A 106,446-nucleotide genomic window follows, 5' to 3' on the forward strand; every position below is an offset into this window, starting at 1 on the left:
CAATGGAACTGTCGATCAGCTGCAGCGACTGCGGCGAGCGCCGGGCCAATTCCTCGAACACCCTCAACCAGATACCTCGCTTGGCCCAGCGATTGAACCGGTTGTAGACCGTTGTGTAAGGGCCGTACCGACCGGGAAGGTCGCGCCACGGAGCCCCGGTGCGCAGCACATAGAAGATCGCGTTCACCACCCGCCGATCGTCCACCCGCCGCTTGCCCTTGCCCGGCTTGGGCAAGAGCGGCCCGACAAGCGCCCACTCTTCATCGCTCAAATCATAACGTGCCATGATCTCCTCCTGCTTCGCGCAGAAGTGAATCACGCAATCAACGATCCGGGAATCCCCTTATTGAGTACAGGCCCTAGGCGCGACTAGTCTTCCCCGGGCGCTACGAGCCGGCGGGCCTCATTGATCCGGCCCCGCAGGACCAGAATCTCGATATTGTCCGGCGCGATCTCACGCGCCATTTCCATGTCCTGCCAGGCGTCATCGAGCGCGCCGGTTTCAAGCCGCGCCGCGGCGCGCAAACGCCAGGCCTCGGCCAGATCCGGTGCCTGACCGATCACGGCGGTCGCGGCATCACCGGCCAATGGCCAGTCACCCAGCGCCAGCGCGGCGCTGGCCTGGCCGAGCAGGGCGTCCTGGTCATCCGGGTTCAGTTCGAGGGCCGCCGCAAAGGCGCGCTGCGCATCCTCGCTGCGCCCGATGGTGAGCCAGGCCTTGCCGGCATCGACCAGCATGGCACTGCGGATCACTGGCCCCCGGCCGCCATCCGTGGTGCCGGCGAGTTCTTCCAGGCTCAAGGCCCCGCCCGTCGTATCCCCCAGCGCGATCAGCGCCAGTGCCTCGCAATGGGCGGCCGGCCAGCCGCCGCCCTCCATCCGCCAGGCCAGGGCATCCTCGAATGCCTGGTCCTGCTCGCGCTCGACCCGTTCAAGACAGTCGAGATAACGCGCGGTCTCGATCTCGATCGCCGGAGTCTGGGCGTGAGCCGGGCTGATAGCGAGGGTGAGAAGGCAGGCGGACAGGAAAACACGCATCGGGGCATCCGGTTTTAGCGGCAGGGGGACGGGGGGCAGATTAATCACCGCACGCGGCCCGGTCCATCGCCGCTTCAGCGCCGGGCGTCGACGCTGCCTGGCTGTAGATGCCGGGGCGGGCAACTTCCATGGCGCGCTCGGGTGATTTCAGCGGCGTATAGCCGATCCTGGCATAGAGCGGCTGGGCATCGGCGGTCATCAGCATCAGACGGCGGCAGGCCAGGATCTCGGGCAGGCTGTGCAGGCATTCCACCAGCCATTTGCCCAGACCATGGCCGCGATGAGCCGGGTCGATGATGACGTCGGCGAGATAGGCGAAGGTCGCCCGGTCGGTAACGAAACGTGCCATGCCGACAAATGCGCCATCGGGCGCGAGCAGGCAGAAGGTCCAGGCATTGGCCGCCGCTTTCGCGACGGTTTCCGGCGGGATGCCGGGCGACCAGTAGGACGTGCTCAGCAGGCGGTGGGCGGCGGCGAGGTCAAAGGCACTGCGCTGGTCGGTTATCCGGTAGCCATTCCGTTCGAAACTGTTTTCCTGCATCACTCACGCTCCTGCACTCTGGACAAGGCCGAAGCGGTAGCATGGCGGTGGCGAGGGTCTATTCAAGATTTCCGTCCGTGTGTGACCCGGCCGGATGCCCGGTGGGCCCTGCGCGCTGCGGATTCGTTTGTCACAGGCGCGCGCTTGTGGAAAAACCCGGCCCTGTCCATGATTTGCAAAATCCGGTAGCGCTGCGACGCCATGAATATTCTCCAGGTCATTCCCCAACTTGAAGCGGGCGGCGCCGAGCGCACGACGCTGGAAGTGGCGCAGGCGATTGTCGCCGCGGGTGGCCGGGCCCTGGTCGCCAGCGAGGGTGGCCGGCTGGAAGCAGAACTGGCCGCCGTCGGCGGTGAACTCGTGCGCCTGCCCATGGGCAGCAAGAATCCCTGGACCGTCTGGCGCAATGCCGAATGTCTGGCCCGCATCGTGCGCGCCGAACACATCGACATCATCCATGCCCGTTCGCGCGCCCCGGCCTGGAGCGCCAAATGGGCTGCCGACCGGACCGGCGCACATTTCGTCACCACTTATCACGGCACCTATAATGGCAAGACCGGGCTGAAGCGCTGGTATAATGCGATCATGGCGCGCGGCGAGCTGGTGATCGCCAATTCGCAATTCATCGCGGCCCATATCCGCACCCAACACCCCTTTGCCGCCGATCGCGTCCGGATCATCCCGCGCGGGGTCGATCTCGACCGCTTCGATCCGCAGGTGATTGCACCGGAACGGGTCGCCGAACTGGCCGCCTGCTGGGGTCTGCAATGGCCATCCGGGCGCCTGGTCGCGCTCTTCCCGGCCCGGCTGACCGGCTGGAAGGGGCAACGTGAAACGCTCGCGGCCCTGGGCCGTCTCAAGGCTGAGGGCGCCGATCTGCCCCTGACCCTGCTGGTCGGCGATGCCCAGGGCCGCGATGGCTATCTCGCCGAGCTTGAAACCCTGATCCGGCAGCATGACCTGGCGCCGGATGTCCGCATTCTCGGCCATTGCAGCGATATGCCCGCCGCCTTCGCACTGGCGGATATCGCGCTGGCGCCATCGGTCGAGCCGGAAGCCTTTGGCCGCACTGCGGCCGAGGCCGGCGCCATGCATGTGCCGGTCATCGCCGCTGATCATGGCGGCGCCCGCGAAGTCGTTCTTCCCGGGCAGACGGGCTGGCGGGTCGAGCCGGGGAATCCGGCGGCGCTGGCCGGCGCGATCCGGGAGGCGATATCGATGACCCAGGCGCAACGCAGCGAAATGGGGCTGCAGGCCGCCCGCCATATCCGGACACAGTTCTCGACACGCGCCCTGCAAGCTGCGACTTTGCGCGTCTATGAAGAGGCTTTAAGCTCGCAGTCATGATCGAACCGCAACGCGATACCATCTATGTCCTGCACTGGGGGGATTTGACGTCGACCGTGCGCATGCTCGCATCGGCCAAGACGCTCCGCCAGGCGCACAAGCGTGACCGGATCGTGCTGCTGACGACACCGGAGTTCGAGTCCTTTCTCAAGCACAGCCCTTTCTTCAACGCGATCGAGATAGATGCCCGCCCCGACGGCCGGCCACAAACAGTGGCGCGCGACAAACGGCTCAAGGCTGCACACCCGGCGCGCGTCTACGACCTGGTCGGGGACTCCAACTCCCGGAAACTCAGGGGCCTGTTTCGCTTTTCCAAATGCGACTGGCTGGAAATCCTGCCGGCCCGCAAATCGGGCGAACACCCTGTCGACGAGCTGGCCGGCACCCTCAATGCCGCCATCGGTATCGGGCCGACGCATTTCCGGCTCGGCGGCGCACCATCGCCGGATGCCAGCTGGGTCGACTTCCTGGCGCGCAAATCGCGCATGCTCGATCCGGAATATTTCGGTCTGAACGGCCCCTTCGCCCTGCTCGCGCCGGCCGGCGAGGAGGTCAAGCTGGCCCTGCGCTGGCCCAAGGAAAAATGGGCGAGCCTGGCGCATGAATTGCTGCAGGCAGGGATTACGCCGGCCCTGGTCGGTGGCCCCGACACCCGTGAAATCGGTCGCTATGTCTCGCAGGTTGCCCCGGGCGCGCGCGACATCACCGGCAAGGCGAAACTGCCACAACTCGCCGGGCTGGCGCGCCGGACCCGTTTCGTTTTTGGCGAGGACACACCCTTGCTTCATCTGCTTGTCGCCGCAGGCGCCCCTGCGCTGGCGCTTTATGCCAGCGTCGAGGATCCGGCGATGAATGCGCCGCGTGGCGACGCACCGGTGATTTTGATGCACGCGCCCGTTTTGGCGCAGGTCGAACCGGCCGAAGCAATCGCGGCGATGCGCTTTGCAGGCGGGTTTTCTGACCGCACAGTTGCGGCGTGAACCGCGTGCGGCGCTTGCTTAATGTGATGATTTCACCATAGTGCGCGGCTCTCCGGCAGGGTAGCGGCTCAATTGAGCCAGTTTGGACTTGATCCAGATGCGCCGCCGGAGGATTACTAAGTATTGCTCGCAGGCCATAAGGGAGAAGCGGCCATAGCCCGTAGACCACAATCTGCGCAACCGCCAAAAAAAGACGGACCGCGTATGAATTTAGACATCCGCGTACCGCGGGTGCTTCTTATCGACGAACATGGAGAGAAGCAGGGGATCGTGCCAACCGAGGCCGCTCTCGAGGCGGCCGCACAGGCCGGACTCGACCTTGTGGAAGTCTCCCCCAACGCTGATCCGCCCGTTTGCAAAATCATTGATTACGGCAAGCTGAAATACCAGGAACAGAAGAAAAAAGCCGAAGCTCGCAAGAAGCAGAAAACGGTCGAGATCAAAGAGATCAAGATGCGGCCGAACATCGATGTGCATGATTACCTGGTCAAGACCAAGGCCATGCACCGCTTCTTCGAAGACGGCGACAAGGTGAAGATCACCCTGCGATTCCGGGGCCGTGAAATGGCTCACCAGGATCGTGGCATGGATATCATGCGCCGCGTCAAGGAAGACTTCGCCGAAGTCGCCAAGGTCGAGTTCGAGCCCAAGCTCGAAGGACGACTCATGGTGATGGTGATGGCACCGCGCTAGACGCACCGGCCCGCAAATTCCGAATTGTGTCTGAACGCCGCCGCTTTGAAGGCGGCGGCGTTCAGTCGCGGTTCAACTCACCTGTTTTCAGATGATATCCTCTGCAAAGCATGCTCAATTGTGGGCGACCGGCCCATTCCAGAAATGGCGGGCCAGGGGATCGGGGATTTGAATGATCAGGCTGTCCATACTGTCCATCGCCGTGATCGCCTGCTGCGGCACCGCTGCAGCGCAGCCACGTTCGACCTTGCCGAGCGCGCTGGACGCCTCGCTTTCGGCCGGCTTCACGCCTGATCCCTACCGCGTACGTTTGCAAACCGGCGGCGCCATTGATGCCAGCCAGACGCGCGGCCCGGACTGTAACGGCTTCATCGCCGAGGCACCGGATTTTGAACTTTTCTATAATGGCGGCTCGCTGCCACTCATCATCTCGGTCAATGCCGATGTGGACACGACGCTGGTTATCCATGCGCCCGACGGAAACTGGTATTGCGATGATGACAGCGGCAATGGCCTCAATCCGTCAGTCCGCTTTTCCACACCGCCATCGGGACTCTATGACATCTGGATCGGGACCTATGCCGACGCCTCCCGGGAGGAGGCGACGCTTTCGATTTCCGAACTTTTCAGCGAGTGATCTCGCACATCAGGGGAGAATGACCATGACCTATAAATGGGCGGCCGGGGCCGCAGCCGTGATCTTGCTGGGCGGCGCCGCGCAAGCACAGGACGTCAATGCCGCGCCGGCCTACGGCTCAGTCACGCTGTCGGCAGGATTTGCACAGGATCCGACATCGGTTGGCGTGCAGGCAGGCGGCGCCATTAATGGCGGCAGTATCGACTTTGCCTGCTCGGGCTATATCTCCCACCAGCCCTCTCTCAATCTGCAATATAATGCCGGCAATCTCCCCCTCTTCATTTCGGGAGCATCGGATGCCGACACGACGCTGATTGTGAATGCACCGGACGGGAGCTGGCACTGCAATGATGATGCGCCGGGCCAGGGTCTCAATCCGGGGATTGAATTCTCCTCGCCGCAATCGGGCGTCTACAATGTCTGGGTGGGCACGCTATCAGCGGGCAATGGCTATGAGCCAACCATGGTGCACATTTCAGAGCTCGGCTTTTCCAGCGAAAATGCCTATTCCCGGGCGCCGAACGCGGCCCTGCAGCCCAATTCCGGCGCCCTCAGCCTGCGCGCCGGCTTCAGCGACGATCCGCGCCGCATCGCCGTGCGCGCCGGCGGCGATCTCGACGGCAATCGCGGCACAGGCGGTTATTGCTGGGGCGAGATCAGCGAAGCGCCCGACGTCTGGCTGAACTATTCGGCCAATAATCAATATGACCTCTATCTGTCGATGGAATCGGATTACGACACCACGCTGATTGTCCAGGGCCCCGATGGCAGCTGGCATTGTGATGATGATGGCGCCGAGGACCTCAATCCGGGCATCCATCTGACCGATCCGGTCGCCGGTCGCTATGCGATCTGGGCGGGTCGCTATTCCGGCGGCACCCTTGCCGATGCGACCCTCTTTGTCTCGGAAACCGGTTTCCGTGGCGAGATTGACGTGCCAGCCGTGCTCGATTTCAGCCTGCCAGCCAATTACGGCTCGGTCTCGCTGCAGGCGGGTTTCATTCCCGATCCCCATAATCTCGCTCTCCAGGCTGGCGGCGATGTGGAAATCTACGAGGCGCTCGGCCAGAATTGCCGCGGCTTCTCGACCACGGCCCCCGACTACAATCTGAACTATTCGGCCGGTACGCTGGACCTCTACATCTCTGCGACCTCGAACGCCGACACGACGCTGGTCGTCAATTCACCGGATGGTAGCTGGCATTGTGATGATGACGGCGCCGGCAATCTCAATCCAGGTGTGCATTTCGACCGGCCCGCCTCGGGCGTTTACAATATCTGGGTCGGCACCTATGGCGAGATCCAGCCGGAAAATGCCACCTTGCACATTTCCGAGCTTGCCTTCGGCGATGAATACCAGGGCAGCGATGCGCTCGACTACACGATGGATGCCAGTTTCGGCTCGGTTGCGCTGACCGGCGGATTCTCTCCGGATCCGCACGCCGTCAACATTCTCGCCGGTGGTCCCGTTGCAGCGGAATCCGCGGCCGATTCGATGTGCCGCGGCTATGTCTCCGCAGCGCCGGATTACGAGCTGACCTTCACTCCGGGTTCGCTCGACCTCTTCATCTCCGTGCTCTCGGACGCGGACACGACACTGGTCATCAATGATCCCAACGGTAACTGGGTCTGCAATGACGACAATAACGGTCTCAATCCCGGCATTCACTTCGACATGCCGGCAGCGGGGACCTATGACATCTGGGTTGGCACCTACCGCGAAGGCCTGAGCGCTGACGCCCGGCTGGAAATTTCCGAGCTCGGCTTTGCCGACTGACCCCCGGGGCTCACGCCCCAGGACCTGACAACTGAAAGCGGGCGGCTCCGACAAAGGGCCGCCCGTTTGCTGCCCTGGCCGAACTGCGCTCGGGCCAGGCCAGGGCTTTCATCAGCGTGGATGTTATACTATATCGTCTGTGACCCGCACGGATGAAACCATGATGGCCCTGCTGCCCAAGTTCAATCTACAGAATGGCTCACTCGACCTGACCGGCGTCAGCCTGTCGGCGGTTTGCGTTGCGCACTGCCTCCTCTTCCCGGTCGCAGCCGCCGCTGCGCCGATGCTGGTGCCCGGACTCGGTGAGATGCTCGGTGCCAGCCATGCTTGGCATTTCGGCCTGCTGGCGATCGCCGCGCCGATCTCGATCCTGGCCCTGGGCTGGAGCGTGCGGACCAGCCGGGCACGCTGGCCGGTCCTCGCCCTGGGCCTTCTGGGCCTGTCGTTGATGGCAATTGGTGCCCTGCATTTGTCCAGCCAGCTGGTCGAAACCATCATCACCCTGACCGGCGTCACCATTCTGGCCGCAGCGCATCTGGTCAATTGGCACAGCCAGGCGCGTGCCGGCCATGATCACGCCAGCGATTGCGGCCTGTGCGAACACGAGCACACGGCCTGATTCAGACTCCCACGCGCTGTTGCAATCCCCTGCCAGACGCGTATAAACCCCGCTCTCTTATCACCAGTCTACCGGGCCAAATCGACATGCCCGCTGACTGTTCACACCCTCGGACCGGCCTGCCGGTCCAGCAAAGGAGATGGAAATGTCGAAGATGAAGACCAAGAGCGGCGCCAAAAAGCGCTTCAAGCTCACTGCCACGGGCAAGATCAAAGCCGGTCAGACCGGCAAACGTCACGGCATGATCAAGCGTACGCCGAAGCAGATCCGCGACAAGCGGGGACAGGTTGTCCTGTCCGCTCAGGATACGAAGATCATCAAGAAATATCTCCCGTACGGCCTTTAAGCCCCCGGCATTGAGTAGGAGCATACCATGTCACGAGTGACATCCGGCCCGGCTACGGCCATCCGCCACAAAAAAGTTATCAAGAAAGCGAAAGGCTATTACGGCCGTCGCAAGAATACCTTCCGCGCTGCCGTCCAGGCTGTGGAGAAGGCCGGCCAGTACGCGTATCGCGACCGCCGTGCCAAGAAGCGCACCTTCCGCGCCCTCTGGATCCAGCGCATCAATGCCGGCGCACGCCTGCACGGCATGACCTATTCGACTATGATGCACGGCCTGATCAAGGCCGGTATCGAGGTTGACCGCAAGGTCCTGTCCGACATCGCCATCCATGAGCCAGACGCCTTCAAGGCCCTGGTTGATCAGGCGCAGTCCGCGCTGGCCTAGGCTTGTCATACGACTTCAGGAAAAGGCTCGCCGGCTCACCGCCCGCGGGCCTTTTTTGTTTCAGGGCCTGACTTCATCCCGGGTGGCGCGGATTTGTGCTGTCGACACCTCAAAATTCAAACGCTAAACCCCAACCTGACTGGCAAGGGCGAAGACATGACCGATACCGCTGCACTGGAAACCCTCGAGCAGGACGTGCTCGCACAGATCGCCGCCGCGACCGATGAGGCCGGCCTTGATGCCGTGCGCGTCGGGGCGCTGGGCAAGAAGGGGTCTGTCTCGCTGATGATGCGCTCGTTGGGCGGCATGAGCCCGGAAGAACGCCAGGTGATGGGTCCGGCGCTGAACGGTCTCAAGGACCGGCTCGGCTCGGCGATTGAGGCGCGCAAGGCGATGCTGGAAGCCGCCGCGCTTGATCTCGCCCTGGCCTCCGAGACGATCGATGTCTCCCTGCCGGTGCGGCCCGAACCAAAGGGTTCGATCCACCCGATCACCCAGGTGATGGAAGAACTCGCCGTGATTTTCGCCGATATGGGCTTTGCCGTCGCGGAAGGCTCGGACGTGGAGGACGATTTCCACAATTTCACGGCCCTGAATTTCCCGGAAGGCCATCCGGCGCGCGACACCCAGGACACCTTCTTCATGAAGCCGGACGCCGAGGGCCAGCGCAAGGTTCTGCGCACCCACACCTCGCCGGTCCAGATCCGCACCATGATGAGCCAGACGCCGCCGATCCGCATTATCGCGCCGGGCCGGGTCTATCGCTGTGACTGGGACCAGACCCACACGCCGATGTTCCACCAGGTCGAAGGCCTGGTGATCGACAGGGAAACCCATATGGGTCACCTCAAGGGCGTGTTGCAGGACTTCCTCGCCGCCTTCTTCGAGACCGATGAAGTCGTCACCCGTTTCCGCCCGCACCACTTCCCCTTCACCGAGCCATCGGCGGAGATGGATGTGCGCTATGAGCGCGTCGGCCAGGCCGTGAAGGTGGGCTCCGGCGATCAGTGGATGGAGATTTTGGGCTGCGGCATGGTGCACCCGAATGTGATCCGCAATTGCGGCCTCGATCCGGACGAATACCAGGGCTTCGCCTTCGGCATGGGCGTTGATCGCCTCGCCATGCTCAAATATGGCGCCCCGGATTTGCGCGATTTCTTCAATTCCGACCAGCGCTGGCTCGGCCATTACGGCTTCTCGCCGCTGCTGCAGGCGAATATGGCAACCGGTCTGAGCTGATGTGGCGCTGGTTCACCAATAACCACCAGACCCTGACCGGGATCGGCGCCATGCTCGTCGGCATCGCGGCCCTGTTTGTGGCCTGGGACCAGGGCCGGGTGATGCGGGCGCAGCAGCATGGTGCGGTGGTGCCGGTGCTTCAGGTGGACGGCTTTATCCAGTCAACCGAGACGCGGCGCCATCTCGGGCTGCGGATTCTCAATAATGGTGTCGGCCCCGCCATGATCCGCACGGTATCCCTGTTGCGTGACGGAAATCCGCAGGACGGGTTCGCCCCGCTGGCGGCGCATTTTCCAGCCGCGTTTGACCGCTCATGGTCGAGCGTGAATGGTCGCGCCCTGGCACCGGGCGGCGAGGTCGAACCGGTCGTCTTCACCTGGGATCGCGACGCGCTGAGCGAAGACGAGCTGACGGCCTTGCTCGATGAATGGACCCATTGGGGGGTGTCGGTCTGTTATTGCTCCGTGTTTGATCGGTGCTGGATCTCATCCTCCAGTGAGGCCGCGCGTGAATCGGCCCGCGCCTGTCCGCCCGGGCAGATCGATCAGTTCGAACGCATGGGCGCTTCGGACCGTCCCGACCTGCCCTATGCCGAGACTGCCGGGGAGGCGACGCCGTGACCCGCGCCCCCGCCCGGCCGCTCGCGGCCAATAGACCATTCCATCCCGAACCGGTTGATGCCTGCATGGCGCCCGGTCCGGTTTCTGATTTGTAAGTGACGGCAGGAGCCGACGATGAAATTCCCGCTTTCCTGGCTGAAATACCACCTCGAGACCACGGCCTCGCTCGACGAGATCGCCGAGGCGATGACCATGGCGGGTCTGGAGATCGAGGAGATCGACAATCCGGCCGAGAAATTCGGTGCCTTCACAGTCGCCTCTGTCAAAGAGGCCGTCGCGCACCCTGATGCCGACAAGCTGCGCGTCTGCACCGTGGAGACCGTTGACGGTATCAAGCAGATCGTCTGCGGCGCGCCCAATGCCCGCACCGGCATGCGCGCCGTCTATGCCCCGCTGGGCGCCTATATTCCGGGCCTGGATTTCTCGCTCGACAAGAAGCCGCGCAAGATCCGCGGCGTCGAGAGCTCAGGCATGATGTGTTCCGCCAAGGAGCTGGAGCTCGGCGAGGACCATGACGGGATTATCGACCTGGAAGGCGACTGGGCCGTCGGCACGCCGGCCGTTGTGGCGCTTGGCCAGGATGATGTCGTCATCGATTTCGAAGTTACACCCAACCGGCCTGACTGGCTCGGCGTGCGCGGCATCGCCCGCGACCTGGCCGCAACGGGTATCGGTACGCTCAAGGATGTCCCGATCGAGCCCGTGCCGGGCACATTCCCCTGCCCGGTCAAGGTCGAGCTCGACTGGCCGGAAGCCTGTCCGGTCTTCGCCGGCCGGCTGATCCGCGGCGTCAGGAATGTGGCGTCTCCGGACTGGCTGCAAAAGGCACTCCGGTCAATCGGTCTGCGCCCGATCAATGCGCTCGCCGACATCACCAATCTGATCTCCTATGATCGCTGCCGGCCGCTGCACGTCTATGACGCCGCCAAGCTGAGCGGCAATCTGCATGCGCGCCGCGGTGCCGGCGATAGCGACACCTTCGAGGCGCTCGACAAGAAGACCCACACGCCCACCGAAACCATGTGCGTCATCGCCGATGAAGCTCATTGCCTGGGCTTTGGCGGCATTATGGGCGGGACCTATTCCGGCTGTAGTGACGCGACCACCGACGTCTTCATCGAGGCGGCCTGGTTCGATCCGCTGATCACCCGCGCGACCGCCAAGGCGACCGGTATCGACAGCGATGCCAAATACCGTTTCGAGCGCGGCGTTGATCCGCAATCCATCATCGATGGTATCGAATACGCCACGCGCCTGATCCTGAAAATCTGCGGCGGCGAAGCCTCGGAAACCGCCGTGTTCGGCGAGATCCCCGCGGCGCCCGCCGATATCGAATTCCCGATCAGCGAGGTCAAACGCCTGACCGGGCTCGATCTGCCTCGGGCCGAGATCCTGCGCATCCTCACCACGCTTGGCTTCAAGCCGACCGGGGCTGGCGATATACTGACGGTCGGCGTGCCGAGCTGGCGGATGGATTGCAGCCTGAAGGCCGATCTGGTCGAGGAAGTCGCCCGCATTCACGGCTTTGACAAGCTCATCGCCACCTCACTGGCGCGTCCTTCGGTGCGGCGTCCGGCACCGGCGACAGTGATGCAATTGCGCGCTCGCTATGCCCGCCGTGCCCTGGCTGTTCGCGGCTATCAGGAATCCGTGACCTGGTCCTTCTGCGAGAGCTCGCAGGCGGCCCTGTTTGGTGGCCATGGCGCCGGTCTGGCGCTGGAAAACCCGATCTCGTCCGAGCTCGATGTGATGCGCCCGACGGCGCTGATCCATCTGCTCACGGCGCTGCAGGCCAATGCCGATCGCGGCCTCGCCGATGCGCGCCTGTTCGAGGTTGGCCCGGTCTATCTCACCGATGGGCCGGATGGCCAATTGCTGGTCGCGACCGGGGTGCGCCGTATCACCTCCGGCCGTCACTGGACCGGCAGCCGTGCGCCCGACCTGTTTGATGTGAAAGCGGACGCCCTGGCGGCCCTTGAGGCGGCCGGCGCACCTGCCGCATCGCTGCAAGTGGCGCCGGAAGCGCGTGACTGGTGGCATCCTGGCCGGTCCGGCGTTCTGCGCCAGGGGCCGAAGAATGTGATGGCCGAGTTCGGTGAAATCCATCCGCGCGTGCTCAAGGCGCTGGGGATTGATGGCCGCGTGCTGGCGTTTGAGATCGTGCTCGATGCCATCCCGCAGCCGCGCAAATCCTCCGGTCTCAAGGCCCGCACGCAGCTCGACCGCGCCGATCTCACGCCCGTGAAGCGCGATTTCGCCTTCCTCGTCGACAAGACAATTGCCGCCGACAGCCTGATCCGCGCCGCCAAGGGTGCCGACAAGGCGCTGATCACCGATGTCAGTGTGTTCGATGTCTATGACGGCAAGGGCGTGCCCGAAGGTCAGACCTCGCTGGCGATTGAGGTGGTCTTGCAGCCACGCGACAAGACGCTCACCGATGAGGAAATCGACACGGTTGCCGCCAAGGTAATCGCCAAGGTCAGTGGCGCCACAGGCGGAACGCTGCGGGGTTGATGATGGATCCTCACCGCATGGCCAAAGCACCCCCGGCGCATCAGCGGGCGTTTCTGGTCGAGGCGGTGCGGGCCAATGCGCTGGCGATGACTGTTCTGGAGCGCGCTGCGGCGATGGGTCTGCCTGATCACGGCCTGATGGCCGGCGCCGTCTACCAGGCGGTCTGGAATGCCCTCACCGGGCGCGATGCGGCCTATGGCGTCAATGATTATGATCTGGGCTATTATGATGCCTCGGACCTGGGCGAAGCAGCCGAGGACGTCGTCATCAAGGCGGGCGAGGCGGTGTTTGGCGACCTCGATGCGGTCGTCGAGATCCGCAATCAGGCGCGCGTCCACCTCTGGTTTGGCGCCAAGCATGGCGTCACCCGCGCCCCGCTGACCAGCACGACGGAGGCCGTCAGGCATTTCGCCTCCCACACCCATGCCGTGGCCGTGCGGCTCGATAATGCCGGCAAGGTGGACGTGCTCGCGCCCTACGGGCTGGAGGAATTATTCTCCCTTCATGTCCGCCCGGTCGCCAGCCTCGCTGACAAGGCCGGCTGGAACGCCAAATGCGAGCGTCAGCACAAGCTCTGGCCGGAAGTTCGCTTCGATCGCACACAATTCGCCTGACAAGCACTTTGAGATAACACCGCTCAACCCATTGGGGAAAAACCCACATTCCCCGGCTGGTTGCCAAGTTTTTTTGCTAATCTCGCTTCAGGCGTATGGTGATATCCGGCACGCACCGCTAGTATGGTTAATAGTCGTTAACTGAAACTCGACGCTGTCAGCGACAGCGCTGGTGGTGTGTATAGATGATGGACCGGGTAACAGCCCTGCTGACACAAGCCGCGGCAACGATTCTGGTCGTGATCGGACTGGTGGCGATCCTCGGCTTTACCCATTCGCGCGCCTATCGCGCCGGCTATTGCGCCGTCCAGACCTGCGCCGAGAGTGGCGAACATCGCTGGTGGTGGCCGTTCGGAAGCGAGGACCCGCCAGCCCCAGACGGTCCAGCTCGCATCACGCCGGACTACACCCCGGACAATTTCTATTCCTACCAGGACAGCCCTTACCAGGACCGCCCCTATCAAGACCGGCCCTATCAAGACCGGCCCTATCAGGACCGGCCGACCGGCGAGACCGGCAGCGACACCCGTTATTCGGATCGCGTCGTCTACGGGGATACGACCGGTACCGCCAGCACGCTGCCGCTGTCGTTTGGCACCGGTCCGGTGACCAGTGACTATCCCCGCTCCTACGCCACCTCGCGCTATGGCTCACGCCCCCGCTTTTTCGGCACGCCCGGTGAACGAATCTGCCCGGCGCCCTTCAATGGCGAAGATGCGCGCCGGATGGCACCCGAGTTGGCGCGTTGCTGGCTCAATATTGGCGATGCCTACCAGGCGATGGACCAGATGGAACAGGCCCGCGACGCCTGGAACCGCTCGCTGCATGCCGGCTCGCAAAGCGGCGTTCAGGCGACGCTGGCGGCCCAGCAACGGCTCCAGACGGCGGTGCTGCAGTATTCCTGCCCCAGTGATGCCGACAGCCTGGCGCGCATCGCCTATGGCGCCGGCCAGCCGGACAGCACAGGCGATATCATCCAGTTGATTGCCCGCCAGCGCGCCCTCGCCGCGCTTGGCTTCTATTCCGGCCCGGTCGACGGCTCCTATGGCCCGGTGACCCGTCGCTCGGTCCGCGATTTCCAGCGCGAAATGGGTTATGATCAGACCGGCGCCCTGACCTCGCAAGAGACCGTCACCCTGATCTGCCACGCGGCAATCAATGCGCGCGATGCCGAGTCCCAGAATTTGATGGGCATCATGTTCGCGACCGGACTGGGTGTGAGGCAAAGCATCGATTCGGCCATGGAATGGCTCGACACGGCCGCCGAGCGCGGCAATGGCGGCGCCAATTTCAATCTTGCCCTGATTTACGGCACCGGCACTGTCCAGGGCAGTTACCGCCTGTGCGGGCTGATCGAAAGTCCGGAACGTGCGGATAGTTATCTGCGCCGGGCCGCCGATCTCGGCCATGCCAGGGCAATCCGTCTGCGGCGCGAATTCGCCAGTACCAGCGGCACGCCTGCCGAGCGCTGGACGCGGATCTCGCAGGCCCTGCTGCGCGAGGCTGAGGCCTCAGGCGATCGCTTTTATCTCGCCTGGCAGCAACGCGTCGACGAGGCGCGGCGCGAGAACGGAAATGAACTCAACCAGCCAGGCTGCTACCAGGCGGCACAGGATGACGGCCACCCCGCAGCGGCGGGTGCCGGTCAGACCGATTGACCCGGTCTCAGGAAGGATATGAACACCATGAGAAAATTCACGCTATTCCTGGCCACCGCGACCGCTTTGTCGGCCTGCGCAACGACGCAGACTCCCAGCGGCGTACCACCCCACTCCCACCCCGCGCCGCCCCACCGGGTTGCCGACACCGTCGGCCCGGCCACCAATATGTGCCAGGTCGCAGGTCTGGCCGAGCAGCGTCTGGGCATGCTGGAGGAAATTCACCGCTACCGAGAAGCGATCCGCGTCGAGCCCGGCCGGTCGGTCAGTGTCGCCGACACCCGGACCCAGGAATTGATCGCCGCGTTCGAGACCGATCTGGACGGGTCTTACCGCTTCGCGACTGCCTCCTGCCGCACTTATAACCGCTGCCTGGAGGAAAACCGCTTCGAGGAAGCCCGCTGCCAGGACACGGCCCAGCTCTGGCACGAGGGCCAGGATCGTTTCCATGACCTCTCGCTCCAGCTCGCCGCCGTGCGCGAACGGATCGCGTCAGGTTGCACCAGTTGTTCGGCTCCTCAGCCCGCCCCATCGCCGGACCGGCCCTATAACCATCGTCATGAACCGAATAATCCGGATGACCTTCTCGGCTCGGTGTTTTCCACCGGGGGACACCGCTAGCGCAGGGTCAAGCCTGTTGCTGACGGAGTTCGCCCCGGGCCTGGGTCAGGATCTGAAAGGCCGAGCTGAGAAAGAGACCGGCCATGCCCAGGGCGACGATGATGTCGGGCCAATGGCTCTGGGTCATCCAGACGACGCCAGCGGAAACGAAGACCGCGATATTGCCGATCGCATCATTGCGAGAACAGAGCCAGACCGAGCGCACATTGGCGTCGCCATCGCGCCAGCGCATCAGGATCAGAACGCTGATCACATTGGCCGCCAGCGCCAGCAGGGCGATACCGCCCATCAGTTCCGGGACCGGCTGCGCCACGAATATCGCCCGATAGAGCGCCAGGACCAGGATAGCTGCACCCATCACAAACAGGCTGCCCGCCTTGATCAGGGCCGCATTGGCCCGCCAGCTCGGCGGCTTGCCGATCACCCAGAGCGAGAGACCATAGGTCGCCGCGTCGGCGAAGAAATCGAGCGCATCGGCCTTGAGCGCCTGGGACTGCGCCGCCGCCCCGGCCAGCATCTCGACCACAAACATCGCGGCATTGATGATGATGACCGCGATCAGCGCGCGTTTGAATCCGGCGCTCATACCGTCGAATTCCTTGGTTTCGCAGCAACTTCCAGCCATGTGCTTCATTCCTTGCAAATCAGTTCAGGCACAGCCTAATCTCTCTAGTCACTAGAGGTTCAAGCACAAATGTCAGACTTGTCGATCGGGAAGCTGTCGCGGGCGAGCGGGGTCAAGGTCCCGACCATCCGCTATTATGAGAATATCGGCCTGTTGGCGGCACCGCCGCGTTCGGAAGGCGGGCAGCGGCGCTATGACAAGACCAATGTCGAACGTCTGCGCTTCATCCGCCATGGACGGGCGCTTGGTTTCGGGCTGGATGATTTACGCGCCTTGCAGGAGCTCTCCGACCGGCCCAACCAGTCATGCCAGCGCGCCGACGCTATCGCCAGCCGGCAATTGGCTGAAGTCGAGCGGCGCATTGCCGGGCTGGAGGCCGTACGAGTGGAACTGGCACGCATGCTCGATCACTGCGCCCATGGCGAGGTCGATCAATGCCGCGTCATCGAGACTCTGTCGGATCACGCCCTGTGCGAGGGCGATCACCTCAAGATCAGCTAGGCCCGAGGGTCAGAAACTGCCGCCAATGCGGTTCTTCCAATAGCCGACATCCTCGGCATATTTGCCGACGATTTCCCCGAGCACATTCTCCAGCAGCAGGCTGTCAAAACCGATCCATTCGTCCTGGTTGATCTCGTCAATGCTGGCCATGGAGCGGCGCAGGAAGACAGCATAAATGCTCACCAGCACGACAAACAGGATCAGGAAGATCACGCCCAGATCTGCCAGGCGAGCGCCGGCGTCAAAGCCCGTCCACTCGATCAGGGCGAGGTTGAGCCCGGCCAGCACCACCGTGAAGATCAGCGGCACGAAGACCAGGTAGTAGCCGGAATTTCGCAGCATCTGGAACATGATATTGCGAACGAAGGTCTCGATGAAGAAGATCCGTTGCGCGATCCACAGCACATTCGTGTGCCACATCCGTGCCGAGTGCGAGAATTTCGCCGCATCCTTTTCCTGCCCCACCGTCACCGATTTGGCCTGCCCTTCCGCGGTGCGGAAATGATCGTTGAGGCGGGCGAGATAGCGGGTGACGAAATTGGACAATTCACGGAAATTGTTGCGCTGATACGGCACGTATTCCATGAAATAGATGATCCACATCGCGAACGCACCGCCAATCGTCGACAGCGCCGCAAAAGCGGCCTGGCTGAGATCGGTTGCGCTCATGGTGAGTGGCCCCAGCGACATCGGACCCGCCAGGGCGATCAGGCTTCCGTCATTATAGAGCAGGTTGATGATCAGCACGATGGCGATAATCGTCGAGAAGACGACGGTCAGCTTGCGGACATTGGAATTAATCGTCTTGCGCATCTCGTTGAGCAGATAGAGGCAACCGGCGTCGGCCGGAAAATACTCGGCGATGACCGCGCCTTCCTCGTCCTCATAGAGATTTTGCGGATTGGCGGAAATCTTGACCCGGCCATTGAGGAATGTCGCGCCCTGCCGGTAATAATCCTCGGCCACATCGAGCGTGAGTTCGCCGGGCGTGCGGATATAGCCGACCTTGACGCCGGTCCAGTGGAACAGGAAGCCATTGCGCTTGAGGTGCGCGTCCTCATGGCTGAAATCGGCCCCGAGCGCCTTTTCGGTTTCCGTCTGCGAACGCGCCGCGCGCGACAGGGCAGCCCAGGCGCTCGGCCCCATATGGGCGGGACGAACCGAGCCGGGACCGGCCCGCGTGATGGCCTTCAGGCCAAACAGCTTGCCGATCGGCCGAAAGATCGACGCCATGATGCGGCCGATAATCTGGAACGGGATCTGGCGGGCGAGCATCAGAATAAAGAGAGCGCCGATCCCGATCAGCAGGATCAGTCCGCTCAATGTACTGCCTTCGGTCATGTCGATCTCCCCTCGGCTGTAGCCAGCCCCATGTTTGCATTCACACTATCGCGCAATAACCCGCCAGGGTAGTGCGGGATCGCGACACCGGCATTCCCGCTTGCCGGACGATCCCCCGCAATGCCTGAATGCCGCCATTGTCACGAAGAATGGGAGTTTTTGATGTCAGGTCTGAGAGCAGGACTATGTCTGATCATGCTGGCGGCGGCGCCCGCCTGGGCCGAGGACGCGGCCGATACGGCGCTCGATGCCCGCTTCGCCGAACTCGACCGCCAGGTCTTCGAGCTTGGCTATAATGGCTGCGACCTCGAACTGATGGCCGCGCTGACCAGCGAGGATCTCGAATTCTACCACGATATCGGCGGCGTCACCCTGGGTCGCGCCGCCTTCATCGACAGCATTGACCGAAATATTTGCGGCCCCGACTATCACGTCACGCGGGCCCTGGTGCCCGGTTCGCTTGTCCTGCATCCACTCTATGATAACGGCGTGCTCTATGGCGCGGTGCAGAGCGGCGAACACATGTTCAGCATTGTGCGCCCCGGCGCCGAACCCGAGCTGACCGGCCGTGCCGGCTTCACCACACTCTGGCGGCTGGAGGGCGAGGCCTGGCGGATGTCACGCGTGCTCAGCTTTGATCACCAGCCGGTCACGGCCGCTGAAAACGAGTAGGCTCAGACGCCATCAAAGGCGGGGTGGTACTCGATCCTGGTGCCGCGCGGCAGATGCGCGGCGCCATTGAGCGCCAATACCTGGAAGGCATTGCCGGTCTTGTCGTCGGGGTCGTCGGTCCAGTGCAGGTCAAGAGCCGGGGCCGGCTCGAAACCAAAGCGGCCATAGAAGTCCGGATCGCCCAGAACGATGCAATAGCTCGGCCCCAGGGTTCGGACAAAGTCGAGTCCGGCCTCGATCAGGGCCGCGCCAATACCGCGGTTCTGATAGCCGGGCAGGACTGCGACCGGTCCGAGGCCGAGCCCGGGGATTTCACGGCCATCGCCCGGCTTCGCCATCGCCGGGGAGAACATCGCCACCCCGGCAATCTTGCCGTCCAGCTCGGCGACGAGCTCCAGCGTATCGGCATCAGCCGCGCGCAGGGCCACAGCCAGACGCGCCTCGCCCGGCTCGGGAAAGGCGCTTCGAAGCAGGGCATCAATACCGGCATGATCGTCTGGCTCGCAGGGGCGTATCTTCACTAGAAGGGTAACCAGGCGCGGCGGCGGGTATAGGCGAGATAGCCGACATTGGCGCCGGCACGCAGGCCGACACCGGAACGGATCGGCGCCAGGGTGATATCGTCGGCGCGCTGATAATTCACGCCCATGCCGGCGACCAGATAGGCCGTGCCCTCAACACCGGGAAAGCGCTGGAACAGCAGAGCCGGGTCGTCGAGATTATAGACCAGCACGAAGACGCGGCTGGCATTGCCGCCCGCGTCCCAGCCGACCGAGGGGCCGCGCCAGTAAACCTTCTCGCGCACGCCGCTCTTCATGGTGAGATAACCCTCACCATAGCGCAGGCCGATTCCGACCGCGCCCGACACTTCCTCACCGGCGATATAGCCGACCGGACGGCCGAGATCGGAGAAGATGCGCTCCATCAGACTGGCCGCGGCTTCGGCGGTAACGCCGAAGAAATCGCTCACGGCCTCGGTCAGCTCGTCCTGGGAATAGGTGTCGACGGGCTCGGAATAATCACTCGGCTGCCCGTATTCCGGGTCCTGCGCATAGGCGGGCGCGAGGAAGCAGACGGACAGTGCGGCGATGGTGGCGGCAAGGATGCGCATGTGAGACCTCCGGTCGCTAAAAACAGGGCCCAGCTTATCAGCGGGGATTAGGGCGACAGCACGGCGAAAGGGTTAGCGTCAGGTAAACGTGTCGAAATTCCAGAGCCCCGGCGGGACTGCGCGCAAGCGGGCCGTCGCGCAGGCAGGCCCAAACTTGCGGGGAGGCTGAAATGACAACAGCACACAGACAGATCTTTACCATCATCGGGGCCGGTCTGTCCGGCCTGCGCGCAGCGCTGCTGAGCGCGGCGCGCACGGCCGCCCCTGGCAAGATGGTGAATTCTTAATTTTCCAGCCATGCGCCGAACGGTTAGGCTTGGGGCAACACTTTCACCCGAGAGGAAATACCATGCGTCATCTGATGATGATTACAGTGAGTACTGCCGCCCTGTTTGCGGCGGCCTGCACCCCGGCCACCGATACCGTTGCGCCCGGCGCCACCGAGACCACCGAAACAACGGAGACCGTCATGTCCACCAACCCGTTGCTCGCGGAATGGACCGGTCCGTTTGGCGGCGTGCCGAATTTCGACACCGCCAGCCTGGATGATCTCAAGCCAGCCCTCGAAGAGGGCATGGCGCTCAATCTCGCCGAGATCGAAGCGATCGCCAATAATCCCGAGCCGGCCAGCTTCGAGAACACCATCGTCGCGATGGAACGCGCCGGCGAGCCGCTCGGCAATGCCTTCCGCTATTGGGGCATCTGGTCGTCCAACATGTCGACGCCGGAATTCCGCGCCATCCAGGCTGAAATGGCCCCGCGCCTGTCCGCCTACAGCTCGCAAATCACCCAGAATGCGGCCCTGTTTGCCCGCGTCCGCGCCGTCTATGAAGGCGAGGAAATGGCGAGCTTGCGTCCCGACCAGCAGCGCCTCGTCCAGCTGACCTATGACGGGTTCGCCCGCAATGGTGCGACGCTCGAAGGCGAAGCCGCCGAACGCTATGCCGCGATCGACCAGCGCCTGTCCGAGCTCTACACGGCCTTCTCGTCCAACCTCCTGCATGACGAGGAAAACTACGTCCATTACCTGACCGCCGACCAGCTCTCCGGCCTGCCGGACGGTTTCGTCCAGGCTTCGGCCTCGGCAGCGACGGCACGCAGTCATGAGGGCGAATACGCCATCACCAATACGCGCTCCTCGATGGATCCTTTCCTGACTTTCTCCGACGAGCGCGATCTGCGCGAAATTGTCTGGCGCGATTACTATAATCGCGGCGATAATGGCGATGAGTACGACAATAACGCCCTGATCATGGAAATCCTGGCCCTGCGCGACGAACGCGTCGAACTGCTCGGCTATGAGAATTACGCCCAGTGGCGCCTCGAAAACCGCATGGCCGGCACGCCGGAACGCGCCATGGATCTGATGGAAGGCGTCTGGACTGCTGCCGTCGCGCGCATCCATGAAGAAGTCGCCGACATGCAGGCCCTCGCCGACAGCGAAGGCGCGAACATCACCATCGAGCCCTGGGATTATCGCTATTACGCCGAGAAAGTGCGCGCCGAGCGTTATGATCTCGATAGCGAGGAAGTCAGCCAGTATCTCCAGCTCGACAATCTGCGCGAGGGGATGTTCTACGTCGCCGGCGAATTGTTCGGCTTCAACTTCACCGAGCTGCCCGAGGGCACGGTTTCGGTCTGGCACCCGACCGTCCGCGTCTGGGAAGTCACGGATCGCGAGACTGGCGACAATGTCGGCCTGTGGTATCTCGACCCCTATGCCCGCACCGGCAAATCCTCCGGCGCCTGGGCCAACAGCTTCCGCGGCCACACCACTTATGACGGCCAGACCAATGTGCTGGCGACGAATAATTCCAATTTCGTCGAGCCGGCACCGGGTCAGCCTGTCCTGGTCTCCTGGGATGATGCGACGACCTTCTTCCACGAGTTCGGCCACGCCCTGCATGGCCTGTCCTCGAATGTCGTCTATCCAAGCCTGAATGGCGGCGTGCGCGACTTCACCGAATTCCAGTCGCAATTGCTCGAGCGCTGGCTTTTGACCGATCCAGTGGTCAACAATTATCTCGTCAATGCGGCCGGTGAGCCGATGCCACAGGAATTGATCGCCCGCATTCGTGCGGCGAATAATTTCAACCAGGGCTTCTCGACCGGCGAATATCTCGCCTCCGCCCTGATGGACATGGCCTACCACATGACCCCGCCCGAAGAGATCGGCGACCCCGACACCTTCGAGCGTGAAACCCTGGAACGCCTCGGCATGCCGAATGAAATCGTCATGCGTCACCGCAGCCCGCAATTCGGGCATGTGTTTGAAGGCGAGGGCTATGCGACCGGATATTACGGCTATATGTGGGCCGATGTCCTGACCGCCGATGCCGCCGAAGCCTTTGAAGAGGCTGGCAGCTATTACGATCCGGAGACCTCGCGTCGCCTGGTCGAAACCCTGTTCGCCCCGCGCAATTCGGTCGACCCGGCCGAAGCCTACCGCGCCTTCCGCGGCCGCGATGCCGACCCGCAAGCGCTGATGCGCGACCGCGGCTTCCCGGTCACCGAATAGCGGTTTCGGGCATCACTGAATGCAATGGCCGGCGGGGCAACCCGCCGGCCATTTGCGTTTTGGGGGCGTGAGCCTGCAGACGCAGACACGAGGCCATCACGACTTATCCCGCGCCATCGCGATGAAAGACGCGCAAGCTTGTCCAGCCCCGCAAACCTCCGCGGAGCCCGGCGCGGCGTTTCGTGCAGGCCGGGAAAGCCTTGCTAGACGGCGCGCTCGTGGAACTGGCCGTGGCGGCGGTAGGGGATGAGATAGTCGGGGACGATAGCCTCGATGGTCTCGCCGGTCAGGCCCAGATCGGCCAGTGTCTTGGCGCCATCGCTGACGACATTGTCCTGGCGCAGCTGGATCAGCTGATCGCGGGTCACGACAGGCTCGACGAAGGGCAGGATTGCCGCCATCTCGAACAAGAGCGCCATCGGGGTCGCCAGCGCGAAAGGCAGCGGCACCAGCACACGCCGCCGGTCGGTCGCTTCGAGGATGAAACGCATCAATTCCTTGAAAGTGTAGACACCGGGTCCGCCGAGCTCATAGGTCTGGCCCCGGGCCGTATCGCTGGACAGCGCAGCCAGCACGGCATGGGCGACATCGCCGGCATAGACCGGCTGGAAGCGCGATTTGCCGCCGCCGAACAGGGGCAGAGCCGGCAGGAATTGCGCCATTGAGGCGAAACGATTGAAGAAGCTGTCGCCCTTCCCGAAAATGATTGACGGGCGCAGGATGGTCGCGCTCGGGAGCGCCGCTGTCACCTGCGCTTCGCCTTCAGCCTTGGAGCGCGCATAGCGCGACGCGCTGTCGGCATCGGCACCAATCGCCGACATCTGGACCATGGCGGGGATGCCAGCCTGGGCGGTCGCCGCGGCGATCGTTTTGGCGCCAAGGGCATGCAGGCGGGAAAAAGTCTGGCGGCCATTCTCGTTCAGCACACCGACCAGATTGACGACGCCGCTGGCCCCCTCAACCGCACGCTCAACCGATGAGGGGACGCGCACATTGGCCTGGACCAGCTGAATCTGTCCCACCACACCGGAGACGCGTAAATCCTGCGCCAGATGCGGCCGCCGCGTTGCAACGCGGACCCGGTAACCAGCCTTGGCCAGGGCACGAACCACATGGCGGCCGACAAAGCCGGAGCCACCGAACACTGTGATGATTTCGTCTCGAAGCATGGATTTGTCCCCGCGCAATACCGGTTTGTTCCGGATAGACCAAAAATCGCGCGATCTGTCCATGAGACAATGCGCCTGCTACCCCGAAGCCCTCCCGAAGCGCCCGCTTGTGCAGTCCACTGAGCGCCCGCCGTTGACAGGCGAGCAGGCCTTCTTTACCTACCCGCTTCCACACCTGCCCAGGTGGCGGAATTGGTAGACGCGCTAGCTTCAGGTGCTAGTTTCCGAAAGGAAGTGGAAGTTCGAGTCTTCTCCTGGGCACCATTACTCCGATTTTTGTCGTCCTGTGAAATCCGGCTTTTGCCGGAAACCCGTTGATTTACTAGCGAATCCGCTAGTGACCTGTCCGGGGTCGTCCGACGAAGATTGTTGGCATCCAGCCGAATTGTTGGTACTTTTGTTGGTATCTTTCAATTCGAGCGCGCTGAGGCGCAAGGCTGGCGAATGGCCATCACAGATATCCAGATCAAGGCCTTCAAACCCGCCGCGAGTGCGTTCAAGCGCAGCGATGGCGGCGGCCTTCACCTGTTGCTATCCCCCAGCGGCGGCAAGCTCTGGCGACTGGCCTATCGGTTCGATGGCAAACAGAAAACTCTCGCGCTGGGGGCATATCCCGCTGTTTCTCTCGCACTGGCGCGGCAAAGACGGGACGACGCCAAAACCCTGCTCGCCGAAGGCGTTGACCCATCGGCCCATGCCAAGGCCGCCAAGCGGGCGCTGAAGGCCATCCGGCAAGACACCTTCAAGGCCATCGCCGCCGAATACGTGGTGAAGGTCGAAAAGGAAGGCCGCGCGAAAGCGACGATGAAGAAAATCCGCTGGATGGTGGACCTTGCCAATGTCGACCTGGGCGACCGCCCGATCACCGAAATCACTGCCAGCGATGTACTCATCCCGCTGCGCAAGGTCGAGACCGCCGGAAACCTTGAAACCGCGCGCCGCCTTCGCTCGACCATCGGGCAGGTGATGCGCTTCGCCATCGCGTCAGCTAGAGCCACCCACGATCCCACCCAGGGCCTCAAGGGCGCGCTCACCGCCCCGACTGTCACCCACCGCGCGGCGATCACCGATCAGGCCAAGGTCGGCGCGTTGTTCCGAGCCATCTGGACGTATGACGGCACGCTGGAAACCCGCGCCGCCCTCCAACTCATGGCCCTGCTCTATCCGAGGCCCGGCGAATTGCGGAACGCGGAATGGACAGAGTTCGATCTGGACGCTGGCATCTGGATCATCCCGGCAGAACGCACAAAGATGCGGCGCGAACACCGCAAGCCCTTATCGAAGGCGGCAGTGGCGATCCTGTGCAATGTCCGGGAGATGACCGAATCGCGAAAGCTCGTCTTCGCTTCCGTGAGTTCCCTGCGGCGCCCGATGAGCGAGAACACCATGAACGGCGCGCTCCGGCGGCTCGGCTTCAAAAGCCACGAAGCCACCTCGCACGGCTTCCGCGCGACCGCGTCCAGCCTGCTAAATGAAAGCGGGAAATGGCATCCGGATGCAATCGAAGCCGAGCTTGGGCATGTGGGATCGGAAGAGGTCAGACGCGCCTATCATCGCGCCGCATATTGGGACGAGCGCGAGCGTATGACAGAGTGGTGGGCAAGTGAGGTGGAGCGGTTAAGGTTGCAGGCTCTGGATGATGATTCTACCGCGAGGTGATCACAGTGGCGCAACCCGATAGGACACCAGAGCAGACACGCATTCACCGTATATGGATGATCTTCGGCACCAAGTTCCCGGATTTCTGCATCAACGGCCTCGAGAAGTTTCGACCTGAGGGTATCTTCCTCACAGCGCCAGAGCAGGGTTTGACCGGCGAGCAAGCCATTGCTGCCCGCGTGTTCCATGACGAATTGGTTTCGCTTTCGGATTCGGACTTGGACGCAAGGTGGAACGCAGCGCTGGCCGAGGAACAAGCCAAACGTGAAGCCGCGCACCCCCTGAACCAACATGTCGCGGATGCGGCAACATACGACTTCTACTCGAAGGCCGCCTATTGGACCGTCGATGAGTGCTGCGCGCTATTGGTCGCTCGCCATCCGCGAAAGGTCGACCTGAAGGCGATCCAGTCCCACGGACGGACATCTCAGATCGCGCGGCAGTTTCTGGACCTGCACGACCTCGTAACGCGGGCTGTATCCATGAACCAGCTAGCACATCGAAATTTGCCGGGATTCTTCCTAGCTTGGGCCGACCGGAACCGGCTGCCAATCCCGGACGGACTCGCCTCGGCAGTCCAAAACCACGGAGTTCAAGTCGCGGACTGGAAGACTTACTACGACAAGCGGGGCGAAGTGATTGCCGGGCTTCAGGCCAGAATCAGCCAGCTTGAAAATGGGTCGCCGCCAGAAGCCGTCGACCCAATGGCGAAGCCCCTCGATCCGCGCGAACGTGCCAGCCTGCTCAAGATGGTGCTCGGATTGGCAATGGCCATTTACGGACATGATCCACGGCAGACCCGGATGAAGTCAGTCAGCGAAATCAAATCAGAGTTGGACCGCGTCGGCATCACCATGTCTGACGACACGATCCGCAGATACCTTCGGGAAGCGAACGAGTACGCGCCCGACGGATATCCGGAATCCGAATAGTCGCTAATCGGTATTCGGTATTCCCAATACGGCCTACCGCGCTGAAAACCTTCCTAAACCGACCTCGCACTTGGCAACACGAGGTCACATCATGGACGACAAACCCGCACTCCCGGCGACTGGATTTCTCCGCCTTCGCTCGATCATCGCCCCGCACGGGCCGATCCCGGTCAGCAAATCCACCTGGTGGGCAGGCATCAAGGATGGCCGCTTTCCCAAACCCCTCAAGCTCGGTTCCCGGATCACGGTCTGGCGCATCGAGGATATCCGCGCGCTGATCGAAAACGGGCCTTGCTGAGATGGCCCGCAAGGTGAGCTGGCGGTCGGTGCGGCGGCATCGGAACTACACGGTCGACGAGGCGTCCAGGGCGCTGGGCATCTGCAAGGCCACCGTGCGCCGCTGGATCAAGACCGGCCTCCCAGCCCTCACGGAGCAAAAACCTGCCCTGATCCTCGGCGAGGCGCTGATCGCCTTCCTGAAGGCCCGCATTCCCGCGAAACAGACATGCCGGCTGGAGGAGTGCTTTTGCCTCGCCTGCCGCACACCGAGGCGGCCTGCATTCGACGAGGTCGAGGTCCGGCTTCAGCAAGGCGGCGGCGGCATGATCACCGGCCTGTGCAGCGAGTGCTCGGCGACCATGAACAAACGCGTCTCGGCGGATGGTCTGGAACGTATCCGGCGGGTTTTGACGGTCGGCGCCATGCAGGCGGACGGACACATAAGCAAGAGCCACCCACCCTGTTCAAATGCACACAATCCCGAGGAGCCAGAAACCCATGCCTAAGCACCATGCCAAAAACGAACGGACCAAGCACCGCTACTTCGCCTATCTGGAGGAAGCCAAGCGCATGGCACCGAGCAGCGTTGACCAAGTCGCCGCCGCTATTTCGCTGTTCGAGGCGTCGACTGGACACAAGGATTTTGGTGCCTTTCATATTGAGCAAGCGCGGCGCTTCAAACGTGAACTTGAGAACGCCAGACACGGGAAGACCGGCAAACCGCTGGCCAAGGCGACGATCCATTCCCGGCTCATGGCGGTGAAGGCTTTCTTCCACTGGCTGGCGGGTGAACCGGGCTACAAGTCGAAGATCCGATATGCTGACAGCGAGTATTTCAACCCCTCTGCCAATGACAGCCGGATCGCCACCGCAAAACGCGAGCGGCCTGCGCCGGAACTGGGCCAGATCGAGTATGTCCTGCGGCAAATGCCCCATGAAACCACGTTACAGAAGCGCGACCGGGCGCTGATCGCCTTCGCCATCCTCACTGGCGCCCGCGACGATGCCATCGCCTCGTTGGCCATCCGCGATGTCGACCTTGCCGCGCGCAAACTGTTTCAGGACGCCCGCACCGTGCGCACCAAGAACCGCAAAACGATCACCTCATGGTTCTTTCCGGTTGGCGCGGAGATCGAAGCGATTGTCGCCGAGTGGATCGAACACCTGAAAGCTGAGTGCCTGTTCGGTGCCGACGATCCGCTATTTCCCGCCACAAAAGTGGGCCAAAATGCCGATCAACACTTCACCGCCCTCGGTCTCGACCGCAAAGCCTGGTCAAATGCCGACCCGATCCGCCGCATCTTCAAAAAAGCGTTCGAAGCGGCAGGCCTGCCCTATTTCAACCCGCACTCATTCCGCAAGACACTGGCCCGGCTCGGCGAGTCGATCTGCGCCACGCCCGAGGATTTCAAGGCGTGGAGCCAGAATTTAGGACATGAGCAGGTGCTGACTACGTTCACCAGCTATGGCAGCGTGTCGAGCTATCGGCAGGCGGAGATTTTGGCGGGACTGCGGCAGAGCCCCCGTGCGCCCGTCGCTCGCGCCGACGTGCCAGAGGCAGTCCTAGCGTGGCTGGACACCGTGGCCATACGAGATCGTCGCTAGGGCGCAGCGCCCCTCGGCCTTGCCGCATGGTCGAAATCGGTATTTCTTCTGCAGCTGAAACTAGGAACGATCCTCACACCCGAGGCGGCAAGATAACGGTCGAAAATGGCCAAGTCGCCTGTGCGCACTGCAATCTCTCAAAAGGGGCAAATGCCTGATGCCGACGCTCGATTGGATAGGAAAGCAGGCCGTGGTGAACCACCACCGCGAAGTGCCATATCGACTGGTCCATTGCGACAGTGAGTTATCGGCAGGCGATCCGGACGCGGCAAATCTGCTAGTTCAAGGCGACAATTTGGAGGCTCTGCGAGCCTTGTTGCCTTACTATGCAGGCAAGGTGAAATGCATCTATATCGACCCGCCCTACAACACTGGCAACGAGGAGTGGGCCTACAACGACAATGTAAACTCCCCCGAAATAAGAGCTTGGCTTGAAAAAACAGTAGGGAAAGAGGGCGAAGATTTATCGCGTCATGATAAGTGGCTGTGCATGATGTACCCTAGGCTACGCCTGCTACGCGAATTCCTAGCTGACGATGGGGTAATATTCGTATCATTGGACGACTTTGAGGCCTCACGGTGCAAGATTTTACTTTCTGAAATATTTGGAGAATCGAATTTCATCGCTAACCTCATTTGGAAGAAAATGGATAGCCCAAGTTCAAATGTGGGCAGACGGATTGTTTCAAATTATCACGATCACATTCTCTGGTTTGCTAAGAACAAAGCAGAGGCAGATTTAATTCAGTTGCCATCACCGGACATTCTCAACGCATATCCTGTCGTGATGAACGGCAAACGTGCGCGTTGGAGACAGTTGAGAAAAAATGGAAAGGCCGCTCGACGCGCAGATCGACCGAACTCTTGGTTCAAGATGATCGCGCCGGACAAAACCGAAGTCTGGCCGGTGCACCCCAAAGAAGGCTGGGAGGGTCGATGGAGCATCGGTCCGGACACATGGAAAACAATCGAAAATACCGATGAGGTTAAATGGGAACGGCGCCCCTACGGCTGGACACCCTATCGAATCGAATACGCGAAGGACGTTCCCACCATGCCGCTTGCCTCGATCATCGATGACGTTAGTCAAAATCGACAAGCCAAGGCGCAGCTCAATCAGATATTAGGCACCAATCATGGATTTGAAACACCTAAGCCCTACGATCTAGTGGAACTTCTCATCTCTCTCTGTGGCGATCAAAATGCGTTGGTCCTTGATAGCTTTTGCGGGTCCGGAACCACCGGGCACGCCACGTTGGCGCTGAATGGGCGCGACGGCGGCAATCGTCGGTTCATCCTGATTGAGATGGATCAAACGGTTGCAAAATCGGTAGCAGCACCGCGATTGAGCAAGGTAGTAGAGGGATACAAAACTTTTACGAAGGCGAGCGAGACCATTTTTGAGAGAAAAATTGGCCTCAAGGAGTTGAGGGCGCCTGAAACGGTTCTGAATGAATGCGAAGAAATCAAAGACGAGAAATCCCTAGACTTCGATGAAATCGAGCGCAGCTTTGAGGGCGGCACCCTCAGATTAGTGGGAGCGCGTCCCGCTGGTGCCGAAGTCCCAGGTCTTGGCGGAGGCTTTCGGTTCTGCCAACTCGGGGTGCCTTTGTTCGACGAGTTTGGCGACATCGCAGGAGATGTCGCTTTCGCAGATTTGGCCGCACACATCTTCTTTTCTGAGACAGGAGTTCCGATCCCACACCGTGCCAGCTCGGAGCTGCTCGGCGTATTTCAAGACCGTGCGGTCTACTTATTGTTCGACCCCGCGCATGCCGACACGCCTCGTGAGGCGATTGGCAACGTGTTGACGCCGGATAGGCTCAACACCCTGCCACCGGGGCCAGAGGACTTCACGGGCACCCACGTAATCTACGCCGAGGGCTGCACCGTATCGGCGGAACGCCTGAAGCGTGCTCACGCCGTGTTCAAACAAATTCCATATCAAATTGAGGGCGCATAGAGCATGGCGGCGGTCAATTTTGAATTACGCAGTTACCAGCAAGACGCGCTGGATCGGTTGCGAGATTATCTCGTCAAAGTCCCAAGCCTTGGGGCGGGCACATCGTTCTATGCCGTAACGAATGCACCCTACCGGCCCGTGCCGGTGATGAACCCCGAAACGCCCTATATCTGCGTCCGCATCCCGACTGGTGGCGGCAAGACGATTGTCGCAGCCCATTCGATTGGCGTGGCGGCGAAGACCTATCTGCAAGCCGACAATCCAATGGTGCTGTGGCTGGTGCCGTCGACAGCCATCCTGGACCAAACCTTGAATGCGTTACGCGATCTGAATCACCCCTACCGGACAGCCCTGGCAGCGGACTTTGGCCGTAACCTTTCCGTTTTGACGGTGCAGGAAGCCCTGTCTCTCTCCCGGCCCGATGCGACTGGCGGCGCCTGTATAATCGTCTCGACGATTCAGGCCTTCAGGATTGAGGAAACCGCCGACCGGAAGGTCTATCAGGACGCAGGCGCATTGATGGATCACTTCAGCGGGCTAGATCAATCCCAGATTGATCGGCTGGAAAAGGTCGAAGGCACGCACCGCCCCGTCGCTTCGCTCGCCAATGTCTTGCGACTGCACCGCCCGATGGTCATCGTCGATGAAGCACACAATGTGCGCGGGCCGCTTTCCTTCGATACCTTGGCGCGGTTTGACCCGTCTCTGGTGCTTGAATTCACGGCGACGCCGCAACTGACTCACGATCCGAAAAACAGCAACGAGCCCTCCAACGTCTTGTATCACGTCTCTGCGGCAGAGCTGAAGGCCGCCGAAATGATCAAACTTCCGATCCGGCTGCAGACGGACACGGACTGGAAAAAAGTCATCGGTCAGGCGCTCGATTGTCGCACCGCGTTGGAGGAGGCAGCACAGGCCGAGCAAGCAGAAACCGGGGAATATATTCGTCCAATCATCCTGTTTCAGGCCCAATCGAAATCCAGCACCGATCCTGATCGTCTCATTCCAGAATCCGTTGCGAATTTCCTGACCGACGACAAGCGTATTCCGCGCGATCAGATCGCGATTCATGGCGGCGGTTTCAAAGAGCTTGATGGGCTGGACAATATCGCAGACCCGGCATGCCCGGTGCGCTATGTCGTTACCATTCAGGCGCTGCGGGAAGGTTGGGATTGCCCCTTCGCCTATGTGCTGTGTTCCGTCGCAGAGCTGAAATCCGCAACCGCGGTGGAGCAGATTCTTGGCCGGGTGTTGCGCATGCCGAAAGCGCACCGGAAGAGCCGAGACCTGCTTAATCGTGCGTATGCCTTCGTCGCTTCCGCGAACTTCAACGCCACGGCGGAAAGCCTCAAAGACGGCCTCGTCGACGGCGCGGGCTTTGATCGACTGGAGGCGGCAGAGCTCGTTAAGGCTCATAGCGAACTCCAACTAGACGACCCGCGTAGCGAATACGTCCACACCTCAGAGCCACTGCCTGAAGCAACGATGGCGAGCGAAATTGACGACGCGATTGAGAAGTTACCTCCGTCAATGAAGGCTCGGGTTCAATTCGAACCGGAGACGCGGAAGCTCAATATCCTTGGAACTGTTTCTCGAGATCAACGGAACACGATGCTGTTGGCGTTTTCCAAGGTGAAGGGCGCCGAGCGCGTGATCGATAGGGTCTTCATCAGTTCGAACCGGATACAGGCCAGCGAACTACCGCCGGGCGAGCGCCTGCCATTTATCGTGCCGCGCCTTTGCATCATGCGCCAAGGCGAATTGGAGCTGTTCGGGCCCGATCATTTCCTCGACCTGCCCTGGAATCTGGCTGATTGCGACCCGGTTCAATTCGTGAACCGTTACCAAATCAAGGATGCTACGAAGGCGGGCCTGATCGATGTTTCGGATGAGGGGAAAATGAATATCGCCTTCGTCGGGGAACTACAGTCTCAACTCGCAACATTGATCCATGAGCCCGCATGGACCTTGCCGCGTCTCGTGAACTGGATCGACCGGGGGATTCCTCACCCCGACGTCACCAAACCTGCCGCCCGGATTTTCATCCAAAAGGCGCTCGAAGCACTTCAGACCGTCAAGGGCTACTCGCTTGATGAGCTGGCGCGCTACAAAGCCGAGCTCCGTCGATCACTTGCGGACGAAATCCAAGCCCTGCGCCAGGAACGTGAAGCCGGCTGTTACGCCGCCCTGTTTACGAACGACGCCCAATCATTCGCAACGGATTCTGGGATGGCACTCGTCTTTGACGATCAGAGCTATGCCTACAACCAGCCCTATAAGGGCGCCCGAAAATTCAACAAACACTATTTCCCGATCATCGGCGATCTAAAGCCAAGCGGTGAGGAATTCGATTGCGCCGTTTTCCTCGATGAGCACCACAGCGTGCGTCACTGGGTCCGCAATGTTGATCGCAAGCCCAATGCCTTTTGGCTGCAGCTTCCAAGTGGTAAGTTCTATCCTGACTTTGTGGCGTTACTGACAGATGGCCGCATCCTTGTTGTGGAGTACAAGGGCGCGGATCGGCTCGCCGGAGCGCAGGACAAACTCAAGATCGGCGAATTATGGGCGGAGTCGAGCGACGGGAAATGTCTATTCAGCATGCCCTCAAATCGTGACTTCAGTCAGCTTTCCGCGCTGATCGAGGGGAAATAGATCGAGATCAAGCGATCAGATTTGTTGGTTCTTTTGTTGGTATATCGTAAATTCTGTGCATTATAATCGCGTTAAATCAATGTGCTACCGCACGAAGTCGACGCCTCTCCTGGCACCATTCCTCCGATTTTTCTCATCGAGTAATATCCGGCCCTTGCCGGCCCCTCGGGCGCGATGCGTTGAACCGGTGGGGCTGATGGCCGGGGGTGCGCCATGGTGGGCGTTGGCTTGACAAGACCCCTGGCTTTGAGCCTGCTGGGCAGCCGGTGGATCGGGTCCGCCGGAGTGCGGCACCAACCATAGGGGGAGTGATCATGATCAATCGTCGGCAAGCGCTTTTGGGCGGTCTCGTGATCGCGGCCAGCCCTGGTTTGACGGGCTGTTCGGCAGAGGCGCAAACGCCCATCCTGGTCTACAAATCCCCGACCTGCGGCTGCTGCAATGCCTGGATCACGCATCTGCGCGATCACGGGTTTGATGTTGAGCCCCATGATTTCGAGGATATGGCGGCCATCAAGGCGCGCTATGAAGTGCCAGGCGATTTATGGTCATGCCATACGGCGATCGTCGAAGGCTATGTCGTTGAAGGCCATGTTCCCGCAGCGGAAATCACCCGCATGCTGGCCGGGCGCCCGGCCATTCGGGGGCTGTCCGTGCCGGGCATGCCGGCCGGATCACCGGGAATGGAAGCGGGCGGATATACGCAGGCCTATACGGTCTGGTCCTTCGGCGAAACCGGCAATGCGGCCTTCGCACACTATGGCTGACGCCGGCGGCAGCGACCGGGCAGGCCGGCGCATGGCCTGAAGTCAATTGACGGCGCGCTTGCGGGCGGGTTTAGCTTGTGACCGTGGCGCATATCCCGCGCCCAAGCCTTGTTCCGGTACCGGCATGTCTCTCCCTCCGCCCCCGACAATACCGACCCTGGTCACCGAACGCCTTGTCTTGCGCGGGCACACTTCTGATGATTTCGCCGGCAGCCTGGCGCTGTGGACCGATCCCGGAGTGATCCGCTTTATCGGCGGCCGCGCCTCGAGCGAGCACGAGGTCTGGCAGCGCCTGCTGCGTTATGGCGGCATGTGGGCAATGCTGGGCTATGGCTATTGGGCGATCACCGACCGGGCCGATGGCCGATTTCTCGGCGAAGCGGGGCTGGCGGATCTGAAGCGCGAAATCACGCCGCCGCTGGATGGTGTGCCCGAAAGCGGCTGGGCGCTGCTGCCCGCCGCCCATGGGCGCGGCCTGGGCGGCGAAGCGATGCGGGCGGTGCTCGACTGGGCCGATCAAGCGCTCGACCGACCTGAGACCTGTTGCATCATCGACCCCGGCAACACGGCCTCAACACGGCTGGCCGGCAAGCTCGGCTATCGGGCCCGCCATACGGCCAGGCTCGCGGGCAATGCGCTGACGGTCTTCTACCGGCCCCGCGAGCCCCGTGCACCCTGACGGCGCGTAGCCCGGCTCGCGTGCAGCCCCGCCTTGCCGTTGCGCCTGCGCGCCGCTAGCGTCGCCGCAGCTGGGGGCTGGCACCGGAATGCTGTTCAATTCATCGCAATCGCCATTCGTGGCCTGGCGCTCGGCCGGCCAGTCAGTTGAACATGACGGCCACGGTGCGCCGACGTCGTCCGGCCGCCCCCATTCCTCCATTGCGGGGCTGACCGCATGAAGCATTACGCCAGAACACTGTTCATCGCGCTGTTCACGGGCCTGCTGAGCTTTGCCGGCTTCAACGCCCTGATCGACCCGTTCGGCGTCACCGGCGCGCCGGACATTCCCGGTCTGACGGCGCGTGATACACGGCTGTATGGCGATGGCGGACGCGTGCATGTCGGTGACCGGCTGGCGCGCGGCGGCGATGCCTCCATCCTGCTCGGCTCCTCGCGCACGGTCGACGGCTTCCCGCACGAGCCCACCGGCTGGCCCGGCGAAATTTACAATGCCGGCATGCGCGGCACCAATATATTCGAGCTCAGCCAGGCGATGGCCCTGGCGGCGCGCAACGCGCCTTTGCGCTGCGTCGTGATCGGGCTCGATCTTGATGAGTTTGGCACCCATTCCAGGGCCAAGGCGACCTATTGGCTTTCGACGCTGAATGACGGCAATCGCGCACTTTCCATGACGCGGGTTTCGCTGTCGCCCAATACATTCGGCGCCTCACTCCAGTCGCTGGCCGACAATCTCGGCGGCGGGTCGCCGCGCGTGCCCTGGGCCGACAGCTATCCAGCCGGAGCCCAGCGGGAGCGCTATGAAAGCGGTGTGCGCGGGATTTACGGTTTCTATCTAGGCTATAATTTCGACGCCGGCCGCGTCGCCCTGTTTGAACGCGCGCTGGACGCCCTGACGGAAAATGGCATCCAGGTGATCGGCTTTATTCACCCGCTTCACGCCTGGCGCGAGGAAGCCCTGTTCCGCTCGGGTCGCAGCGAGACCTATTTCGAGATGCGCCAGGCGCTGACCGAGGTGTTCGACCGGCATGCCGCGGCCAGCCCCGGCAATGCCTGTGTCGAGGGCGGCGGCGCTGTATTGTGGGATTTCTCCGGCTTCCGCGACTTCGCCAGCCTGCCCGCGCCGGGGCCGGAGCAGACCGACGCCCACCCGAATTTCTACGAACCCTCTCACTACCTGCCGCATATCGGTCAGGCGATGCTTGACAGCCTGCGCGGCGATGCGTCGACACCGGGCGTTTCTGGTGTTCGGCTGGAGCCCGGAAATCTGGCCGCCAGCGCCGGTGCCATCCGGACGCGCCGGCAGCGCTGGCTGGAAACTGAAGATGGCCAGGCCGCCACCGCCTTGTTCGACGCACTGGAGGCTGCCGGGCCCCAGGCCGAGACTGAAACGCCGCAATTTCTCAATCGCGACGACCGGCGCAGCCTGGAAGACAAGATCAGCCGCATTGCGCCGGGCCGCGCGGAGCGTTAGGACGCGTGCCAGAAACTGAGGATTGAGCGATGACTGTACATTACCACCGCGGCGATTTGCCTGCCGATGTCGATCTGGGCCCGCTGGTGGCCATCGACACGGAAACCCTGGGCCTGTCCCTGACCCGCGACGCGCTGTGCGTCGTCCAGCTCTCCAGCGGCGACGGCGATGCCCATGTCGTGCAACTGATCCGCCCCGAATATGATTGCCCCAACCTGAAAGCCCTGCTGGGTGATCCCGGCGTCGAGAAAATCCTCCACTTTGCCCGTTTCGATGTCGCCATGGTCGAGCGCAGCCTCGGTGTCACCCTGGCTCCGGTCTTCTGCACCAAGATCGCGTCCAAGCTCTGCCGCACCTATACCGACCGCCACGGCCTGAAGGATGTGACGCGCGAACTGGTCGGCATCGACATGAACAAGCAGCAGCAAAGCTCCGACTGGGGCGCCGATGAATTGTCGAAAGCGCAGCTGGAATACGCCGCCTCCGACGTGCTTTACCTGCACCAGCTGCGCGAACGGCTGAGTGTGATGCTGGAGCGTGAAGGCCGGACGGAAATGGCGAAGGCCTGTTTCGATTTCCTGCCCATGCGTGCCAAACTCGACCTGGCGGGCTGGCCGGACACCGACATTTTCGCCCACGCCTGATCCGGTTTGCCTTGAAAAGGCCAGCAAAGGCTGGTCTTTGTTGCGCGGCAAGGCTGTGCCTGCCGTTTGCGAGATGATGATCTGCCGATGAGTACGACCGCGACCCCCGGCCTCGAGCTGTTCCAGCCCACAATGCACGGCAATTGGGAACCCCGCCGCGCATTGACGCTGAGTGCTGCCCGGCGCCGGACGCATTTTGTACGCTGGCTGCGCTTCGTCTTCATGGCCGGCATTATTGCACTACTGGCATTGCTGGCCGTGCAATTATTCATCGGGGCATCGGGTGGCCCGGTGGTTCCGGCCGAGGCCGTGAGCACGGATGTGCGCATGGTCAATCCGCGCATTACCGGCCGCGACGAGAACCTCACCCCCTATGCGCTCACAGCCGATGTCGCGATCCGCCGCCGCGACAATGCCAACAGCCTGACCGAGCTGGAACGGCCGCGGCTGGACTATGATTTTCTCAATACCGGAGCGAATGCGTCAGAAGTTCTGGCGCAAACCGGGACGTTTGATCCCGCCAGCCGCATTCTCGACCTGTATTCCGACGTCAATCTGAATACCGATAATGGCTATAGCTTTGCCTCCCAGCATGCCCGCATCTTCCTGCGCGAGGAACGCGTGGTCGGCGAACTGCCGGTGACCGGTTCCGGACCGGTCGGCACCATCACCGCCGAACGTTATGAAATTCACGAAGGCGGCAATCGCGTTATTTTCGAGGGCAATGTGCGCGCGCGTATAGTACAAGCCCGGACCGCCCCCAGCGAAGGAGAGGATCAATGATCCGCCTGCTTGCCCGACTGACCGCCCTGTCCTGTCTCCTGCTGGCGCCGCTTGCGGCCGCCCAGGCCCAGATCGGGGATTCGTCACAACCGCTCGACACCATCGCCGACCGAATCGAAAATCTCGACGATCAGGGCCGCACCGTCCTGACCGGTCATGTCGACATCACCCAGGGTGATCGCCGCATCATGGCAGACCGGGTCGAACTGGTCTGGACCCAGCCGGAGGATGGCAGCCGCGGCGACATCGAACGCGTTGTTGCCACCGGCCATGTCCGCTATTTCTCCCCCTTCCAGAACGCCACCGGCGACCTGGGCGTCTATGAAATGGGCCCGGACACCATCACCCTGACGGGCGATGTCGTCATCACCCAGGGCGAGAATGTCATCACCACCACCCGCTTTGTCTCCAATCTGACATCCGGGAATTCCAATTTCGGTGAAGAAGGCAATGGCACGCCCGTGCGCGCCGTGATCTATCCGCGCCGCACCGAGCCGGCGCCCGCCACCGGTAATGGCAACGGCACTGGCGGCCGCTAGAATTCCGATCGAGGGCAAGTTGAGCATGGCAATGACCGAAGACTTCGCAGCGGCCCCGTCCGCTCTCAGCACGGGACTGGTCGTCGAAGCAATCGGCAAAACCTATCGCAAGCGCCCGGTCGTCAAGGGCGTCTCGCTCTCGCTGCAGCGCGGCGAAGTCGCGGGCCTGCTCGGGCCCAATGGCGCCGGCAAGACGACCTGTTTCTACATGATCACCGGCCTGGTCGATGTCGATTATGGCCGCATCCTGCTCGATGGCGAGGATATCACCCGCCTGCCCATGTATCAGCGCGCCCGGCTCGGGATCGGTTATCTGCCGCAGGAAAAGTCCATTTTCCAGGGCATGAGCGTGCGCGAGAACATCCTCGCCGTCGCCGAAGTGGTCGAGAAGGACCGCAGCCAGCGCCATGAACTGGTTGATCAATTGCTCGAGGAATTGCGTATCTCGCATCTCGCCGATGCGCCGGCTCCGTCCCTGTCCGGCGGCGAGCGCCGCCGTGTGGAAATCGCCCGGGCGCTGGCGACTCGCCCCTCCTTCATGCTGCTCGATGAGCCCTTTGCCGGGATTGATCCGCTGGCAATTGCAGATATCCGCGATCTGATCCGCTTCCTGAAGGATCGCGGGATCGGCATTCTGATCACCGACCACAATGTCCGCGAAACCCTTGAAATCACGGACCGTGCGACGATTATTCATGAGGGCGAAGTGCTGTTTGAAGGCTCCCCGGACGCGATCCGGGCCGATCCTGATGTGCGCCGCGTTTATCTCGGGGAAAGCTTTGCCTGATTAACTTCTGTCGTAAACCACCACGCAGAGGCGTTCATGGCCGGACTGATGCAAAAGCTGGAGATGCGCCAGGGTCAATCCCTGGTGATGACGCCCCAGCTACAACAAGCCATCAAGCTGTTGCAGCTCTCGAATATCGAGCTTGCCGAGTTCGTTGAGAGCGAGCTCGAGCAGAATCCCCTGCTCGAACGCGACGACCGTAGCGAAAGCACCGAATCAACACGGCAGGAAAGCGATAACGAGACGCGTGAGCTCGAATTCTCGGCCGCCAATGGTGATGCCGCGGATGCCATCGATGCCGATTCGGACATGCTGCACGGCGAGGATTCGAAATCCGACCTGTCAGGCGTGGAAACGTCACAGGCCGGTGATTCGGTGGGCATGGGCGCCAGCACCTGGTCGTCCACCGGCAGCGCCGGCGGCTCCTTCAATGGCGAGGAATATGATGCGATCGCCAATTCCTCGCGCGATATTTCGCTGGCTGAACACCTGCACGAACAATTGTCCACGGCGACATCGGACCCGATCGACCGCCTGATCGGGGCACACCTGATCGACCTGGCTGACGAGGACGGCTATCTGCGCGCCGATCTCGACGAGATCGCCGACCGGCTGGGTCTGGAGCGCGCCCGGATCGAGGCCGTGCTGACGACAACGCAAACCTTCGAGCCGGCCGGTGTGATGGCGCGGGACCTGGCCGAGTGCCTGGCGCTGCAATTACAGGAAAAGAACCGTCTCGACCCGGCCATGGCGATCCTGCTCGACAATCTCGAGCGGCTGGCCAAGCATGATTACGCGACGCTCAAATCGCTGTGCGGTGTCGATGGCGAAGACCTCGACGACATGATCTCCGAAATCAAGGCGCTGACGCCCAAGCCGGGCCTCGCCTACGGCACCGAATCAACCCGCGCCGTCGAGCCCGACGTCTATATCCGCCAGGCTCCCGATGGGGGCTGGCATGTCGAGCTCAACTCGGAAACCCTGCCGCGCGTGCTGATCAACAATCGATACTATAATGAAATCAACGCGGCGGCCCGCAATGAGTCGGAGCGCAGCTTCATCACCGAGTGCAGCCAGAATGCCAGCTGGCTCGTGAAAAGCCTTGATCAGCGGGCTCGCACCATTCTCAAGGTTTCCAGCGAAATCGTGCGCCAGCAGGACCTATTCCTCGTCAATGGCGTCGCCTATTTGCGGCCGCTGAATCTGAAGACCGTGGCCGACGCAATCGGGATGCACGAATCAACCGTCAGCCGGGTGACGTCGAACAAATATGTTTCGACACCGCGCGGCATGTTCGAGTTGAAATATTTCTTTACCTCCTCGATTCCATCGGCCGGAGGCGGTGAATCCCACTCGGCAGAGGCTGTCAGGCACAAGATCAAGCTCCTGATCCAGCAGGAAACCGCCGACGATGTCCTGTCCGACGACAAGCTTGTCGAGCTTTTGCACGATGAGGGGATTGAAATCGCCCGCCGGACTGTGGCTAAATACCGGGAGGCGTTGAATATCCCTTCTTCGGTCCAGCGCCGACGCATGTTGAAACGTGCCAGCTGACGACAGGACAATCCGCGCATGACGGTGGTAGTTGTGTCACGCCCCATGTGGTTGGGAAGCCACCACCGACTGAGATTGACTCCCGCTACACCCGACGACTAGGGTCCGCCCGCATTCCGGGGGGAGTTGGAAGAGTTTTTGACGCCTCACAAGCTGGTGTATGGCCAGCGGGAAGGAGCGCATGCACATTCAAATCGCAAACAAGGGCATCGATGTCAGCGATAGCCTGAGAGCCAGGATCCTGGAACGGGTCGAGGACGGCGTTGCCAAGTATTTCAGCCGTCCGGGCGAAGCCTATGTGTCGATCGCACGCGAAGGCCTCGGTTTTCGCATCGACTGCTCGCTGCACCTGCCTTCGGGCATGATGCTGCAAGCCCATGACAGCGCCGACGATGCCTACAAGGCCGCCGACGGGACCATGGACAAGCTTGAGAAGCGGCTGCGCCGCTACAAGCGCAAACTCAAAAACCATCGCCAGGGTCACAAGGCAGAGCTCCCGGCCGAATCGCTGCCGATCTTCGTCCTCAAGGGCATGCGCGATGCGTATTCAGAGGAAGCCGAGGATCATGTCGACGAATCCCTGTCCGACGCTCCGGAGCCTATTGTCATTGCCGAACATGCCGGTGAGTTCCGGACATTGACCGTCGGAATGGCATCGCTTGAGCTCGACGCTGCCGATTCACCCTTCCTTATGTTCCGCAATGCCGCTAATGGCGGGCTGAACATTGTCTATCGGCGACCGGATGGCCATATCGGCTGGATCGACCCGGCCCGCGCAGTGCAGGCCTGATTGGCTTGAAATAGAGTTGTTTTTACCATGGCATTAGCAGATCTGATTCCCGATGGCGGCGCTGCCGTGGATGTCGGGGCGTCCAGTCGCAAGCAAGTCTTGCAAGCCATGTCGGAAACGGCTGCGCAGGCAACCGGGCTGAATCCGCGCGTTATTTTCGAAGCTGTATTGCAGCGTGAACGCCTTGGCTCGACCGGTGTCGGCCAGGGCGTCGCGATTCCCCATGCGCGGCTGTCCGGAATCGACAAGGTCACCGGATTCTTCATGCGCCTGCGGGCACCGGTGGATTTCGAATCGATCGACGGCCAGCCCGCCGACCTGATTTTCCTGCTGCTGGCACCGGAAGATGCCGGCGCCGAACACCTCAAGGCCCTGGCCCGCGTCTCGCGCCTGCTGCGCCGGGAAGATGTCCGCCAACGCCTGCGCGCAGCACCCGATGCCGATGCCGTCTATGCGGTCCTGACCGGCGAGCCGACCAGCGACGCCGCCTGAAAGACCGTCTGAGGCGCCAGAGCGCCTGCGACACCCATCCGCTCTGATATGTGGCAAATCGCGGCAGGCACGCCCTGGCGCGACTTCGTGTATGCTCCGAAGCGCAGGATCAACCTGCCGCAGGAGCGCGACCCATGCGAACACAGATCAATCAATTGTTCGAGAAAATCCAGTCACTGGAGGCTGAGCTCGAAGAGGAAGTGAAGGAACGCCGCCGAAGCTACGGCTACAAGCTGGAACAGGGCCGGCTCTTCATCACCCGGGAGGCGCGCGAACGCCAGGCAGCCCTGAAGCTCGGCCTGCGGCGCTATCTGATCGATAGCGGCGTGCTGACCATCCTCACAGCCCCTTTCATCTACGCGGTGGCCATCCCCGTCTTTCTCCTTGATGTGGTCGCGAGCCTGTACCAGGCAGTGTGTTTCCGGGTGTATGGCGTCAAGCAGGTGAAACGGCGCGATTATGTCGTGTTTGACCGGCACCGCCTGCCCTATCTCAATGTGATCCAGAAGGTGAATTGCTTCTATTGCTCCTACGCCAATGGCGTCATCGCCTATGTCCACGAAATCGCCTCGCGCACCGAGCAATACTGGTGCCCGATCAAACACGCCGAACGGCTCGCCGGCACGCACCGGCGCTATGATGGTTTCCTCGAATACGGGGATGTCGGCGAATACCCCGACAGCCTGGAGGAACAACGCCAGCGCCTGCGCAATGAGGGCGATACCCCGCCCGGCCCGCAAGGCCCCACCGAATAGAAACAAGGCCCCACCGGAGACGCGGTGGGGCCTTGTTTTCATTCCGGACCAGACAGCCGCCACCCGCAAGAGCGTTGGGCCGGCCTGGCCGAAGCTCGCGCAACGAGCGCCGGAAAGGTTGAGAGGCTGGAGACGGGGTGTCCGCCTGCGCCTTCAGGCTTCGGCGGGACATCCTTCGCTCGCAAGAGCGTTGGGCCTGTCTGGACGAAGCTCGCGCAGCGAGCGAAGGATGGTGGAGCCAGACGGAATCGAACCGACGACCTCTTGCATGCCATGCAAGCGCTCTCCCAACTGAGCTATGGCCCCAATATCCTTGTCGCCGCGATGGGGTGCGGCGAGAGGCGCGGAAACTAGTCCCGCTTTTCACGCGGATCAAGCCTCAACGCAGCACCTTGCGCAGCGCCGCAGCTTGAACCCTACAGATCCTCGTCTTCACCCTTGGTGAATTCAGCGAAATCATCATCCTCATCATCGTCGAGCAGGACTGTATTATCGTCCTCGTCGACCGGATCCTCGCCGTCATCTTCCTCAAAACCGTCCGGAATATCGTCGCTGAGGCCGGAACCCTCATCATCATCCTCATCATCATCGACGACGATGTCATCACCGGCTTCACCGACTTCAGGCGTATCGTCGACCTCATCCTCGAAACCGTCAGCCTCAACCACTTTGGCCTTGGCGGGCGCTTCGTCATCATCGACGGGCTCCGGCGCTACTTTCAGCCGCACGGGCACCAGTTCGGGATCGAACTCGTGAGCACACTTCGGACATCGCGCCGGGCGACGGCCCAGATCGTAAAATTTGGCGGCGCACTTCGGACAAGTGCGCTTGGAGCCCAGTTCTTGTTTGGCCATGACATCCCTTCACAACCGGTTTTGTTTTTCGGCGCGACCCGTTGCCACGATCACCGCGCTCTGTCAAAACCTGATCGCCGTCTTCTCACCCTAATCGTTGAAATTCAGTTGATGACCCAGCTTGCCCCCCAATTGCAAGGCCCGTTTTTGGCGCGTCCGAGTAGACCGCTGACCGGCAGCCTCTCCGCGCCGGCCGACAAGTCGATTTCGCATCGCGCCCTGATCTTTGCGGGGCTGGCCCAGGGCGAGAGCCGCATCGCCGGCCTGCTCGAGAGCGATGATGTTCTCAACACAGCGAAGGCCATCGCCTCGCTGGGCGCCGAGGTGGAACGCCTCGGCCCCGGCAGCTGGCGGGTCGTGGGCCGCGGCGGGCGGTTCGCATCACCGCGCTCACCGCTCGATTTCGGCAATTCGGGCACAGGTGTCCGGCTGATGATGGGTGCCATCGCCGGCAGCGGCGCCGGCGCGGTCTTCACCGGCGATGCCAGCCTCTCATCACGCCCGATGCGGCGCGTGACCGATCCGCTGGAGTTAATGGGCGCCGGCTTCACCAGCACTGACGGGCGCCTGCCCGCCACCCTGGCCCCGTCACGCTTGAAGGGTATTGCCTATGCGCCGCCCATCGCTTCCGCCCAGGTGAAGTCGGCCATCCTGCTCGCCGGCCTCGGCGCCAGCGGTGAGACCGTCATCACCGAACACCACGCCACCCGCGATCACACCGAGACCATGCTGCGTGCCTTCGGCGTCACGCTCGAGGTCACGCGCAGCGAGGACGGCGTCCGGATCCGCCTGCCCGGCCACCAGACACTGAAAGCCCAGGACCTCACCGTCCCGGGCGACCCGTCCTCGATCGGCTTTGCACTTGTCGCTGCCTTGATCACACCCGGCTCCTGCGTCCAGATCAACGGCGTGATGGACAATCCCTCGCGTACCGGACTGATCGAGACGCTCCGAGAAATGGGAGCCGATCTGGAGACCACGGCCGGACCGTTCATGGCCGGCGAGCGGACGATGAATATCACCGCACGCCACTCCACACTGCGCGGGGTCGAAGTGCCGGCCGATCGCGCGCCCTCGATGATCGATGAATACCCAATCCTCGGCGTCGCGGCGGCCTGCGCCACCGGCAATACCCACATGGCCGGCCTCGCCGAATTGCGCGCCAAGGAGAGCGACCGGCTGACCGGCACCGCCGAGCTTCTGCGCCTCAATGGCGTTGAGCTGAATGTTGGCGAGGACAGCCTGACGGTCACCGGCAAAGGACCGGGCTCGGTCGCGGGTGGCGGCATGGTGCCGACCCATCATGACCACCGCCTGGCCATGAGCGCCCTCGTGCTCGGCCTGGCGTCGCAGCAGCCGGTGCGCATTGACGATGCATCGATGATCGCCACCAGCTATCCCCGCTTCGCCGACGACATGATGGCGCTCGGCGCGACACTGGAGTCGATCTGAGATGATTATCGCTGTTGATGGACCGCTCGCTTCGGGCAAGGGCACGATCGCCAAGGCACTCGCGCGTCATTTCGGCCTGCCGCACCTCGATACCGGCTCATTGTATCGCGCCACGGCTGTCGCGGTGATTGATGCGGCGATCGATCCGGCCGACGAGGCCGCTGCGGCAGCCGCAGCGCGCGCCCTCGATGTCACCGCGATCGATGAGACCCGCATTCGCACCGCCGATGCCGGAGCGATGGCGTCTCGCGTCGCGGCCCTGCCCGCCGTGCGCGCGGCGCTTTATGAGTTGCAGCGCGATTTTGCCGAGCAGGCCGGCGGCGCCATTCTGGACGGCCGCGATATCGGCACCGTGATCTGCCCCGATGCCGGTGTGAAACTGTATGTCACCGCCAATGCCGAAACCCGGGCCGACCGGCGCTGGCGCGAACTGACGGCGAAAGGCGATCCGATCAGTTATGAAACCGTGCTGGCCCAGACGCGCGAACGAGACGCGCGCGACACCGAGCGCGCCGACGCCCCCATGCGCCCCGCGGACGACGCAACCTTGCTTGATACCTCGTCCTTGAGTATAGACGCGGCGATTGCTGCGGCCATTCAGATTGTGGAAAACGCTAGGAAGGCGTGACCCACAAGGGCTTTGGCGATCTAGAAACCGGGCTTACCGACTTCAAAACGCGCGCGATTTCAGGATCGCAGCGGGTTTCGATATTGGCGCCCATGGAAAAACCCCTTGCCGGGCCAATCTGGCCCAGCGATGCGAACTACCCCGCATTTTGCGGCTCGCATCGCATTCTGGAGCAACCTCTTACATGTCTACCGAAACCCTTACCCCGACGACCGACGATTTTGCCGCCATGCTCGAAGCGAGCCTGGCCGGCCGCGACCTTGCCGAAGGCCAGGTCATCAAGGGCATTGTCACCGCCATTGAAAATGATGCCGTCGTCGTCGACGTAGGTCTCAAGACCGAAGGCCGTATTCCGGTCCGCGAATTTACCGGTCCTGGTTCCAAAGCCCCCAAAGTGGGTGATGAAGTCGAAGTCTTCCTCGAGCGTATCGAAAACGCCCTCGGTGAAGCCATGCTGTCGCGCGACAAGGCCCGCCGCGAAGAAAGCTGGGATCGCCTCGAGCAGTCCTTCGAAAAGAAAGAACCTGTCAACGGTGCCATCGTCGGCCGCGTCAAGGGTGGCTTCACGGTCGATCTGGGCGGCGCTAGCGCCTTCCTGCCCGGCTCGCAAGTCGATATCCGCCCTGTGCGCGATGTCGGCCCGCTGATGAACCAGGAACAGCCATTCGCCGTTCTCAAAATGGACCGTCCGCGCGGCAATATCGTCGTTTCGCGTCGTGCCGTGCTTGAAGAATCGCGTGCCGAACAGCGTGCAGAACTCGTCGGTCAGCTGGCCGAGGGCGAAGCCCGTGACGGTATCGTCAAGAACATCACCGATTACGGCGCATTCGTTGATCTCGGCGGCATTGATGGCCTGCTGCACGTCACCGACATGTCGTGGAGCCGCGTGGGTCATCCGTCCGAAGTCGTTGAAGTCGGTCAGAACGTCAAAGTTCAGATCATCAAGATCAATAAAGAGACCCAGCGTATCTCGCTCGGCATGAAGCAGCTGATGTCCGACCCATGGGAAGGCGTTGCCGCCAAATACCCTGTCAGCGCGACATTCAAGGGCCGCGTGACCAATATCGCCGAATACGGTGCCTTCGTTGAACTCGAAGAAGGCGTTGAAGGCCTGGTCCACGTCTCCGAAATGAGCTGGACCAAGAAGAATATCCACCCAGGCAAGATCCTTTCGACCTCCCAGGAAGTCGAAGTCATGGTTCTCGATGTCGACGCCGACAAGCGCCGCATCTCGCTCGGTGTCAAACAGACCCAGCGCAATCCATGGGAAGTCTTCGCCGAAACCTATCCGGCCGGCTCGCAGATCCAGGGTGAAGTCAAGAACATCACCGAATTCGGTCTGTTCGTTGGCCTGGAAGGCGAAATCGACGGCATGGTTCACCTCTCCGACATCTCCTGGGATCAGTCGGGCGAGCAAGCCATCGAAGCCTTCAAGAAGGGTGACCTGGTTGACGCAAAAGTTCTCGATGTCGACATCGACAAGGAACGCGTCTCCCTCGGCATCAAGCAGCTGGCCGGCGATCCGATGGATTCCTCCGGTGCCAACCGTGGCGACACCGTGACCTGTACGGTCACCGAAATCACCACTGGCGGTATCGAAGTCACCTTCGGCGACGACGCAGCTGTCAAAGCCTTCATCCGCAAGTCCGACCTGTCGCGCGATCGTGCCGAACAGCGTCCGGAGCGTTTTGCGGTCGGCGACAAGGTCGATGCCCGCATCACCAATGTCGACAAGGCTTCGCGCCGTGTTTCGCTCTCGGTCAAGGCGCTTGAAATCGCCGATGAACGCGATGCGGTCCAGCAATACGGCTCGTCCGATGCCGGTGCCTCACTCGGTGACATTCTCGGTGCAGCAATGCGCGAGAAGGATGCTGACAAAGGCGAATAGGATCGCTTGTCCCTGCGGGGATGAGTAGAATGAACGGCCGGAGCTCCTCGCTCCGGCCGTTTTTTTGAATCTGACTCATTGACGCGAGCGGTCGCAAAGGTCAGGTTTGAACTTTCAGGCGTGGAGCTGTCGCATGATCAAATCCGAGCTGATCGACAAACTGGCCGAGGCCAACCCGCATCTCTATCACCGGGATGTCGAGCGCGTGGTCAACACGATTCTTGATGGCATTACTGAATCCCTGGCGCGCGGCGAACGTGTCGAACTGCGCGGTTTCGGTGCTTTCTCGGTACGCCACCGTCCGCCCCGCGTCGGTCGGAACCCACGCACCGGCGACAGTGTTGCCGTCAAGGAAAAACACGTTCCCTTCTTCAAGACCGGCAAGGAATTGCGCGAACGCGTCGATGCCTCGCGGGCCTCAAAATCGACACCAGCCTGACCAGCAGCGAACACTTGCGGCTGTTCACAGCGGCTGTTTAGCGCCGGTCCTCCGGTTTGACGGCGACAAGCGGGTTTCCCTCCGGGCGGCGACGCGCTAACTCCACCGGCATGACCGAAATCAAATTCTGTGGCCTGAAAACCGGGCGTGATGTCGCCGCTGCCGTGCAGGCCGGCGCGCGCTGGACCGGCTATGTGATTTTCCCCGCCAGTCCGCGCCATGTCACACCAGCCCTGGCTGGCGAACTGGCGCATCTGGCGCAAGGCACCGAGACCGTCGCCGTAATGGTCGACCCCGATGACGCCCTCCTGGCCCAGATCCGCGACGCCATGCGTCCGGACTGGATCCAGCTGCACGGTTCGGAAGACCCCCGGCGCGTGGTCCAGGCGCGTGCCTATGCTCGCCAGGGGATTATCAAGTCTGTCCCGGTGGCCGACGCGAGCGACCTGGAGGCCGCGCGTGCCTATGACCGCGTCGCCGACATGCTGTTGTTCGACGCCAAACCGCCGCGGGGCGCCAGCCGGCCCGGCGGCTGGGGTGAGACCTATGATTACGGCCTGCTGAAAAACCTGAACCTATCTGTGCCCTGGCTCTTGTCCGGCGGTCTTGATGCCAGCAATGTCGCGGCAGCTGTTGCTGCCTCCGGCGCGAAGGCGGTCGACGTGTCCTCGGGCATTGAATCGTCGCCGGGCATCAAGGATGCGGCACGGATACAAGCTTTTGCCGACGCGCTGGCACAGCCGGCGCCCGGCCTGACCTGAAGGAGAGCGCCATGAGCGAGACTGCGCCCGTCGACACCCGACCCAATTCGCTCTCGGCCTGGCCCGACAATAACGGCCGTTTCGGCGATTTCGGCGGCCGTTATGTCGCGGAAACCCTGATGCCGCTCATCCTCGAACTGGAAACCGCCTATGAGGCGGCCAAGATCGACCCGGCCTTCACCGACAAGATGGATGAATTCCTGCGCGATTATGTCGGCAAGCCGAGCCCGATGTATTTCGCCGAGCGTCTGACCGAGGAATTCGGCGGCGCCCAGGTCTGGCTCAAGCGCGATGAGCTCAATCATACCGGCAGCCACAAGATCAATAACTGCCTCGGCCAGGTATTGCTCGCCCTGCGCATGGGCAAGACCCGCATCATCGCCGAGACCGGCGCCGGCCAGCATGGCGTCGCCACGGCCACGGTTGCGGCGCGTTTCGGCCTGCCCTGCACCGTCTTCATGGGCGCCACCGATGTCGCGCGCCAATCGCCCAATGTCTTCCGCATGAAACTGCTCGGCGCCGAAGTCGTGCCCGTCACCTCCGGCACTGGCACGCTGAAGGATGCGATGAATGAGGCCCTGCGCGACTGGGTCACCAATGTGCATGACACCTTCTACGTCATCGGCACCGTGGCCGGCCCGCACCCCTATCCGGCCATGGTGCGCGATTTCCAGTCCATCATCGGCCGCGAAGCCCGCGAGCAGATCCTGGAACGCACCGGACGGCTTCCCGATGCCTGCGTCGCCTGTATCGGTGGCGGCTCCAATGCGATGGGCCTGTTTCACCCCTTCATCGATGATGAGGATGTCCGCCTGATCGGCGTCGAGGCCGCCGGCCTGGGCCTGGACACGGACAAGCACGCCGCCAGCCTCAAGGGCGGCCGCCCAGGCATACTCCACGGCAACCGCACCTATCTCCTGCAGGATGATGACGGCCAGATCATCGACGCCCACTCCATCTCCGCCGGTCTGGACTATCCCGGCATCGGCCCGGAACACGCCTTCCTGCACGACATGAAGCGCGCCGAATACGTCTCGGCCACCGATACCGAAGCGCTGGAAATGTTCCAGATCTGCTCCAGGCTCGAAGGCATCATCCCGGCACTGGAACCCGCTCATGCTTTGGCGCGCGTCCGCGATCTGGCCAAGGAGCTGGGGCCCAAGGGCATGATCCTGATGAATATGTGCGGCCGCGGCGACAAGGATGTGCCGCAAGTGGCTGAGATGCTGGGGGTGAAGTTATGAGGATCATCACGGCTTTAGTGCTCTCAGTGGGGCTGTCTTCGGCCTGCTTTGCAGCACGACCCCATGTCACCAACCCGGTTGGCACTTGGCAGCAAAGTGATGGAGTGGTGGCCGTGGTCACCTTCTTCCGGACCCGAGATCACTACGTCCGTCGGACCGAAGATGAGTGGGAAATGCCAGAAGCCGACGAAAGCCCAGCAACAGCCCGGATACTGTTTGTGAACTCAACGCCTGAGCCTCGGGCAGGGTTACTGCAGTGTATTGGGTTCCATTTTGGCGACGTTGGTACGCGCATCGGAGAGCCAATACCGTATGAGTTGGAGCCAGGGGAATCCATCCAGCAAACGATTGCTTCGGATGTCCTCGCCGGTGCTAGCTCGATGTGGTGCCGCTTCATTGGAATGACCAGTGATCGACCATCGGGTCCGTGGTTCTCCGGACATTTCCGCTGATAGCCGAGCCGGTGCAAAGTCCTGGCGGACTACCAAAAGCAATCAGAGCGGCTTGATTGTAACGACACTTGTAGTTACAATGCCTCATGTTCGAATGGGATGAGGCGAAGAACGCGGCCAATATCGCCAAGCACGGGCTGAGTTTTCAGGAGGCCGTGCAGGCCTTTGATGGCCCGGTTTTCACCATTGTCGACGACAGGGTGGATTATGGCGAATTGCGCGAAATATCGATCGGTCTGATCAAAGACCGCGCCATCATCGCTATCGTTCACACCGACAGGCAGGGCCGCACGCGCCTCATCTCGGCGCGGCGGGCCAACAGGAAGGAAAGGGCGCTCTATCATGGCCATTATTCGCAAGAAACTCAGTGATCTCCACGTCTCCGAGGAGCGTGTCGCCGAGATCGCGAACATGCCTGACGAGGATATCGATTATTCTGACATCCCCGAGCTTGATGAGGCATGGTTCGCCAAGGCCGAGCTTCGGATGCCTGTGACCAAGGAACAGGTCACGCTCCGCCTTGACGTCGACATTCTCCGCTTCTTCAAGGCGCAGGGCAAAGGCTATCAGACCCGCATCAATGCGGTGCTGCGCGCCTATGTCGATGCGATGAAGAAGGGTGAGGCGTGAGGCTTCAAGATGTGAGACCTTATCGGCCAACGCCCGCAGGAGCAGACCTCTGACATGAAAAATCGCCTCACCACCCGTTTCTCCGAGCTGGAAGCCTGGGGCCGACCCGGTTTTGTCGCCTATATCATGGCCGGCGATGGCGACAGCGCCGGCCTGCTGGCGGCCCTGCCCGAGGCCGGCGCCGATGTGATCGAGCTGGGCATGCCCTTTACCGATCCGATGGCCGATGGCGCCTCGATCCAGGCCGCCGCCCTGCGCTCGCTTGATGCGGGGATGACGCTGAAGGGCACGCTCCAACAGGCGCAGGATTTCCGCAAGCATGATCACACCACGCCGATCGTGCTGATGGGCTATGCCAATCCGATCCATTCCATGGGCTGGGAAAAATTCGCCAAGGCCGCGGCCAAGGCCGGTGTCGACGGGTTGATCTGCGTCGACCTGCCGCCGGAAGAAGACGCCGTGCTGCGGCCGCATCTGGCCAAGCTCGGCATCTCGATGATCCGCCTAGCCACCCCGACAACCGATGACAAGCGGCTGGCGACTGTGGTCGAAAACACTTCGGGTTTCGTCTATTACGTCTCAACGACAGGCGTGACCGGAACCGGTTCCGGTGCGGTCACCGATGTCGGCAATGCCGTGGCGCGCGTCAAGGCAGCCAGCGGCCTGCCGGTCGTCGTCGGTTTCGGTGTACGCACGCCGGAACAGGCCAGGGCGATCGCGCAATGCGCGGATGCTGTGGTGGTGGGTTCGGCGATTGTCGATGCCATGCATGATGGCGGTGTTGCGGGCGCTGTGAAATTGGTGAAAACCTTGTCTACCGCCACACACGGCGTCAAACGATGAGAAACGGACAATGAGGGATCGGGATTCAGAGATGAACTGGCTTTCCAAGATCACCCCGCCGGGGATGTCGAAAATCTTCTCCAAGCGGGACACGCCCGACAATCTCTGGGTCAAATGTCCGATCTCGGGCGAGATGGTGTTCCAGAAGGATCTGGAGGCTGGCCAATTCGTCACGCCTGCGGGTCATCACATGCGTATCGGGCCTGCCTGGCGTTTCCAGTTCACCTTCGACGACGCGTTTGAGGAGCTCGACACACCGGAAGTCCCGAAGGACCCGCTGAAGTTCCGCGACGAGAAGACCTATGTCTCCAAGATCGCTGCCGCGCGCAAGAAGACCGGGCGCGACGATGCGATGGCGATTGCCGTCGGCCGCATTGGCGGCGTTGAATCCGTCGTGCTGGTGCAGAATTTCGCCTTCATGGGCGGCTCACTCGGCATGGCCGCCGGCGAGAGCTTCATCAAGGCCGCCGAGACCGCGATTGCCAAACGCGCGCCCCTGATCGTCTTCACCGCCGCAGGTGGCGCACGCATGCAGGAAGGCGCGCTGTCGCTGATGCAGATGCCGCGCACCACGATTGCCGTCGAGATGCTGCGCGATGCGAGCCTGCCCTATGTCGTCGTGCTGACCGATCCGACCACGGGCGGCGTCACCGCCTCCTACGCCATGCTCGGCGATGTCCAGATTGCCGAACCGGGCGCATTGATCGGCTTTGCCGGGCCGCGCGTGATCGAACAGACCATCCGGGAAAAACTCCCCGAGGGTTTCCAGCGCGCCGAATACCTGCTGGAAAAGGGCATGATCGACCAGGTCGTCCACCGTCACGAAATCCCGGCAACGCTGGCTCGCATGCTGCGCGTGCTGATGAAACGTCCAAGCGCGTCCACCCCCGGCCGCCTGGCACCGCCCTCGCCTGACCATGTGGCGGCGGACGGAGGATCGCATGAGCACCCGACGCCAGGACATTGACGACGCGCTGACGCGGCTTGCACGGCTTCACCCGAAAAAGATCGACCTGTCGCTGGGGCGGCTGCAGCGTCTTCTGACAGCGCTGGGAAACCCGCAGGATCACTTGCCGCCGACCATCCATGTCGCCGGCACCAATGGCAAAGGCTCGACCTGCGCCTATCTGGCTCATATGGCGCGGGCCAATGGCCAGAAAGTGCATGTCTACACCTCGCCGCATCTGGTCGATTTCAACGAACGCATCCAGATCGACAGCCAGCCGGTTGGCGACCAGGCCCTGATCGAGGCGTTTGCGCGCTGTGAAGCGGCGAATTTCGGTGAGCCGATCACCTTCTTTGAAATCACCACGGCCGCCGCCTTCCTGCTGTTCAGCGAACACCCGGCTGACCTGCTTATTCTCGAGGTCGGGCTCGGCGGCCGCTTTGATGCCACCAATGTGATTGCCAAACCCGTCCTGTGCGTCATCACCGCGATCGGGCTCGATCACCAGGAATTCCTCGGCAATGACATCGCGGCCATCGCACGCGAGAAGGCCGGGATCTGCAAGTTCGGCGTCCCGACCATTATCGGCCGTCAAGGGCCGGAGGCCGAGGCCGCCCTGCTCCAGGAAGCGGGCCGCGTGGGTGCACTCGCCTATGTCTGGGGCCAGGACTTCCGGGCCTATCAGCAACACGGCCGCCTGACCTATGAAGACGAAAGCCGTGTCTGGGACCTGCCCAGCCCGGGTCTGATCGGGCCGCACCAGATCGATAATGCCGGCGCCGCGGCGGCCTGTGCCGCTGTGCTGCAATGGCCGGAAAAATGTGTCGCCGACGGCATTGCCCACGCCACCTGGCCGGCACGCCTGCAGAACATCACACGGGGACCGCTCGGCGAGATTGCCCGCAGCCATAATGCCGAGCTCTGGCTTGATGGCGGCCATAACCCGGCTGCCGCTGCCGCCCTGTCCCACGCCCTGGCCGATATGGATGAGCGCGAGGACCGGCCGCTGGTCATCATTGCCGGCTTCTCGCCCAACAAGGACGTCGAAGGCTGGTGTTCGCAATTTGCCGGCCTGGCGAGGCGGTTGATCGCGGTCGAATTCAGTTCCGGGCGCGGCGGGTCGCAGACAGCCGACGCGGTTGCTGCCGCCTCCAATGCCGCCGACCTCAGGGCGGAGACAGCCACCAGCCTGCTGCTGGCGGTCAAGAATGCGGCCAAGGAAGTCCCCGCCCCGCGTATCCTGATTGGGGGCTCGCTCTATCTGGCCGGCGAAGCCCTGGCCCTGGGCGGTGCCGCACCACACCAGACGCCGGGCTGAGGCACAAAGAAAAACGGGCCCCGAAAGGAGCCCGTTTCTCAATTCTGACTGGCCGTGTGGAGCCCGATCAGGCCGAGAGGGTCTCGCGGACCCATTCGGTGATCTTGCCCTTGGCCATCGCGCCGATCTTGGTCGAGGCCACCTGGCCGCCCTTGAAAATCATCAGGGTCGGGATGCCGCGAACGCCATACTTGCCAGGCGTCAACGGATGGTCGTCGATATTCACCTTGGCGACAGTGAGTTCGCCGGCCATTTCCTCGGCCAATTCTTCAAGCGCGGGTGCAATCTGCTTGCACGGGCCGCACCATTCGGCCCAGAAATCGACAAGCACGGGACGATCCGCATTGAGGACATCAGACTCGAAGGAATCATCGCTGACCGCTTTCGTCGCCATGGGCTACTCCTTTGTTCGGGGCGGGTCCGGTTGTTCCAAACCCATTACATGAGGCGTGAGGTAAGCAGCGCCGGGTCAATCGTCAAGAGTTTGCACCTGACAGGACACCGTCCAGCAATTCTGCGGGGATTTCCATCAGACGGGCCGCATCGGTCCACAACAGGGCGCAACGCACCGTCTTGCCGGGATGCAGGCTGCGCAGCAGGGCGCGGTAGGCGGCCATCTGGCCGAGATAAACCCGCGCGACCCCATCGACATCAACCGGCGGCGGACGATTGGTCTTGTAGTCAACGATCAGGACTTCGTGATCCGTCACCACCAGCCGGTCGACCTGTCCGCGCACCTTTGTGCCCGGCGGCAATCCCGGTGCCGTGCCGGTCAGGGCAACTTCGGCGCGGCTGCCCGGACCGAACAGGGCGGCGAAATCGGGATGGTCGAGAATGCCCAGGGTTTCCTCGATGATGACGGACCGGGTCGCCGCGTCGAGATCCGGCTGGGCCGCGACAAAACGTGCCGCCGCCTCGCGCCGGCGGGCGGGGTCAAGATCGGGCAGGGTTTCGAGCAATTTGTGGATGACCTCACCGCGCCGGAAGCGCTGGCCACCCGGATCGAGCAGGGGCGAGACGACCGCCTCCGCCATCTCCTCATCGGCCAGCAAGCGCGAAGGCGCAATCGCGCGCAGGGCGCCCGCCTCGCTGGTAGCCGGTTCAATCGCCCAGGCGGGCAGCGTCACTTTCGCCGCCGCGGCGCGATCATGTGTGCCCAGCGCGACCGGCGCAGCGCCCAGTCGCAGGCCCGCACCAATCCCCTCGACACGCGTCGAGAGCGGGGTCTCGAACTCGGCCCAGTCATCACCGGACCATTGCGCCGCCAATTGCGTGTACCAGCTGTCCTTGGCCACGCTGCCGGGGCCCCGGCCCTGACGCCAGCCGCAGACGATCAGACGGTCGCGCGCCCGCGTCAGCGCGACATAGAGCAGGCGGCCATGCTCGGCCTGGGCCCTGGCCGCATCGGTTTCGCGCATTTCGGCAACGAGTGGCGGATCCTCGGCCTTGCGTTGCGACCAGATCAGACCGGCTACTGCATGACTGAAGATAGGTTCCCCTTTGCCCGTAGCAGGCGAACGCGTGGTATCCGGCAGGATAATGACAGGCCGCTCAAGCCCCTTTGAGGCATGAACCGTCATCACCTGGACCTCGTCCCGGTCCGTACTCATCTCGCGCTTGAGCTGGGTCTCTTCGCCCTGCAGCGAGGCGACAAAACTCGCCATCGCCCCACCATGCTCACGCTCATGCTCGAGCGCACGCCCCAGGAAGACTTCTGCCGGATCACGCGCCTCCTCACCCAGCCGTGCCAGGACCCGCGCCCAGCGGCTCTCCCCGGTCGGGGTGCGGGCATTGAGGAAGCCGCAATAAACGTCGTAAAGCCCTTCATTATCGGCCTTATTGCGCCATTCGGTCAGCGCCGCACGGGCTTCGGCGAAGCGCGGATCGGTCGAGGTGAAGAGCGCATTCCAGAGCGCGCCGCGATGGCTGTTGCGGCGGCTCTCGGCCAGATCAAACAGGGCCGCATCATCAATCGGCGGCGTCGTGCTGGAGACCGGGTCGAAGAAGGGCGATTTGAGCAATTCCGCCAGCGCCAGATCATCACCGGGCGTAATCGCCAAACGCCCCAGCGCCAGAAGATCTTTCACCACGGTCTGTTCGCGCAACACCATCCGGTCGGCACCGGCAACAGGGACCTGGGCGAGTTTGAGCTGGCGGATCACTTCCTCGAAGAAACCGCCCGTGCGGCGCCAGACGAGGATGGCGATATCCTTGGGCTGGACCGGGCGCTGCTCGAAGCGTCCGCCGGTCTCTTCCCAGACCGCATCCCCACGATCAATCATCGCGCGGATTTCCGCAGCCAGGGTCTGCGCCAGTATATCCCGCGCCGTACCGCGCCCCGGCGTATCGACCGGATCGAAGATCGAACTTTCCTCGACCGTTTCCGGCTTGGGCACGGACGGCCAGAATTCGACACAGCCCGGCATCCCGGATCGGGCCGCCTTGTGATTATTGTAGAAGGCGAAGGGGCGCGCCGGATCGGTATTCTGGAATTTGGTTTCCGGCGCAGTGGCGGCAATCGGCGCAAAGGCCTGGTCGACAGCCTGCAGGATTTCCGGCGCCGAGCGGAAGCTGACATCGAGCGCCGGACGCGTGAATTTCAGCCCGGCCGCATCGGCCCGCTCGCCCAGCGCATCACCCTCGGCGATGAAGCGGGCCGGCTCGGCACCCTGGAAGGAATAAATCGACTGCTTCTCGTCACCGACCACGAACAGGGTGCGCGCGTCCTCATTCGCGCCCTTTCCGGCGAAGAATTCAGCGGTGAGCGATCCGATCATGTCCCATTGCCGCGGCGCGGTATCCTGGGCCTCATCGACCAGCGCGTGCGCCAGACGGCCATCAAGCTTGTAGCCGACCCAGCCGGAGAAGGGATTGGCCTCGCTCAGGAGATGACCCGACAGGACGATGAGATCATCAAAATCGAGCGCGCGCTGCCGCAGCATTTCCGCGTCATAGGCGTCGAGGAACAACGTCGCGACCCGAAGTGCCGCCGCGCTCGCCTCGGCGACCTGGGCTGTGCGGGCCTGGTCGCGTGCCAATACCATGCGCTCGGCTTCGGCGTCGAACAGGCCGGGCAGGCTGGGCGCGTCCTTTGCACAGGCCTTGGTGACCAGTGATTTGGCCCGACTACCCTCACCATTGCTGATGAACCAGGCCGGCAAACAGGCGTCAAAGGCCAGGTCCGGCGTCGCGGCATTGAGCGCTGTATCGAGCGCAGCGGCGCGGGTCTGATCGGTCGAGCCGCCATAATGGCGCAGCGCGATCACCGCTTCGGCGAGATGGACATGCGGTGCGGCAGCCCAGGCCTCGGCCTTTATCGCGGCGGATCGTGTCCCGATCGGCAGATCAAACAGTGCATACATCTGGCCGATCAGAGCGTCGGGATCGCCCGCCCCCTCCAGCGCATCGCGCAGTTTGTGGCGGTTGAAGCGCGTCCAGCGCAGGATATTGCCGAGCGCGTCGGGGCCGCCCGCCTGCAACAATGTGTCGACCGTATCGCGGTCCAACTCCTGCAGCGTGCGCCGCCGGGCCGTTTCGACCACTTTGGCCGCTTCACTGTCATCGAGCGTCTTGAAGCCTGGAGGCGCACCAGCCTCGAGCGGGAAGCGCCGCAGCAGGTTTTCGCAGAAAGCGTGAATGGTCTGGATTTTCAGCCCGCCGGGCGTTTCCAGCGCCATCGCGAACAGCTTGCGGGCCGAAGCGAGGAAAGGTGCATCGCGCCGTTCCTGGCCAAGTTTTTCCAGCTCATCGCCCAACTTGCCGTCCGGCATGACCGACCAGTGACCGAGCCGGTCAAACAGGCGTTCCTTCATCTCTGCGGCGGCGGCCTTGGTATAGGTCACGCACAGGATCTGGTCGGGCTGGGTGCCATTCAAAAGGATATTGATAACGCGATTGACCAGGACGCGGGTCTTACCGGAACCGGCATTGGCCTCGACGAAGACACTCGCCGCCGGATCGGCAGCAAGGTCCTGCTCGGCGGTGGCCCCCTTGATGATATCTGGATCAAAACCCGGCTCGCTCATGTCTCGCCACCCTCATCGCCGCCACCGGGTGCACTGGCCCATTCGCCGCGCCGGGCGAGATGATCGTAATCACCATAATCATTGACGTATTGCGCGCGGGGTTGGGAAAGATAGGGCTCCGTTTCGCGATCGAAGCGATCGATCCACTCGCGCAGATCCTCCAGCGCCTTCGCGGCCATCTCATCGGCCGGGGGAGTGACCGGCTTTTTCTGAGGCATTGAGTGAATTTGCGCCTCCTCGCCACCCTCGGCGTTGCCCGGTAGGCGAACATAATAAAGCCCGGCCGGCTCCCCGTTGAGGCCTTCGAACACGCCCGGCACACGGGCCATCGCGGCCGTCAGCGGCAATTGCGGATCAAAACCGGCGGCGACGACTTTCGGCTTGGCTGCGGTGCCGGTCTTGTAGTCGATAACATCCAGGCGGCCATCGGCACGTCGGTCGAAGCGGTCCGAACGGCCGCTCAAGACCCAATCTCCACCGGCCTGGTTCAGGACCAGGCTCCCCCGGACCTCCAACTTGGCAATTGTGATGCCTTCAGCGCGGCGGACGCGCTCCCAGGCGATCAGCCAGCGGGCGGCGCGGGCAAAGCGGGGCAGTTCGACCACCAGTTCCTCGGGGGCAAAGCCGGCCTTGACCAGATGCCGCCGCGAAACCTCGACCAGTTGTGCTTCGGCATCCTCAGGCAGCACCTCCAGCCAGTCTGCAAACGCTTCTTCCAGCGCGTCGTGTAGAGCCGTACCGCGCTCGCGCGCGCCAATCGGCATATCGGCCGGGTCGAGCCGGTTAATGCCGAGAATGCGGCGGGCATAGATGGAATAGGGGTCGCGGACCCAGGTGCGGATCTCGGTAATCGACAGGCCTCGCGGCCGGGCGCTGACGCGCGGACGCGGCTCTGGCTTGGGTGCCGGTTTCGGACCGAGGCCGGGCGCGTTGAGGTCACGGGCAATGGCGGCATAGGGCTCGGCGGGCTCCAGCGCCTCGCCGGCCGCATCGCGCCCCATTGCGCCCTCGACCAGCGTCTTGAGACGCCAAACCCAGCGCGAGGCTACCGTCGGCGCGCCATCGGCCTTGGTGGCCCGGGTCAGAAAGACTTCGGCGCCGCAAGCGAGCTGGGCGAAATCATGTGCGGCCAGACCATGCCGGCGCTCCGGCGCACCCAGTTCGAGCACCTTGCGCATGCCCGCAGAGAGCCAGGGATCCACCCCCAGCCCCGCCGGCCAGACACCCTCATTCAGGCCCGCCAGCACAATCCGGTCGGCCCCGATCAGGCGCGCCTCGAGCGGACCGAGCACCTGCAAGCGTGGATGCACGCCCAGGCGCGGCGGGACCCGGCGCGCCCGCACCAGCTCGCGAAACGCCCCGGCATATTCAAACAGGCGCATCGGCGGCAGGCTCTCGGTCTCACCGAGCAATTCACGCAGCACACCGGCGGCCGCATCGCCGCCCTCACCCGCCCAGAGGCGAACCGCCCCCTCACGCTCGGCGCTCGAGGCCAGCGCTTCGGCGGCGCGGGCATGGCGTTCGGCCCAGACGGCGGCAGGGAGTTGCTCATCCGGCTCGAGCGGCGCCATGGCGGCCTGCATCTGCGTCAGTATGGCTTCAATCGCCGCGCGATCATCATCGAACAGATCGACATATTTGCCATCGAGGCGCGCGCGGACCGCTGCCAGGTCGCGCCCCGGCCGGACGCCGCGCAAGGCTTCAGCCTCGAACTTGCCGAGCACACCATGCACCAGCCCGCGCTCCAGCCCGGCGGCAAACAGCGGCGAACCCCATAGCGCCGACAGGGCCACGACACTGCCCGGGTCCTCCGCAACATCGAGGAGGCGCAAGAGGAAGGCACCGGCATGGGTCTCCGACAGTGCCGCACCACCAGAATCATCAAGCCGGACACCAAACCGGTCCATCTCGGCTGCGACACGCCGTGCCAGGCCGCGATCCGGCGTCACCAGGATGGCCGTCTTGCCGGGCGTATCGAGGGTCTCGCGCAGCAGGAGTGCGCAGATGCGCGCTTCGGCGAGCAGGTCGGGGGCCTCGACCAGGGAGAGCCCATCAAGGCCGCGTGCGAAATAGTCTTCGCCATATTGCTGTTTGAGCTGTTCGACGCGATCAAGCCAGTCATCGGTCGCCTTGGCCGGCCGCAGGGATTCGGCGATGACGCGGCGACGGGCCCGCGCCGGGGCGTCCTCGGCCGAGCCTGGCCATTGGCGGACCTGTTTGCGGTGGATCCCGAAATCACTGACGAAAGCCTTCATCGCCCATTGCGGGTGAGAGTCGTCAATATGCTCCCAGGCCTTGTCATCGGCATCCCAGTCGAAGCCCGGCAGAACCACGGCGCCTTGCGGCAGTTGCGCGACACACCGCATTACGTCGCGCGCGGCCGGGATTGAACCGGTCGAGCCAACAACCAGAACCGGATGCGATGGCGGCTGTCGGTCCCAGCGCTCGACCAGGGCCCCCAGGACGATCGAGCGCCGCGCGGCACTATCGACCAGCCCCAGCTCCTTCAGCCGCATTGGCCAGATCGTGCCAACAATATTGAGGAATTCGACAGCCTCGCGGCGGTCGGCCGGCAAATGTTCCTTCAGCGCTTCGTCGAGGACGGAAAGATCTGTCACATCCTCGGTCGCCAGATCGTCAAGCAGCGCACCAAGCGGTTCGGCCAGGGCGAGAGCACCGCCAATCCCGATCTCGCGCCCCAATGCGGCCTCCTTGGCCAGGATCAGGCGTGCCAGCTCGAAGCGGCGGCGCGAAGCGGACACGGCTGGCGGCGCAATACCGGCCAGTTCGCCCGGTTCAAACGGCGGATCATCGACATCGATATCGCCGAGCGGACGGATCATCGGCAACAGGGCAACGCCAGTGCCGGCCTCTTCGGCAAAGGCGTCGCCAAGGGCCTTGGCGGCGCGCCGGGTCGGGGTCAGGATCAGGACACGGGTCAGCGCGTCAGGATGGGTCTCGACATTGAATTCAAGCCGCAGGCGTCGGGCGATGGATCGCAGGAAGTCGGCCTGGGGTGGCAGGGTGAAAAGGCGCGGGGCCGGCGTATCGAACAGGCTCTCGCTCACCTCGCCAGACGCGCCTCGGCCGCAGCGACCGCTTGCGGATCCCCGACATGCATCCAGAAACTCTGCATAGACAGACCGAAGACGCGGCCCCGGGGCACCAGATCGCGCCAGACGTCAGTCATCGAGAAGCGGGTCTCGCTCCGGCCCGTCATGATGGAAGGCTTCATGATCTGGACGCCGGCATAGGCGAAGGGCGCGCTCGCCGCCTCGCCGCGCCAGGCAACGCGGCCATCATCCCCGAGGAAAAAATCACCCGCTCCGTCAAAACCAAGCGTAGCCTGCATCGGGGCGAGCAGCAGCAGGACATCCATCCGCCCGGCATCCCACGCGGCCCGCATTCGATCGAGCTCGGCTTCAGGGCCATCAACCCAGATCGCGTCGATATTGGAGATGAAGACCGGGTCCTCACCAAGCAGGGGCAGCGCCTTGACGACACCGCCGCCCGTCTCCAGCACGCAATCGCGCTCATCGGAAATCATCAGCTTTTCTGCGCGCTGATGGGCCTGGATATGGGCCTCCATCGCGTCAGCGAAGTGATGCACATTGATGATGGTCCGCTGCACGCCCGCCGCCTCGAACCGGTCGAGCGCCCAGTCGAGCAGAACCTGGCCGCCAACCTCGACCAGCGCCTTGGGCCGGTCATTGGTGAGTGGTCGCATCCTCGTTCCCAAACCGGCAGCCAGCGCCATACCCGTCGCGATCCGGGTCATTTGTGCGCTTCCGCGAAAACGGAGGGCGCATGCGTCTTGGTCCACATCAGCAAGGGCATCAGCGCCGGATGCTGAAGGTTGGAAACATAATGGCGTGCGACCCGCGGCAGCATGTCGAGATATCGCTGCTTGCCATCACGCAGGGCCAGCCGGACAAAGATCCCGAGAATTTTCGCATTGCGCTGGGCGCCGAGCACCGCATAGGCGGCGTCAAAGCCCGCCGCATCCTCAATCCCGGCCTTCTCGACAAAGCGGGCCTTGAGCGGGATTGCCAGATTATGGTCGACGCTGCGGCGCGCATCTTCGATCAGCGAAACGAGATCATAGGCCGGGTGGCCGATTACCGCGTCCTGGAAATCCAGCAGGCCGACGCGGGCATGGCCTTCGCGTTCGGGGAGATGGATCAGATTCTCGGCATGGAAGTCGCGCAACACCAGGCCCGGAGCACAATTCTCGAGGCGCCGGAATGAGCGCTCCCAGATCTCGGTCCAGTCGGCCCGCGCCTCTTCGCCGATCGTCATACCGGCATGGCGCGCAGCGAACCAGTCGAGGAAGAGATCGGCCTCCGCCGCCAGAGCGACGGCATCATAGGGCAGAAGTGGCCAGTCGCGGCCGTCCAGGGTGACCCGGTCGGCGAAGGATGAGCGGTAGATCGCGGCCAGCGCGTCGACCGCTTCGGAATACAAACGCCCCTCATGCATCTGCCCCGGCAAGAGACGAGCATAGAGCGCGTCGCCAAGGTCCTCGAGCAGGAGAAAGCCCTGGTCGGGATCGCTGGCCAGAATGCGTGGGGCGGAAAATCCGCGTTCGACCAGGGCGCTGGCCAGCCCGGCGAAAGCGGCCGGATTGGAACCGGCCAGTCGGGCCTGGGCGTTATAGCCGAGGGCTGCGCGTTGTTCCGGTGTCGCGTCTTGCGGGCAGGTCGGCGCTTCCGCGCGTGCCGGTGCGTCCATCAACATTGCCGGCTCACCCTGCCTCGACAGACGAAAATACTGACGGGTTGAGGCATCGCCGGGCAGTGGCGCGATCTCGGCTCCGGCCCATCCGGCCCGGTCAAGAAAGGCTGCGCGCGCAGTGGCGCGGTCAGAATTCGTCAACGCGGCTCTCCCAGCTTCCAAACCCTGTTATCCGGGCTTCGCGGACAGTGTCCACGCCCGCGCCCGTGATGGCTATGGAAATTTCCAGCCGGTCGGCGGGGAGGTCATCTTCAAGCCGTTCCGGCCATTCGATCAGCGTGATCGCATCATCGAAAGCGTCATCCAGCCCGAGCTGTTCCAGTTCGCCCGGCGCCTCGATCCGGTAGAGGTCGACATGCCAGAGCGCGACCGCCGCGTCGGTCTCATAGACCTGGACAATGGTGTAGGTCGGGCTCGGGGCGTCGTCGATGCCACACATCCTGGCGATGACCTGGCGTGCCAGGGTCGTCTTTCCGGCCCCGAGATCGCCGGCAAGACAGACCACATCACCCGCGACCAACACGGCGGCGAGACGATCGCCCAGCGCCATCGTGGCGGCGAGGTCAGTCAGGGTGAGATGGCGCGAATGGCTCATGCTTCGCGCTTAACGAAGCGCGGCGGCGACGGCAAGCGATGAAGCTGAATCTTGACATCGCAGTGAACGCTGTTCATTTCCAACCCATAGAACCGGAGCGTCGCATGGCCAAGATTACCTATATCGAGCATAACGGAACCGAGCACAGCATCGAGGTCGCCACCGGCCTGACGGTGATGGAAGGCGCGGTCCGCAACATGGTTCCCGGCATTGATGCCGATTGCGGCGGGGCCTGTGCCTGCGCAACCTGCCATGTCTTTGTTGACCAGGCCTGGTTTGACAAAACCGGTTCGCGCGAAGCGATGGAAGACTCCATGCTCGACTTCGCCGACGGCGTGACGGAAACCTCGCGCCTGTCCTGCCAGATCAAGGTCACCGAAGAGCTGGACGGACTGATCGTCCGGATGCCGAAACACCAGGGCTGACCGTCTGGCCCTACCGGGCCACGCGCTAGCTCTGCGAGCTCACCCGTTCATCCTCATTCACGACACCCGTGAGGTCGAGCTCCTTGGGCGTTGCCATACTGCGTGCCTCGGCGGGCAGATGGCAGGCGACCAGCGTGCCCTTGCCGGGCTCTGATTTCAGCTCGACCCAGCCGCCATGCAGCAGGGCGATATCCTTCACCAGCGCCAGACCCAGACCGGCACCGCCACGCTCACCGCGGGCAAAGCGATCAAACACGGTGGCCTGCTTGTCCGGTGCGATCCCCTCGCCATTATCATTGACCCACATGGTGAGCTGGTCGCTTTCACGGCGGGCACCAATCGTAATGCCGCCGCCGGGCTGCACATGGCGCAGGGCGTTGGACAGGAGATTCATCGCGACCTGTTTGAGGCGATTGCGGTCAGCCCGCAGCAAGCCGATATCGCCCTCGATGCGGACATCCAGCTTGACCGAATTATGGTCGGCGCGGGCTGCAACCAGTTCAGCCGCCTCGCGGACAACGTCCTCAAGATTGACATCACCAAGATCAAGTTCGAGCTGGCCGGCATCGATCGCGGCCACATCGAGAATGTCATCGATCAGCTTGGCCAGGTGGGACGACGCCGACTGGATCGCGGCCATCGGCTCTTTCTGACGGTCGGTCAGCTCTCCGGCAAAGCCCTGGGCGAGCAGATCGGCATAGCCGCCGATCGTCGTCAGCGGCGTGCGCAATTGATAGCTCACATGCTCGACGAATTCGGTCTTGATGCGCTCGGATGTTTCCAGCGCCTCGGCGCGCTCGCGCAGCGCCTCTTCGATGCGACGGCTATCGGTAACGTCATCCCAGCAGATCAGGGTCGCGCCATCCGGCAGCGGCCGGGTCAGATAGGTCAGCACGCGATCATCGGAGCGATGCATTTCGCCGGTGACCTGTTTGCGGGCTTGCGGGCTCGGATCCGTGACCCGGCCACGAATATCATTCCACACCCGGTCGTCGGCAAACAGGGCCGCACAGGTTTCGGCAACCGTCTCGAAATCGGGCTGCCCGTCGAGCTCTTCGGCATCGAAACCCCATAATTGCTCGAAGGCATTATTATTGAGCTGCAGGCGGCCGTTGGCGCCGAACACCGCGACCGCTTCGTGGAGCTTGTCGAGGGTAGCGCGCTGGACATTGATCAAGGTGTTGTAGCGGGCCCTCAAGGCCAGTTCGTCGGTCTTGTCCTCGAAGATCAGCATGAGGCCACCTAGCGGGTGACGCTGACGGGCCACGCGCAAGGTTCGGCCATCAGGAACCGGCCACAACTCGTCCGGCGTCTCATCGCCCGGGGCGAGCTCGTAGCGGGCAAGCTCATTGGCCTTCCACTCCGCGAAATCGGCCTGTTCCGGAAGCAGGCGCTTCTCGCGCATGCGGTCGAGCAATTGGCCATGGCCCGGCCGGTCATTGAGCCAGGCCTCGTCGAGCTTGAACAATTTCGAGAAAGCCGTGTTGTGGAAGGATGTCCGCTTGGAACGGTCGAAGACAACCACGGCTTCGGCCATGTGGTTGAGGGTTTCGTCGTGAGCACGCCGGAAGCGCGACAGATCATTCTTCGCTTCCTCCCCTTCCGTGACGTCGAGCGCAAAGCCCGCTGCGCCACCGGAAACCGGGAAGACAAGGAATTGCATTGCCCGGCGCCGGCCGCCGACGACAATGACGCGGGTATCGCCAACAACATCGGCCTTGGCAGTCGCTTTGGCAGCCTGCTCGGCCATGGCCGCATCGAGCGTGGTCTGCTTGTGGAGGACCTCGTCAATCGTCTCGGCGTCGACCGCGTTGACATAGGCCTGGTTGGCCCATTCCAACCGCCCGGTCGCATTCATGCGCCAGGCCGGGAAGGGGGCGCGGCCCAACATGTCGAGGAAGGCCATCGGGTCCTTGCTGACCAGACGCTGGGCCTCTTCAACCCGGCCACGCGCGCCAGATTCCTCAAGGCCACGAATAGTGGAATCCGAAAGCCAGACGACCAGCTGCGTCCCGGCCGCACGGCCATCAACTTCGAGAAAACGGCCACCAGGCCCCAATATGGTCAGGGAGAAGGGGCTGCCCTGCTGCATCAATTCCTGGAAGCGCAGTCGCAATGTGGTCTCGTCACCACCGGCTGAACGCGCTTCATAATCGGCGAGGCCTTCCATCAGCGTACTGGCCGGGTCCGGCCCGTCACTGGCTTCGGCGAAGCGCAGCAGCGAGGCCAGCGCCACCGGCGAGCCAAAAATGCGCGGATGGCCCCAGCCTGTGTCGGACTCGTCGAAAGGCGGCTCGTCCCAGACCAGAACGAGGCCCGGATGGGCACCGAAGACGCTGTCTGCGCGGGCAATTTTGTCTTCCAGGTCAGAAGTGCGGCGACGCCATAAAGTCTGTGCGGCACGCGCGCCAGCGGTCAGCCGGTAAGCCCACATCCCTGTTGCGAAGGCAAACGCCACGGCGCCGAGTGTGACGATCAGGGTCACGATCTGGAAGGTCTGTCCGGTCATCAATTTCGCCCTGTGGCGGATCTCACCCCCGTATTTCGAGGTCCGCACGAATCAGTATGATAACGGCGCGGGGACTCGGCGGCGATGCCTGCGACCGCAAAACTCTTAATAACTTATTTGATCCTCGCGAAATCGCGAACAATAACCGTGCATAAGCCCCGGACATCCAGGGATTGCCCGCCCGTCAAGCGCCGGCATGGATCAGCGAATCTGGACTTCGCCAGCGCGGAATTCGAACATCACGACGCAGTTTTCCAGCACTTCAACTCCTTCGAGCGGCCGGAAGCGCCAGTTGGACACGGCGCGCGTTGCGGCGCGGTTGAACGGCCCGTCGGGCACGGCCCGCGCAACCCGCGCACGGTGCACACTACCGTCAGAATAAACGTGGAAACGAACGACGACCCATCCCTGGCGGCCGCGCGAATACGGCCCTCCGGGATAAGCCGGGGTCGGCGCATCGAGCGCGGCCAGGGTCGATCCTCGACAATCCGTCGGGCCGATCATGAGGTCGACATTGGGCGGAGTTGGATAGGTATCAACAGGCCGGAACACGCCGCGCTGACCGGACAGCGCAGGCAATCCTCCGGGCAGGGAGGAACAGGCGGTGAGTGAGAGGCAAAACAGAGCCAGGAGACAGCGCATCATGGGCGCCAAGCTAGCGTGCCCCATCGCCGGCGCAATTATCACGCGCAGCGGTCCGGGCCCCACTTCCCCAGGCCGCCACGCCACACGGATCAAACCTTATATAAACTTCATCACAAGACAGGTTCTATTTCCGGCACCGAACTTGTAAGATTAATCAGAAGTTACCGCTGATTGGCCCGGATTGGCACAAAGCCCTGTCCGCCAAGTGTTTTACAAGGTGCGTTGAGTTATGTCGCAATTGCCAACCGCCCATGCCGGGCAGTCCTTTGGTTCACGCCGGATCGATTTCATCACTGTTTCCGGTGAGGTTTCCAGTTCCGACGCCGGCACTGGCCGCGTCACGGACGGCGACGGCGTCGTTCATGATGTCCGGCTGGATGAGCGCACCAGCGCCCTGGCCGCAGGCGATACAGCGACCGTGCTTCGCGTGCAGTCAGGACCGAACCGGCGCTCACGCCCGGTCGCGATCATCAATCATTCCCGGAATGTCTGGATGCGCGCCGCGCCCGATGCGACAACAATTCTGGGGCGCTCAGGGGTCACACGGACACTGAACTGGTGGCTGTCGGTTCTCGCGCTCGCGCTGACTGCCATCGCCGCAGCATGGCCGGCCCTGCACAGTTTCCTGACCGAATTGAACGGCTCGATGATGGCCAGCGTGCCATCGATTGATATCTTCGCCGAACTCGGCGCCCAGATGCCGGGGCTTGCAAGCTGGCGGATGGAAACGGCCCTCGCATCGGGATTGTTCGATGCGATTGCTGCGCTCGGTTTTGTGCCGATGGAACAGCTCACCGAATGGAGCCTGACCCTCGCCGCCGCGGCGCTTTCACTGGTCGCGTTCTTCGCACGCTCCTGGCGCCTCCTCTACGTGCCGGCCCTGGCCCTCCTCTGCGTTGTTTCCGGCGCGATCCTCGGCAGCCCGGACGCAACCCTGCTAATGATTGGCGGCGCTGTTCTCCTCTTCATCATTGGCGGTTTCATCAATCGCGTCCGCGATGGTGGGCGTTTCAACGCCCGGGTCGAACGTCTGGCAGAATATGTCCTGCGTCACCCGCCTGAAGAGGGTGTTCGCACGCTGGAACCGGCACGCGCCGAGCCGGCAAGCCCCGAGCCCTTGGCCGCCGCTGTCGCCGCGACCGCAATTGCCGCGGCCTCGGCCGTCGCCCAAGGCGATGACGCCAGCGAAGAACCCGCACTTACGCCTGATGAGGACACTGCCGCCGAGGTGAGCACCGCCGCCGAACCCGCTCAGAGCGCGGCCAATGGTGAGGTCGTCGCCGGAGCCGACGATGCCGAAGCCCCGGAGCTCGATAGCTCTGAGCCCGAATTGGCGGAAGCTGAAGCGCCTGAGGTTGAGACCTCAGAGCCTGAAACAACCAATGCTGACAACGCGCCGATCGCCACAGCTGATGAGGCTGCGACCGATCCGGCCGACGCAGCCGAAGCGACACCCGAACCTGTGACCGATGCCGCGCCCGTATCTGAAGCCGGGCCAGAGCCGGACACCAGCGCGGACGATGAAGACCTGCCGAGCCTGGAAGCCGTCGCTGCTGCTGCGGCGATCAGCGATACCGAGCGGGCCGGCCTCAACGCCACTGCCGCTGCGGCACCGCTTGATGAAGATCGCACAATGCCCGTAATCGCCCCGCCGCCAATGCCTGTGGCAGCGGCCGAGCCTGCAGAGACGGTCGAGCCTGCCATTGAAGCGGTCGAGGCGCTCACTGAAACACCACAGGCCGATGCCGAGATGGCCGCCCCGGCGATCACCGCGCTGGCAAGTGAACCCGTTGAAGCACCGGAGATGGCCGCAGCCGCACCGGAAGCAGAAGCAGAATCCGAGGACACAGGCACAACTGCCGCCATTGAGGACCCGATGATCGACGATGATCATGATCCGATGATGGAATCCGCCACGGGTGATTTTGCGCCAGGCGCCCCGGAAGTCGAAGTCGACAGAGAGAAAACAGACTGACGAGCCGGGCGGTCAGGTAGCGCTGCCCGGAAGCTCAGTCTTCTTCGTGAAAACCGGCCTCGACCAGTTCCGCCAGCGCGTCGGCGACTTCCGCTGCCTGGGTGCCTGTGGCCTCGATACCGATTTCCGACCCTTTGCTGGCCGCCAGCATCAGCAATTCCATGATTGAATCTGCATTCACGGTCTCGCCGTCACGCGAGACGTGAATGACGGCATCATAGCTCTGCGCCAGCTCGACAAATTTCGCCGCAGCGCGGGCATGCAGGCCGCGATTATTGCAGATAGTCACGCGGCGCTGAGACCGACTCACTTGCCGGAGCCTTCAAGAACATTGGACGCAATCGCGATATAACGTTTGCCCGCGTCCTCGCCCATGCGGGCCAGGCTATCGAGATCGGCGCGTGACCGCGCCTCGGCCAGTTTGATCAACATCGGCAGGTTGACGCCGGCAATGACCTCGACCTTGCCCGCTTCGAGCAGCGAGATCGCCAGATTGGAGGGCGTGCCGCCAAACATGTCGGTCAAAACCAGCACGCCTTCGCCACGGTCGGCATCGGCAATCGCCTGCCGGATATCAGCCCGGCGCTTCTCCATATCGTCGTCGGGCCCAATGCAGACAGCCAGAAACGCATCCATCGGCCCGACCACATGCTCTGTGGCGGCGACAAATTCATCGGCCAGACGGCCATGGCTAACGACGACAACTCCTATCATGCGAAGCATCTAATCGCGGCTTGGCCCCGCGGGGAAGCGTCTTTTTGCAACACAAGCAGCTTGATTGTCAGTGAGCGGGTGCCGCCGGCAGCTCGACGGTGAAACGCGCGCCCAGGCAGGCCCCTGTCACATCGCGCCTGTTGCTGGCCGTTATGCGGCCTCCATGCGCCTTGATAATCTGACGTGAGATTGCCAGTCCCAATCCCGAATGCGTCCCGAAGGCCGCGCCTGTCGGACGCTGGGTATAGAAACGGTCAAACACAGCTTCGAGATTTTCCTCTGGAATTCCGGGGCCGTCATCATCGATCATTATGAGCATGGTTTCGCGCGGCTCACGCTGGCCGCGAACGGCGGTGACATAGACCTTGCCGCCCTGCGGGCTGAAGGTGATGGCATTGTCGATCAAATTGCGGAACACCTGCCCCAATGGCCCCTCACGGCCCAGCACCCGACTATTGCGAACCTGACTCTCAAACAGAACCGGCGTCTGATTCGACGATGTTTCGTTATAGGCCTCGGCGAGGCTGGCCAGCAGCCCGCCCAGATCAAAGGGCCCGACATCTTCGCGCGCCAGCTCGGCATCGACGCGGGAGGCACGGGAAATATCCGTGATCAACCGGTCCAGACGGGCGACATCGGCAGTGATGACAGCGAGCAATCGGCCACGCCGAATATCATCCTTCGCCTTGGGCAGGGTTTCAGCTGCCGATCGAATCGATGTGAGCGGATTTTTCAGCTCATGGGCAACGTCGGCGGCAAAACTCTCGATCGCATCGAGACGGTCATAGAGCGCATCGGTCATCTCCGACAGCGCCACACCGAGTTCACCAATCTCGTCATTGCGCGCGCCCAGATCGGGCATTTTGACCCGCCGCCCGCCGGCCCGCCGCGCCTCATGGGCCGCACGCGCCAGACGCCGGATCGGCCGCGCGATGAAAACGGTCAACGCCAGCGAGGACATGCCGGTCACCAGAGCCGCAATCAGAATGAAAGGCAGCAAGGCCTGCCGGTCAGCATCGATCAGGCGGTCAAGATCATAGGATTCAATCGTCACGACCCCGACCACGGCCCGGACATGCTGAATCGGGATGGAGACCGAGACCACGCGCCGGCCATCGGCCTCGCGCCGGACGCCCGCAATAATCCCCCCGGCAATTGCCTGGCGCACTTCATCACGCAGATCGCGATTCAGGGTTGCGCGCTCCTCGGGCGAACGCAGGATGTCCGCGAACCCGTCGAGCAGGCGCACCGGCAGGGCATCACTCGTCTCGCCCTCCCCGGCAGGATCGGCACCGGCCGGGGGCAGTTCGGACGTTTCAAAGACATCGGCAAGCAAATGGCTGTCGGCGACCAGGCTTGCGCCCTTGTCGAAAACCAGAACACGCGCCTCCGCCGGAACATAGAGCTGGCGCAACAGCGCGCGGGCATCGTGATTGCGCAGAGCCGGGGCCGGAATTCCGTCCGACGCCCCTTCGGCCAGCACATTGGCGATCAGCTCGCCCTGGCTTCGCAGCGAGTCCAGCTTGGCATTGACCAGGCCGCGGCGCGTCTCGGTCAGCGCCAGCATGCCGACCACCAGCACGCCCAGGGCGACGAAATTGGCCATCAGGATGAGCTGTGCCAGACGCGACGACGCCCGCGGCGCGAGGCCACGAAGGAAGGCGCGGATGCGTCTGACAGTCTCGCGCATGTCGGCTACATCAATCTTCCTTGTACCGATAACCCACGCCGTAGAGGGTTTCGATGGAATCAAACTCTTGATCCACTTCGCGGAACTTCTTCCGGATGCGCTTGATATGGCTGTCGATTGTCCGGTCATCGACGTAAACCTGATCGTCATAGGCCGCGTCCATCAGATTATCGCGGCTCTTCACATAGCCGGGGCGCGTGGCCAATGCCTGAAGAATCAGGAATTCCGTCACGGTCAGGCGAACCGGCTCACCCACCCAGGAACAGGCATGACGGTTTGAATCGAGCAGGAGCTTGCCCCGGTCCAGCGGCTTGGCATCGCCGGGCTCTCCTCCGGTGAGGGTCAAAGGCTCAGATGCCAGCCGGGCACGGCGCAACACCGCCTTGACCCGCTCGCCCAGCAGACGCTGGGAGAAGGGTTTGGCGATATAATCATCAGCGCCGAGATTGAGGCCAAGCGCTTCGTCGAACTCGTCATCCTTCGAGGTCAGGAAGATAACGGGAAGGTTCGAGGACTGCCGCAGCCGCCGCAATAATTCGAGCCCGTCCATGCGCGGCATCTTGACGTCGAAAATTCCGAGATCCGGCGGATCTTCGGTCAGCGCGACCAGCGCAGACGCGCCGTCATTATAGGTTCGGACATTATACCCCTCACCCTCGAGAAAGATCGAAACCGAAGTAATGATGTTCTCGTCGTCATCGACGAGCGCAATTGTAGCCATGCCATCTCCGCCCATTGCACCGTGAACCGGATGCCGAATACTGCCGTTCGACGGGGAGAATAGACGCGGCAGCACCCACACGCCAAGCAGGAACCGCCTGAATGCGTCGGGTTCATATGCTTTTAAGCCTATTGGCGCAGTCTCAGGCTGAATATTCCGGGGATACCAATGGCTGCCGACACGCATTACGAAGTCTTCGTGAAGAAGAATCGGAAGGCCGCCTGGACCTTGCATGAGGCCCAGAACGACCGGGAAATGGCGATCCGGCTCGCGCACGATATCTTCGCCCAGAACAAGATCGGCTCCGTCCGGGTCACCAAGGAAGTGTATGACGAGGAAGCGCGCACTTTCCGGTCAGTCCCGATCTGCGAGCTCGGCGAGGAGAAATTCGCCGAAGATGATGACAAGAACGGCACCGCCACCCTGCCCTGCCTGACACCGGAAGACCTCTCCAAGCCCCACGCCCGCGACACGATACGCCGCGTCCTGACCGCCTGGTTCGAGCGTTTGCAGGCCCTGCCCATGGAATTGCTCCACCGGCCTGACCTCGTTGAGCAACTGGAAGCGTCCGGCACCGACCTCCAGCATGCGGTCCAGAAAGTCGCGATCGCCAGCGCCAAGGATGGCGATGCGAATGTCCATGGCTATGTCAAACAACTGAACGAGTTGATCCAGCAGGCCCTGACCCGGATCTACCAGGATGCCCGCGCCCAGCGCCTGCCGGAATACCCGGACTCCAAACCATTCAAGGATATCGTCAACGAGATCCATGCGGGTGACCAGCGCGCCTATCTGCTGCGATCTGCGATGGCAGCCCGGCTCAAGTCGGCGAAGCGATACAGCGACAAGCTCGAGGCCCTGATGGATATGGCCGGGACGCTTGGCGAGGATAGCCCGGTGCGCGATTTCGCGCTGACTGAAATCGATAATTACGCGGCGGAAGTCATCAGTTTCGACGCCGGGATGACCGCCCTGCTGGGGTCTTGCCGCGATCTGGGCGAGACACTTCAGCGGCTCGCCTGCCTGTTTGACGGCGATGAGGGCGCGGATGCGATCAATTTCGCGCCAAACGTCTGCAAACGCCTGACGATCAGCATCGGCAAGGGCGAGATGGATGCCTGCCGCGCCGTCGTCGCCCAATCTCTCCTGACCGAATTGCAGCGGCCCAAACGTCTGCGCCCCTCAAGCCTGCCCGGCGAACTTCGTCTGGCGCGGGAACTGGCCCAGAAACTGGTCATGAGCCCCGACTCCCTATTGCCGACAGATGCCCTGATCAAGGCGTTCGCAGCGCGCTCGGCGCGCCTGCTTCATCCGGAAACAATCGATGAATTGCTGAAGGGCGCCGCGGACTCGAACGAGGAACTCGAGCGATTGCTGGCATTGGAGGAGAATCTTGTCGGCGAGGCCAACAAGCAAAAGCTGGCCGGTTATGCCCACGGGCTGCTGGGTTCACAGAATATGCTGTCCTGGTATCTGCGCGGCCCCAATAAACCCCTCGAACGGCTCGCCGCGCTCACGGCTCACCAGCGCCGCGTCCTCAAGGGCCAGTATCCCGCCCGGGAGAAGGCCGAGCTGGCCGGCGCCATCGACGGGCTGGGCATGAAAGTCATCGATGAGAGCAAGATCCTCAATGCCGTGGAAGCCGGCGATCGCCCGGCGCTGGACAAGGCGACCGGACTGCTCAGGCTGGCGACTGCGGGCGCTCTTCCCACCGGCCAGTGCTCAAGCGACGCGCAGGCACGCGCGATGCGTCACCTCAAATCCGCTGAAGGGATGAGTGAGGCGCAGACGGAAGATGGCAGGGCGAAGCTGAAACTGATCCAGACCATGCTGGTCAAGATGGCGCCGCGCGCCAACGCCGCCTAGCTTCACAGCGCTCCAGCGGGCTCCGGCTCGACACACTTTCCAAGCCACGACACCACGGCTAAGCTTCTCGAATGTGGATCAAAACCGGAATGGCGGCAGTGGCAGGTCTGGCGGGCGGCGCATTGCTGGCCGTCCTGCTCGTCTTTGGCCCGTTCGAGATTGGCGGTACGGCGTCCGGCCCGTGGAGAACCAATCTCCTGATCGGCGATCCCGCGGCCAGCCCGACCGTGCGGGCGGCGATTGCCCGGCGGGGATTGCTGGCGCTGAACCGTTCGGAGACTGTCTATTTCAACGCCACGAGCGATGAGAATGGCCAGCGCCTGCGCGAAAACTGCACCTATCGGATCAGCTTCGATCAACAACCGGATTCGCGCTGGTGGAGCCTGACCCTCTACGCCGGAGACGACTATCTCGCCGTCAATGGTGACAATGCCCACTCGATCACGGCGGAAAACGCGGCGGATTCGATGGATGTTGTGGTCGCAGCATCAAGGCCGGAGGCGCCAGCCTACTGGATGAGTTCTCGCCATGCCGGCGATTTCGCCCTGACGCTGCGCCTGTATCAACCCGATCCGGCAATCAGTGACGACCCGCTACAGGCAGCCCTGCCACGGATCAACCGCCTGTCCTGCGAGGATCAGTCATGATGCGTCGCCTCGTGCCCCTCGCGGCGGCCCTGCTCGCAGCCGTGCTCGGATTCTGGATCACGCTGAACTGGATTCCCGGCTTCATCATGTCCCGCGCAATGGAGCAGGTGGAAAGCGGCGGCGCGGCGATCAATTCGGCGACGCACGCGCCCCCCGTGACGGAGGCCAGCCGTAATGTCGTCAGGCCCAGCCCGGATATTCTTTACTCCATCTGCCCGTTTGACCTGTCACACGGCCCCTTGCTGATCCAGGCCCGCTGGCCGCGGAATGGCGGCTATGCCTCGATCAGCCTGTATGACAGCCGCACCAACAACATCTTCACGCTCAGCGATCGCGATGCCGGCCGCGCGCCGGCGATCTGGCTGGACAGGCCTGGCACCGCACCCGTCCCGGACGGCGCGACCGCTGTGAGCAGCCCCACGCAGACCGGGCTGGTGCTGTATCGCCAGATCGTTGAAGACCCGTCCCGGATCCCTGCCGCCAATGCCGAACGGCGCAGTTTCAGGTGCGACGCCCAATAGCGCCAAACCGCGCCAACCGGACATGAAAAACCCCCGAAGCCAGGCTCCGGGGGTTTTCTGTTCAAGCTGCCATACGGGCTATTCCGGCGTTGCGCCGTCATCCGTTACCGGCTCATCGGCATCCATCAGCTTCTGCGTCAGGAAGGTGTAGAGCAAGGCATCGCGCCGCGCGTACTCCTCAAGATTGGCCGCGGCGGCATGACCACCCGACGTGTTCTCGTAATAGAGGTAGGGATGACCCAGCTCGGCGAGCAGATTGGCCATCTTGCGCGCATGGCCAGGATGCACCCGGTCATCCTTGGTCGAGGTGTAGAGATAGATTTCCGGGTATTCGCCATTGGCGTCGACATTGTGATAGGGCGAAATGGAACGCAGGAAAGCGCCCTCGTCCGGATCGGCCGGATCGCCATATTCACCCATCCATGAATTGCCGGCCAACAGGGTGTGATAGCGCAGCATGTCGAGCAACGGCACCGCCGAGACGACAGCATTCCACAGATCCGGCCGCTGGGTATACATCACACCGGTGAGCAGGCCGCCATTCGACCCGCCATAGACGCCAAGATGGCGCGAGCTGGTCAGGCCGGTATCGATCAGGCTTTCGGCGACCGCAATCAGATCATCATAGATGCGCTGGCGATCCATTTTCAGACCCGCCTGGTGCCAGGCCGGACCGAACTCGCCGCCACCGCGGATATTGGCGACGACATAGGCACCGCCATTCTCCAGCCAGAGCTGGCCACGACTGCCCGAATAGCTCGGCCGGATCGAAACCTGGAATCCGCCATAGGCGTAGAGCAAGGTGGGCGTCGTGCCATCCATCACCGTGTCTTCGCGGCGGACCACGAAATAGGGAATCATCGTGCCATCAGCCGACGCGGCTTCAAGCTGCTCGACCACCAGACCTTCGGCATCGAAGCGCGCAGGGATGGATTTGATCGGCTCGACCGTCAGTTCGGCGGAATTGACGACAGACAGGGTATCCGGCGTCAGAAATCCTTCCGCAGTCATGAAGGCGATGTCTTCGTGTCGATGTGTGCTGCCGAGCGCGATCGTCATATTGGCCGGGACCGGGATGGTCTGGGACGTCCAGGCGCCATCCGCGAACTGGAAGGCCTCAAGCCCCCCGACAACATTCTCGTCGATCTCGACCAGGAAAGCCGTCCGTGTCGACCCCATCCCGCCCAGCGATTGCCGGGCACGCGGCACATAAACCGTGTGCACGGTCGGCAATTCACCGGTTGCGACCCATTCAGCGATGTCAAAGGAGAGCAGGGAGCCCTGGGCGAAGCTTGCTCCGCCATCGACCGGTGCCCAGTCTTCCTCAATCGTAAAGACCAGCTGGCCATGGAAAATATCCTGGATTGAGGATTTGGCCGGCAGCGGCAGTTGAACCGGTGCCGCATCCGCAGGCAGATACCACCAGTTCGTATCGTAGAAAGTGACGGCCTGGGAGGCCATCATATAGACCGTTCCGTCGAAATCCTCGGCGCGGAAGGTGAACAGGCCAACATCGGACCGGTCGCCACGGATCACTTCCGTTGCGTCTTCCAGCGCCGTGCCGCGCTCCCAGCGGTAGGCGACGGATGGATAGCCGGAATCGGTGCTGTCAGCCTCGCTCGTGGCCAGACCGACCATGAGGGTATCGGCATCAATCCAGGTCACGCCGCCCTTGGCGTCGGGTGTCTCGAAACCGCCATCGACAAATTCACGGGCCGAAATCGAGAATTCCCGGCGCACCGCAGCATCAGACCCGCCGTCAGACAGGGTGAGCATGCAGTGCTCATAATCCGGAGCGAGGCAATTGGCTCCGCGCCAGACCCAATTCTTCCCTTCGGCTTCCGAGAGGGCATCAAGATCCAGAATAACATCCCATTCCGGCGCGTCGGTGACATAGCTTTCGATCGTCGTGCGACGCCACAGACCGTGCGTATTGGTCGCGTCCTGCCAGAACCCCCAGACGAAGCCGCCATAGAAGGCGCCGCCGGGAATCCGGTCCTCGCTCTGATAAATGGCCAGGGCCTGGTCAAACATCCCCTGATAGCGCTCATCGCCCTGCAGACGATCGAAAGTGCGGGTGTTCTGCCCCTCAACCCACTCGATGGCGGCCTCGCCCTCGACCTCTTCCAGCCAGACCCGCGGATCATTGTCCGGGTCGATCTGCACGATCTGACGCCCGGCGCCGGTTACCACATTATCAGGGGTCACACTGTCTCCATTATCCACGGCTGGCTGACTGCAGGCCGCCAACAAGAGCGCGCCCGTCATGGCCGTCAGTTTATTTGCTGTTGAGCGCATCGTCGAAGTCCTTCTTGCCGATTTATGGCGCAGTTAAGCCCGGACTGGTGCTGGACGTAAAGCCATCTCGGCGCTATCGCAGCAGGATGAGAGCAAGATTGATGAATGGTGCCGGCAATGCCTTTCTCCTGGTCGATGCGCGCGGCAACCCGGCACCGACGCGGATTGCGGCCAGCCGCATACGCGAATGGGCCCGGCGATGGCCGTTTGATCAATTACTTGTGCTCGAAACCTCCGATCGCGCCGATGTCTTCATGCGGATCTGGAATGCGGATGGCGACGAGGTAGGTGCCTGCGGCAATGGGACACGCGCCGCGGCCTGGCAGATGATGGTAGAGACAGGCCGCCACGAGATGGCCATCGACACCCGGGCCGGCGTGCTGCTGGCCGGGCGCAAGCCGGGGCGCGAGGTCAGTGTCGATATGGGCGTGCCTCGGCTTGACTGGCGCGACATCCCGCTGGCGCGGCCGATGGATACGATCAGTCTGGATTTCCGCGCCGAGGTCGATGGCGTCCGCATCGAGAATCCCGGCGCCGTCAATATGGGCAATCCCCATGCGGTTTTCTTCGTGCGCGATCTGGAGGCTTTGCCGGTTGCGGCGCTGGGGCGCGAGGTCGAGTTCGACCCGGTTTTCCCCGAGCGGGTCAATGCCGGCTTCGCCCAGATCCACGATCCCGAACATATCCGCCTGCGGGTCTGGGAGCGCGGTGCCGGACTGACGCCCGCCTGCGGAACCGGGGCCTGCGCCGCCCTCGTCGCCGCCCATCGCCGGGGCCTGGCGGGGCGGAGCGCCAGGATCAGCGCTGATGGCGGCGAATTATTCGTCGAGTGGCGTGAGAGCGATGGCCATGTCATTCTCACCGGCCCTGTCGAGGATGAGGGCGAGATCGAACTCGAACCCTGGCACTGACGGGATGTCGCAAAAGTAACTTTCTGGCGAGAATAAAACCAATACTATCAAGCATCCAGCTGGCCCGTATCGCGAGGCGGCAATGTATAGAAGGCGTGATTATGGGCAAAACTCTCACCATGCGAAACCTGCTGGCAGCGGCGGGGCTTGCGGCCCTGATCAACCTGCCGGCACTGGGTCAGGCCAGCGCTGAGGGTCCGGCATCCGCTCTTCCGACGCCGCAGAGCATCGCGATGGAATTGTTCGGCGGCGCCAATAGCGCCCTGCGATCCGGCGATTACGAGAGCGCCCGGCGCATGCTGGAGGCGGCACTCGACCTCAAGCCGGGCCATCCGGCCATACTTCGCGGTCTGTACCGGGTCGCGACCAGCGCCGAACGGCCCGGGGACGCGCTTGAAGTGCTCGAGCGCATGGCCGATGCCGGCCTTGGTTTTGACACCGGGAATGAAATTGACGCCCTTGGCGCCGCCGATGCCAGCCGCCTCGCGGCTGTCCAGGCGCGCCTTGCCGGGAATGTGACCGCCGCCGGCCGCGCTGAACGCGCCGCCCGCATCGATCGGCCCGACGCACTGATCGAGGGCGTCGCCGTCGATATCGAGACCGACCGAATTTTCCTGTCCTCGGTCGCCAATCGCGAAATTCTCATGCTTGAGCCCTTCGCGCCGAATGACCCGGTGGTCTTCGCCGATCGCGAGGACGGGCTCTGGTCGGTGTTCGGCATCGCCGTTGATGACCGCAGCCGGATGGTATGGGCCGCGTCCGGCGTCGTGCCGCAGACCCCCCTTGAGGCCAGTGAGCAAACGGGCACGGCCCTGTTCGCTTTCGACATGATGACAGGCGATCTCTATCGCCGGTTCGAGATTGACGGCGCAGGACGGCTGGCCGACTTCGTCGTCCGCGACGGCATTGTCTATGTCTCCGACGCCGACGCACCGCGCATCTATGTCCTCAATTCGATCTCCAGCCAGCTTGAACTCCTGGTCGAGGACCCACGCTTCGTCAGCCTTCAGGGCCTCGCCCTGGCGCATGGAGCACTCTACGTCGCCGATTATGCGATGGGGATATGGCGCGTCGATCTGGGCGATCACAGCGTCTCGCTGGTCCGCGCCGGGGATGAGAGCCTGATCGGTATTGATGGCTTTCTCAATACACGCGAGGGCCGGCTGATTGCCGTGCGCAATGGCGTTACCCCGCATCAGGTGATGGCGATTGATCTCGATGCCACGGGCCATGCCGTCGCCAATATCGATATCCTGCTGCGCGGTCACCGCGACATGGCGGGGGAGACCGAACCGACGCTGATTGACCTTGCCGACGGCCGTGGCTGGCTGGTTGCCAACGCCGCCTGGCCGCTATTCCCCGAGGACGGTTCCGCCCCGGACACGCCACGCCCGGCGACCGTTATTCTTGAGCTGGACCTGCCATAGAGCCCGTCCCGGGACGATGGGCCGCGACCGGCTCCAGCCCCGGCAGGGCTAGTCGGTTTCCACCTCGAAGAATGAAGTGCCACAGGTCTGATGGATAACCACCTGGGCGGTCTCGAGCCGGCGGGTGAAGCTGGCAAGCTCAACTTCGGACATGCCCGCCTGACGCAGGCGTTGTGTCACCTCCGGCGCGCTGTCCCCGGCCTCCAGCCCTTCGGCAATACGCTGCAACTGATGCGAATCAAAGCGCGATCCCGCCTCGCGGGCAAGGCAGTGGCAGGCGTCATCATCGTGGTCGCGCGAGAGGCAGATTCCGGCGATCCGCTCGGCAGCGCTTTCGAGCGCTCCCGCCGATGCCACCGGCGCCGCTGACAGAAGCAGCAGGCATGCTACGGCTACCGAATTCCGGCCGAACCTGTTACAAGGGACTGGCATATTGCGACACACCCCGCTGCCTGAGGGCGGTGGCCCCGGGCAATTATTTCAAGTCGGCTCTTTCAAACCGGTGTGGAGCAGTCATAGTTGATGAATCTCGATCGGGAAACTGACCAAGGATAGAATCATGAAACGCCTCCTCTGCCTCGCCGGACTTTCCCTGCTCGCCGCATGCGCCACACCGACGCCCTATCAGGCCGCCGGGCACACCCAGTGGGGCTTCCAGGAAAGCCAGATTGAGTCCAATCGCTTCCGGGTCTCATTCAGCGGCAATTCCCTGACCGATCGCGAAACGGTCGAAACCTATTTCCTCTACCGCGCCGCCGAGCTCACGCTCGAGAACGGGTATGACCACTTCCTCGTTGCGCAACGGGCGACCGATGTGGAATCGCGGATCATCGGCTCTCGCCCGGATCCCTTCTACCGGCCCGGTTTCGGCCTGCACTATAGCTATTTTCACCCGCGCTGGGGCTGGCGCGGTGCGGCGGACCCGTTCTGGAATGACACCAATTACCGCGAGATCACGCGCTATGAAGCGAGCGCCGAAATCGTGCTCGGTCGCGGGGCCAAACCCGATGACATGAATGCGTTTGATGCCCGTGCGGTGATGACCAATCTGGGGCCAAGCATCCAGCGCCCCACTGCGAACTGAGCAGCGGCGTCAGAAACTGACCGACAGGCCCAGCAATACGGCACGGGGCGCCCCGGGGCGCAATCCGGCCGGCTGGCGGGCCACGGCATAGACTTCGTCGGTGAGATTGCGAACCGAAATCCGCGCATTCACCTGTTCGCTGACCGCGTACCAGGCTGAGAGGTCCGCAACGGTGTGGGCCTCGACGCGCGCGGAAGCCGCAATGGCGCCCTGGCTGGCGGTCGTGCGCACTTCATCAACCCAGGACATTGCCAGCTCGCCGCCGAAATGGCCGGCATCAATGCCGATGGCGGCAAAGAATTGCTGTTCCGGGATGTAGGGGACCCGATCACCCGTCAGCACCACGCCCCAGGGCTCGTAATCCGAGCTGAAGCCGGTCTGGAACTCAGCCTCGGTCCAGGTATAGGCCGCGCGCACCGGTACCGAGAAGCTCACCCCCAGAAGCGGGGCGAGATCGGCATTGCCGGTCAGCTCCAGGCCGCGAACATCAACTTCGCCGCCATCAAACTGATCGCCGATCGTGCAGCCGCCACCGGTGGAATTGGTGCAGCTTCCGATCAGATTGTCATAGGCATTGAAGAAGCCGACCGCTTCAATATTCCAGTTCTCACGGCCGTAGCGAACACCGATTTCCCAGTTACGGGCGTCCTCGGGCTCCTGGTTGGTCGAGCCGGGCGCCGGCGGCGCGAAGCCACGGTGAACCCCGCCGAAGACCGACAGGCTCTCGTTGAAATCATAACGCACACCCAGTCCCGGGATCAGGGCGTCGACCGTATTGGTCCGCACGGTCAAATTGGCACCGGTCCGTGCCGGGTCGGTCTTGCCAAAATCCTCGCGCCGCAGCTCGACGCGCTCATAGCGCAGGCCGGGCGTCAGCATCCAGTTGCCGAAACTGATCTCGTCCTGGATGAAGAGGGCGGTGGCCTCTGCACTGTCGATCCGGTTGGAATCGGAGCCCGGCACATCGACGCTTGTCTGCACCATGACGCCATTATTGATCGCGAAGCGTTCGACCCACTGGAAACGGTCCATGTCGTCACGATGCGCACGCACCCCGACCCGCCAGGCGTGGTCCGTGCGCCCCAGCGTCAGATCGCCGGCCAGCTCGAGCTGGACGCCCTGGGCCGAATAGTCGCGATTATTATGTTTGACCCGCAAGGCGTCATCAGCGGAGACAAGACCCGCGCCGCCAAGCACGATGTCGAAGGCATCGGCATGTGTGGCGGGGTCTTCGAGCAGAGCCGAGATCGAAACCGATCCGGCCGGGCCCGCACCATCGGGGTCGACACTGTCGAGCTTGAACCAATCGCGTCCGAAACGGGTGGAGTAGGCGACAGCCGACAATTCCAGCCCATTGGCAAACTCACCGCGATAGCGCAGCGACACTTCGCTGTGATCGGCATTCATCTGGTCGCGCTGGCTGCCGGCATAGCGGCGGAAGGGATCAACGGCGAAGTCAGCCTCGGTCAGGCCAAGATAGGTCTCGTCGGAGACCTCGTCGGAGATCTGGCCCTTCAGCTCGAACATGTGGTCAATGCCATCAGTGGAAAATTCCAGGCGCAGCTTGCCGACATAATCCTCGATCTCGTAACCGGTCGAGCCGGCCTCGAACCCATCGATCGTCTTGAAGCCGTCGGCGCTGTCCAGATAGGCTTCGATCAGACCGCCCAGCCGGACACCATTGCCCAGATCCGTCATGCCGCCGGCAAAGCCATGGCCGCGACGAATACCCTCATCGCCGGCCCACAGGTCGACCGCGCCGGAGAATGCCTCGGGAACCGGGGTCGAGAACAGATTGAGCGAACCACCCTGGGTGCGCGGGCCATAGCGAACGCCGGCAGCTCCCTTGATCACTTCAACGCCCGCCATGCGGCCGGCATGAGGGAAGTAATAGGCGGCAGGGGCAGAATAGGGCGCCGGCGCGATCAGAACGCCATCCTCCATCAGCGTGATTTTCTCGGAGCGATCGAGACCGGTGCCGCGCATGCCGATATTCGGGCGCAGGCCATAACCGTCCTCTTCCTGGAAATTCACCCCGGCGACGGTCCGCAACAGCCGGGTGATATCGGCATAATCATGGACGGCGAGGTCTTCGGCATCGAGCAGATCCGCTGATCCGGGAATGGAATTGGGATCGCCACCAAGGCCGATGACCGAGATCACTTCGGCCTGGATATTGCCGGCGGCGGGCGTCTGGGCCCAGGCAGAGGTCGAGATGGCGGCCAGGGCGGTGGCCGAAAGCAATGTGATACGCATGAGATCCCTAAACGCTCTACCGTTGCGACTGATCCGCAATTACAGATCATTTGGCGAGCTGTCCAGCCACACTGCGAATGAGTTGCTGTTTTAGGTTCACGGGGCTTCAGGCAGAAAAAAGGCCGGATCGAAATCCGGCCCCTTCCTGTCGATATGGCGATGCGGCCTATTTCGGCGGCATGCGCGCGCCGGCATCCAGGCGGACGCACTCGGCATTGATGTAGTCGCTGGTGACCATGAAGGCGACGAGATCGGCATATTCAGCCGGGGTGCCGAAACGCTGCGGGAATTGCAGGTGCGAGGCGAGGCTCACTTTCACTTCCGGCGGCATCTGCTGGTAAATCGGGGTCTCGAAAAAGCCCGGCAGGATGGTGTTGACGCGAATGCCTTCACGCGCCAGATCGCGCGCCATGGGCAGGGTCATACCGTAAATCCCGCCCTTGGACGCCGCATAGGCAACCTGGCCGATTTGCCCGTCCTGGGCAGCGACCGATGCAGTATTGATGATCACGCCGCGGCCCGAGCCGCCATTGGGGTCGAGCGACATCATGCCGGCGGCCGATTTGGCCGCACAGATGAAGGAACCGATCAGATTGATCGCGATCACCTTGGAGAAACCGGCAAAGCTGTGCGCCGCAATCTCGCCGGTCGAGGAGGAACGGCGCGCCGTCTTCTCGGCCCAGCCAATACCGGCACAATTGACGAAAACACGTTCCTGGCCATGAGCCGCGCGCGCCTTGGCGAAACCGGCATCGACACTGGCCTCGTCGGCGACATTGACCTGGCAGAATACGCCGCCGATTTCCTTGGCAACCATTTCACCGCGCTCGGCATTCATGTCGAAAATGGCAACCTTGGCACCATCGGCGGCCAGGCGGCGGGCCGAGCCTTCACCAAGGCCGGAAGCACCGCCTGTGACGATGGCAGCAATAGACGCGTCAATTTTCATCGGTTCATTCCCCTGCATGGATTGGCACATCGCCAGACAAGATTAGTGTGCAGGGCGTAGCGAAAACAGGCTGCTTCCGCAAGCGGGGCAACTCGCCGCATTGCTGCCTTCTCCCCCGCCCCGGCGAATGCTAGAGCTGGGCCCGATTTCGCTCACCAGCCTGGAGAAACCCGACATGACCGGTGCCTATGCCCTCGTCCTCCATGGTGGAGCCGGCGTCCTCGCCGACCACGGCTATCCCGAACAGATCGCCCATATGCGCAAGCTGGCCGAGCTGGGAAAATCCATGCTCGCCTCCGGCGAAAGCGCGCTCGACACTGTGACGGAAATCGTCCGCCAGCTTGAAGCCTCAGGCCTCTACGTCGCCGGCAAGGGTGCCTCGCCGAACAAGGCCGGGCGCTATGAGCTCGACGCTGCGATCATGACCGGCCATGACCGCAAGGCCGGTGCTGTGGCGGCGCTGACCGGTTTCGTCAGCCCGGTCCACGCGGCGCGCGCGGTCATGGAGACCACGCCGCATGTCATGCTCGCCGGGCGCGGCGCCGATGCCTTCGCGATGCAATTGAATCTGGAACGCGTTGACAGCGTCAATGATTACTACACCCCCGCCGCAGCGCCCGATGACCGCGCCATGGCGACGGGCACTGTCGGCTGCGTCGCGCTCGACCGCGCCGGCAATCTGGTCGCCGCCACCTCGACCGGCGGCACGTTGAACAAGATGGAAGGCCGGATCGGCGACTGCCCGGTGATCGGCTCGGGCACCTGGGCCGATAACCAGGTCGCGATCTCCTGCACTGGTCAGGGCGAGTATTTCCTGCGCACGGCCACCGCCAAGGATGTGGCGGCGCGCATGGCCTATGGCGGGCTTGATCTTGCGGCGGCCTGCCAGGCTTCGATCGATGAGGTTGGCGCGCTCGGCGGCGAGGGCGGCCTGATCGCCGTCGACCGCCAGGGCAATATCGCCCAGCCCTTCAACTCCCCCGGCATGAAGCGCGCCGTGGTCCATGCTGACGGCACGATCACGGTCGATATCGACTAGCCCCGCGACGCCATTCCCACGGTAAATTCTGCGTCATCTGCCAAATCTTAGCGCGGACTTAACCCTCGCCATCATACCGCCATCAGGGTGCGCATATTGTTGTTTTTTTGCCTGGTGAGGTGTTTGCCGTGACCATCCGACGCTGTCTGACTGCTCTCATACTGATCTTCGGCCTCGGCGCGCCGGCCCTGGCCCAGAGCGAACCGGAATTTCGCGGCGAGTATAGCGACTGGCGGGTCTTCACCCGCTCAACCGATGACGGACTGGTCTGCTACACGCTCAGCCGACCGCGCGATTCCACGCCGCTCGCCCATGCCCATGGCAATGTCTACTTCCTCGTATCCTCCTGGCAGTCCGGCTCGGTCGAGGAACAGCCCAGCCTGCTGGTCGGTTATGATCTTCGCCCCATCAGCCCGCCACAAATCCGGGTCGGCTCGAGCCGGTTCGACATGTTTGTCGACGGGCAGGAGGGGTTTCTCGACAATCTGCGCGACGAGCCCTCGCTGGTCCGGGAAATGCGCCGCGGCTCCACCATGCGGGTGACCGGCACGACGAGTGACGGGATCGCCACCGCCTACGAGTTTTCCCTCAGCGGCATCACCGCCGCGCTGCAACGCGTTTCCAGCCTTTGCGGCTAGGCTCGCCGGCAGCCCGTTACGATTAGGCCGCGCCGCGCTTTTGTGATATTGCGCGCGGCTTCCGAACACTTGAACGGTCCATCCAAGATCATGAGCCATGCGCTGAACATCGCAGCCGCCAACGTCAATGCCCCGCGCATCGACGATTCCACGCCACGCAGCCTGACCTCACTGGCCGGGATGGGGCGGACACAATTGCGCGAGGCGGCGCTCGCCTGCGGTGTCGAGGAACGCAAGGCCAAGATGCGCGCCAACCAGCTGTTCGGCTGGATCTATCACTACGGCAGCACCTCCTTCGACGAGATGACCAATATCGACAAGGAGACGCGGGCACGCCTTGCCGCGCATTACACGCTCGACCGCCCGAAAATTCTCGAGCGTCAGGTCTCCACCGATGGCACGCGCAAATATCTGATCGAGCTGGCACCGGGCGTCGAATGCGAAACGGTCTTCATTCCCGACGTCGCCCGCTCCGGCGCGCTTTGCGTGTCGAGCCAGGTGGGCTGCACGCTCAACTGCACCTTCTGCCATACCGGCACCCAGGCGCTGGTGCGCAATCTCACGGCGGCCGAAATCGTCGCCCAGGTGATGATTGCGCGCGATGATCTGGCCGAATGGCCGAGTTCGAATGATGATCGCAAAGTCACCAATATCGTCTTCATGGGCATGGGCGAGCCGCTCTATAATCTCGACCATGTCTCGGATTCGATCGACACCATCTCCGATCCCGAAGGCATGGCCATCGGCCGTCGCCGCATCACGGTCTCGACCTCGGGCGTCGTTCCGAAAATCTCCGAGCTCGGCACCCGCACCAACACCATGCTGGCGATCTCGCTGCACGCCACCAATGACGCCCTGCGCGACGAGCTGGTGCCGCTGAACAAGAAATACCCGCTTAAAATGTTGATGGACGCGATCCGCGCCTATCCGGGTCTCAATAATTCGCGCCGTATCACTTTCGAATACGTGATGCTGAAGGGCGTCAATGACAGCCTCGCCGAAGCGCGTGCGCTGGTGAAACTGCTCAAGGGCGTGCCGGCGAAGATCAATCTCATCCCCTTCAATCCCTGGCCCAACAGCCCGTATGAGTGCTCGGACTGGCCGCAGATCGTCGCCTTCGCCGACCTCGTCAACAAGGCCGGCTATGCCTCGCCGATCCGTACCCCGCGCGGCCGCGACATCTTCGCCGCCTGCGGACAATTGCGCTCGGAGAGCAAGAAGGTGAAGGCAAGCGAGTTGAAGAAACAGCGGCTGGAGCAGCAAGCCGCCGCCGGCGAATGACCGCCGCCATCCTCTATCGCTGGCGTCTCAAGCCGGGCCGCGAAACCGAGTTTCGTGCCGCCTGGAGCGAGGGCACGCGCCTGATCCACCAGAACTGCAAATCCTATGGCGCCCGCCTGCATGAGGCCGAGGATGGTGTGTTCTGGTCCTATGCGCTGTGGCCCTCCGAAGACGTGCGCACGGCCTGTTTCGCCGATCATGACTGGTTTGCGCAGGATTGTTTCAAGACCATGCAGGCCTGCATCGAGGAACGGTTCGAGGAGGTCCGCCTCACGCTCACCGATGATGCGCTTACGGCGCCAACACCGCGTCTCGAACCTGTCCTTCTGACTACCGAGCGCCTCTTGCTGCGCCCGATGGTGTTGGAGGATTGCGAGGCCTTCCTGCCGGCACTGTCCGATCCGGTCACCATGGAATACTGGTCACGCGGGCCGATGCAGAGCCTTGATGAGGTGCGCGACTATCTCGGCTGGAATATCCGCGGCGATGGCGTTGAGAGCTTCGTGCCTGTGCTCAAATCCGCACCGGAAGATCCTCTCGGCTGGCTGGTCTTGATGGACCGCAAGAATAATTGCGCAGAGTTCGGCTATATGTTCCGCCCGGACAGGCAGGGCCGGGGCTATGCCCGCGAGGCCGCGGAGGCGGTGGTCGAGCATGGTTTCGCAAATCGCGGCCTGCGCCGCATCTATGCTGATACCGATCCGGACAATACCGCCTCGATCCGCTTGCTTGAAGCGCTCGATTTCCAGCTGGAAGGCCGGCTGCGCGCCAGTTGGGAAACTCATATCGGCGTGCGTGACAGTCTGATCTTCGGCCGGCTTCCTGCCTGACCGGACATTCTGGGCGTAAAACACCCTTCTTTAACCACGCGCATGGTCTGACTGGTTTCATCCTTCAAGGAAAAGAGACCGTGCGCGCCCGATTCCAAAACCTCCGCCGATACCTGCCGGCCGTCCTGGTCAGCCTCGCGGCCATCGGCACACCGCTGCTCTCGGCCTTCGAACCGGTGCGCGGCGACGAGGCTGCGGCGATTTTCCCGCCAGGATGGAGCCATGCCGACGTCGTTCTGGCGACAGCGGAGGCCGACCTCGCCTTCATCCGCTTTGGTGCCGTTTCCAATATCGGCATTGTCCGCATCGTCGACGACAGCTCGCTCGCCGCGCTGCGTCAGGCCGGCGCGCTGATTCTGCTACCGCCCGGCGCCCTCGGCGGCTGCCTGCTGCCGCGCGCCATTCAAACCCCATTTGACGCCAACGCCTCCAGCATCGGAATTTCAACATGACTCGTCTTGATCAACTCAGATCCCAGGCCCAATCCGCGCTGACGATGGTCATCTGTGCTGCAGCGCTTCTCTATCCGGTCGCCGCCTTCTTCCTGGCTGCCGACCGGCTGATCCCGGGCACGGTGCTTTTGCTGGCCGTCGCCGGCGCTGCGGTCTTCGCCTGGAAAACCGACCCCAATTCGGTCGCCTCGCGCATCACGACCGGTGCCGCGCTGATCGCCTTCCCGGCAGCCCTCGTCTACATGATGAGTGGCTCCAGCTGGCAAATCGACATGCACATGCTGTTCTTCGCCTGCCTGGCGGCCACCGCCATCCTGCTGGACTGGCGCGTCATCGTCGCTGCAGCAGCGGTCACGGCCGTGCATCACCTCTCGCTCAACTTCATCCTGCCCTGGGCGATTTTCCCCGAAGGTGCGAGCTTTGTTCGCGTCCTCTTCCATGCCGTCATCGTCATTGGCCAGAGCGCGACCCTGATCTGGATGACCGCCCAGGCCGCCCGGGCCCTGACCGACGCCGATATCAGCACGCGCGACGCCCATGCGGCGCAGCAAGCGGCCGCCGACAGCGCCGCGGCTGAGGAAAATGTCAGAAGCGATACCGAAACACGCCGTGCCGCCGTGGCCAGTCTGGCGACAGACTTCCAGAACGCGCTGCGCACGGTCGCAAGTGGTGTCTCCGGCGCCGCCGGACAGGTCGATTCGCTCGCCCGCCAGCTTCAGACCGATGCCGGGGCAACCCGCGATGGCGCCCGCAGCGCCGCAGAACGCGCCGGCCTGACCAATTCCAATGTTCAGTCCGTCGCCGCCGCCGCGCAGCAATTATCGGCCTCGATCTCGGAAGTCTCCCGCATCCTTGAAAACTCCGACAATGTCTCCGAACGGGCCGCCGCCGAAGCCGTCGGCGCCGGTCGATCGATCGACGACCTCCAGGCCGCCGCCAAGGAAATCGAGGACATCATGCAACTGGTCGCGGCGGTCGCCGAACAGACCAATCTGCTCGCCCTCAACGCCACGATCGAAGCCGCCCGCGCCGGGGAAGCCGGCAAGGGTTTCGCTGTCGTGGCTTCGGAAGTGAAAGCCCTGGCCGAACAGACCTCACGCGCCTCCAGCGACATCGCCGGGCGTATCGAAGCCATGCGCGGCGCCTCGGGCGGAGCGGCCAGCTCACTCGGCAAGATCGCCGAGACGATTGAAGAATTGCGCGCCTCGTCCAACAGTGTCCGCGGCGCTTTCTCCGAGCAGAGCAGCGCCACACGCGAGATTGCCGAACTGGCCGAACGGGCCGCCGGTGAAACCTCGGAAGTGACGCGTGAAATGGATAATGTGAACGGGGCGGCCGGCCGCGCCAGCACGGCCGCCGAGGAATTCATGCTCGCCTCGTCGGAGCTGAACCAGTCCGCCACCCAGCTCGATCATGAACTCAACGCCTTCAAGGCCGCGCTCGACGCCGCCTGACGGCGTTCCGCACGGCAGACATGAAAACGGGCGGTGCCACTGGCGCCGCCCGTTCGCGTTTCAGAGCCCGCCCCAGCTTAGCCTGGCTTGCGGAATCGGTAGACAAAGCGGTCCGTGTGCCGGCGCAAGTCCGGTGCGAAGACATTGCCGGTCCGGTCGTCCTCCGGATTGGCGAGCATGTCGCTTTCCGCTTCCAGAATGAAACCGGCCGCCATCACCTCTTCGCGCACCGTATGGGCGTCGATGCGGTGGGTATCATTGACGAAGGTCAGGCCGGATCCGGCGGGCGCGTGATGATCGATGACGATAAAGACACCGCCGGGGCGCAAGGCGTCGTAAATCGCCTGGTTCATGGCCACCCGGTCCGTGCCGTCATAGGCGGTGTCGTGGTAGAACAACACCATGAAGGCCGCATCCAGCGGCGCATCGATCGCGCTGTCGAAATTCTCGATCGTGTCGACGACGCGCGTCATATTGCTGCGTGAATCCGCGAGTTCACCCAGGGCGGCATTGCCGTCGGCGAAACGCTCGGCGATCCACTCTGGATTGAAGGCGTAGACATGGCCCTCCTCACCCACGGCGGTCGAGAGCACGCGGGCATAATAGCCGCCGCCCGGCACAATATCGGCGACGTGCCAGCCATGCTCCAGCCCGGCAAAGGCGAGTACTTCGGCCGGATGGCGATTGACATCGAGCAGGCGGTCTTCCTCGGGACGTGCCGCATCGGCCAGCGCCGCCTCGATCACCGCCGGCATGGGCTCGGCCGGTTGAGTTTCCGGCGCGGCCGGGGTCTCGGCCGCGGGGGCCGCAGGGGCCGGTGTATCGCTCGCCGGAGAGCAGGCCGCGAGCGTCAGCGCTGCAGCGGAAAGGCAAAAGAGAAGGCGCATTGAATGATCCCCGATCATGATCCCCGAATGAGGCCGGCATCATCGCCGAGACCGCGTCAGATGCCAATCAATTCGCCGTGAGACATTTTCGATCCCCAATGTTTCAGACCTTTACGCTTGGGAAGGGTTTTTCTGGCATCAAGAGCGCGTGTCCGGAGCTTGATTCCTTCCGCGACCGGGGGAGGTTGAATCATGCAATTCATGCTCGCAATCGCGACAATCATGGCCGTTGGCGCCGCATTCATCTACCGGGCCGAAAGCCGCCGCGAGGACTAGCACCTCCGCGCTGCTACCCAGCACTTGCACTTCGCGGCCGGGGCCGTTTATCTCGGCAATCCAATCCCGCTGCCCCCTCTTGCCGCGAAGGGCCCTGTCATGCTGCTCCATCACGCCACCTGGCCTGAAGTCGAAACCTATCTGAAGCGCTGCAAGGGCATCGTGATTCCGATTGGCTCGACCGAACAGCACGGGCCCAATGGCCTCGTGGGCACCGATGCCATCTGCCCGGAGGTGATCGCCACCGAGGCCGGTGCCGAAGCCGGTTTTCTCGTCGGCCCAACCTTCAATGTCGGCATTGCCCAGCACCATCTCGGTTTCCCGGGTTCGATGACGCTGCGTCCCTCGACCATGATCGCCGTCATCAATGACTGGACCGAGAGCCTGCTGCGCCACGGTTTCAAGCGGATCTATTTCTTCAACGGCCATGGCGGCAATATCACCACGATCAGCGCTGCCTTCGCCGAATTCTATGCGCAATGGTCGCTCGATGCCGAGCCCTGCCCGGCGCGGCTGATGCAGCGTAACTGGTGGGAATTGCCCGGCGTGATGGATACTTGCCGCACGCTCTTCCCGGTCGGCGAAGGCTCGCACGCCACAGCCTCGGAAGTCTCGGTGACGCAATATGCTCTGCCCCATGCGATCAAATCGGTCGCCATGAGTCCGAAAATCGCGCCCTCGGGCAGTTTTACCGATGCTGCCGACTATCGCGCCCGCTTCCCCGATGGCCGTATCGGCTCGGATCCGTCCCAGGCAACACCGGAAAAGGGCGCGCAGATCGTCGCCGTGGCGAAACAGGCGCTGATCGCCGATGTCGCGGAATTCTTCGAGATCAAACCCGCCGCCGCAGCCGCCCAGTAACAGGCAGCCCACGGCGGCGCAGTGATATTCTCCGGGCCTATTCGGCCAGGGCGGCGACGAATTGCGCCTCAATCTTGTCGGTCGACTGGTTCACGACATCGCGCTCGCGTTCGAGCAGCTTGTCTTTCAGAGCCGGCGAATAATGGGGCCGCGCCTCGCCGAGTACATGCGCCGGGGCCAGCAGGACGAGCCGGTCGAATGAGCCCTTCTCCGCTTCCCGGTTCAGACGCCCGACCATCGACTGCACGAAATCATGCTTGGCCTGCATATGCCCGTCAGCGTGCTCCACAGCGGAGCGGGCACCACCCGTCTTCGAAATCCGGCCGGGACGATCGGAGCTATGATCATGAGCGGGTGGGTTATCCAGCTCGTCCTGATCGACCAGTTTGAGATTGGGCTGATCGTCAAAGCCTTCATTGCGCCAGATCAGGGCTTTGCCGCCATCCAGGGCGGCGATCCAGGTGATGGCATCGATGGGTGTGCTCACGGCTATTCTCCCTTGCTGCATCCATCTCCAAAGCTGGGCCTGTGGCCGGCCAGACACAAGGGTGCCAGCCTGCGCATATTGTCGCGGGACACAACAGGCCACCCCCTTGGCCGGCGCCGGAAGGGGACCGGTAGGAAACCGGTCGGGGCGAATCCGGCGGCCGCCGCAAATTTTCGTCCCGCAATGCCGGTTTTCCGCACGATACCGATTCCATGTCCCTGATTTCCCAGCTATTCAAGAGGAATGGATATCGTTCTGGTCACAACGGTCATTGCCTCGCTTTTCCTCGTCATCGGCGCGGCTGAGCCGCTCGCTGCGCAATTGCGTCTGCCCTACACCGTGATCCTCGCCGTGCTCGGCATCCTGATCGGCTCCGGAGCGATCTTTTTCCTGCACACCGAGCTGACCGATGCCCTTAATCCGGTGGCCGAGGCGATCCTCGGCCTGCCGATCCGCTCCAACGTCTTCCTCTATGTCTTCCTACCCACCCTGCTCTTCCAGGCCACCCTGGGGATGAATTTGCGGCGCATGCTCGACGACTGGGTCCCCATTCTCGTCCTCGCCGTGGTCGCCGTCGTCGTGGCGACGCTGAGTGTCGGCTATGCGCTGGCCTGGGCCAGCGCGCTGCCACTGGCGGTCTGTCTCCTGGTCGGCGCCATCGTCTCGACCACCGACCCGTCAGCGGTGGTCTCGATCTTCCGCTCGATTTCGGCACCGCAAAGACTGGCGCGGATCATCGAGGGCGAGAGCCTGCTCAATGATGCCGCCGCGATCGCCCTGTTTGGCCTCTTCATGGGCTTCGTGATGCTGGAGGGCTCCGATCCCAGCCTTGGCGCCGCACTGGCACGCTTCCCGATCCTGATCGGCGGCGGCGTTCTGACGGGCTGGCTGGCGGGGCGGCTCACCGTCTGGGTCATGTCACTCCTGCCCCAGCATGAACTGGCGCAGATCTCGATTTCGGTGGCGCTGCCCTATCTCGTCTATATCGGCGCGGAACAGAGCATTGGCGCCTCGGGGGTGATCGCGGTCGTGGTCGCGGGCCTGACCATGAATCTGACCGGGCCCGGCCTCCTGCCACCCCAGGCCTGGAGCAATCTGCGCGAAGTCTGGGACCTGCTCGCCCATTGGGCGATGGCACTGATCTTTATCCTCGCGGCCCTGTTGATTCCGCGGATTCTCGAGGAGGTCCGGGCCGGCGACTTCATGCTGATCGGGGTCGTCGTCCTGGCCGCCATCACGGCGCGCAGCGTGATCCTGTTCGGCCTGCTGCCGCTGCTGACCGTCATGCGGGTCTCGCCGGCCGTCGATGGCCCCTATCGCGCCGCGATCCTGTGGGGCGGACTGCGCGGTGCCGTCACGCTGGCGCTGGCGCTGGCGGTCACCGAAAGCGTCAGTGTTCCGGGCGAGATCAAGCGTGTCGTCGGTATTCTGGCGACCGGCTTTACCCTCTTCACCCTGATCGTGCAGGGCGCGACCCTGCGCACGGTGATCGGCTGGCTTGGCCTCGACCGGCTGTCGCCGATGGACCAGGCCCTGTCTCGCCAGGTCGTCGCCGTTGCGCTCCAGACCGTGCGCGAGGACGTGGCACGCACCAGCGAGAATTACGAACTGAGCCGCGACATTGTCCGCTCCGAGGCCAAACGCTTCGGCAAACGGCTCGACAAGGCGGTCAAGACGGCCGAGGAGAGCGTCGACATTCTCGACCGCGATCGCGTCACCCTTGGCCTCGTCGCGCTGGCCGGGCATGAGCGCGACACCATCCTGGCCCGGATGCGCGAACGGACGATCTCAGCGCGGATGGCCGACCAGGTCCTGTCCGATGCCGACCGGCTGATCGAGGGTGCCCAGACCCATGGCCGCCGTGGCTATCAGCTCGCGGCGCGGCGCAGTGTCGCCTATGGCCGGGCCTTCCGGGCCGCGGTCTGGCTGCACAGCCGGCTTCGCCTGTCCGGCCCGCTGGCGCGCATGACGGCCGACCGTTTCGAATTCCTGCTGTCCCAGCGCCTGATCCTGCGCGATCTCAATGCCTTCATTCATGGCCGCATCCGCCGGATCCATGGCCGCCAGGTCGCCGATGTGCTGCACGATCTGCTCTCGCGCCGCATCGAGGCGGTGGAGACAGCACTGGAAGGCCTGCGCCTGCAATATCCCGGCTATGCCGACCAGCTGGAACGGCGCTTCATCCGGCGTACCGCCTTGCGCCTGGAAGAGCGCGAATACACCACCATGCTGGAAGACGGGCTGATCGGTTCGGAGGTTTTCACCGACCTGATGAAGGCGCTCGGCGATCGCCGCGCCGCGGCAGAACAGCGCCCGCGCCTGCTGATCGCGCCCCAGCGCGCCGAACTGGTCGGGCAATTCCCGCTCTTCGCCGATCTCGACGAGGCCGCGCTCAAACGTCTGGGCGGCGCTCTGCGCACCCGTTATGCCAATGCCGGCGAAGTGATCATCCGCAAGACCAGCGTGGTGAAGAGCGTGTTCTTTATCGCCTCCGGCGCCGTCGAATTGCAGAGCGCCGGCCAGAGCTGGCGCCTCGGCGGCGGCGAGATGTTCGGGCAAATGGCCATCCTGATGCAAAAGCCCCGGCGCGCCGAAGCCCGCGCCATCGCCCCCTCAACCCTGCTCACCCTCGACGAGGAACGCTTCCGCCAACTGCTCGATGGCAGCGAAGCCCTGCGCAAGGCCGTCCGCGCCAGCGCTGAAAAGCGCGGCATCGATCCGGGAATACTTTTGTCGGATGATCACGCGGGCGAATGACGGGGGAGAGTGACGGGGGAGAGTGACGGGGGAGAGTGACCCGCCTTCACCCGAAACCCCACCCACCGTCATCCCACCCACCGTCATCCCACGGTGCCCGGCTGCGCCTGCGCAGCCGTGTGTCCAGGGGACCTCAGCTATGAAGTTTGTGGGTGAGCGATGGCGGCGCCAATCGCCAGCCGGATCGCTGAGGTCCCCCGGATGCGCCTCGCGCACCGTGGGATGACGGTGAGTTTTGGAGTTGAAGGGAGAGGGTGAGCGCAGCCCCGAGCCTCAAACCACCCTTACCTCACCCCCCACAACCTCAACCTCGACCCCCGTCAGCCCATAGCCCGCAGCCGGGCCACCGACACAAACTCCGTCCGTCGCCGCAAAGCTCGCCCCGTGCACCGGGCAGACGATGAACTGGCCCTCGTGCAGCATCACCTTGCCGCCGGGCAGGTTGAGCGGGCGCTGGGCGTGGGGGCAGGTGTTGAGGAAGGCGGTGACGGTCTGGCCGCGGCGGACCAGGATGACGGCGCCGTCATTCCAGGTGGAGGCGCGGGCGCCGGGGTCGGGCAGGTCGTCGAGGTGGCCAAGCACCGTTCCCGCTTTGGGCAGGCCAGACACCGGCATACCCGTCATGGATTGAGGCCGGCGGGCGGGTTGAACACCCACTTATAGGGCGCGGCCTCGACCGACTGGAACAGGCCGGCGATGGCATAGGGGTCCTTGGCCAGCCAGGCATTGAGGGCGGCGCGGCTCTCCATCTCGACGATCAGGAGCGAGCCGGCGGGCTTGTCGTCACGGCCGAGCCAGGGGCCCGCAGCCTTGATCCGCTCACCGGCGGCGGTCAGCCAGTCGAGATGGGCCGGGCGGTTGGCGAGGCGGATATCGAGGGCGCCGGGCTTGTCGGTGGCGTGGACCATGAAGAGCATCAGGCGGATTCCAGCGTGAAGGGGCGAGCGAGCAGGGCTTCGATGGCGTCCTCGACACTGGTGCGGCCGGCGAGAATATCGTCAACGGCTTCGCAGATCGGCATTTCGACGCCGTGTCGTTTCGCCAGCGCAACGACTGCGGGCGCGCTGGCCACGCCTTCGGTGACCGAGCGGCGGCTGCCGAGAATATCGTCCAGATGCACGCCGCGCCCCAGCGCCAGACCGCAGGACATATTGCGCGATTGCGGCGAGGAACAGGTCAGCACCAGATCGCCCAGCCCGCACAGGCCGGCCAGCGTCTCGCGCCTGGCACCCAGCGCCAGGGCCAGCCGTGTCATCTCGGCGAAACCGCGCGCGATCAGTGCTGCATGGGCCGATTTGCCCAGGCCGCGTCCCTCGACAATACCGCAACCGATCGCCAGCACATTCTTCACCGCGCCGCCGATTTCCGCGCCGATCAGATCGGTCGCCAGATAGGGGCGAAAGCGCGGCGTGCCGAGCGCCTCGATCAGCGCAGTGCCGATCGCCTCATCCTTGCAGGCCAGGGTCACCGCTGTGGGCAGGCCCTGGGCGGTATCAATGGCAAAGCTCGGTCCCGACAACACCGCCGGAATGGCTGAAGGGATGGTCTCGCCCAGCACCTGGGTCATCATCGACAGGCTCGATTGCTCGATACCCTTGGCGCACAGGATGATCGGCAGGCCGCGCCTGGCGAAGGGGGCGAATTTTTCCAGCGTGCCGCGCAAATGCTGCGCCGGGGCCACGGCCAGAACCGCGTCGCAGACATCGAGATCCGCCATCGCCGTCACCGCCGCGATACTCGGCTCCAGCACCACATCGGGCAGGAAGATCGTGTTCTCGTGTTTGTTATTGATCACATCGGCGACGTCTTGCTCGAAGGACCAGATCAATACATCGCGGCCGGCCTTGGCCGCCGTCTGCGCCAGCGCCGTGCCCCAGGCACCGGCCCCGATCACGCCAATCGTCTGAAAATCTGTCACGCCTTTGGTCCTTTTCGTCCCGAGCCGATCACCGGGTCCAATCTGGCCGAGACCGCGTCCAAAGGCCAGCGCGCCCGCGCCGGGGCGTCGAGCCCGTCAGTCTCGCCCCTGAGCAAATGTTCCAGTCCGGCCAGCGCGATCATCGCCGCATTATCGGTGCACCAGCGCATCGGCGGTGCGATCAGGCGGAAACCTTCCTCGCGCGCCGCCGTTTCGAGCATTTTGCGCACCGTCTGATTGGCCGCAACACCGCCGGCGACGACAAAGGGTAGTGGAGCGGTCGTCTGCGGCAGGCTGGCAGCAAACTCGCGCATGGCCCGCCGTGACCTTGTAGCAAGGGTACGGGCAATCGCCGTTTGCACTGACGCAGCAAGGTCGGCGCGGTCCTGGTCGCCGGGATTCTCGAACCCGTCCCAGATCTGACGCGCCGCCGTCTTCAGCCCCGCAAAGGAAAAATCGCAACCGGGACGGCCCCTTAGCGGGTTGGGCAGATCAAAGCGCTTGGCATTGCCATTGGCGGCGCAGCGCTCCAGCGCCGGCCCACCGGGAAAACCCAGCCCCATCACCTTCGCCGTCTTGTCAAAAGCCTCGCCGGCGGCATCATCCAGGGTCGATCCCAGACGCCGGTAAATTCCGAAATCTTCCACACAAATCAATTGCGTATGCCCACCCGAGACGAGCAGGAGCAGATAGGGAAAGTCGAGATTCTCACTCAGCCGCGGCGACAGCGCATGCCCTTCAAGATGATTGACCGCAATCAAGGGCTTGCCCGACCCCAGCGCCATCCCCTTCGCCGTCATCAGCGCGGCCATCACCCCGCCGATAAGTCCCGGTCCGGAGGTCGCGGCAATGCCGTCAATTTCGGCCAAACTCAGCCCCGCTTCCTGCAAGGCCTGCCCGGCCAGCCCTGACATGGCTTCCGCATGCGCCCGCGCGGCAATCTCCGGCACCACACCGCCAAACGGCGCATGGGCTTCGGTCTGACCGAGGATAAGGTCGGACAACACTTCGATCTCGCCTGTGGCGGATCGGCGCAGCACGGCCGCTGCGGTCTCGTCACAGCTTGATTCAAGCCCGAGCACGGTCAGTGTGCCGTCTTGCGCTAAGGGGGATGGCGAGGCTAAGTCCATGTCTGTTCGATAACCTCACCGCCGGGATCCCGCAACGTGCCGCTACCGTCCAAGCCCATGCCCATCGCCACCCGGCGCTCCCCCCTCGCTCTTGTCCAGGCCCGCGACGTCCAGGCGCGACTGGCCCGCCTGCATGGCGTCGAGGACGAGATGCGCGACACCGTCTTCCCGATCCTCGGCCTGTTGAGCACCGGCGACCAGATCCAGGACCGCGCCCTGATCGAGGCCGGCGGCAAGGGCCTGTTCACCAAGGAAATCGACGAGGCCCTGCTGGAGCGCCGCGCCGCCTTCGCCGTGCACTCGATGAAGGATGTCCAGACCGAACTGCCCGAAGGCATTGAACTTGGGGCGATTCTCGAGCGCGAAGACGCTCGCGACATGCTGCTGGCCCGCGGCGGCGAAACCCGGCTCGCGGATCTGCCGCAGGGCGTGGTGATTGGCACGGCCAGCCTGCGCCGCCAGGCCCAGGCGCTGTATCAGCGGCCCGACCTGTCAGTGGTGGTGCTGCGCGGCAATGTCGATACCCGGCTGGGCCGGCTCGCCTCCGGTGAAATCTATGCCACCTTCCTCGCCCGCGCCGGCCTCAACCGGCTTGGCCGCAAGGAAGCGGACGCCGAACCCCTGGCGCTGTCGGAAATGCTCCCCGCCGCCGCCCAGGGCGCTGTCGGCGTAGCGATTCGCAGCGATGATGACCGGGCCCGCGAACTGTTAATGCCGCTCAACCACCGCGAAACCGAACTGACGACCCTGGCCGAGCGCGCCTTCCTGGCAAGGCTTGACGGCTCCTGTCGCACCCCGATCGCGGCCCATGTGCATATCGAATCAATGGACTTCACCGGCGAAGTTTTGACTCCTGATGGTCAGGTCCGTTGGCGGGAACAGATGCGATTCGATATGAAAACAGCCACCAGAACCAGCGCGATAGCCGCCGGCCAATCCCTCGGCCAGGCGGTCAGGGACGCGGCCGGCGATCAACTCGCCGCCGCGCTTGCCAACGCATGACGGTCCTGGTCACACGCGGCTGGCCCGGTGCCAAACGCACCGCTACAGAACTGCGCGCTCGCGGGATTGATCCGATTATTGCGCCCGTACTCGACATCAATTTTCGCGCCCGCATCGAGGTTGACCTGACCGGGGTCCAGGCCCTGGTCTTCACCAGTGGCAATGGTGTGCGTGCCTGGGGTCCCCGGCGCCCGGAGCGCGACCTGCCCGTCTACACAGTCGGCGACAGCACCGCCGCCGATGCGCGCAAGGCCGGATTTCGAAAAGTCCTGTCGGCGAACGGCGATATCCACGATCTGGCGGCGTTGATCAAACGCAAGGTCAAACCGCAAAACGGCGCGCTCCTGCATGTCCGCGGCATCCATGTCGCCGGTGATCTGGCCGGCGCGCTGAAAGCGGACGGCTATCAGGTGCGCGACGTGATCGGTTATGGCGCGGTCGCCGTCGACGCCCTGCGGGAGGACGCCATCGCGGCGATCCTGTGCGGCGCGCCCGTCGCCGTGCTGATCCATTCGGCGCGCGGCGCCAAGACCTTCCTCGACCTGGTACGAAAATTCGGATTGCAGGCCTGGCTGAAAGCGGTGACCGCCTATGGCATCAGCGCCAATGCCTTGAAGCCACTGGAAAACGCCGGCTTTGCCGAACTGGTCGCAGCGGCACATCCCAGTGAGGAAGCCCTGCTGGACCTGCTGGTTCATCCCATGGAACTGGCGCCGCTGGGCGACGCATCATAAGGTGCGAGAAACCTAGCTGAATCGCGTATTGAGATGGCCGATCCCAAGCAGACTGCCGAACCCGAACCGGTCGATGCCGAGTTCGAACCCGCCCGTGACCTTCCCGACCGGGAAAGCGAAGGCGCCGCACGCAAGGGCGTGGGCGGCGCCACCGTCACCGTACTCTTCCTGATCGCCACGCTGGCAGGCGGCGGCCTCGGTTTTGCCGGGGCGCGCTATTGGCCTGCCGCCAGCACCAGCGAGACAGGCGCAGCCAACGAGCGGGCGGCACTGACCCAATCCATTACCGGGCTGGATGACCGGCTCACCGCAATGGAGGCCGAGAGCCCGGCGCTGACGGCCGAGGCAGCACTGGCGCAACCAATGGCGGCGATCAATGCCCGGCTTGACGCACTCGAATCCGCCCCCACAGGGGCCAGCCCGGACCTGACCACGGTCGAAGCGCGGCTGGCGGCACTCGAAAACACGGTGCCCGCCGATGACACCACCATTGCCGGCACTGCCGCACTGGAAGCTATTGCCGCACGTATCGAAGCCACCGAACGCGACCTGGCCAATCTCAACCGGCTGGTCCAACAGGCGAGCGAGGCGTCGGCGTCAGGCGACCAGAACGGTGTCGACCCGCTCCTGCTGCAAAACCTTTCCGACCGTCTCGCCGAACTGGAAGCCGCGCACGACGTGGCCGCTGGCCCGGTCGAACCCGTCGCTGATCCGCAAACGGCTGTTCTCGCCGGCCGGATCGAACAGCTCGAGACCGCGCTGAATGAAACCCGCGCCCTGGCCGAGGCGGCCCGCTCGACGGCCGAAACCGCAGCAGACAGCGCTGCGACCCGGCCGGCATCCTCCGATACCGGCCAGGCATCACGGCAGCTGGCAGCCCGCGCCCTGGCGCTCAGCGCCCTGCGCGATATTGCCGGCACCCATCAGGGTTTTGAGGCCGAACGCGCCGCCCTGGCCCAGCTCTGGCGTGGCAATGCCGATCTCGCCGCCATGGCCGCCTACGCCCGCGCCGGCGTGCCGACCCTGGACGACCTCACCGCTGACTATCCCGGCGACGCAATTCGCGATGCGGCGGGACCGGGACGAATTTTCTTCGGTCTGATCGAAGTGCGCCAGGCCAATCCGGGCACAGCCGATACCGGTGCCATGGCGATCTCGGCCCTGGCGGAAAACCGGCTCGCCCTGCGCGATCTGGAGGGCGCGGTCGCGCTGACCGAACGGCTGGACGAGACCTCGCTGCCCGCAGCCCGGGACTGGCTCATCGGCGCCCAGGCCCGGCTCGACCTCGACCGCCGGCTCGTCGCGCTGCGTCAGGCCCTGACCGAAGCGGCTGCGGCCCAGGGAGATGATCCGTCATGATCCGCCTGATTATCGTCGTCATCATCGTTATCTTGACGACCGCGCTGGGCGCTTTCCTGGCCCTCAATCCCGGCCATGCCAGTTTTGAATTCCTCGGCACGCAGATGGAGATGCCCTTCGTCGTCGCCGCCGGTGCCTTGATCCTGTTTTCCTTCCTGATGCTGGTCTTGTGGTGGGGCATCTACATGTTGTGGACCTCGCCGGACAAGGTGAAGTCCTTCCTCTCGCGCCGCCGCCGCGAACAGGGTTATGACGCCCTCGAACGCGCCCTGATCGCCTCCGCCGCCGGTGATGGCGAAGCGGCCGTGCGCCAGGCCGCGCGCGCCGATGCCCTGCTCGACCGTCCCGCCCTGTCGCGCCTGCTTGCGGCGCGCGCTGCCGAGGCGGCTGGTCATCCCGAACGTGCCGAAACCCAGTATGAAGCCCTGCTCGAAGATCCGCGTACCCGCGTCGTGGCCCGCCGCGGCCTGACCCAGCTGGCGCATGATCGCGGCGACCTGGAAGCGACCGCCGAACACGCCGCCGATGCCTTCGACAAGGCCAAGGGTGCCCGCTGGGCCTTCGATGCCCTGTTCGAGGCGCAAGTCGCCCAGGGTCGCTGGGATGCGGCACTGGAAACGCTCGGAGAGGGCGACCGGCGCAAACATATCGCCCCGGATATCTCGAAGCGTCGCCGTGCGGTCCTGCTGACCGCGTCGGCCCTGGCCAGCGAAACAAGCGACTCAGACCATGCCCGCGATCTGGCCGAGTCGGCCTGCCGGGCTGCGCCGGGTTTCGCGCCCGCAGCCAATCTCGCCTCGCGTCTCCTGAACGCCGCCCGCAAATACAAGAAAGCGTCCGACGTGCTCGAGGCGAGCTGGACCCTGGCACCGCACCCTGCGATCGCCCGCGCCTATCGCGATCTGCGCAAGTCAGACACCCGGGCGAAACGCCTCGAGCGGCTCAAGGGCCTCGCAGCACTGCAGCCGGAGCATCGCGAGAGCAAGCTCGTGCTGATCGATGTCGCACTGGAAGACAATGATGCCGCGACGGCACGCACCCTGATCGCGCCGCTGATCGCGGACGGGCCACCAAGCTCGCGCCTGTGCGCGCTGGCCGCACGGCTGGCCCGGCTGGAGGGCGAGGATGAACAGGCCCGCCGCTGGATGGCCCGCGCCGCGCACGCCTCGACCGAGGCCGACTGGTCGGACATGGACCCGGACGGCAACGCCTTCCCCTATACCGCCGACGACTGGAAGCGGATGGTCTATATCTATGGCGATGAAGGCCGGCTGATTCATCCGCGCTATGAGCGCTATGAGCGCAATGTCGAGGCCGTACCGGAAACCGCCCTGCTGGAAGCGCCGCACAAGCGGGGACCAACCCGGCCAGCCGCCTATTTCGAGGCACCGCGCCCGCCCGACGATCCAGGCGTTGACGATGATGACGAGGATACGGGGCGCGCGCGATGAGCCGGAGGCCTTTCCTCCTCGCCGTCGTCGGCGGTTCGGCCTCGGGCAAGACCCGGCTGGCCCAGGCCCTCGCTGATCATTTTGCCAGCCATGATGCCTATGTCATTCCGGAGGACGATTATTACGTCGATGCCGGGCATCAGCCGGGCTTTGTCGCCTCCGAATTCAATTTCGACGAGCCCGCCGCCAAGGATCACGCCCTGCTGGCCAGCCACCTCGCCGCCCTGCGCGAGGGCCAGCCCGTCGAAGCGCCGCAATATGATTTCACCACGCATTGCCGCTGCGAGCAGACCGTCGAGCGCCTGCCCGCCGGGGTATTGATTGTCGAGGGGCTGCACCTGCTGGCAAGCCCCGAGCTGGCGGCGCAATTCGATCTGACCATTTTCGTCGATGCCTGCGACACCACCCGTCTGGCCCGCCGCATCCAGCGCGATGTCGCCGAGCGCGGCCGCAGCGAAGACTTCGTCAAACAACAATTTGACGAGACCGTTCGCCCGATGCACGCGCTGCATGTCGAACCGCAACGCGAGACCGCCGACCTGGTGGTGGAGAATATGGGCGCGCCTGATTTCAAGGCTCTGGCCAGACCCGTGCTGGACCGGATCGGCCTGCATCAGGGCGACCGCCGGAACGTCTGACCGATTGGCTGATCCCGACACTGCACAAAGGCTTGCCCGCTTGCCCGTTCGCAGCTAGTTTCCGCCGCCTCTCGCCAGACAACCGGCCGGGAGCCTCGAGGTATGCCGCATTAGCTCAGCTGGTAGAGCAACGCATTCGTAATGCGTAGGTCAGGTGTTCGAGTCACCTATGCGGCACCACCCTTCGCCCTGTGGGCTTCGGGTGGCAAGCCACCCACAGCGCGCACCCGGGGCGAAGTGATGTCGTCCGAAACCTTGGCGCAGGTGAGCAGCGCGCGACATCAAACACAGTTTCTGACCGCCCTGCGGGCTGCAAGCCAGCCGAACGATTTCCACTGACGATTCAACGCTTGTTCCGCGCCGCAAAGGCGGCCTGCTGTTCCGGCGTCGCCGGGGCCTGGAAGTCGCGCTTCCAGTCGGCATAGGGCATGCCATAAATCCGTTCTCGCGCGGCTTCATCGGAAATCTCGACACCGCGCTCATCGGCGGCGATCTTGTACCATTTGCCCAGGCAGTTGCGGCAGAAGTCCGCCAGGATCATCAGATCAATATTCTGAACCTCCTTGTGGGCATCAAGATGCGCCAGCAAACGCCGGAAGGCGGCCGCGTCGAGCGCGTCGCGGTCAGCGGCGGACAGGTCTTCATGTTTCATGGCGTGGTCCTGCAGGCTTGCGGGGCGCCGGCAATGACACCTCGCCTGGTGGTGAGGCGGTCAGCTGCCGCGAATAATACTGCCAAGCGGGCCAAGCACCGAACCCTCACCCTGACCGGACCCGGTGACGGGAAGGTTGGCCATGATGCGTCCGGCAAGGCGTGAAAATGGCATGGATTGCATCCAGACCTTGCCCGGCCCCTTGAGCTTGGCGAAGAAGACGCCTTCACCACCGAAAATCATCGATTTGATATTGCCGGCCCGCTCGATCTCGAATTCGACCGTCTTGGTGTAGGCGACGACACAGCCGGTATCGACATGGATTTCCTCGCCCGCTGCCAGTTCGCGCTGCACCAGTGTGCCGCCGGCATGGATGAAGCACCAGCCATCGCCCTCGAGGCGCTGCATGATGAAACCCTCGCCGCCAAACAGGCCGGTCATGATTTTCCGCTGCAGGGCAATGCCGATCGAAACGCCCTTGGCGGCGACCAGGAAACTGTCCTTCTGGCAAATTAGCTCGCCATCGACATCAGGCAGGTGGACCGCGATGATGGTGCCGGGAAAGGGCGCCGCGAAAGCCGCATGCGCCTTGCCCTGCCCCTGATGGGTGAAAGCGGTCATGAAAAGGCTTTCGCCGGTCAGCAGGCGTTTGCCGGCGCCAGCCAGTGCGCCCATGAATCCCTTGTTCTTCTGCGAGCCATCGCCGAAGACCGATTCCATCGCAATGCCGGTTGACTTGTACATCATGGCACCGGCTTCCGCGACGACGGTCTCGCCCGGATCCAGCTCGATTTCCACGAACTGAATGTCTTCACCGCAAATCTTGTAGTCGATTTCGTGTGCGCTGCTCATCTCGGTCCTCGCCTTGTTGAGCGGCGATTATAGGGCCGGTCGCGGCAGGATTGTAAGATGCCCCGAGCGATTTCTGCGCCGGTCGCGGTCAGATACTGAGGAAATCTTCCGTGGCAACCGCATTGCGGATCACCTGGGCGATATTGACCGACTTGCGGCCGCGCTCGACCTTGAAGCTGGCATTCTTGTCGAGGCTGGCGATTTCCTCGCCAAGATGCTCGCGATCGACCGCCATGGATCCCGACAGCACCAGGAGCGGCGTTGCACCGGCAGAACTGCGTGCCACTTCAAGCGTCTCGGTGGGATGCACGGAATCGGGCAATCGCAGATCGAGCAGGATCAAATCGAACCCGCCAGCCTGCATGCGCAGCTTGGCCTCGCGCAAGGTCCGGACGACTTCGAAGGAAATATCAAAATCACCAGCCTCACAGACAGCCTGCTGCACCAGCATCGCGTCCGCGAAATCGTCTTCTACGTGCAGAACATGCAATGCCTGGTTGGCCATAATGAAGCTCCCTTCTACCGAGTATCGCCCAGTGGCGTTATTGAACCGTTTAAAAATCGAGGGTCAGGCGAAATTAAAGACCGGCGGGTCTGTCCAGACCGGCCCGCGCCGCGGCGGCCAGGACCGTATTGCGCAACAACATGGCGATGGTCATCGGTCCGATTCCACCCGGAACCGGCGTGATCCAGCCGGCATGGGCGACAGCTTCATCAAACGCGACATCGCCCACCAGACGGGTGCGGCCTTCGCCTCGCTCGGGCGCATCGACCCGGTTGATGCCGACATCAAGCACACAGGCACCCGGCTTGATCCAGTCGCCCCGGACCATTTGAGGCCTGCCCACCGCGGCGACCACAATGTCGGCAGTCCGCGTGAGCGCCGCAAGATCATGAGTGCGCGAATGGGCGATGGTGACGGTGGCATTCTGCTCAAGGAAGAGCAGGGCTGCAGGCTTTCCGACCAGGATTGAGCGACCGATCACAACGACCGATTTGCCCGACAATGACCCCATCGCGCGCTCGGCCAGCAAGACGCAACCGGCCGGCGTGCACGGACGCAATCCGGGCTTGCCCAGAAGCAGGCGGCCGGCGCTGACCTCGGTCAGCCCGTCGACATCCTTGTCCGGATCGATGGCGCTGATGACGGCATTGGAATCGATATGACCCGGCAAAGGCATTTGCACGAGGATGCCGTCGACCCCGCTATCACTGTTGAGGCCGCGCACGATCTCGACCACCTCGGCCTGGCTGACATCTGCAGGGCGGCGAATTTCGATCGAGGTCATCCCCGCCGCCTCGGTGCGCTTCACCTTGGAGCGGACATAGACATCGCTGGCCGGATCGTCGCCGATGAGCACCACAGCCAGACAGGGCGCGCGGCCCAATGCCTTCGACAATTCCGCGCCGGCCTGGCCGGCCCGCTGGTCGATCTCGGCCGCGACGGCTTTGCCGTCAATCAGTTCAGCGCTCATCTTCCACTCCCCCCAATCGCCCGGCAACGCGGGCGCGGTCCCCGGCATCGGCCGCCACCCGAACCGTTTTCAGCCTCGAAGTCATGCCGCGGATTACGTCGATATCGCGCTTTGGCAAATCGAGAAACTGCGACAAAACCGCTATCAGCGCCTTGTTGGCCTTCCCCTTCTCGGGCACGGCCCGGACCCGAACGCCCAGATGACAAAGCCCGTCGGCGGTTTCGGCGAAGCCCTCCACCGCATCCCGCGAGGCGTTGGGTGTCAGGCGAATGCGCAGAGTGAGACCGGTCTCGTCCTCGATCCAGGCTTGGCTCAAAGCACTCGCATCAGCATGGGCACCACATAGCCTTGCGCGAATGAGATCAGCAGCAAGAGCACGACCGGCGAGAAATCCATCCCGCCCAGATTTGGCAAGATACTGCGGATCGGCCCGAGCAGGGGCTCTGTGATACTATTGGTCAGACGCCAGATCATGCCGACAAACTGATTGTGCGGATTGACGACATTGAAACTGATCAGCCAGCTCAGAATGACGCCAACAATGACGATGATCCACAACAGACCGAGGATCGGGTTGAGGAAATACACCACCAGGGCCTGACCAAATGAGAGTTCGAGCGGCATAGCAAAATCCTGAGCGACAAAAGATGATTGGCTATGTAACCGCGTCGCTTCCTCGCGTCCAGAAGCCAGTGCTTGACACTGCCGAGCCGCGCTCGTACTTGCCTGCCCGGAAGGGGCCGTAGCTCAGTTGGGAGAGCGCGTCGTTCGCAATGACGAGGTCAGCGGTTCGATCCCGCTCGGCTCCACCATCCTTCGCTCGCTGCGCGAGCTTCGGCCGGGCAGGCCCGACACTCTTCCGAGCGAAGGATGTCCCGCCGAAGCCAGAGGCGCAGGCGGACACCCCG

At 63.1% G+C, this 106,446-nt stretch carries 104 protein-coding genes and 4 tRNA genes; 70 read left to right on the top strand and 38 right to left on the bottom strand.

Annotated features, from left to right (window positions below; all coding sequences use genetic code 11):
* The 3 genes from BLT42_RS08890 to BLT42_RS08900 all read right to left on the bottom strand — a co-directional run.
* Nucleotides 1–286: IS5 family transposase (locus tag BLT42_RS08890; RefSeq protein ID WP_143024095.1), on the bottom strand; the 286-nt coding region annotated here is incomplete at its 3' end.
* A gap of 83 nt (nucleotides 287–369) precedes the next feature.
* A complete protein-coding gene (locus BLT42_RS08895) occupies nucleotides 370–1,038 on the bottom strand; it encodes a tetratricopeptide repeat protein (protein ID WP_091769897.1) in 669 nt (222 codons plus the stop codon).
* A gap of 40 nt (nucleotides 1,039–1,078) precedes the next feature.
* A complete protein-coding gene (locus tag BLT42_RS08900) occupies nucleotides 1,079–1,579 on the bottom strand; it encodes a GNAT family N-acetyltransferase (protein ID WP_091769899.1) in 501 nt (166 codons plus the stop codon).
* Nucleotides 1,580–1,780: 201 nt separating this feature from the next.
* Between BLT42_RS08900 and BLT42_RS08905 the strand changes: the two genes are divergently transcribed.
* The 14 genes from BLT42_RS08905 (at nucleotide 1,781) to BLT42_RS08975 (ending at nucleotide 15,628) form a co-directional block, all read left to right on the top strand.
* A complete protein-coding gene (locus BLT42_RS08905) occupies nucleotides 1,781–2,926 on the top strand; it encodes a glycosyltransferase family 4 protein (RefSeq protein ID WP_091769901.1) in 1,146 nt (381 codons plus the stop codon).
* A complete protein-coding gene (locus BLT42_RS08910) occupies nucleotides 2,923–3,906 on the top strand; it encodes a glycosyltransferase family 9 protein (protein WP_091769903.1) in 984 nt (327 codons plus the stop codon). Before BLT42_RS08905 ends, BLT42_RS08910 begins: the two co-directional genes overlap by 4 nt.
* A gap of 204 nt (nucleotides 3,907–4,110) precedes the next feature.
* Complete coding sequence (gene infC / locus BLT42_RS08915) at nucleotides 4,111–4,599, top strand: translation initiation factor IF-3 (RefSeq protein ID WP_233342408.1); 489 nt, start codon at nucleotides 4,111–4,113, stop codon at nucleotides 4,597–4,599.
* Between the two features lie 172 nt (nucleotides 4,600–4,771).
* Nucleotides 4,772–5,236: a hypothetical protein gene (locus BLT42_RS08920; protein ID WP_091769905.1), complete on the top strand. Its 465-nt coding sequence runs from the start codon at nucleotides 4,772–4,774 to the stop codon at nucleotides 5,234–5,236.
* A 25-nt stretch (nucleotides 5,237–5,261) separates the two neighbouring features.
* Complete coding sequence (locus BLT42_RS15230; protein WP_233342409.1) at nucleotides 5,262–7,013, top strand: hypothetical protein; 1,752 nt, start codon at nucleotides 5,262–5,264, stop codon at nucleotides 7,011–7,013.
* Between the two features lie 139 nt (nucleotides 7,014–7,152).
* Nucleotides 7,153–7,632, top strand: coding sequence for a MerC domain-containing protein (locus tag BLT42_RS08935; RefSeq protein ID WP_091769907.1), 480 nt, complete (start codon nucleotides 7,153–7,155; stop codon nucleotides 7,630–7,632).
* A gap of 145 nt (nucleotides 7,633–7,777) precedes the next feature.
* Nucleotides 7,778–7,978, top strand: a complete 201-nt coding sequence (gene rpmI / locus BLT42_RS08940) for a 50S ribosomal protein L35 (protein ID WP_091769909.1) — start codon at nucleotides 7,778–7,780, stop codon at nucleotides 7,976–7,978.
* 27 nt (nucleotides 7,979–8,005) lie between these two features.
* The gene (rplT, locus tag BLT42_RS08945) at nucleotides 8,006–8,362 is read left to right on the top strand and encodes a 50S ribosomal protein L20 (RefSeq protein ID WP_091769911.1); all 357 of its coding nucleotides are present in this window, start codon (nucleotides 8,006–8,008) and stop codon (nucleotides 8,360–8,362) included.
* 156 nt (nucleotides 8,363–8,518) lie between these two features.
* Entirely contained in the window at nucleotides 8,519–9,601 is a 1,083-nt protein-coding gene (gene pheS / locus BLT42_RS08950; protein ID WP_091769913.1) for a phenylalanine--tRNA ligase subunit alpha, read from the top strand.
* Nucleotides 9,601–10,221 (top strand): hypothetical protein, encoded by a 621-nt coding sequence (locus BLT42_RS08955; protein WP_091769915.1) that lies wholly within the window; start codon nucleotides 9,601–9,603, stop codon nucleotides 10,219–10,221. The genes pheS and BLT42_RS08955 overlap by 1 nt, the downstream gene beginning before the upstream one ends.
* Nucleotides 10,222–10,335: 114 nt before the next feature.
* Entirely contained in the window at nucleotides 10,336–12,735 is a 2,400-nt protein-coding gene (gene pheT / locus BLT42_RS08960) for a phenylalanine--tRNA ligase subunit beta (protein WP_091769917.1), read from the top strand.
* Nucleotides 12,736–12,752: 17 nt separating this feature from the next.
* Entirely contained in the window at nucleotides 12,753–13,349 is a 597-nt protein-coding gene (locus BLT42_RS08965; RefSeq protein ID WP_176780308.1) for a nucleotidyltransferase family protein, read from the top strand.
* A 185-nt stretch (nucleotides 13,350–13,534) separates the two neighbouring features.
* Entirely contained in the window at nucleotides 13,535–15,007 is a 1,473-nt protein-coding gene (locus BLT42_RS08970) for a peptidoglycan-binding protein (RefSeq protein WP_091769921.1), read from the top strand.
* Between the two features lie 27 nt (nucleotides 15,008–15,034).
* Complete coding sequence (locus BLT42_RS08975; RefSeq protein WP_143024097.1) at nucleotides 15,035–15,628, top strand: hypothetical protein; 594 nt, start codon at nucleotides 15,035–15,037, stop codon at nucleotides 15,626–15,628.
* Nucleotides 15,629–15,635: 7 nt separating this feature from the next.
* Here the strand turns inward: BLT42_RS08975 and BLT42_RS08980 are convergent, their stop codons facing one another.
* The gene (locus tag BLT42_RS08980; RefSeq protein ID WP_091770076.1) at nucleotides 15,636–16,253 is read right to left on the bottom strand and encodes a cation efflux transmembrane domain-containing protein; all 618 of its coding nucleotides are present in this window, start codon (nucleotides 16,251–16,253) and stop codon (nucleotides 15,636–15,638) included.
* 69 nt (nucleotides 16,254–16,322) lie between these two features.
* On the opposite strand from BLT42_RS08980, the gene BLT42_RS08985 reads away from it, so the two are divergent.
* A complete protein-coding gene (locus BLT42_RS08985) occupies nucleotides 16,323–16,754 on the top strand; it encodes a MerR family transcriptional regulator (RefSeq protein ID WP_091769925.1) in 432 nt (143 codons plus the stop codon).
* A 9-nt stretch (nucleotides 16,755–16,763) separates the two neighbouring features.
* On the opposite strand, the gene BLT42_RS08990 is transcribed toward BLT42_RS08985, so the two are convergent.
* Entirely contained in the window at nucleotides 16,764–18,095 is a 1,332-nt protein-coding gene (locus BLT42_RS08990; RefSeq protein WP_091769927.1) for a hypothetical protein, read from the bottom strand.
* A gap of 162 nt (nucleotides 18,096–18,257) precedes the next feature.
* Between BLT42_RS08990 and BLT42_RS08995 the strand changes: the two genes are divergently transcribed.
* Nucleotides 18,258–18,767, top strand: a complete 510-nt coding sequence (locus tag BLT42_RS08995; protein ID WP_176780309.1) for a nuclear transport factor 2 family protein — start codon at nucleotides 18,258–18,260, stop codon at nucleotides 18,765–18,767.
* A gap of 2 nt (nucleotides 18,768–18,769) precedes the next feature.
* Here the strand turns inward: BLT42_RS08995 and BLT42_RS09000 are convergent, their stop codons facing one another.
* Nucleotides 18,770–19,288 (bottom strand): GNAT family N-acetyltransferase, encoded by a 519-nt coding sequence (locus BLT42_RS09000; RefSeq protein WP_176780310.1) that lies wholly within the window; start codon nucleotides 19,286–19,288, stop codon nucleotides 18,770–18,772.
* Nucleotides 19,288–19,878 carry a DUF1134 domain-containing protein gene (locus tag BLT42_RS09005; RefSeq protein ID WP_091769933.1) on the bottom strand — a complete coding sequence of 197 codons (591 nt, stop codon included), beginning with the start codon at nucleotides 19,876–19,878 and terminating at the stop codon, nucleotides 19,288–19,290. The genes BLT42_RS09000 and BLT42_RS09005 overlap by 1 nt, the downstream gene beginning before the upstream one ends.
* 349 nt (nucleotides 19,879–20,227) lie before the next feature.
* On the opposite strand from BLT42_RS09005, the gene BLT42_RS09010 reads away from it, so the two are divergent.
* Nucleotides 20,228–22,396: a M3 family metallopeptidase gene (locus BLT42_RS09010; RefSeq protein WP_091769934.1), complete on the top strand. Its 2,169-nt coding sequence runs from the start codon at nucleotides 20,228–20,230 to the stop codon at nucleotides 22,394–22,396.
* A 203-nt stretch (nucleotides 22,397–22,599) separates the two neighbouring features.
* Here the strand turns inward: BLT42_RS09010 and BLT42_RS09015 are convergent, their stop codons facing one another.
* Nucleotides 22,600–23,565: a complex I NDUFA9 subunit family protein gene (locus tag BLT42_RS09015; protein ID WP_091769935.1), complete on the bottom strand. Its 966-nt coding sequence runs from the start codon at nucleotides 23,563–23,565 to the stop codon at nucleotides 22,600–22,602.
* Between the two features lie 177 nt (nucleotides 23,566–23,742).
* Between BLT42_RS09015 and BLT42_RS09020 the strand changes: the two genes are divergently transcribed.
* The 19 genes from BLT42_RS09020 to BLT42_RS09110 all read left to right on the top strand — a co-directional run bounded on the left by BLT42_RS09020 (nucleotide 23,743) and on the right by BLT42_RS09110 (nucleotide 41,918).
* Nucleotides 23,743–23,829, top strand: a tRNA-Leu gene (locus BLT42_RS09020).
* Nucleotides 23,830–24,009: 180 nt separating this feature from the next.
* Nucleotides 24,010–25,224, top strand: coding sequence for a tyrosine-type recombinase/integrase (locus tag BLT42_RS09025; protein ID WP_091769937.1), 1,215 nt, complete (start codon nucleotides 24,010–24,012; stop codon nucleotides 25,222–25,224).
* 56 nt (nucleotides 25,225–25,280) lie between these two features.
* Complete coding sequence (locus tag BLT42_RS09030; protein WP_091769939.1) at nucleotides 25,281–26,156, top strand: hypothetical protein; 876 nt, start codon at nucleotides 25,281–25,283, stop codon at nucleotides 26,154–26,156.
* Between the two features lie 91 nt (nucleotides 26,157–26,247).
* Nucleotides 26,248–26,454, top strand: a complete 207-nt coding sequence (locus BLT42_RS09035) for a helix-turn-helix transcriptional regulator (RefSeq protein WP_091769941.1) — start codon at nucleotides 26,248–26,250, stop codon at nucleotides 26,452–26,454.
* Nucleotide 26,455: 1 nt separating this feature from the next.
* Nucleotides 26,456–26,941: a helix-turn-helix domain-containing protein gene (locus BLT42_RS09040; protein WP_091769943.1), complete on the top strand. Its 486-nt coding sequence runs from the start codon at nucleotides 26,456–26,458 to the stop codon at nucleotides 26,939–26,941.
* Nucleotides 26,934–28,040, top strand: a complete 1,107-nt coding sequence (locus BLT42_RS09045) for a tyrosine-type recombinase/integrase (RefSeq protein ID WP_091769945.1) — start codon at nucleotides 26,934–26,936, stop codon at nucleotides 28,038–28,040. Before BLT42_RS09040 ends, BLT42_RS09045 begins: the two co-directional genes overlap by 8 nt.
* A 157-nt stretch (nucleotides 28,041–28,197) precedes the next feature.
* Entirely contained in the window at nucleotides 28,198–30,003 is a 1,806-nt protein-coding gene (locus BLT42_RS09050) for a site-specific DNA-methyltransferase (protein WP_091769946.1), read from the top strand.
* Between the two features lie 3 nt (nucleotides 30,004–30,006).
* Nucleotides 30,007–32,655 (top strand): DEAD/DEAH box helicase, encoded by a 2,649-nt coding sequence (locus BLT42_RS09055; protein WP_091769948.1) that lies wholly within the window; start codon nucleotides 30,007–30,009, stop codon nucleotides 32,653–32,655.
* 314 nt (nucleotides 32,656–32,969) lie between these two features.
* Nucleotides 32,970–33,422, top strand: coding sequence for a DUF411 domain-containing protein (locus BLT42_RS09060; RefSeq protein ID WP_091769951.1), 453 nt, complete (start codon nucleotides 32,970–32,972; stop codon nucleotides 33,420–33,422).
* Nucleotides 33,423–33,546: 124 nt separating this feature from the next.
* Nucleotides 33,547–34,101 carry a GNAT family N-acetyltransferase gene (locus BLT42_RS09065; protein WP_091769953.1) on the top strand — a complete coding sequence of 185 codons (555 nt, stop codon included), beginning with the start codon at nucleotides 33,547–33,549 and terminating at the stop codon, nucleotides 34,099–34,101.
* A gap of 216 nt (nucleotides 34,102–34,317) precedes the next feature.
* Nucleotides 34,318–35,574: a hypothetical protein gene (locus BLT42_RS09070; protein ID WP_091769955.1), complete on the top strand. Its 1,257-nt coding sequence runs from the start codon at nucleotides 34,318–34,320 to the stop codon at nucleotides 35,572–35,574.
* Between the two features lie 29 nt (nucleotides 35,575–35,603).
* Nucleotides 35,604–36,218 (top strand): ribonuclease D, encoded by a 615-nt coding sequence (locus tag BLT42_RS09075; RefSeq protein ID WP_091769957.1) that lies wholly within the window; start codon nucleotides 35,604–35,606, stop codon nucleotides 36,216–36,218.
* Nucleotides 36,219–36,305: 87 nt separating this feature from the next.
* Nucleotides 36,306–37,001 (top strand): LPS export ABC transporter periplasmic protein LptC, encoded by a 696-nt coding sequence (gene lptC / locus BLT42_RS09080; RefSeq protein WP_091769959.1) that lies wholly within the window; start codon nucleotides 36,306–36,308, stop codon nucleotides 36,999–37,001.
* Entirely contained in the window at nucleotides 36,998–37,540 is a 543-nt protein-coding gene (locus BLT42_RS09085; RefSeq protein WP_091769961.1) for an LptA/OstA family protein, read from the top strand. The genes lptC and BLT42_RS09085 overlap by 4 nt, the downstream gene beginning before the upstream one ends.
* Nucleotides 37,541–37,565: 25 nt before the next feature.
* On the top strand, nucleotides 37,566–38,327 hold the full coding sequence (gene lptB, locus BLT42_RS09090; protein ID WP_091769962.1) for an LPS export ABC transporter ATP-binding protein: 762 nt from the start codon (nucleotides 37,566–37,568) through the stop codon (nucleotides 38,325–38,327).
* A gap of 36 nt (nucleotides 38,328–38,363) precedes the next feature.
* Nucleotides 38,364–39,881, top strand: a complete 1,518-nt coding sequence (gene rpoN / locus BLT42_RS09095; RefSeq protein ID WP_091769964.1) for an RNA polymerase factor sigma-54 — start codon at nucleotides 38,364–38,366, stop codon at nucleotides 39,879–39,881.
* A 181-nt stretch (nucleotides 39,882–40,062) separates the two neighbouring features.
* Nucleotides 40,063–40,671 (top strand): ribosome hibernation-promoting factor, HPF/YfiA family, encoded by a 609-nt coding sequence (hpf, locus tag BLT42_RS09100; RefSeq protein WP_091770078.1) that lies wholly within the window; start codon nucleotides 40,063–40,065, stop codon nucleotides 40,669–40,671.
* A gap of 27 nt (nucleotides 40,672–40,698) precedes the next feature.
* Entirely contained in the window at nucleotides 40,699–41,163 is a 465-nt protein-coding gene (gene ptsN / locus BLT42_RS09105; protein ID WP_091769966.1) for a PTS IIA-like nitrogen regulatory protein PtsN, read from the top strand.
* A 134-nt stretch (nucleotides 41,164–41,297) separates the two neighbouring features.
* Nucleotides 41,298–41,918 carry a hypothetical protein gene (locus BLT42_RS09110; protein ID WP_176780311.1) on the top strand — a complete coding sequence of 207 codons (621 nt, stop codon included), beginning with the start codon at nucleotides 41,298–41,300 and terminating at the stop codon, nucleotides 41,916–41,918.
* 230 nt (nucleotides 41,919–42,148) lie between these two features.
* Here BLT42_RS09110 and BLT42_RS09115 read toward each other — a convergent pair.
* Nucleotides 42,149–42,224 (bottom strand) — tRNA-Ala (locus tag BLT42_RS09115).
* A 110-nt stretch (nucleotides 42,225–42,334) separates the two neighbouring features.
* Nucleotides 42,335–42,772 (bottom strand): TIGR02300 family protein, encoded by a 438-nt coding sequence (locus BLT42_RS09120; protein ID WP_091769968.1) that lies wholly within the window; start codon nucleotides 42,770–42,772, stop codon nucleotides 42,335–42,337.
* 111 nt (nucleotides 42,773–42,883) lie between these two features.
* On the opposite strand from BLT42_RS09120, the gene aroA reads away from it, so the two are divergent.
* The 11 genes from aroA to BLT42_RS09175 all read left to right on the top strand — a co-directional run bounded on the left by aroA (nucleotide 42,884) and on the right by BLT42_RS09175 (nucleotide 53,373).
* Entirely contained in the window at nucleotides 42,884–44,224 is a 1,341-nt protein-coding gene (aroA, locus tag BLT42_RS09125; RefSeq protein WP_091769970.1) for a 3-phosphoshikimate 1-carboxyvinyltransferase, read from the top strand.
* 1 nt (nucleotide 44,225) lies between these two features.
* Entirely contained in the window at nucleotides 44,226–44,852 is a 627-nt protein-coding gene (gene cmk / locus BLT42_RS09130; RefSeq protein ID WP_091769972.1) for a (d)CMP kinase, read from the top strand.
* Nucleotides 44,853–45,036: 184 nt separating this feature from the next.
* Nucleotides 45,037–46,740 (top strand): 30S ribosomal protein S1, encoded by a 1,704-nt coding sequence (gene rpsA / locus BLT42_RS09135; protein WP_091769973.1) that lies wholly within the window; start codon nucleotides 45,037–45,039, stop codon nucleotides 46,738–46,740.
* 133 nt (nucleotides 46,741–46,873) lie between these two features.
* Nucleotides 46,874–47,179, top strand: a complete 306-nt coding sequence (locus BLT42_RS09140; protein WP_091769975.1) for an integration host factor subunit beta — start codon at nucleotides 46,874–46,876, stop codon at nucleotides 47,177–47,179.
* Nucleotides 47,180–47,289: 110 nt separating this feature from the next.
* Nucleotides 47,290–47,940, top strand: coding sequence for a phosphoribosylanthranilate isomerase (locus BLT42_RS09145; RefSeq protein WP_091769977.1), 651 nt, complete (start codon nucleotides 47,290–47,292; stop codon nucleotides 47,938–47,940).
* 11 nt (nucleotides 47,941–47,951) lie between these two features.
* Nucleotides 47,952–49,184 carry a tryptophan synthase subunit beta gene (gene trpB / locus BLT42_RS09150; protein WP_091769979.1) on the top strand — a complete coding sequence of 411 codons (1,233 nt, stop codon included), beginning with the start codon at nucleotides 47,952–47,954 and terminating at the stop codon, nucleotides 49,182–49,184.
* Nucleotides 49,185–49,722: 538 nt separating this feature from the next.
* On the top strand, nucleotides 49,723–50,007 hold the full coding sequence (locus BLT42_RS09155; protein WP_091769980.1) for a BrnT family toxin: 285 nt from the start codon (nucleotides 49,723–49,725) through the stop codon (nucleotides 50,005–50,007).
* Nucleotides 49,979–50,266 carry a BrnA antitoxin family protein gene (locus BLT42_RS09160; protein WP_091769982.1) on the top strand — a complete coding sequence of 96 codons (288 nt, stop codon included), beginning with the start codon at nucleotides 49,979–49,981 and terminating at the stop codon, nucleotides 50,264–50,266. The genes BLT42_RS09155 and BLT42_RS09160 overlap by 29 nt, the downstream gene beginning before the upstream one ends.
* A 54-nt stretch (nucleotides 50,267–50,320) precedes the next feature.
* Nucleotides 50,321–51,109 (top strand): tryptophan synthase subunit alpha, encoded by a 789-nt coding sequence (gene trpA, locus BLT42_RS09165; protein ID WP_091769984.1) that lies wholly within the window; start codon nucleotides 50,321–50,323, stop codon nucleotides 51,107–51,109.
* Between the two features lie 31 nt (nucleotides 51,110–51,140).
* Entirely contained in the window at nucleotides 51,141–52,076 is a 936-nt protein-coding gene (accD, locus tag BLT42_RS09170; protein ID WP_091769986.1) for an acetyl-CoA carboxylase, carboxyltransferase subunit beta, read from the top strand.
* The gene (locus BLT42_RS09175; protein WP_091769988.1) at nucleotides 52,051–53,373 is read left to right on the top strand and encodes a bifunctional folylpolyglutamate synthase/dihydrofolate synthase; all 1,323 of its coding nucleotides are present in this window, start codon (nucleotides 52,051–52,053) and stop codon (nucleotides 53,371–53,373) included. Before accD ends, BLT42_RS09175 begins: the two co-directional genes overlap by 26 nt.
* Nucleotides 53,374–53,440: 67 nt before the next feature.
* Here the strand turns inward: BLT42_RS09175 and trxA are convergent, their stop codons facing one another.
* The 6 genes from trxA to tsaE form a co-directional block, all read right to left on the bottom strand.
* A complete protein-coding gene (gene trxA / locus BLT42_RS09180; RefSeq protein WP_091769990.1) occupies nucleotides 53,441–53,767 on the bottom strand; it encodes a thioredoxin TrxA in 327 nt (108 codons plus the stop codon).
* An 82-nt stretch (nucleotides 53,768–53,849) separates the two neighbouring features.
* Nucleotides 53,850–57,398, bottom strand: coding sequence for a double-strand break repair helicase AddA (gene addA, locus BLT42_RS09185; RefSeq protein WP_091769992.1), 3,549 nt, complete (start codon nucleotides 57,396–57,398; stop codon nucleotides 53,850–53,852).
* Entirely contained in the window at nucleotides 57,395–60,466 is a 3,072-nt protein-coding gene (addB, locus tag BLT42_RS09190; RefSeq protein WP_091769993.1) for a double-strand break repair protein AddB, read from the bottom strand. Before addB ends, addA begins: the two co-directional genes overlap by 4 nt.
* Nucleotides 60,463–61,176: a nucleotidyltransferase family protein gene (locus BLT42_RS09195; protein ID WP_233342410.1), complete on the bottom strand. Its 714-nt coding sequence runs from the start codon at nucleotides 61,174–61,176 to the stop codon at nucleotides 60,463–60,465. The genes addB and BLT42_RS09195 overlap by 4 nt, the downstream gene beginning before the upstream one ends.
* Complete coding sequence (locus BLT42_RS09200) at nucleotides 61,173–62,273, bottom strand: aminoglycoside phosphotransferase family protein (protein ID WP_091769996.1); 1,101 nt, start codon at nucleotides 62,271–62,273, stop codon at nucleotides 61,173–61,175. Before BLT42_RS09200 ends, BLT42_RS09195 begins: the two co-directional genes overlap by 4 nt.
* Nucleotides 62,260–62,727 carry a tRNA (adenosine(37)-N6)-threonylcarbamoyltransferase complex ATPase subunit type 1 TsaE gene (gene tsaE, locus BLT42_RS09205; protein WP_091769998.1) on the bottom strand — a complete coding sequence of 156 codons (468 nt, stop codon included), beginning with the start codon at nucleotides 62,725–62,727 and terminating at the stop codon, nucleotides 62,260–62,262. Before tsaE ends, BLT42_RS09200 begins: the two co-directional genes overlap by 14 nt.
* A 104-nt stretch (nucleotides 62,728–62,831) precedes the next feature.
* Here tsaE and BLT42_RS09210 point away from each other — a divergent pair, with 104 nt between their 5' ends.
* Nucleotides 62,832–63,152 carry a 2Fe-2S iron-sulfur cluster-binding protein gene (locus BLT42_RS09210; RefSeq protein ID WP_091770000.1) on the top strand — a complete coding sequence of 107 codons (321 nt, stop codon included), beginning with the start codon at nucleotides 62,832–62,834 and terminating at the stop codon, nucleotides 63,150–63,152.
* A gap of 25 nt (nucleotides 63,153–63,177) precedes the next feature.
* Here BLT42_RS09210 and BLT42_RS09215 read toward each other — a convergent pair whose 3' ends face one another.
* Both BLT42_RS09215 and BLT42_RS09220 read right to left on the bottom strand, forming a co-directional pair.
* The gene (locus BLT42_RS09215) at nucleotides 63,178–65,661 is read right to left on the bottom strand and encodes a sensor histidine kinase (protein ID WP_091770002.1); all 2,484 of its coding nucleotides are present in this window, start codon (nucleotides 65,659–65,661) and stop codon (nucleotides 63,178–63,180) included.
* Between the two features lie 201 nt (nucleotides 65,662–65,862).
* Nucleotides 65,863–66,306: an energy transducer TonB gene (locus BLT42_RS09220; RefSeq protein ID WP_176780312.1), complete on the bottom strand. Its 444-nt coding sequence runs from the start codon at nucleotides 66,304–66,306 to the stop codon at nucleotides 65,863–65,865.
* 229 nt (nucleotides 66,307–66,535) lie between these two features.
* Between BLT42_RS09220 and BLT42_RS09225 the strand changes: the two genes are divergently transcribed.
* The gene (locus BLT42_RS09225; protein ID WP_091770006.1) at nucleotides 66,536–68,281 is read left to right on the top strand and encodes a prolipoprotein diacylglyceryl transferase; all 1,746 of its coding nucleotides are present in this window, start codon (nucleotides 66,536–66,538) and stop codon (nucleotides 68,279–68,281) included.
* 34 nt (nucleotides 68,282–68,315) lie between these two features.
* Here BLT42_RS09225 and BLT42_RS09230 read toward each other — a convergent pair whose 3' ends face one another.
* The 4 genes from BLT42_RS09230 to BLT42_RS09245 form a co-directional block, all read right to left on the bottom strand.
* Complete coding sequence (locus BLT42_RS09230) at nucleotides 68,316–68,570, bottom strand: HPr family phosphocarrier protein (protein WP_233342411.1); 255 nt, start codon at nucleotides 68,568–68,570, stop codon at nucleotides 68,316–68,318.
* A 17-nt stretch (nucleotides 68,571–68,587) separates the two neighbouring features.
* Entirely contained in the window at nucleotides 68,588–68,995 is a 408-nt protein-coding gene (locus BLT42_RS09235) for a PTS sugar transporter subunit IIA (RefSeq protein ID WP_091770082.1), read from the bottom strand.
* A gap of 67 nt (nucleotides 68,996–69,062) precedes the next feature.
* A complete protein-coding gene (locus tag BLT42_RS09240; RefSeq protein WP_091770009.1) occupies nucleotides 69,063–70,685 on the bottom strand; it encodes a stimulus-sensing domain-containing protein in 1,623 nt (540 codons plus the stop codon).
* 10 nt (nucleotides 70,686–70,695) lie between these two features.
* The gene (locus BLT42_RS09245) at nucleotides 70,696–71,406 is read right to left on the bottom strand and encodes a response regulator transcription factor (RefSeq protein WP_091770084.1); all 711 of its coding nucleotides are present in this window, start codon (nucleotides 71,404–71,406) and stop codon (nucleotides 70,696–70,698) included.
* 168 nt (nucleotides 71,407–71,574) lie between these two features.
* Here BLT42_RS09245 and BLT42_RS09250 point away from each other — a divergent pair, with 168 nt between their 5' ends.
* From BLT42_RS09250 to BLT42_RS09260, 3 genes are all read left to right on the top strand, one after another.
* The gene (locus BLT42_RS09250; protein WP_091770011.1) at nucleotides 71,575–73,272 is read left to right on the top strand and encodes a hypothetical protein; all 1,698 of its coding nucleotides are present in this window, start codon (nucleotides 71,575–71,577) and stop codon (nucleotides 73,270–73,272) included.
* Nucleotides 73,273–73,361: 89 nt separating this feature from the next.
* Nucleotides 73,362–73,919, top strand: coding sequence for a DUF1214 domain-containing protein (locus BLT42_RS09255; protein ID WP_176780313.1), 558 nt, complete (start codon nucleotides 73,362–73,364; stop codon nucleotides 73,917–73,919).
* The gene (locus BLT42_RS09260; protein WP_091770015.1) at nucleotides 73,916–74,440 is read left to right on the top strand and encodes a DUF1254 domain-containing protein; all 525 of its coding nucleotides are present in this window, start codon (nucleotides 73,916–73,918) and stop codon (nucleotides 74,438–74,440) included. Before BLT42_RS09255 ends, BLT42_RS09260 begins: the two co-directional genes overlap by 4 nt.
* Nucleotides 74,441–74,518: 78 nt before the next feature.
* Here BLT42_RS09260 and BLT42_RS09265 read toward each other — a convergent pair whose 3' ends face one another.
* Nucleotides 74,519–76,648: a prolyl oligopeptidase family serine peptidase gene (locus BLT42_RS09265; protein ID WP_233342413.1), complete on the bottom strand. Its 2,130-nt coding sequence runs from the start codon at nucleotides 76,646–76,648 to the stop codon at nucleotides 74,519–74,521.
* 191 nt (nucleotides 76,649–76,839) lie between these two features.
* On the opposite strand from BLT42_RS09265, the gene dapF reads away from it, so the two are divergent.
* Both dapF and BLT42_RS09275 read left to right on the top strand, forming a co-directional pair.
* Entirely contained in the window at nucleotides 76,840–77,649 is an 810-nt protein-coding gene (dapF, locus tag BLT42_RS09270; protein WP_233342416.1) for a diaminopimelate epimerase, read from the top strand.
* A 101-nt stretch (nucleotides 77,650–77,750) separates the two neighbouring features.
* Complete coding sequence (locus BLT42_RS09275) at nucleotides 77,751–79,076, top strand: tetratricopeptide repeat protein (RefSeq protein WP_091770020.1); 1,326 nt, start codon at nucleotides 77,751–77,753, stop codon at nucleotides 79,074–79,076.
* Between the two features lie 48 nt (nucleotides 79,077–79,124).
* Here BLT42_RS09275 and BLT42_RS09280 read toward each other — a convergent pair whose 3' ends face one another.
* Nucleotides 79,125–79,433: a hypothetical protein gene (locus tag BLT42_RS09280; protein WP_091770022.1), complete on the bottom strand. Its 309-nt coding sequence runs from the start codon at nucleotides 79,431–79,433 to the stop codon at nucleotides 79,125–79,127.
* A 202-nt stretch (nucleotides 79,434–79,635) separates the two neighbouring features.
* On the opposite strand from BLT42_RS09280, the gene BLT42_RS09285 reads away from it, so the two are divergent.
* Entirely contained in the window at nucleotides 79,636–80,160 is a 525-nt protein-coding gene (locus tag BLT42_RS09285; RefSeq protein WP_091770024.1) for a CC0125/CC1285 family lipoprotein, read from the top strand.
* Between the two features lie 9 nt (nucleotides 80,161–80,169).
* Here BLT42_RS09285 and BLT42_RS09290 read toward each other — a convergent pair whose 3' ends face one another.
* Complete coding sequence (locus tag BLT42_RS09290; RefSeq protein ID WP_091770026.1) at nucleotides 80,170–82,416, bottom strand: TonB-dependent receptor family protein; 2,247 nt, start codon at nucleotides 82,414–82,416, stop codon at nucleotides 80,170–80,172.
* A gap of 166 nt (nucleotides 82,417–82,582) precedes the next feature.
* Entirely contained in the window at nucleotides 82,583–83,365 is a 783-nt protein-coding gene (locus BLT42_RS09295; protein WP_091770086.1) for an SDR family NAD(P)-dependent oxidoreductase, read from the bottom strand.
* 175 nt (nucleotides 83,366–83,540) lie between these two features.
* Here BLT42_RS09295 and BLT42_RS09300 point away from each other — a divergent pair, with 175 nt between their 5' ends.
* The 6 genes from BLT42_RS09300 (at nucleotide 83,541) to BLT42_RS09325 (ending at nucleotide 89,059) form a co-directional block, all read left to right on the top strand.
* Nucleotides 83,541–84,404 carry an isoaspartyl peptidase/L-asparaginase family protein gene (locus BLT42_RS09300; protein WP_091770088.1) on the top strand — a complete coding sequence of 288 codons (864 nt, stop codon included), beginning with the start codon at nucleotides 83,541–83,543 and terminating at the stop codon, nucleotides 84,402–84,404.
* A gap of 128 nt (nucleotides 84,405–84,532) precedes the next feature.
* The gene (locus BLT42_RS09305) at nucleotides 84,533–85,042 is read left to right on the top strand and encodes an invasion associated locus B family protein (protein ID WP_233342415.1); all 510 of its coding nucleotides are present in this window, start codon (nucleotides 84,533–84,535) and stop codon (nucleotides 85,040–85,042) included.
* 90 nt (nucleotides 85,043–85,132) lie between these two features.
* Nucleotides 85,133–86,323, top strand: coding sequence for a dual-specificity RNA methyltransferase RlmN (rlmN, locus tag BLT42_RS09310; RefSeq protein ID WP_091770028.1), 1,191 nt, complete (start codon nucleotides 85,133–85,135; stop codon nucleotides 86,321–86,323).
* On the top strand, nucleotides 86,320–87,153 hold the full coding sequence (locus tag BLT42_RS15140; RefSeq protein WP_176780314.1) for a GNAT family N-acetyltransferase: 834 nt from the start codon (nucleotides 86,320–86,322) through the stop codon (nucleotides 87,151–87,153). The genes rlmN and BLT42_RS15140 overlap by 4 nt, the downstream gene beginning before the upstream one ends.
* 80 nt (nucleotides 87,154–87,233) lie before the next feature.
* Entirely contained in the window at nucleotides 87,234–87,605 is a 372-nt protein-coding gene (locus BLT42_RS09320) for a hypothetical protein (RefSeq protein WP_091770030.1), read from the top strand.
* Nucleotides 87,602–89,059, top strand: coding sequence for a methyl-accepting chemotaxis protein (locus tag BLT42_RS09325; RefSeq protein ID WP_091770032.1), 1,458 nt, complete (start codon nucleotides 87,602–87,604; stop codon nucleotides 89,057–89,059). The genes BLT42_RS09320 and BLT42_RS09325 overlap by 4 nt, the downstream gene beginning before the upstream one ends.
* A gap of 77 nt (nucleotides 89,060–89,136) precedes the next feature.
* Here the strand turns inward: BLT42_RS09325 and BLT42_RS09330 are convergent, their stop codons facing one another.
* Nucleotides 89,137–89,946 carry a class I SAM-dependent methyltransferase gene (locus BLT42_RS09330; RefSeq protein ID WP_143024099.1) on the bottom strand — a complete coding sequence of 270 codons (810 nt, stop codon included), beginning with the start codon at nucleotides 89,944–89,946 and terminating at the stop codon, nucleotides 89,137–89,139.
* 375 nt (nucleotides 89,947–90,321) lie between these two features.
* Here BLT42_RS09330 and BLT42_RS09335 point away from each other — a divergent pair, with 375 nt between their 5' ends.
* Nucleotides 90,322–91,083, top strand: a complete 762-nt coding sequence (locus BLT42_RS09335) for a creatininase family protein (protein WP_091770035.1) — start codon at nucleotides 90,322–90,324, stop codon at nucleotides 91,081–91,083.
* Nucleotides 91,084–91,120: 37 nt separating this feature from the next.
* On the opposite strand, the gene BLT42_RS09340 is transcribed toward BLT42_RS09335, so the two are convergent.
* Nucleotides 91,121–91,570: a baeRF12 domain-containing protein gene (locus BLT42_RS09340; protein WP_176780315.1), complete on the bottom strand. Its 450-nt coding sequence runs from the start codon at nucleotides 91,568–91,570 to the stop codon at nucleotides 91,121–91,123.
* Nucleotides 91,571–91,813: 243 nt separating this feature from the next.
* Here BLT42_RS09340 and BLT42_RS09345 point away from each other — a divergent pair, with 243 nt between their 5' ends.
* A complete protein-coding gene (locus BLT42_RS09345) occupies nucleotides 91,814–94,327 on the top strand; it encodes a cation:proton antiporter (RefSeq protein ID WP_091770039.1) in 2,514 nt (837 codons plus the stop codon).
* 273 nt (nucleotides 94,328–94,600) lie between these two features.
* On the opposite strand, the gene BLT42_RS09350 is transcribed toward BLT42_RS09345, so the two are convergent.
* Genes BLT42_RS09350 through tsaD form a run of 4 tightly spaced genes read right to left on the bottom strand, consistent with a single transcriptional unit; the run spans nucleotide 94,601 to nucleotide 97,375 of the window.
* Nucleotides 94,601–94,951 (bottom strand): Rieske (2Fe-2S) protein, encoded by a 351-nt coding sequence (locus BLT42_RS09350; RefSeq protein ID WP_091770041.1) that lies wholly within the window; start codon nucleotides 94,949–94,951, stop codon nucleotides 94,601–94,603.
* Nucleotides 94,948–95,244 (bottom strand): YciI family protein, encoded by a 297-nt coding sequence (locus BLT42_RS09355; RefSeq protein ID WP_091770043.1) that lies wholly within the window; start codon nucleotides 95,242–95,244, stop codon nucleotides 94,948–94,950. The genes BLT42_RS09350 and BLT42_RS09355 overlap by 4 nt, the downstream gene beginning before the upstream one ends.
* Nucleotides 95,244–96,245 (bottom strand): NAD(P)H-dependent glycerol-3-phosphate dehydrogenase, encoded by a 1,002-nt coding sequence (locus BLT42_RS09360; RefSeq protein ID WP_091770045.1) that lies wholly within the window; start codon nucleotides 96,243–96,245, stop codon nucleotides 95,244–95,246. Before BLT42_RS09360 ends, BLT42_RS09355 begins: the two co-directional genes overlap by 1 nt.
* Nucleotides 96,242–97,375: a tRNA (adenosine(37)-N6)-threonylcarbamoyltransferase complex transferase subunit TsaD gene (gene tsaD / locus BLT42_RS09365; protein ID WP_091770047.1), complete on the bottom strand. Its 1,134-nt coding sequence runs from the start codon at nucleotides 97,373–97,375 to the stop codon at nucleotides 96,242–96,244. The genes BLT42_RS09360 and tsaD overlap by 4 nt, the downstream gene beginning before the upstream one ends.
* Before the next feature lie 57 nt (nucleotides 97,376–97,432).
* Between tsaD and hemC the strand changes: the two genes are divergently transcribed.
* From hemC to BLT42_RS09395, 6 genes are all read left to right on the top strand, one after another.
* Nucleotides 97,433–98,377 carry a hydroxymethylbilane synthase gene (gene hemC / locus BLT42_RS09370; RefSeq protein ID WP_176780316.1) on the top strand — a complete coding sequence of 315 codons (945 nt, stop codon included), beginning with the start codon at nucleotides 97,433–97,435 and terminating at the stop codon, nucleotides 98,375–98,377.
* A complete protein-coding gene (locus tag BLT42_RS09375) occupies nucleotides 98,374–99,111 on the top strand; it encodes a uroporphyrinogen-III synthase (protein ID WP_091770051.1) in 738 nt (245 codons plus the stop codon). Before hemC ends, BLT42_RS09375 begins: the two co-directional genes overlap by 4 nt.
* 33 nt (nucleotides 99,112–99,144) lie before the next feature.
* Nucleotides 99,145–100,470 carry a coiled-coil domain-containing protein gene (locus BLT42_RS09380; RefSeq protein ID WP_091770053.1) on the top strand — a complete coding sequence of 442 codons (1,326 nt, stop codon included), beginning with the start codon at nucleotides 99,145–99,147 and terminating at the stop codon, nucleotides 100,468–100,470.
* Complete coding sequence (locus tag BLT42_RS09385; protein WP_091770055.1) at nucleotides 100,467–101,921, top strand: heme biosynthesis protein HemY; 1,455 nt, start codon at nucleotides 100,467–100,469, stop codon at nucleotides 101,919–101,921. Before BLT42_RS09380 ends, BLT42_RS09385 begins: the two co-directional genes overlap by 4 nt.
* Nucleotides 101,918–102,559, top strand: coding sequence for a uridine kinase (gene udk / locus BLT42_RS09390; protein WP_091770057.1), 642 nt, complete (start codon nucleotides 101,918–101,920; stop codon nucleotides 102,557–102,559). The genes BLT42_RS09385 and udk overlap by 4 nt, the downstream gene beginning before the upstream one ends.
* A gap of 104 nt (nucleotides 102,560–102,663) precedes the next feature.
* Nucleotides 102,664–102,739 (top strand) — tRNA-Thr (locus tag BLT42_RS09395).
* A 163-nt stretch (nucleotides 102,740–102,902) separates the two neighbouring features.
* Here BLT42_RS09395 and BLT42_RS09400 read toward each other — a convergent pair.
* The 6 genes from BLT42_RS09400 to BLT42_RS09425 all read right to left on the bottom strand — a co-directional run bounded on the left by BLT42_RS09400 (nucleotide 102,903) and on the right by BLT42_RS09425 (nucleotide 106,162).
* Nucleotides 102,903–103,211 (bottom strand): DUF1244 domain-containing protein, encoded by a 309-nt coding sequence (locus BLT42_RS09400; protein WP_091770059.1) that lies wholly within the window; start codon nucleotides 103,209–103,211, stop codon nucleotides 102,903–102,905.
* A 60-nt stretch (nucleotides 103,212–103,271) separates the two neighbouring features.
* Nucleotides 103,272–104,063 (bottom strand): TIGR00266 family protein, encoded by a 792-nt coding sequence (locus tag BLT42_RS09405; protein WP_091770061.1) that lies wholly within the window; start codon nucleotides 104,061–104,063, stop codon nucleotides 103,272–103,274.
* Nucleotides 104,064–104,151: 88 nt separating this feature from the next.
* On the bottom strand, nucleotides 104,152–104,568 hold the full coding sequence (locus BLT42_RS09410) for a response regulator (RefSeq protein ID WP_091770064.1): 417 nt from the start codon (nucleotides 104,566–104,568) through the stop codon (nucleotides 104,152–104,154).
* Between the two features lie 73 nt (nucleotides 104,569–104,641).
* Nucleotides 104,642–105,538: a bifunctional methylenetetrahydrofolate dehydrogenase/methenyltetrahydrofolate cyclohydrolase FolD gene (gene folD, locus BLT42_RS09415; RefSeq protein ID WP_091770066.1), complete on the bottom strand. Its 897-nt coding sequence runs from the start codon at nucleotides 105,536–105,538 to the stop codon at nucleotides 104,642–104,644.
* The gene (locus tag BLT42_RS09420) at nucleotides 105,528–105,854 is read right to left on the bottom strand and encodes a DUF167 family protein (RefSeq protein WP_091770068.1); all 327 of its coding nucleotides are present in this window, start codon (nucleotides 105,852–105,854) and stop codon (nucleotides 105,528–105,530) included. Before BLT42_RS09420 ends, folD begins: the two co-directional genes overlap by 11 nt.
* Complete coding sequence (locus BLT42_RS09425) at nucleotides 105,851–106,162, bottom strand: YggT family protein (RefSeq protein ID WP_091770070.1); 312 nt, start codon at nucleotides 106,160–106,162, stop codon at nucleotides 105,851–105,853. The genes BLT42_RS09420 and BLT42_RS09425 overlap by 4 nt, the downstream gene beginning before the upstream one ends.
* A 112-nt stretch (nucleotides 106,163–106,274) precedes the next feature.
* On the opposite strand from BLT42_RS09425, the gene BLT42_RS09430 reads away from it, so the two are divergent.
* Nucleotides 106,275–106,350 (top strand) — tRNA-Ala (locus BLT42_RS09430).
* Nucleotides 106,351–106,446 lie beyond the last annotated feature (96 nt).

This window comes from Maricaulis salignorans, assembly GCF_900103475.1.
Lineage (GTDB): Bacteria > Pseudomonadota > Alphaproteobacteria > Caulobacterales > Maricaulaceae > Maricaulis > Maricaulis salignorans.

Excerpts from the sequence above, each read along its gene's own strand:
- BLT42_RS09085 (WP_091769961.1), top strand. The coding sequence starts at position 36,998 with ATGATCCGCCTGCTTGCCCGACTGACCGCCCTGTCCTGTCTCCTGCTG.
- rpsA (WP_091769973.1), top strand. The coding sequence starts at position 45,037 with ATGTCTACCGAAACCCTTACCCCGACGACCGACGATTTTGCCGCCATG.
- BLT42_RS09330 (WP_143024099.1), bottom strand. The coding sequence starts at position 89,946 with ATGCGCCTTCTCTTTTGCCTTTCCGCTGCAGCGCTGACGCTCGCGGCC.
- BLT42_RS09285 (WP_091770024.1), top strand. The coding sequence starts at position 79,636 with ATGAAACGCCTCCTCTGCCTCGCCGGACTTTCCCTGCTCGCCGCATGC.
- BLT42_RS09015 (WP_091769935.1), bottom strand. The coding sequence starts at position 23,565 with ATGCTTCGAGACGAAATCATCACAGTGTTCGGTGGCTCCGGCTTTGTC.
- BLT42_RS09245 (WP_091770084.1), bottom strand. The coding sequence starts at position 71,406 with ATGGCTACAATTGCGCTCGTCGATGACGACGAGAACATCATTACTTCG.
- BLT42_RS09405 (WP_091770061.1), bottom strand. The coding sequence starts at position 104,063 with ATGAGCAGCGCACACGAAATCGACTACAAGATTTGCGGTGAAGACATT.
- BLT42_RS09375 (WP_091770051.1), top strand. The coding sequence starts at position 98,374 with ATGACGGTCCTGGTCACACGCGGCTGGCCCGGTGCCAAACGCACCGCT.
- BLT42_RS09240 (WP_091770009.1), bottom strand. The coding sequence starts at position 70,685 with ATGCGCGAGACTGTCAGACGCATCCGCGCCTTCCTTCGTGGCCTCGCG.
- BLT42_RS09175 (WP_091769988.1), top strand. The coding sequence starts at position 52,051 with ATGAGCACCCGACGCCAGGACATTGACGACGCGCTGACGCGGCTTGCA.
- rpmI (WP_091769909.1), top strand. The coding sequence starts at position 7,778 with ATGTCGAAGATGAAGACCAAGAGCGGCGCCAAAAAGCGCTTCAAGCTC.
- BLT42_RS09010 (WP_091769934.1), top strand. The coding sequence starts at position 20,228 with ATGCGTCATCTGATGATGATTACAGTGAGTACTGCCGCCCTGTTTGCG.
- BLT42_RS09425 (WP_091770070.1), bottom strand. The coding sequence starts at position 106,162 with ATGCCGCTCGAACTCTCATTTGGTCAGGCCCTGGTGGTGTATTTCCTC.
- cmk (WP_091769972.1), top strand. The coding sequence starts at position 44,226 with ATGATTATCGCTGTTGATGGACCGCTCGCTTCGGGCAAGGGCACGATC.
- BLT42_RS09195 (WP_233342410.1), bottom strand. The coding sequence starts at position 61,176 with ATGACCCGGATCGCGACGGGTATGGCGCTGGCTGCCGGTTTGGGAACG.
- BLT42_RS09260 (WP_091770015.1), top strand. The coding sequence starts at position 73,916 with ATGATGCGTCGCCTCGTGCCCCTCGCGGCGGCCCTGCTCGCAGCCGTG.
- rplT (WP_091769911.1), top strand. The coding sequence starts at position 8,006 with ATGTCACGAGTGACATCCGGCCCGGCTACGGCCATCCGCCACAAAAAA.
- BLT42_RS08955 (WP_091769915.1), top strand. The coding sequence starts at position 9,601 with ATGTGGCGCTGGTTCACCAATAACCACCAGACCCTGACCGGGATCGGC.
- BLT42_RS08980 (WP_091770076.1), bottom strand. The coding sequence starts at position 16,253 with ATGGCTGGAAGTTGCTGCGAAACCAAGGAATTCGACGGTATGAGCGCC.
- BLT42_RS15230 (WP_233342409.1), top strand. The coding sequence starts at position 5,262 with ATGACCTATAAATGGGCGGCCGGGGCCGCAGCCGTGATCTTGCTGGGC.
- BLT42_RS09220 (WP_176780312.1), bottom strand. The coding sequence starts at position 66,306 with ATGATGCGCTGTCTCCTGGCTCTGTTTTGCCTCTCACTCACCGCCTGT.
- BLT42_RS08900 (WP_091769899.1), bottom strand. The coding sequence starts at position 1,579 with ATGCAGGAAAACAGTTTCGAACGGAATGGCTACCGGATAACCGACCAG.
- BLT42_RS09335 (WP_091770035.1), top strand. The coding sequence starts at position 90,322 with ATGCTGCTCCATCACGCCACCTGGCCTGAAGTCGAAACCTATCTGAAG.
- BLT42_RS09145 (WP_091769977.1), top strand. The coding sequence starts at position 47,290 with ATGACCGAAATCAAATTCTGTGGCCTGAAAACCGGGCGTGATGTCGCC.
- BLT42_RS09325 (WP_091770032.1), top strand. The coding sequence starts at position 87,602 with ATGACTCGTCTTGATCAACTCAGATCCCAGGCCCAATCCGCGCTGACG.
- BLT42_RS09110 (WP_176780311.1), top strand. The coding sequence starts at position 41,298 with ATGCGAACACAGATCAATCAATTGTTCGAGAAAATCCAGTCACTGGAG.
- BLT42_RS09410 (WP_091770064.1), bottom strand. The coding sequence starts at position 104,568 with ATGGCCAACCAGGCATTGCATGTTCTGCACGTAGAAGACGATTTCGCG.
- BLT42_RS09225 (WP_091770006.1), top strand. The coding sequence starts at position 66,536 with ATGTCGCAATTGCCAACCGCCCATGCCGGGCAGTCCTTTGGTTCACGC.
- BLT42_RS09120 (WP_091769968.1), bottom strand. The coding sequence starts at position 42,772 with ATGGCCAAACAAGAACTGGGCTCCAAGCGCACTTGTCCGAAGTGCGCC.
- addA (WP_091769992.1), bottom strand. The coding sequence starts at position 57,398 with ATGAGCGAGCCGGGTTTTGATCCAGATATCATCAAGGGGGCCACCGCC.
- aroA (WP_091769970.1), top strand. The coding sequence starts at position 42,884 with ATGACCCAGCTTGCCCCCCAATTGCAAGGCCCGTTTTTGGCGCGTCCG.
- BLT42_RS08920 (WP_091769905.1), top strand. The coding sequence starts at position 4,772 with ATGATCAGGCTGTCCATACTGTCCATCGCCGTGATCGCCTGCTGCGGC.
- hpf (WP_091770078.1), top strand. The coding sequence starts at position 40,063 with ATGCACATTCAAATCGCAAACAAGGGCATCGATGTCAGCGATAGCCTG.
- BLT42_RS09005 (WP_091769933.1), bottom strand. The coding sequence starts at position 19,878 with ATGCGCATCCTTGCCGCCACCATCGCCGCACTGTCCGTCTGCTTCCTC.
- BLT42_RS08995 (WP_176780309.1), top strand. The coding sequence starts at position 18,258 with ATGTCAGGTCTGAGAGCAGGACTATGTCTGATCATGCTGGCGGCGGCG.
- BLT42_RS09355 (WP_091770043.1), bottom strand. The coding sequence starts at position 95,244 with ATGCTCTTCATGGTCCACGCCACCGACAAGCCCGGCGCCCTCGATATC.
- BLT42_RS09025 (WP_091769937.1), top strand. The coding sequence starts at position 24,010 with ATGGCCATCACAGATATCCAGATCAAGGCCTTCAAACCCGCCGCGAGT.
- trpB (WP_091769979.1), top strand. The coding sequence starts at position 47,952 with ATGAGCGAGACTGCGCCCGTCGACACCCGACCCAATTCGCTCTCGGCC.
- BLT42_RS09030 (WP_091769939.1), top strand. The coding sequence starts at position 25,281 with ATGATCTTCGGCACCAAGTTCCCGGATTTCTGCATCAACGGCCTCGAG.
- lptC (WP_091769959.1), top strand. The coding sequence starts at position 36,306 with ATGAGTACGACCGCGACCCCCGGCCTCGAGCTGTTCCAGCCCACAATG.
- pheS (WP_091769913.1), top strand. The coding sequence starts at position 8,519 with ATGACCGATACCGCTGCACTGGAAACCCTCGAGCAGGACGTGCTCGCA.
- BLT42_RS09075 (WP_091769957.1), top strand. The coding sequence starts at position 35,604 with ATGACTGTACATTACCACCGCGGCGATTTGCCTGCCGATGTCGATCTG.
- BLT42_RS09400 (WP_091770059.1), bottom strand. The coding sequence starts at position 103,211 with ATGAAACATGAAGACCTGTCCGCCGCTGACCGCGACGCGCTCGACGCG.
- rpoN (WP_091769964.1), top strand. The coding sequence starts at position 38,364 with ATGGCCGGACTGATGCAAAAGCTGGAGATGCGCCAGGGTCAATCCCTG.
- BLT42_RS08895 (WP_091769897.1), bottom strand. The coding sequence starts at position 1,038 with ATGCGTGTTTTCCTGTCCGCCTGCCTTCTCACCCTCGCTATCAGCCCG.
- BLT42_RS09065 (WP_091769953.1), top strand. The coding sequence starts at position 33,547 with ATGTCTCTCCCTCCGCCCCCGACAATACCGACCCTGGTCACCGAACGC.
- BLT42_RS09060 (WP_091769951.1), top strand. The coding sequence starts at position 32,970 with ATGATCAATCGTCGGCAAGCGCTTTTGGGCGGTCTCGTGATCGCGGCC.
- BLT42_RS09215 (WP_091770002.1), bottom strand. The coding sequence starts at position 65,661 with ATGACCGGACAGACCTTCCAGATCGTGACCCTGATCGTCACACTCGGC.
- BLT42_RS09040 (WP_091769943.1), top strand. The coding sequence starts at position 26,456 with ATGGCCCGCAAGGTGAGCTGGCGGTCGGTGCGGCGGCATCGGAACTAC.
- BLT42_RS08990 (WP_091769927.1), bottom strand. The coding sequence starts at position 18,095 with ATGACCGAAGGCAGTACATTGAGCGGACTGATCCTGCTGATCGGGATC.
- BLT42_RS09045 (WP_091769945.1), top strand. The coding sequence starts at position 26,934 with ATGCCTAAGCACCATGCCAAAAACGAACGGACCAAGCACCGCTACTTC.
- tsaD (WP_091770047.1), bottom strand. The coding sequence starts at position 97,375 with ATGGACTTAGCCTCGCCATCCCCCTTAGCGCAAGACGGCACACTGACC.
- BLT42_RS09295 (WP_091770086.1), bottom strand. The coding sequence starts at position 83,365 with ATGAAAATTGACGCGTCTATTGCTGCCATCGTCACAGGCGGTGCTTCC.
- BLT42_RS09300 (WP_091770088.1), top strand. The coding sequence starts at position 83,541 with ATGACCGGTGCCTATGCCCTCGTCCTCCATGGTGGAGCCGGCGTCCTC.
- BLT42_RS09350 (WP_091770041.1), bottom strand. The coding sequence starts at position 94,951 with ATGACGGGTATGCCGGTGTCTGGCCTGCCCAAAGCGGGAACGGTGCTT.
- trxA (WP_091769990.1), bottom strand. The coding sequence starts at position 53,767 with ATGGCGACGAAAGCGGTCAGCGATGATTCCTTCGAGTCTGATGTCCTC.
- BLT42_RS09160 (WP_091769982.1), top strand. The coding sequence starts at position 49,979 with ATGGCCATTATTCGCAAGAAACTCAGTGATCTCCACGTCTCCGAGGAG.
- BLT42_RS09055 (WP_091769948.1), top strand. The coding sequence starts at position 30,007 with ATGGCGGCGGTCAATTTTGAATTACGCAGTTACCAGCAAGACGCGCTG.
- udk (WP_091770057.1), top strand. The coding sequence starts at position 101,918 with ATGAGCCGGAGGCCTTTCCTCCTCGCCGTCGTCGGCGGTTCGGCCTCG.
- BLT42_RS09345 (WP_091770039.1), top strand. The coding sequence starts at position 91,814 with ATGGATATCGTTCTGGTCACAACGGTCATTGCCTCGCTTTTCCTCGTC.
- BLT42_RS09380 (WP_091770053.1), top strand. The coding sequence starts at position 99,145 with ATGGCCGATCCCAAGCAGACTGCCGAACCCGAACCGGTCGATGCCGAG.
- BLT42_RS09050 (WP_091769946.1), top strand. The coding sequence starts at position 28,198 with ATGCCGACGCTCGATTGGATAGGAAAGCAGGCCGTGGTGAACCACCAC.
- BLT42_RS08910 (WP_091769903.1), top strand. The coding sequence starts at position 2,923 with ATGATCGAACCGCAACGCGATACCATCTATGTCCTGCACTGGGGGGAT.
- BLT42_RS08965 (WP_176780308.1), top strand. The coding sequence starts at position 12,753 with ATGGCCAAAGCACCCCCGGCGCATCAGCGGGCGTTTCTGGTCGAGGCG.
- infC (WP_233342408.1), top strand. The coding sequence starts at position 4,111 with ATGAATTTAGACATCCGCGTACCGCGGGTGCTTCTTATCGACGAACAT.
- rlmN (WP_091770028.1), top strand. The coding sequence starts at position 85,133 with ATGAGCCATGCGCTGAACATCGCAGCCGCCAACGTCAATGCCCCGCGC.
- BLT42_RS09210 (WP_091770000.1), top strand. The coding sequence starts at position 62,832 with ATGGCCAAGATTACCTATATCGAGCATAACGGAACCGAGCACAGCATC.
- hemC (WP_176780316.1), top strand. The coding sequence starts at position 97,433 with ATGCCCATCGCCACCCGGCGCTCCCCCCTCGCTCTTGTCCAGGCCCGC.
- BLT42_RS09235 (WP_091770082.1), bottom strand. The coding sequence starts at position 68,995 with ATGATAGGAGTTGTCGTCGTTAGCCATGGCCGTCTGGCCGATGAATTT.
- ptsN (WP_091769966.1), top strand. The coding sequence starts at position 40,699 with ATGGCATTAGCAGATCTGATTCCCGATGGCGGCGCTGCCGTGGATGTC.
- BLT42_RS09070 (WP_091769955.1), top strand. The coding sequence starts at position 34,318 with ATGAAGCATTACGCCAGAACACTGTTCATCGCGCTGTTCACGGGCCTG.
- dapF (WP_233342416.1), top strand. The coding sequence starts at position 76,840 with ATGAATGGTGCCGGCAATGCCTTTCTCCTGGTCGATGCGCGCGGCAAC.
- folD (WP_091770066.1), bottom strand. The coding sequence starts at position 105,538 with ATGAGCGCTGAACTGATTGACGGCAAAGCCGTCGCGGCCGAGATCGAC.
- BLT42_RS09250 (WP_091770011.1), top strand. The coding sequence starts at position 71,575 with ATGGCTGCCGACACGCATTACGAAGTCTTCGTGAAGAAGAATCGGAAG.
- BLT42_RS08985 (WP_091769925.1), top strand. The coding sequence starts at position 16,323 with ATGTCAGACTTGTCGATCGGGAAGCTGTCGCGGGCGAGCGGGGTCAAG.
- BLT42_RS09290 (WP_091770026.1), bottom strand. The coding sequence starts at position 82,416 with ATGCGTATCACATTGCTTTCGGCCACCGCCCTGGCCGCCATCTCGACC.
- BLT42_RS09035 (WP_091769941.1), top strand. The coding sequence starts at position 26,248 with ATGGACGACAAACCCGCACTCCCGGCGACTGGATTTCTCCGCCTTCGC.
- BLT42_RS09275 (WP_091770020.1), top strand. The coding sequence starts at position 77,751 with ATGGGCAAAACTCTCACCATGCGAAACCTGCTGGCAGCGGCGGGGCTT.
- pheT (WP_091769917.1), top strand. The coding sequence starts at position 10,336 with ATGAAATTCCCGCTTTCCTGGCTGAAATACCACCTCGAGACCACGGCC.
- BLT42_RS15140 (WP_176780314.1), top strand. The coding sequence starts at position 86,320 with ATGACCGCCGCCATCCTCTATCGCTGGCGTCTCAAGCCGGGCCGCGAA.
- lptB (WP_091769962.1), top strand. The coding sequence starts at position 37,566 with ATGGCAATGACCGAAGACTTCGCAGCGGCCCCGTCCGCTCTCAGCACG.
- tsaE (WP_091769998.1), bottom strand. The coding sequence starts at position 62,727 with ATGAGCCATTCGCGCCATCTCACCCTGACTGACCTCGCCGCCACGATG.
- BLT42_RS08975 (WP_143024097.1), top strand. The coding sequence starts at position 15,035 with ATGAGAAAATTCACGCTATTCCTGGCCACCGCGACCGCTTTGTCGGCC.
- BLT42_RS09155 (WP_091769980.1), top strand. The coding sequence starts at position 49,723 with ATGTTCGAATGGGATGAGGCGAAGAACGCGGCCAATATCGCCAAGCAC.
- BLT42_RS09140 (WP_091769975.1), top strand. The coding sequence starts at position 46,874 with ATGATCAAATCCGAGCTGATCGACAAACTGGCCGAGGCCAACCCGCAT.
- BLT42_RS08905 (WP_091769901.1), top strand. The coding sequence starts at position 1,781 with ATGAATATTCTCCAGGTCATTCCCCAACTTGAAGCGGGCGGCGCCGAG.
- accD (WP_091769986.1), top strand. The coding sequence starts at position 51,141 with ATGAACTGGCTTTCCAAGATCACCCCGCCGGGGATGTCGAAAATCTTC.
- BLT42_RS09255 (WP_176780313.1), top strand. The coding sequence starts at position 73,362 with ATGGCGGCAGTGGCAGGTCTGGCGGGCGGCGCATTGCTGGCCGTCCTG.
- BLT42_RS08970 (WP_091769921.1), top strand. The coding sequence starts at position 13,535 with ATGATGGACCGGGTAACAGCCCTGCTGACACAAGCCGCGGCAACGATT.
- trpA (WP_091769984.1), top strand. The coding sequence starts at position 50,321 with ATGAAAAATCGCCTCACCACCCGTTTCTCCGAGCTGGAAGCCTGGGGC.
- BLT42_RS09385 (WP_091770055.1), top strand. The coding sequence starts at position 100,467 with ATGATCCGCCTGATTATCGTCGTCATCATCGTTATCTTGACGACCGCG.